A 111877-nucleotide genomic window follows, 5' to 3' on the forward strand; every position below is an offset into this window, starting at 1 on the left:
CTCGCTGCTCCAGCGAGTTGCCCGCGTCGAGGTGCAGCTTTACGGCTCGCTCTCGGCCACCGGTATCGGCCACGGCACCGATCGTGCGGTGATCATGGGCCTGATGGGCGAGCGGCCCAACCATATCGACCCCGACATTATCGGCCCCAGCATCGATACTCTGCGGGAAGCCGAGGCGCTGCACCTCGATGGTCACCACCGTGTACCCTTCCTGTGGGCGCGAGACATGCAGCTCTTCGAAGAGAGTCTGCCCCACCATCCCAACGCCATGCGGCTGATCGCCTACACCGACGACGGCGAGCTCTACCGGAACACCTACTACTCGGTGGGCGGGGGCTTCGTCGTCAATGAGGCCCAAGCTGCTGGGAGTGAGCTGGATAGCGATACCACCTCGCTGCCCTACGATTTCCAAACCGCCGCCGATCTCTTGCGCATGTGCCGTGAGAGCGGGCTGCGTATCAGCGAACTGATGCTCGAGAACGAGAAGGTGCGGCGCAGCGAGGCCGACATCCGCGCCGGTCTCACCGAGGTGATGGGCGGCAGTGTGGCCCAGGTGGAGAACGCGGCCGAGATCGGCCTGGATGGTTGGTCCTTCTGGGCTTGAAGGTCTTATCGTAGGTACGATCGATGTTCCCGCACTCTATAGTTCATCCGCTCGATTGCTTGGATTCAGGTATCAAGGGCGGGAACCATAGTCGAACGAAGAAACGCAAGGCCGTCCCCCTCTGCCAGCTCTCGCTGATGGGGTTCCTGAGCCGTGGGGGCTGTCGTGGCCGAGAGCTGTCCAGGCTGGTCATCCATCGCTCCCAAATCGCTTGACCCCTCGACCTCCAGGAATTGATCGTCAGACACTATACCAAAGTCTAGGCGATGATTTGTCCTTGCCATACTACCATACTAGTCATATCAGTTTAGGAGGCCTGACCTCCCTGTTCACCGAATTGGGGCGAGCATCATGAATATGACCTTGCAGGCGCTATGGCAGGAGACGCGAGGTGGCGATTCTGTTCGCCAGCGGCTCTATCAGGTGTTGCGTCAGTCGATCATCCGGATGGTGCTGGTGCCTGGGCAGGCTCTGTCGGAGAAGGAGATTGCGGAGACCGTTTCGGTCAGCCGGCAGCCGGTGCGCGAGGCCTTCATCCGTCTCTCCGAGGCCGGTCTGGTGGAAGTACGCCCCCAACGCGGCACCTATGTGGTGAAGATCTCGCAGCGTGCGGTGCTCGAGGCGCGCTTCGTGCGAGAGGCCATCGAGGTTGCGGTAGTGCGGCAGGCGGCCAGCCAGGGCGTTTCTGCGGATACCCTGAACGAGCTACACGACCTGCTGGAGCGCCAGCGGCGCTGTATCACGTCTAACGATCATGACCGCTTCTACCGGCTCGACGAAATCTTCCATCGCACCCTCTCTCTGGGGGTGGAGCAGCACGCCGCCTGGAAGGTCGTCGTGGAGGTACGTGCACAGCTAGACCGGGTACGCTACCTCAGCATGCCTGATACCACCCCCATTGCCCGGCTCATCGACCAGCATGCGGCCATCGTTTCGGCCATCGAGGATCGCAACGGCGAAGTGGCCGATGAGGTCATGCGTCTACACTTGCGAGAGATACTTGCTTCCCTACCCGATTTGGTGCGCCGCTTCCCCGAGATGTTCGAAAGCCAGCAGACCCCGTCACTCGTCGAGGAGGCGAGCCAATGAAGATCGAAAATGCCTATACCATCGTCACCTCTCCGGGGCGCAATTTCGTGACCCTCAAGATCGTGACCGACGAGGGTGTTTACGGCATCGGCGACGCCACCCTCAACGGCCGCGAGATGGCCGTGGTGGCGTATCTCGATGAGCACGTGGTCCCGGCGCTGATCGGCCGCGATCCGCAGCGCATCGAGGACATCTGGCATTACCTCTACCGGGGGGCCTACTGGCGTCGCGGCCCGGTGACCATGAGTGCCATCGCCGCGGTGGATCTGGCGCTGTGGGACATCAAAGCCAAGCTCGCCGGTATGCCGCTCTATCAGCTACTGGGCGGCAAGAGCCGCGAGCGGGTGATGACCTATGCCCACTGCACCGGCAAGGACATCGATACCTGTCTCGAGGAGGTCGAGGCGCACGTCAAGCTTGGTTATCGGGCGGTGCGTGTCCAGGCAGGCATCCCCGGCATTGCCACCATCTACGGGGTCGCCAAGCGCGAGGGGGAGCGCTACGAGCCGGCCGATTCCGAGCTTCCCGCCGAACATGTTTGGAGCACCGAGAAATACCTCAACCACGTGCCCAAGCTGTTCGCTGCCGTACGTGAACGCTTCGGTGACGATCTGCACGTATTGCACGACGTCCATCACCGCCTGACGCCCATCGAGGCGGCGCGCCTGGGCAAGGCGGTCGAGCCTTATCACCTGTTCTGGCTGGAGGATTGTGTGCCGGCCGAGAATCAGGAGGGCTTCCGCCTGATTCGCCAGCACACCACAACGCCGCTGGCGGTGGGCGAAGTGTTCAATTCGATCCACGACTATCGGGAACTGCTCGAGAACCAGTGGATCGACTATATCCGCACCCCCCTGTCCCACGGTGGCGGCATCACCCACATGCGGCGCGTCGCTGATCTGGCCGGGCTCTATCACGTGCGTACTGGCTTTCATGGTCCCACCGACCTGTCGCCGGTGTGTCTGGGCGCGGCCGTCCACTTCGATACCTGGGTACCCAACTTCGGCATCCAGGAACACATGTCCCATACCGACGAAACCGACGCTGTCTTTCCCCACGATTATCGCTTCGAGGAGGGCCACTTCATCGTCGGCGAAACCCCCGGGCATGGCGTGGATATCGACGAGGAACTGGCCAAGCAATACCCCTATAAGCGCGCCAGTCTGCCCGTCAACCGTCTCGAAGACGGCACGCTATGGCATTGGTAAGGAGATAACGACATGCAAGCTTTTCAAGTCAGTGCGCCATTGGACTACACCATCACCGAGGTCGAAGTACCCCAGGCCGCTCCCGGTGAAGTACTCGTTCGCGTCTCCTATGCGGGTATCTGTGGGTCCGACATGCACATCATCCATGGCGACAACGCCTTCGTGCGCTTTCCTCGTATCACCGGGCATGAGTTCGCTGGCACGATCGAGGCGCTTGGCGAGGGTGTCGAGGGCCTCTCGATCGGGGATCGAGTCTGTATCGACCCGGTGGTGAACTGCGGTGAGTGCTATCCATGCCGTATCGGCCGTCCCAATGTCTGCACCGCTCTCCAGGTGATCGGCGTACACCGCAATGGCGGTTTCGAGGAGCGGGTCAACGTACCGGCTAGAAACGCCCACCACCTTCCCGAAAACGTGGGTCTGGATGCGGCGGCCCTCGTCGAGCCCTACACCATCGCCGCCAACGTACTGGATCGGATGCAGCCCATCCCGGGTGATCGTTTGCTGATCTTCGGCGCCGGTGTGATCGGCCTGACCATTCTGCAGATGGCGCGTGCCCTGGGTATCGAGGATATCACGGTCACCGATGTGATCGACGAGCGCTTGTCCACGGCCCGTGAACTTGGCGCGACGCGAACCTTCAATGGCAGCGAGGAGGATGTCGAGGCCGCCATACAGACGTTGACAGCTGGCGAAGGGATTCCGCTGATCGCCGATGCCGCCTGCGTCCCTGCGCTACTGCCGCAGATGCTGCGTATCGCCTCGGCGGCGGGGCGCATCGGGTTGATCGGCTTCAATGTCAACCCCAGTGACCTCGTGCAACTGGAGGTGATCAAGAAGGAGCTGACCCTGGTCGGCTCGCGACTGAACAATCGCAAGTTTCCGGAAGTGATCGATCTCATGGCTTCGGGACGTCTCGATCCGCTGGCGCTGGTCAGCCATCGCCTGCCTCTGGCCGAGATGCCCGGCGCCATCGACATGCTCGATCATCATCCCGAAAGGGCTCGGAAGGTGCTGATTCAGATCAGCATCTGACGGGGTACGCCAACCCAGGCACTACCACAGCGCACAACACCAAAGTGCAGGAGTAAACACCATGTTCAAGCAACTATTGACCGGCGTCGTCCTCGGGGCGGCCTTGATCGGCAGCCAGGCTACCCTGGCGGCAGACTTCACCCTGAAATTCGGTCATCTGGCCAACGAAGAGAACATCTGGCACCAGGCCGCGGAGAAGTTCAAGGAGGAGGTGGAAGCCAACTCCGACGGCCGCATCGAGGTGCAGCTCTATCCCAACGAGCAGCTCGGCGCCGAAATGGACGTGATCAACAGCATCCAACTGGGGACCGCGGACATGACCATCACCGGCGAGAGCCTGCAGAACTGGGCACCCAAAGCCGCCATGATGGCCGTGCCCTACGCCTTCCGTGATTCCGAGCACATGCGTGCCGCGGTCGACGGCGAGATCGGTGAGGAGATCGTGGCGCAGATCATTGAGCGCACCAACCTGGTGCCCCTGGCCTGGTTCGAGCGCGGTCCGCGGCACCTGACCTCCAATCGCCCGATCACGCATCCCGATGATCTCGACGGGCTCCGCTTGCGCGTGCCAAACGTGCCGCTGTTCGTGGATACCTGGGAGGCGCTGGGTGCCCGGCCGACGCCGATGGCCTTTAGCGAGGTCTTCACCTCCCTGCAGCAGAGCACCATCGAGGGCCAGGAAAACCCGCTAAGCCTGATCGAGAGCGCCAGCTTCGACGAGGTGCAGGACTACGTGAACCTCACCGGCCACGTGCGCAGCTGGATCTATGTGGTGATCGGCAAGGACAAGCTCGACAGCATGCCGGAGGACCTGCAGGAGGTGGTCTTCGAGGCGGCCGATACCATGCAGGCCTATGAGGCCCAGCTCTTCGCCGAGGACGAGCAGCGCCTGCGTCAAGATCTCGAGGAGCGTGGGATGGAGTTCGTCGAGGTGGATATCGACGCCTTCGTAGAGAAGGCCCGCCCGGCGGTGCTCGAAGCCCTCAACGAGGAGCAGCGTGAAATCTTCGAGGCCATCCAGGACCTGTGATATCGCATCCGGACGAGCCCATGCCTGGCGTGGGCTCGTCCTCCGCAACAGGGTGCCCGCTGGCACCACGAGGAATGCGTATGGACCCCGACTACAAGCCGGCCGAGCGGGAAGTGCTTGAGCAGCTGGATCCACTTTCGTCCGTGCCCACCTTTCATGGCCCCCTGGGGCGCCTGATCGGCTGGGTCGACTCCCTGTTCACCTTTCTCGCCGTCCTGGCTCTTTTGGCCATCGCCGGCACGGTGTTGCTACAGATCGCGTCGCGCCTCTTCCTGCCGTTCTCGCTGTCCTGGACCGAGGAGCTGTCGCGTTACCTGTTCATCTACATGGTGGCCTTGTCCTTGGGTGTGGTGCTGCGCCAGCATCGCAACGTCAGTGTGGAGCTCTTCCACCACCACCTCGGACCTCGCTCGAGGGCCGTTTACCAGGTGTTGATCTGCCTGTTGATTGGCGGCTTCGCCGGACTGGTGCTGCCCTACGCCTGGCAGTACGCCCAGAACGGGGCCTGGCAGACCTCGCCTACCCTCAATGTTCCCATGCTCTACATTTTCTTCTCCACGGTGGTGATGTTTGCGCTGTTGTTGGTCTACAGCGTTATCGGCTTCCTGGAGGGGCTAGTTGCCATCTTTGGTGCGCCTGATCGCACCGAATCGGAGAAGCCGTGATGGAAGTGATCATCCTGTTTAGCACCTTCCTGGTCCTGCTGTTGATCGGCATGCCCATCGCCTTCGCCCTTGGCATCGCGTCGGTCGCCTATCTGCTGCTTGAAGGCATCTCCCTGACCATCGTGCCGCAGCGTTTGTACGCGGGCATCGACACCTTCGTGCTGCTGTGCATACCCGGTTTCGTGCTGGCCGGCAACCTGATGAACGTCGGTAACATCACCGAGCATATCGTGCGCTTCGCCAATGCACTGCTGGGCCATATCCGTGGCGGACTCGGCCTGGCCAATGTGGGGGGCTCGATGATCTTCGGCGGCATCTCCGGCACCGCTGTGGCCGACGCGGCCAGCATCGGTTCGGTGATGATCCCCGGCATGGCGAAGTCTGGCTACGACAAGCCGTTCGCCGCAGCGGTTACCGCCGCCTCCTCCACCGTGGGACCGATCATTCCGCCCAGCGTGCCGATGATCATTGCTGGCTCGCTCTCCGGAGTCTCTGTGGGGCGCATGTTCCTGGCCGGTGCCATCCCCGGCCTGCTGCTGGGCCTGGCGATGATGGTGACGGTGTATATCCTCGCCGTGCGGCGTGGCTACCCCAAGGGCGAGCGGGCCACCTTCCTAGAGCTGCTGCGCGAGGGGCGCACCGCCTTCTGGGCGCTGCTGATGACGGCGATCATCCTCTACGGGATCATCGGTGGATTCTTCACCCCCACCGAGGCCTCCATCGTTGCCAGCCTCTACGCCCTGGTGGTCGGCATGTACGTCTACAAGGGGCTCACCTGGCGCAAGTTGCCGGCGATCCTCACCGATACCGTCTTCACCTCCTCGGCGCTGTTGTTGATGGTGGGGCTGGCCAACCTCTTCGGCTGGATCCTTACCAGCGAGCAGATTCCCCAGATGGTCGCCAGTACGATTCTGGCCATCAGCGAGAATCCAATCATCGTCATCTTGATCCTCAATTTGATCCTGCTGTTCGTAGGCGCCTTCATGGAAACCATTGCGGCGCTGATCATCCTTTTCCCGGCGCTGCTGGGGGTGGCTACCGGCGTGGGCATGGATCCGGTGCATTTCGCCGTCATGGCGGTGCTCAACCTGATGATCGGCCTGACCACCCCGCCGGTAGGGGTCTGTCTGTTCGTGGTCGCGGGCATCGGCAAGCTGCCGATGTTGACCGTGGCGCGGGCCATCGTGCCCTTTCTGGCCTGCAACCTCGCCGTGCTGATGCTGGTGTCCTATGTGCCGACGATTTCACTGTGGTTGCCCAATTTGCTGATGGGCGAATAGACGACACCTCATTGAATCCAGCAACGAAAGGGATGCCCATGAACCTGACACATCTTCCCGCAGCACCCCCGGCGGGCCGCATCGGCGTCGTCCACCTCGGCCTCGGCGCCTTCCACCGCGCCCACCAGGCGGTCTACCTGGAGCGCTATCGTCAGCGTACGGGGGACGCCGACTGGGGTGTCTGCAGCGCCAACCTGCGCTCGAGCGTCGGCTTGGTGGATGGCCTACGCGACGCCGGCTACCGCTATCATGTGGCGGAGTACGCCGACAGCGAGACCCTGACCCTGCGTGAGATCGGGACGATCGAGGAGACGCTGTTCACCGGCAAGGAAAAGGTCGGTGGCCGCGACGCCGAGGGGCGCTGGGGGCGTGACCTCGAGGCCCTGCTGGCGCGGCTGTCCTCGCCCGAGACACGTATTGTTACGCTGACCGTCACCGAGAAGGGCTACTTCCTCAACCCGGCCAGCGGCGAGTTGCTCGCCGACGACCCCATGATCGCCGCCGATATCGACACGCCCACCCAGCCGCGTACGGCGCCGGGGATCCTGGTGGAGGCGCTGGCGCGGCGTCAGGCGGCCGGCCTGGCCCCCTTCACGGTGCTCTCCTGCGACAATATGCCGGACAACGGCAAGCGCACACGCAATGCCGTGATCCAACTGGCCGAGCGGCGCGATGCCGCCCTGGCTGCGTGGATCGAAGGCGAGGTAGCCTTTCCCTGCAGCATGGTCGACCGCATCGTGCCGGCCATGACCGAGGCCGACTTCGCCCGGCTTGCCGAGCTCGGCGTGGAGGACCCCAATGACGTGGTCAGCGAATCCTTCATCCAGTGGGTCATCGAGGATGACTTCCCCCAAGGGCGCCCCGACTGGGAGGGCGATGGCGTGGAGATGGTCGCCGACGTGGCGCCCTTCGAAACCATGAAGCTGCGGATGCTCAATGGCAGCCATTCGCTGCTGGCCTACCTGGGCCCACCGGCAGGCATCGAGACGGTGTATGACGCGGTCAGCAGCGACGACCTGCGGGCCCTGCTGCGTCGCTACATGCTGGAGGAGGCGGCTCCGACCCTCGTCATGCCCGAGGGCACCGACCTGGCTACCTATGCCGACTCGCTGCTGGCGCGCTTCGCCAACGACAGTTTGCGCCACCGCCTGCACCAGATCGCCATGGACGGCAGCCAGAAGCTGCCACAGCGCTGGCTGCAGGGCACTCTGGCACGCCGCGAGGCGGGGCAGGCGGCACCCTGCGTCGCCCTGGGCCTGGCGGCCTGGATCCGTTACACCGTCGGTCGCGACCATGCGGGCGCCGCCTACACGGTGGACGACCCCCTGGCGTCGCGCTTCGCCGAGCGTCATGCGCGGCACGGCCAGGACCCCGAGGCGTTGGTGTCGGCCTTCCTGGCCATGGACGATGTGGTGCCGCCGGCCCTGGCGGCCGACGCCGCCTTTGCCGACGCGGTGCTCGCCGCCTATCGTTCCCTGAGCGAACAGGGCCTCGATGGGGCGCTCGCCGCCCTGGCGCGAGGCTGAGAGGAGATCCCCATGGAAGCTACCTGGCGCTGGTTCGGCCCCAAGGACCCCATCCGCCTCGAAGAGATCCGCCAGACCGGGGCCACCGGCATCGTCACGGCGTTGCACGAGGTTCCCAATGATGAGGCCTGGTCGCTGGAAGCGATCCGCGAGCGCAAGGCGCTGATCGAGGCCGCCGGTCTTTCCTGGTCGGTGGTGGAGAGCGTGCCGGTCCCCGAGGCGATCAAGCAGGGGCGGCCGGAGCGCGACGCCCTGATCGCCACCTACTGCCAGACCCTGCGGAACCTGGCGGCCGGCGGCATCGATACTGTCTGCTACAATTTCATGCCGGTCCTCGACTGGACCCGCACCGACCTCAGCTGGTCGCTACCGGACGGGGCACTGGCGCTGCGCTTCGACCAGGTGGCCTTCGCCGCCTTCGACCTCTACCTGCTGAAGCGTCCCGGCGCCGAGGCGGAGTATGCCGATGCCGAGAAGGCCGAGGCCTGGGCCTATCTCGAGGCCCTGGACGCGACAGGCCGCGATACGCTGATCAGTACCCTGATTGCCGGCCTGCCGGGCGCCGAGGAGCACTACAGCCTGGAGCAGTTCCGCGGCGTGCTGGCGGACTATGCCGATATCGATGCCGCGCGCCTGCGCGAGCACCTAGGGTATTTCCTCGCGGCGGTGATCCCAGTGGCCGAAGAGGTGGGTATCCGCATGGCGATCCACCCCGACGACCCGCCCCGGCCGATGTTGGGGTTGCCGCGGGTGGTCTCCACGCCGGACGACGCTCGATGGCTCCTCGATGCCGTGCCCAGCCCGGCCAATGGCCTGACCCTCTGTACCGGCTCCTACGGGGTGCGCGCCGACATCGACCTGGCCGATATGGTCCGGCGCTTTGGCCCCAGTATCTATTTCGCCCACCTGCGTGCCACCCGACGTGAGGTGCCGGACCCGCGCTCCTTCCACGAGGCAGCGCATCTCGACGGCGATGTCGACATGGTGGCGGTGATCGCCGCGCTGGTGGCCGAAGAGCGGCGCCGCGAGCGGGAAGGCGGCCCGCGCCTGCCGCTGCGCCCCGACCATGGCCACCATATTCTCGATGACCAGCAGCGCAAGACTGCGCCGGGCTACCCGCTCTACGGACGCCTCAAGGGGTTGGCGGAGCTGCGTGGGGTGGAGCATGCCGTGCGGCAGCTGACCTGACCACCCTGCCTCTCACCACAAAGCACAGGACCTCGCTGTTCACCAGATTGTCGTCTTGTTGTCGGGGTCGAAGAGCCGACAGAGCGGTGGGGTCAAACGCTTCTCCAGGCGGCTTCGTTGACCAGGCTGATCGGGCGCTCGCCCTTGAGTGCCAGGATCAGTTTGTCCACTGCCCGTTGAGCCATGGCATTGCGCGTCTCATGAATGGCCGAGCCGATGTGCGGCAGGGCCACCACATTCGTCATGTGCGGCAGAGGGGACTCAGGCGACAGCGGCTCCTGCTCTAACACGTCCAGGCCGGCAGCGCGAATGCGGCCCATCTCCAGCGCCTCGGTGATCGCCACGCTGGCTCCGATCAGCCCGTGAGCGTCGGGCAGCGCTGAACGGAAGGCCGGGTCGTCGGCTGAGGCCAGGTCTGGACCTCGAAGTCTTGGCCAAGCTGGGCCAGCTGATCGTCGTTCAGGCGGCCATAGGCGAGGATGCGTTTCTTCATTGTTAAGGCTTCCTTGGGGCTGGCGAGCAGGATGTCTACTGAGCGGACAGTTCGGCTTCAAGCGCCGTGAGACGGTCGCGACTGGGCAGGCCCTCCATGTCACCCACCACCTGCACCGCCAGTGCACCGATCAGGTTGCCGCGGCGTACCGCTTCCCGGGGAGAGCGGCCGTCGAGCAGGGCGCTGACCACGCCCACTGCGAAGCCGTCACCGGCGCCCACGGTATCTACCACCTCGGCCACCGGGAAGCCCGCGAGGGTGAAGCTCTCCAGCCGGTCGTCCAGGGTACCGCGATAATAGCTGCCCTCCGGCCCCAGCTTGATGATCACCGCTTTGGCGCCGCGCTCCAGGTAGAAGTCGGCGATTGCTTCGGTGCTGTCTCGGCCGGTGAGCAGACGGCCCTCTGCCAGGCCGGGAAGCACCCAGTCGCTATGAGCGGCCAGGTCGTTCAGGGTCTCGCGCATCTCGGCCTCGCTCGACCATAGGCTGGGGCGCAAATTGGGGTCGAAAGAGACACTGGCACCGGCTTCGCGGGCCTGGGTGAGCATATGTCGCGACAACGCCCGGGCACTAGACGAGAGCGCGGGCGGGATGCCGGTGGCGTGCAGATGGCGCAGCGTCGGAAAGTCGATGGCGTCGGCATCGGTGGGGGCCAGGTGGCTGGCGGCACTGCCGCGACGGAAGTAAGTGACCCTCGGGTCGTCACCCTTCAGAGCGCGCTCCTTGAACAGCAGGCCGGTGGGGTGGTCGGGGTCAATTGCCAGATGCTGGCAGTTCAGCCCCTCGGCCTCCAGGGTGCGGCGAATGAAGGTGCCGAAGCCATCATCACCGACCCGGCTCAACCAGCCGACATGAAAGCCCAGGCGAGCCAGACCGATGGCGACGTTGGTGTCGGCACCGGCGATTCGGCGCTGAAAGTATTCGACGTCGGCCAACTCGCCGGGGTTCTCGGCAACGAACATGGCCATGGCCTCACCAAAGGTGAGGAGCTCCGGGGCGGGAGAAACATGGGCAGACATGGAGGGCCTCGCAATCATGTGAATCGTGGCTGGCGTTTCATTATTGGGACCTAGGCGTCGATACGCGGTTTCATGGTGCTGGGCACTGGGTCGAACCTCGGACGATCAGCTCGGGCGCATGGCGCCGTAACGTCGTGGTGGTGCTATCACTGAGGAGTGCCATCAGGCATGCCACGGCGGAACGACCGATCGCTTCGGTGGGCTGAGCCAGTGTCGTGATGCCCGGTGTGATCAGCTTGCACCAGTCGAGCTCGTCGATGCCCATGAGCCCGGTCTCCCCAAGGCGGGCGCCGAGGGTTTGCAGGGCCCGGATCGCAGCAAGAGTCGCGTTTCCATTGGCGCAGAGCAACGCACGGTGCCGCTTGCCGGAGCGAGCCAGGAAGTCGCCGATGGCTCGCTGTAGCGCGTCGTGCTCCATGAGTGGCTGGCAATGAACCTCGCCATCCAGGCCACGGGCTGCGACCCCCTGCAGGAAGCATGTCAGCCGCACCTGGCGGGGGCTGGCCTGATCAGTCGGTTCGCTGAGGTAGAGAAGATCGCCATAGCCCTGAGCCTGGAGATGGTCCAGGGCGAGGTCGATGGCCTGGGCATTGTCGAGGCCCACGAACTCTGCATCGACGTCACTCAGTTCCCGGTCCAGCAACACCAGGGGGATGCCCTCTTCTACCCAGGCCTGAAGTTCACGGTCCGGGCTGCCGGCGGCGTTGATCACTAGGCCCTCGACCCGATAGGTAGCGAGCAGGGCAAGGCGTTCTCGCTCCTGGGCTGGATCGTTGTCGGTGTTGCAGACCATCAATGATAGGCCGTGCTCGCGGCAGGCCTGTTCCACACCATGCATGACCGCCACCGAGAAGGGGTTGCGGATATCTGCCACTAGCATGCCTATCAGCCCTGAGTGACCACCTTTCAGGCTCCTGGCCATCTGGTTGGGACGGTAGCCCAAGTGGCAGGCGGCGGCGGCAATACGTGCCTGCATGTCCGGCGAGAGACGCTTACGCTCTTCGCTGAAGTAGCGAGAAACGCTGGTCTTTGAAGCCCTGGCCTCGCGCGCGACTTCGAGAATCGTGGTGCGATGTTGGGCGGTTAATGTCATTCGATTGCTGCCTATGGAACCGTTCCCATCGTAGCTCCTTGATCGGCGTAAGGCAAATGCATATCGGTTTGGCGAGAGATTCCAAGAAGACTATGGCAGTGCAGGGTGGCAGGCTGCAGCTCCAATAAACCAGCGGTCAGGATGCTGCCAGCAAGAATACCCATTCCTGCGGGTTCAGCCAGATAGTTGGGAAAGGACTGATATTTAGCGACGGCATCACTTTGGATCACCTGGGCTGGATGAGGCCCGGCCATGGCCGGGCCTATTGCCTCGTGCTGGTGCATGAGGCTTTGCCGCTCGTGGCTGACTCAAAACCAAGTCTCCACTGAGCGACGGCTTAGGAGATGCGATCCCAAGCGGCATCGTGTGTAAGCCGGATGGCCCCTCAGAGCGTCATGAAGTCGGATTCCTGCCGGTCGGTGAACTGATAGACCTCGTAGGGTGCCTGCTGAGGACCGGGCATGCCGGGGGTGCCGATGGGCATACCGGCCAGGCCGATGCCATCGATATCCGGCTGTTCCTCGAACAGTTTCTCCACCGCCGCCAGCGGCACATGGCCCTCGATCACGTAGTCGCCCATCTCGATGGTGTGGCAGGAGCCGAGGCCATAGGGAAGGCCAGCGGCTTCCTTGATCTCGCCGAGATCCCTGTCGTCGACGAGGGTGACCTCGATGCCCATCTCCTCGAGGTGGTCGGCGTAGCCGTCGCAGCAGCCGCACTGCGGGTTCTTGTAGAGGGTGGCCTCGGCCGGCAGGACGGCCTGGGCGGTGCCTGCGCCCAGCAGCAGCGCGGCGGAGAAGAAGAGGGTGGGAGTGAAGCGGTTCATGAGCGGTCCTCCAGAGTGTGACGAGAAACGAACAGGTATTTGACGAGCGCGGCGATACCGAGGCCAAGCAAGAGCATGACGGTCAGCGGCATCAGCCACCCCATCCAGCCCATCGAGCCCATGAGGGCGAAGCAATCGGTGGTCATCATGTGTGACTCCTGACGAAGATACAGGGAAAGCCGGTGGCAGGCAGAGGGCCAGCGTCACCGTGGAATCGGGAGTCGTCAGGGTCTTGGCGGTTGGTGCGGCGGTGGGGAGAAGACCTCGACCACGGCCGGGGTGGCGATGCCGACCAGGGTGTCAGGGTGCGCGCTGGCAACGAGGGGCGACGCGCCCAAGGCCGCACAGGCGCCGCACTCGGGGTCGGTGCTATCCACCATCTCGACCTGGGCCGTCGTGCAGTCGGACGCACAGGCGTCCATGGCCGCATGGCCGGCCAGGCTGGTCACCGACAGCAGCACGGCGAGCAGCAACGCCAGTAGGCGTCCTGCTCGGGTGCGATGCAGCGGTCTGGCCTGGGCGACGGTCATGGTGAGTTCCTCATCGATACCCTGTCATTCTGCGCTGACCTGGCAGGACCCGACATTGATCCAGCGCAAGGAGTCTGCATGTGTTTGCTCTGGTGAGGACGTCCGCCTGGTAGCGGGCGTCCTCCTCCAGGGGGGCCATCAGGGAGCATTGCGGCGATTGGTCATTCCCTGCTGCAGCTGTTGGCGCTGCTCGTCGGTTAGCAGATCCTGCATCCGATTATGCATGCGCACCCTTTCCGCCACCATCTCGCCGTGGAGAGCTGCCATTTGACCATGCAGTGCCTGGATCTCCTCGGGATCCGGTTGCTCTGCCTGCATCAACTGCATCATGTCGTCACGCAGGTTCATCATTTCGCTCATGCGCTCGAAGTGGGCAGAACGGAACTCCCTGCGCATCTGTTGCAGAGAGTTTTGCTGCTCCTCATCGAGGATGCCGGCCATGCCGCCCTGGCCGTAGCCCATCATGCCGGGACCCATACCGCCCTGGCCGTAGCCCATCATGCCGGGACCCATACCGCCCTGGCCGTAACCCATCATGCCGGGACCCATGCCGCCCTGGCCGTAGCCCATGCCGCCTTGGCCGTAGCCCATCATGCCGGGGCCCATGCCGCCCTGCTGCATGCCCTGCCCTTGTTGCATGCCTTGAGCAGAAGCGGCACCGCTGACGGCGACCCCCATGCTGGCGGCCAGGACGATGGCGAGAAATTGCTTGTGGTTAACCATGATATTTCCTCTCATCTTGCCGATGGTAGAGACGCGATCTTCCCCGATTGGAGAAGACGAGACTAACTTCAGCTATTAGCTTACAACCTATGGGGCATAGTCATGTCAAGGCGTTTGGTCAAGTGAAACCCTTTTGACCGGGTTCAGTCTCATTTCAGGTTGTTGCGTTACAACCGTTTCTACCCTGATACGACACGAAGAGGTACCCTTGATGCGCAAGACTCTATTGGCTCTGGCTTTGGGCCTGACCACGACGGCTGCTTTCGCTGGCCCTGGTCACGGGGGCTCCCAACCTTCGGTGAGCGATGCCGACATCGATCGCACCATTCGCTTCGAGGCGGGCGACATGTGGTTCGATCCCGAGAGGATCGAGGTGGCGCCGGGCGAGACCATTCGCTTCGAGATTACCAACGTCGGTAATGTCGAGCACGAGTTCGTCATCGGCGATGCCAAGGCCCAGGAGGCGCATCGCGAGATGATGCGGGCGATGGGCGGCAGCCACGGCGACGGTCATGGAGGACATGGTCATGGTGGTCACGACATGGCCGAGGGGGAGCAAGGTGGCGAGATGCCTGCCGTGACCATCGCGCCCGGTGAAACCGCCGAGCTCGTGTGGACTGCCCCCCAAGGCGTCGGGGACCTGGAGTATGCCTGCAATATCCCGGGCCACTACGAGGCCGGCATGTACGGTAACTTTGTTAGGCAGGGATGATTCTCCCGCATGAAACTGTTGCTGCTCGAGGATGACGACCTGCTCGCCGAGAGCCTGGACGAGTGCCTGAAGGACAGCGGTTACCGTGTCGACCTGGCGACATCGTTGAGCGTGGCCAGGTCTCTCATGGCAACCGAGCACTATGAACTCGCGATCCTCGATCTTGGCCTTCCCGACGGTTCCGGGCTGGATCTCCTCAAGCAGTGGCGCAAGGACGGCCTGGACCTGCCGGTGCTGATTCTTACCGCGCGCGACACCTGGGAAGACAAGGTGGTTGGCCTGGAAGGCGGTGCAGATGACTACCTGACGAAGCCCTTCCACGAAGCCGAGCTCATCGCCAGGGTGATGGCACTGCTGCGCCGAAAGTCCGGCCATCTGTCCGCGGAGCTGACCGTGGGCGGCGTCTCGCTGGATGAGGCGAATCAGTGTGTCCGCATCGATGACGGCACCTGGCACACCCTGACCGGCACCGAATTCCTGCTACTGCGCTACTTCATGCACCACCCGGGGCATGTCCTCTCCAAGGATCAATTGCTCAACCAGCTTTACGCCTTGGATCAGGATGCTGCGGCATCCAACCTAATCGAGGTATATATCGCACGGTTGAGGCGCCATGTGGGCAAATCGACCATCCAGACACGGCGCGGCCAGGGCTATGTCTTCGTTGCGCATTGATCGGCGCAGCCTGCGCATCCGCTTGCTGGCCTGGTTATCGGGTATTGCTCTGGTCGTAGCCGGGATGACGTGGCTGCTGCACGGCATCCTGCTCGAGGATCTGGCACGCGACTTCCTCGGCGCGCGTCTCGAGCGTGAGGCCGACCATGCTGTCGAGCAACTGCGGTACGATCACCTCTCCACCGCCGCGGTGCTGAATTCGGCTAGCCGTGGCTTCCAGGTCTTTCATCACCTCTACGTGCTGCGGATCGGCGATGAGACCTCGGCCTCTGATCCTCACTGGCAAGCGATGCTGACCTCCATACTCGATGAGTCGGACGAAGCGCTCGTCGAGGTGCGGGAAGGACAGCAGCATCTGCTGGTCTACCGGCGGCCCTTCTCGATCGAGGGCGAGGGTGGTGTCCTGCTGATCGGCGAGGATTTCTCCCAGGTCGAGGCGGGGCTCCACCGTCTTCACTGGTGGGTCGGCGGCATTGCCACGACCCTGCTGGTGCTGCTGGTGGCGCTCAATCTGCTGGCGGTGAACCGTGGCCTGGTGCCCCTTTCCCGGTTGCGCGACCAGTTGGGCGAGCTGCGAACGGGTGAGCGTGAGCGACTCTCACTGGACGTGCCCTCCGAGCTGGACAGCCTGGTCGTTCAGCTCAATCGTTTCATGGATGAGATCGACACTCGGCTGCAGCGCTCCCGCGACTCGGTGGCCAACCTCTCTCACGCCTTGAAGACGCCGTTGGCGGCGGTGACCCAGATACTACGTGGCTCTCGCCCCATCGATGCCACGCGTCGGCAGCGGCTGGTGGCGCGTCTGGAAGAGGTACATGCCCAATTGGACGCCGAGCTGCGACATTCGAGAATCGCCGGGCCTCACGCCGGCCGGATGTCCGAGTTGAGCCGCGACGGCTCTCGGCTGGTCGAGATGTTCCGCGCCCTCTACCCCGATAAGCGCTTCCACCTGAGCCTGCCGGATCAGCCTGATCAGCGTATCCCGGTCGAGTCGCAGGACCTTTCCGAGATCCTCGGTATCGTGCTGGACAACGCCGGCAAGTGGGCCACCCGAGAGGTTCACTGCCGGTTGTGTCTGGACGATCGCCTCACTCTCGTCGTCGATGACGATGGACCAGGAGTGCCCGAGGCGGAGCTTCCCCTTCTCGGCCAGCGCGGCCGCCGCCTGGACGAGGGCCGTCCCGGCTATGGCCTGGGCCTGTCTATCCTCGATCAGTTGCTGACGCGATACGCCGGGCGGGTTCGGTACTCGCTGAGCCCGCTCGGCGGCCTGCGGGTGGAGATCACGGTCCCGATCGATGAATGTGTGCCATGAGCCTCTATGTTCAGCCGTGATTCAGCTTGACCCGTCAATATGCTGCGACCAGACATTGACGGGAATCACACATGGCAAGATCCAGAGTCATCACGCATCCGCTGTCGCGCCGGCAGATCCTCAAAGGTGGCTCGGCACTGGGGCTAGGTTCGGCGGCTGCCCTTGGCTTGCGTCCAAGCTGGGCGAATCCCTGGGGTCAGAGCAATGTCTATTCCAAGGGAGTCGAGGAAGGTCCTGAGGTGGCGCTCGCCATCCGTCGCGAGTCGATTCCTATCGCGGGCCAGCAAGCCCGCCCGATCAGCATCAACGGTACCAGCCCGGGGCCGTTGATTCGCCTCAAGGAAGGCCAGGATGCCGTACTGCGGGTGACCAACCTCCTTGACGAGCCCACCTCCATCCATTGGCACGGCCTGATCCTGCCGCCGGAGATGGACGGCGTGCCTGGGGTGAGTTTCCCTGGCATCGCGCCGGGCGAGACCTTCACCTACCGCTTCCCGGTCCGCCAGAACGGTACCTACTGGTATCACAGTCACTCCGGCCTGCAGGAGCAGCTTGGCCATGCCGGGCCGCTGATCATCGATGCCGCCGATCGTGAGCCGTTCCGCTATGACCGTGAGCATGTGCTGCTGCTCACCGACTGGACCTTCGAGGAGCCGACGTCAGTCTTCCGCAACCTGAAGACCGCCGAGGGTTACTACAACTTCCAGGAACGCACCATCGCCGATTTCTTCGCCGACGTGCGAGAGAAGGGCTTCGACGCTACCGCCGAGATGCGCGGGATGTGGGCGAAGATGCGCATGAGCTCGCGCGATATCGCCGACGTGACCGGCAGCACCTACACCTACCTGCTCAATGGTCATTCGCCCGAGGAGAACTGGACCGCCCTGTTCAAGGCCGGTGAGCGAGTTCGCCTTCGGGTGATCAATGGCTCGGCTATGTCCTACTTCGACATGCGCATCCCCGGGTTGAAGATGACCGTGGTGGCCGCCGACGGCCAACCGGTACAACCGGTTCCCGTCGACGAGTTTCGCATCGGGGTGGCCGAGACCTATGACGTCCTGGTCGCACCCGAAGACGATACGGCCTACACCATCTTCGCCGAAGCCATGGATCGCAGCGGCTACGCCCGAGCCACTCTCGCGCCTCGCGAAGGGATGGCCGGGGAAATCCCCGAGCGTCGCCAGATCGCCGATCGTGGCATGGAGGCCATGGCAGCCCATGGGATGGAAGGCATGGCAGACATGGCAGGCATGGATCACTCCAACATGCAGGGCATGGATGACGCCGGCATGGCAGGCATGGACCACTCCAGCATGTCGGGTATGGATCATTCCGGCATGGCGGGCATGTCGGATGAACGCAGCAATATGAATGCCAACGGCATGCTGGCGGCGGGCACAGCGCAACCAGGCTCTCGCTACGATCAGGCCGGCATAGGAATCGACCCGAGCGAGCGCCGGATGTTGGTCTACCGGGACCTCAAGGCCTTTACCCCCTGGCCGGACCGCCGTGAGCCTGAGCGCGAGCTGGAGCTGCACCTCACCGGCAATATGGAGCGTTACATCTGGTCCTTCGACGGCAAGAAGTTCAGCGAAGTGACGGGACCCATTCACATCAACAAGGACGAGCGCCTGCGCCTGATCCTGATCAACGACACCATGATGGAACATCCCATCCACCTCCACGGCATGTGGATGGAGCTGGAGAACGGCCAGGGCGAGCTGATTCCTCGCAAGCACACCCTGAACGTCAAGCCGGGGGAGCGCGTCTCGGCGCTGATCACCGCAGACGCCGAGGGCAGTTGGGCATTCCACTGTCACCTGCTCTACCACATGGACGCCGGCATGTTCCGTGTCGTCAAGGTCTCGTAAGGAGAAGGCATGACTACCAGAATCCCGATGACCGCTGCCGTTGCACTGCTGGCCCTGACAACGCTCTCCGCTGCCCAGGCGGAGGACGGCTATGATGCCCCGGCCAGCTGGCCGTCACCGGTCGTGGAACACAACATGGGGATGGCGCTGTTCGACCGGCTCGAATATGCCGTACCCGACAAAGGCGAAGAGGCCTTGGTCTGGGACTTCCAGGCCTGGTATGGCGGTGACGTCAACCGTATCTACCTCAAATCCGAAGGCGAGAACGTCCAGGGTGACGGCGAGGATGCCGAGTTCGAGTCGCTGGAGCTGCTTTACAGCCGGCTGGTTGCCGATTTCTGGGAGCTTCAGGGCGGCATCGGCTATCAGGGAGGAGTCTTCTCGGACGATCACACCGAGCGTACCTATGGGGTGATCGGCCTGCAGGGGGTGATGCCCTACGGTATCGAGACCGACGTGGCAATGCAGGTCAGCGACGAAGGTGACGTCTCGGCGAGTTTCGAGGGCGAGTATGACCTTCGACTGACGCAACGCCTCTACCTGCAGCCACGCACCGAAATTGCCGTGGCCGCGAGTGACGTCGAGGAGTTCGGCGTCGGCGAGGGGCTCAATTCGGTGCGAGTCGGCATGCGCCTGGGCTACGAGGTGACCCGTCGGTTTGCTCCCTACCTGGGGGCCTACTGGGAAAAGCAATACGGGGATACCGCCGACCTCTCGCGTGCCGACGGTGATGCCACCGAAGATACCGGTGTCGTGGCGGGAGTGAGGTTGATGTTCTGAGCCTAATCGACTCGCTTCGAGGCTAGCCGCTACCGATAAGTGACTTTTTCGGTTGAGCAGTTCCGTGCGCGGCCATTGACCAGGATCAATGGTCGATCAGGCTGGATTCAGGGTGGTTTCAGCTAGGAAGGCCAGACTGACCGTGATCCGGAACCCTTCACGGGGTTCGAAGGGCTAGGCCAACGTCGCCGATCAGAGGCCACGAGGAGCATGTCATGATTCCGTACCCCCAAATCGATCCCGTGGCATTTTCCCTGGGCCCTGTGCAGCTTCATTGGTATGGCCTGATGTACGTGGTGGGGCTGACGGCCGCCTGGTGGCTTGGGCGGCGGCGAGCGCACCATCTCGGCCTGACCCACGACGATATCGACGACCTGATCTTCTATGCCGCCTTGGGCATCGTCATCGGTGGCCGTCTGGGCTATGTGCTGTTCTATGGAATCGACCAGCTGCTGACCAACCCCTTGTGGCTTTTCAGGGTCTGGGACGGAGGCATGAGCTTCCATGGGGGCCTTGCCGGCGTACTGGTCGCCGCGTGGCTGTTCGCTCGGCGCCACCGTCTGGCCTACCTTCAACTGACTGATTTCATCGCGCCGCTGGTGCCGATCGGCCTGGGGGCGGGGCGCCTCGGCAACTTCATCAATCACGAGTTGCCGGGGAGGGTCAGCGAAGTGCCCTGGGCGATGATCTTCCCGCCCATGATGGGATTGGGTCCGGAGCCGCGTCATCCATCAGCGCTCTACGAGTTTGCCCTGGAGGGTGTGGTGCTGTTTACCGTGCTGTGGTGGCTGTCACGGAAACCGCAAGCGCAAGGCCTTATCTCGGGACTGTTCCTGCTTCTGTACGGTACCTTCCGCTTCATCGTGGAGTTCGTGCGCTTGCCCGATCCTCAGTTGGGCTTCATCGCCTTCGGTTGGCTCACCATGGGGCAACTGTTGACGTTGCCAATGTTGGCAGCAGGAGCGCTCCTGGTCATCGGTGCACATCGTAGCCAGCGAATCATGGTGGCTTCATCGGGTCGTTGAGTGCGGCAAGTGCCATGCGAGACATGGCGATAATATTGGGAAAGCGTTAACGATATTGCACTTTACGGAGGTTGTGATGAAACAACATCGAGAGCACCGCTTGGGCGTCACCGAAACTACCCTGGTGAACCGGCACTTGAAGCTTGATTCCAGCGACCTTGATGCAATTGAAGCGGCTGTTTCGGATATTGATGAGCTCTTCGGCATCGACAGTGTTTCGTTCGATGGCAAGAAGCGGAAGCTGCACCTGGCCTATGATGCCTCACGACTCTGTCTCGACTGTGTTGAAGAAATTCTGGAAAAACATGCTGTTGAAATCAGCCGTGATTGGTGGAACCGTTTCAAGGAAGAGCATTACCGATTTGTCGATCAGAATGTCAAGGACAATGCCAAGATAGAACCCTGGAGCTGCCACTGATGTTTACAGCCTAGAATTTCGACTATGGTGCGGCAAAATTCGTTTCAGAGTGACGAGGAAGTCAATGGATAGGACGCCACAGTACAGGAAGGATAGCCTTTCTCTTGTCGGTGCAATTGCTTTAGGTACCGGCGTCATGATAGGCGCTGGCATCTTTGCCTTGACAGGGCAGATGGCCGAGATGACGGGAGCGCTTTTCCCGTTAGCTTTCTTGTCAGCGGCGCTCATTGTCTCCTTCAGTGCCTACTCCTATGTGAAGATGTCCAATGCTTATCCGTCCGCTGGTGGTATCGGCATGTACCTCCAAAAGGCGTATGGGCCGACACTTACCACAGCGTTTCATGCGCTCTTGATGTATTTTTCCATGGTGATCGCCCAAAGCTTCCTGGCGAGAACCTTTGGCTCCTACACGCTTGAACTTTTCGATGTAGAAGACAGGTCTCTGTTCGTTCCATTATTGGGCGTTGCTCTGCTGATTTCAGCATTCTTGATCAACCTTTCTGCCAACAAGTTGATCCAGGGGGTTGCGTCAGCACTCGGGTTCATCAAGATTGGCGGAATTATCCTGTTTGGGGTCGTCGGTGTCATGGTGGCTGACTCCGTCGGCATGGAAACCTCCGCATCTGCTCCTGGGGGATCGCTTTCAGGCTTCCTGGGTGCGACCGCGTTGGGGATTCTCGCCTTCAAGGGGTTCACGACGATCACCAACAGTGGTTCGGAGATAAAGGACCCCCATCGCAACGTCGGCAGGGCGATCATGATATCGATCGCGCTTTGCGTCGTGATCTATGCGTTGGTGGGATTTGCAGTGGCGAGCAACCTGTCTCTGACGGAAATCATCGAAACACAAGATTATTCCCTTGCGGCGGCTGCGCGGCCGGCTCTTGGAGAGGCCGCCGTCTGGTTCACCGTCATTCTTGCCATGCTGGCCACTGCGGGAGGCATCATTGCCAGTATATTCGCGGTCTCACGGATGTTGGCAATGCTCACGGAGATGGGGCTGGTACCCCATCGCCATTTCCACATGCCAGGCAGCATCCAGAAGCACACTCTGGTCTATACGGTCGTGCTTGGCCTGATCTTGACGGCATTCTTCGATCTCAGCCGTATTGCTGCGCTTGGCATCATTTTCTATCTGGTCATGGATATTGCCATCCATTGGGGAGTGTTGCGCCATCTTCGTAAGGAGGTCGGGGCCAATTCAGTCGTTCTGGGGGTTGCGATATTTCTGGATGTCGTCGTGCTGGCAGGCTTCCTTTGGGTGAAAGCGACGACAGATCCCCTGGTGCTGATCGTTGCAGCGGTTGTCATGGCGGCTATCTTGCTTGCCGAACGACTCTTCCTGACCCGTAAAGGGAAATCGAGCTTAAGCGAAAATACGCATTCTCATTGAGACCGCCGACCCCAGAAGTCCCGACAGCCCACGAGCTCCATGATCCCGGATGTTTTGATAGCGGGTCCGATCACGTCACCAGTCCCGCGAGGAAGAACTGGGCGGCCAGGCCGATGATCAGCGTAGCGGCAAAGGTGATCATCACCACGATGCCGGGCCATGTGCCCGGTGCAACGGTTGCCGTCTCCGTCGGCCGGTACATCGGCACGACGATGCGCAGATACACCGCGAGCGAGAGCACGCTGTTGGCGATCGCCACGACGGCCAGCCAGGTGAACTGGACATCGATGGCGGCGGCGAAGAGCAGGAACTTGCCGACGAAGCCGGCAAGTGGCGGGATGCCGACCAGCGAGAGCAGGAAGATCACCATGGCGATCCCCATCAGCACCCGTGCGCGCCCCAACCCGCTGAACGCGTCCAGAGTTCGCCCGGTCGCGGCGGCGATGGCGAAGGCGCCAAGATTCATGGCCGCGTAGGCCCCGGCGAACAGGATGATCGACGGCAAGGCGAGTTCACTGGAGCCCACCGCTACTATGCCCAGAAGGAAATAACCGGATTGGGCGATCGACGAGTAGGCGAGCAGTCGGATGACGTTGTCCTGCACCAGCGCGGCGAGATAGCCATAGGTCATGCTCAGCACGGCCAGGCCTGCCATGACGCCCGGCCAGCCACTGTCCACGGGCAGGTCGCGCACCACCTGGGCTAGCGCGAACAGGGCACCGACCTTGGGCACCACGGACAGGTAGGCGGCAATCGACAGCGGCGCGCCCTCGTAGGCGTCGGGTGCCCAGAAATGGAACGGAACCAGTGACGCCTTGTAGCCGAGGCCGACCACGACGGCCACCAGCCCGAGGATGGCGGCCAGCGGCATCGCGTCCATGCGCGCCAGATCGGCGAGCAGCGTGGAACCGGTGGCCCCGAACCAGTAGCTGAGCCCGAAGATCATGACCGCGCCGGCCACCGAGCCGAACACGAAGAACTTCATGGCGGCCTCGGTGGCCGGGTCGTCGTCCGGATAGGCGACCAGCGCGAAGGTGGCCAGGCTGGTGAGCAGCGTCCCCAGGACCAGGAACATCGCATCGCCCGCCCCGGCCAGCACCAGCGCGCCGAAGGTCGCCAGGCACATCAGGCTGTAGACCGTGCCCTCGCGTGCGGTGCCAGCGACGTCGTTTCGTGCCAGCAGCAGAGACAGTACGGTGGCCGGCAACAGAATCAGCTTTGCCCAGAGGCTCAGCGCGTCGATCCGGAAGCTTCCGCCGAACACGGTGGTGTCCGTGCCGAGCAAGGATGCCGTCAAGCCCGTGGCGACGAGCAAGCCCGCGGCGGCGACGGCCAGCGAGATTCGAGGTCGGCGCAGCATTTCCGCGATCAGTGCGCCGACGGCCGTCAACAGGACGGCGATCTCGGGAATCAGTAATGCGAGGTCATGGCCCATTACAGCACCAACGACGAGGTGGTCCGGTGAATGACGTCAAGCACCCAGGACGGTGCCAAGCCGGTGGCGATGGTGAGTACCAGGAGCGGCGCAACGGCCAGCAATTCTCGCGCACTCAGGTCCGGCATGGCATGCCACCGTTGCTGGGGTTCGCCGAGGAAGGTTTCGCGGATCGCCTTGAGAAAGGTGCCGGCAATGATGGCAATGCCCAGCACCACGACAACCGCGGCGGGAGCGCCACCCAGGGTACCCAGGAATATCTGGAACTCGGCCGGAAAGTGCGCCAGCCCCGGCAGGCCCAGGGAGGCGAAGGCCGCCACTATGAATGACCAGCCAAGCAGCGGGACCGTCTTCAGCAGGCCGCCGAACGCGCCCATTTCACGGCTATGGGCGCGTTCCTGAATCATGCCCACCAGGAAGAACAGGGCGCCGGTGACCAGGCCGTGGCTGAACATCTGCAGCACCGCGCCATCCAGGGCGACGGTACGCACCGAGGGGTCCAGCGTCAGGGCGGCGACGGCGACGCCGACGATCACATAGCCCATGTGGTTGATCGAGGTATAGGCCACAAGACGCTTGAGATCCGTCTGCGCCAGGGCGGCAAAGGCCCCGTAGAGCGCGCTGAAAACGCCGAAGACCAGGACAACGACGCCGGCTTCGCGGAACGCCTCGGGGGTCATTTGCAGGGCAAAGCGGACCAGCCCGTAGGTGCCGAACTTCAGCATGATGCCGGCCAGGATGACGCTGCCGACCGTTGGGGCCTGGACGTGGGCGGCGGGCAACCAGGTGTGGAGCGGCACGGCAGGGATCTTGACCGCGAAGGTAATCAGCATGGCGATCAACGCCCACATGGCCGCTGCTCCCTCCAGGGGCGGATTGGCGATCCAGGCACGCATGTCGAAGCTGGGCTCGGGGCTACCGAGGTAAAGCCCCAGAATGGCGAGTAACAATGGCAGGCTGCCGAGCAGGGTGTAGAGGAAGAACATCAGCGCCGCGCGTTGCCGGTCCTCATGTCCCCATCCGGCGATCATGAAGTACATCGATACCAGGGAGACCTCGAAGAATACATAGAACAGGATACCGTCGAGGGCGGTGAAGGTGCCGATTGCCGTGGTTTCGAGAAGCAGGACCAGGACGACGTAGGCGCGCGGGCGTTCGCGAAGCGATGATGCGTAGATGAACGCCACCAGGAACATCACCGCGCTCAGAAGCACCAGCGGCAGGCTGACGCCGTCGACACCGACCCGGTAGGCGGCACCGATGGCCGGGATCCATTCCAGCTCTTCGACCTGGGAAAAGCCCGTGCCACTCACTCCCTCCAGCCACATGGCCAGGGCACCGGCCAGGGTCAGGACGGCGGTGCCAATGCCGATGCCGTGAACGGTCCGCGCTGTGGGTCTCGGCAGGCACAGGATCAGGATGGCGCCGACAAGTGGCAAGAACAGGGTAATGGAGACGAGTGGTAGCATGGGCAGGGCTGTCCTCTAGAAACTCAATGAAGCCAAAATCAGCATGACCAGTATTACGGCGGTGACCACGGCGCTGATGGCGAGACTATGGTGAATCAGGCCGCTTTGCAGGGCGCGAGCGCGACCTCCCCAGGCGCGCACGCTGGCGACCAGGGCGAAGATCAGGCCGTCGATACGGCGCTCATCGCCGACACGTACTAGGTGCGCGATGGCCAGGTTGGCACGGCCGGCACCCAGCACGGCCCCATACAGGCCTTGTTCCAGGCGTTCGAAGCCCCGCGCGATGGTGAGGCCCCGACGGCCGACATGAAGCGCAGCCGCATAGAGGCGATCTTCCAGACCTTCACAGCCACGGGAAACCGCCATTACCGGCCTCCCCACCACGGTCGTAAGCCCTCCCGCGACCGTAAGCCCCGATTGCGCCCACGGGTGCACAGGGCCAAGCAGGCGCCGAGCGGGCACCAGCCAGCCCAGCGCAAGGCCGCCCACTGCAGCGAGGAGCCCGAGCAGCACGGCCCATGTCCCTTCGGCTTCAGGGGCGGGCAGGGCGAGGAGGGCCTCGATGGGGCCAAAGGCCAGGCCCAGGGCAGTGGCCGGAATTGCCAGCCCCCATACGCCCATACCCATCCAGCCGGCACCGGCCACCGGCCGGGTTCCGCCAGCGCCGCGCCACAGCAGGCGCAGAGCCCGGGCCAGGTAGGCACCGGTCAGCAGCGTGCCGGCCAGTGCCAGCGGTACGAGCCAGGCGGCGCCAGGGGCGGACAGCGCGGCGGCGATTATCGCGTCCTTCGAGAAGAACCCGCTCAGCGGCGGGATGCCCGCCAGCGCCAATGCTGCCAGTGCAAAGCCGGCGAAGGTCCAGGGCCTGATGCGGCCAACGCTCTCCAACCGATCGAACCCGGTACCGCCACGTGCATGCTGGAAATCGCCGGCGGCGAGAAACAGGGCACTCTTGATGGCGGCATGGGCGACTAGATGCAGCAGCGCGGCCAGCGGTACACCGGCGCCGATCGCAATCAGCATCAGGCCATATTGACTGGCGGTAGACGCGGCCAGCAGGCGCTTGAGGTCGCGCTCGGTGAGAGCGACCAGGCCTGTCCCCACCGTGGTAATGCCGCCCACCAGCCCGATGGCGAGGAGGACCTCCGGCGCCAGCAGCGGCGTCACGCGGATCAGCAGGATGGCGCCCGCAGCCACCAGCGTGGCCGAGTGAAGCAGCGCCGAGACCGGTGTGGGGCCCGCCATGGCGCGCATGAGCCAGTCCTGCAAGGGTACCTGGGCGGACTTGCCCATGGCGGCCAGCAGCAATAACAGCCCGGCGGCAACCGCTACGCTTCCGTCGATATTCAGGGTGGCGGCGATCTCGCTGGTGCCCGCCGACCCGATGAGGATGAATACTGCGATGTACAGGCCGAGATCGGCGCTGCGGGTATACAGGAAGGCGCGGCTGGCGGCATCCGCGACCCCGGGCCGCTGGAACCAGAAACCGATCAGCAGATAGCTGCATAGCCCGATCAGTTCCCAGGCGGCCAGCAGCAGAATCCAGTCCCCGGCCATCACCAGGGCCTGCATTGCGGCGAGAAACAGGGACATCATGGCATAGAAGCGCGGCAGACCGGATTCCCGCTTCATATAGCCGACCGAGTGGATCAGTACGAAGGTTCCCACCGTGGCGACCATCACAGTGAGCAGCGCCGTCAACGGCTCGGCAGTCAGCCGCAAGGGCATATCCGGCAGGCCCGGAAGAAGCAGCGTCTGGGCCTGGCCGTCGGCGACCTTCTCCATGAGCCGAAGGCTCACCGCCAGGCTGAGCGTGGCCCCGCCCAGGGCCAGAGCGGGTGCCATGCGTCGCAGCACCAGAATCGCTACGGCCGCGAGCAGGGGGAACACTACCGGCAGCGCTACCTCGTTCATCCTTTCAGGTCCCCCGCTTCCTCCATCTCGACCGAGCCCTTGGCCCGGAAACGCGCGATTGCGATGCCAAAGCCGACCGCCATCTCCACTGCCATGACCGTCATCACCACCAGCACGAACATCTGCCCGGCGTAGTTCTCGGGATGCAGGAAGCGCCAGAAGGCCACCAGGTTCACCAGGGCGCCCGCCAGAATCAGTTCCACACCCATCATGATCATGACGAGGTTGGTCTGTGACAGCGCACCATAGAGGCCGACACCGAAAAGGATGGCGCCGGTCAGCAGCGCCACGATCAGGACCGGGGTCATCTTGAGGCCTCCTTGTCGTTCTCGTTCTTGTCGTCGTTACGGGCCGGCTCGCGCACCGGAATAGCGACTGCCGTGGCCGCGATCATCGCGGTGAGGATGGTGACGGCGGCGGTTTCGAAGATCAGCATCGACCGCCCCAGCATCTCGATGCCCAGCTCCCGCGTCTGCATTGCCGCATCCGGCGCCTCGGCTGTCACGGGACCCCAGTCGGACATAAGCGCCACCGCGAAGGCGGCGCCGGCGGCAATCACCCCGGCGCCGATCGAGAAGCGTTTCTGGTGGCTCATGTCCATGCCCCCAAGCCCACCGGGATCCATCATGAACATCACCATGAAGATGGCCATGATGCTCATTTCGGTGGCCATCATCATAATTTGCAGTACGCCCAGGAATTCGCTCTGCATGGCCAGGAACATGCAGCCGATCGCAGCCTGAGAGAACAGCAGCGCCAGCGCGGAACGCACCATGGACGCAGTCCGGAACACCGCCACGCCGAAGCCGATCGCGGCCAGGCCGAACACGGCGACAAAAAAGGCCTGTAAAGACATCAAGGCACCACCAGGATCATCAATCCGACGATGAGGATATTGAGCAGCGCCAGGGGAATCCCCAGCTTCCAGCACCAGCCCAACAGATCTGCCTCGCGGATGCGCGGGAGATAGTGGCCGGCCAGCAGCATCGCCACGGCCACGGTCAGGATCTTGATCAGGCTCCACGCCCAGGGCGGCAAGAGGGGGCCGTGCCAGCCGCCGAGATAGAACACCGTGGTCGCGGCGGCCAGGGTGATCACCAGCACCAGCCGCGCCAGCCGTAGCACCGCCAGGCGCACACCCGTGTATTCGGCGTCCACGCCTCCCGCCAGTTCCCCCGGGGCGGTCGGCAGGTCAAAGGGCGCTCGAAACGCCAGCGCCATGGCGGCGATGAAGAACAGCACGAAGCCGAGCGGCTGGTAGATGATGTTCCACAAGCCGGCCTGGGAGGTGACGATGGTGCTGGTCAGCAGGGACTCGGCGCGCATGGCCACGGCCGTGATGGGCATTACGACAAGCATGGCGTAGGCGATCAGCTGCCCCAGGAAGCGCCAGCCGCCGACCATGGCGTAGGCGCCGTTCGGGCCCCAGCCGGCCATGATCAGCGCAACCAGTACATAGGCCAGCGCGGCGTTGACGAACAGGGCGCCGGTGGCCAGGTCCGCGATGATCAGTCCCGGTGCCAGGGGCAGGACCGCGGCGCCCAGCACCGCCACCACCAGCAACAGCACCGGCGCAGTCTCGAAGAACAGCCGGTCGGGTTTGCGCGGCAGGATGGACTCCCGGCCCAGGTGCGACAGGCCCGCAAGCAGTGGCGCGGCGGGGCGCAGGCGGCCGGTCGTAAGCCAGGCCTCGATCACGGCAAGCAGCCAGGCGCTGCCAAGCAGGGCGAGCAACACCACGGCGATGGTCACGAGCTCACCTCCCAGGGCGAGAGATCAAGCGACCCGACCGCCACCAGGGCGTCGCCCAGCTCCTGGCCTTCGACGAGGTTCGCGACCAGGCCGATATTGTGGTTGCAGGCGGTGTCCAGCTGGAACGATATCACCTGGCCATGCTCCAGGGTCAGGCGCAAATCGGCGCGTCCGCGCGGCGTTTCCACGCTGGCTTCCCCCGTCCCGGATGCACCGCCGATATCGCGCAGGATGGGCAGTCGAGGCTCCCCGGCCGCCTCGATGAGGTCGAGGCTGGCGGTGATCTCGCCAAGTCGTTGCCGCAGGCGTGCCCACGCATCTCCGCCCTCGCCGGTGCGTGTCTCGAAACCGAGCTCGCGATAGATGGCATCCGTCTGGCGGACGTCTTCGGCGCTGCTCGCGGCGCGTGCCACCGGGCCCCGAAGGTCGTAGGAATCGACCGGCAGGGTGCCGATTCCTTTCAAGCGGGCCTTGAGCAAGGGCGTGCGTTCGAGCCGAGCGGTCAGCGCTCGCAATGCCGGTCGCAGAGCGACAAGCTGCTCCCGAGTGGCGCATCGGCTATCCAATTGCAGGGTCGTAGCGCGACGCGTCAGCCAGGCGAAGCCGAGCTGGCGCCCCAACAGGACAAGCCAGCCCAGATGACTGGCGATGCGCTCGCGCTCGAGGGCGCTGACGCAGGCACGGGCGGTCGCGGTGTCTTCCTCCAGGCCTGCCGCCTGCTCGATGGCCCGGCAGGCCAACAGCCGGTAGCTCAATGGCGCCAATGGCATTGCTGTCGTCAGGCGCTCGACGAAGGTCTCGGCAGCGATTTCCTTAGTGGCGGCGCTCATGCCCACGAGGGACGTTGCTTGCCCTTCGGCGACCCCGTCGCCGTCGAGCGTCAGCATCAACTTCAGCCCACCCGGCAGGCCGGGGAAGCAGGGACCGAACGGCACCTCGAGCCAGTCCATTGCCAAGCCATCGGCACTGCGGGGGAGGTCCTTGGTGACTTCGACCATGGACATGAATCCTGAAGCACCGTGGTCGTGCCCGGCATGGTCGTGGCCTCCATGATCATGCTCGTGGTGCTCGTGACCATGGCAGTGTTCGTGGTCATGGTCCTGATGATGCTCATGATCGTGACCATGAGGGTGCTCGTGCTCATGGTCTTGATGATGTTCATGGTGGTTCTGGTGCTCATGATGATCGTGATCATGCCCATGGTGGTGTTCATGATTGTGGTGTTCATGATCATGATGATGGTCATGCTCCGGAGGCGTTTCTTCTTCGTCCTTGTCGCCCCCGGCCTCACGGGCCACCAGATCCATGCCGCATTTGTGGCAGCTGCCCGGCTCCTCCTCGACCACTTCCGGGTGCATGGGACAGACATACTCCGTCCTGGTTTGCAGGACTGGAGCATCGAAATCCTCGGGCGAGGCCGCGAAGGCGCCTTCGGCCAGCACCCGCTGCAGCCGATCGGTCGCGTCGATCAGCTCGGCTTGCGAGAGACCCGCGGCGACATCGGCCTGTGGAAAGGATGAGGGTGCCGGTCCACCCAGCACGAGAATGGCGCGCGGCCGGGGCATCTGCGCATAGAGTACCGCCGTTGCCTCGTCCAGTTTCCGTGACAGCTCACCGATGACCAGGAGCACGTTCGCGTCGCGCGGCGTGGCGGCGAAGCGCATGCCTGCCGCCACCACGTCCAGGCTATGCACCAGGGCCACTTCCGGCCCAGGGACGATCAGGCAGCTGAGGTTGCGCGCCAGGGCCCGACCAACCAGCCTCTGCACGATGGAAGGGCGCCCCTTGCGCGCGCCTGCAAGGGTCGTTGCCGCCTCAGACATCACTGCCGCCTCAGAGCGCCCTGGCTCCATCCGTAGAGCAGGCCGAGAAAGAGAATGGCAAGGAACACGCCCATGTCGACCAGGGCGACCAGCCCAATTTCCTTATACACCACGGCCCATGGATACATGTACGCCATCTCCATATCGAAGGCCAGGAACAGCAATGCGTAGCCGTAGTATCGTGCGTGATAGCGCCCCCACACTGGGTCCCGCGACAGCACCCCGGCGCTCGCCGGCACGTCCTTGCCCGGCTCACCGCGTGTCGAACCCATGCTGCGGGCCAGGCCGTACAGGCACAGCACCACTCCTACGGTACCCAGCGCCAGGCCTAATAGCAGAACATATTGCTGCGTAGCGCTCATGATGAGCTACCTCTGTTACACGTCCGTGGTATCTGATCCGCTATTTCAACATGGCCGTTGGCAAACCAGAAGTCGGAATGTTTGACGCATATTCAATGGTAGAGCAATGCTGCTCAAGTTGAGCGGTATGCGCAGTCGCTGTAGGTCAGCGTCAATGGAATCAGGGGTTATCTCTTGCAAAAAACTGGCGATTTTCCAGAAAAGACAGAAGCAGAAAGACTGAACCAGCAATGTTCCTGCGTTACTCTCAATCGGCAAGCAATTACCCGGGCTCTCGCCGATCAGCTGGGCGATGATGCCGAGGAGATCCTGACTAACCCGAACTGGCATCAGCTCTTCTCGAATGTGGCTGTCTTCGTTCCTCCCCAGGACCTGGATCAAATGCGGGACATTGTTCAAGCCCTGGAAGCCGCTGCCGCGCTCCCCGCTTATCAACGACAGGTACTGTCCTGGGCCCCGCAAAGTGCGCAGTTCAGCCCCGGCCCAGTGGGTGCGTTCATGGGCTACGATTTCCATCTTGGCAAAGAGGGGCCACACCTCATCGAGATCAATACCAATGCCGGAGGTGCGTTCCTCAACGCCATGCTGGCACGGGCGCAATTGCAGTGTTGCGGTGATGCCACGAGTGCGGCCGGGGCCGGCGACTTCGATGCCGCCGTGATAGCCCAGTTCGAGAGTGAATGGCTCGCCCAGCGTGGCAGTGGGCGTCCAGAGAGGATAGCGATCGTCGATGATCAGCCTGGCGAGCAATACCTCTACCCTGAATTCAGGCTGGCGCAGCAGTCATTACGACGCCAGGGTATCGATGCCGTTATACTCTCGCCCTCTGATTTTCATTATGGGTCAGGCACGCTATACGGCGGCGGCAAGCGAGTCGATCTGGTTTACAATCGCCTGGTGGATTTTGGGCTCGAAGCGTCAGAACATGCTGCCTTGCGGTCTGCCTGGTTGGGTGGGGGTGCGGTCATAACCCCTAACCCCCATGCACATGCACTGTTCGCAGACAAACGTAACCTGGCGGTGTTGTCAGATCACGAGACCCTCTCGACCTGGGGGTTGAGCCCGGGAAATGCCGAATTGCTTCGCTCTGGTATTCCTCCCACCGTACAGGTCAACGCTGATAATGCTGATGTTCTCTGGCAACAGCGACGGCAGTGGTTCTTCAAGCCTGTCGCAGGCCATGGCAGCAAGGGCGTGTATCGGGGCAGCAAACTCACCAAAAATACATATTCTAGAATTCTGGAAAGCGATTATATCGCCCAAGCCTATGTTCCCCCATCCGAGCGCCTGGTTTTCGTTGACGGTGAGCGGGAAATGCTCAAGGTCGACGTGCGACTGTATACCTACCGCGGCGATTTGTTCCTGGCAGCGGCAAGGCTCTATCGGGGGCAAACCACCAATTTTCGTACGCCAGGCGGTGGATTCGCGCCTGTCCTCCTGATGGAAGATTGACTATCAAAAGGTGTGATCTTCTCTTATTCATCACGATCACGCTCATGGTGCCCGACATGCCGATGCATCAGGAGATGCATGCCTAAGCAGAGTGCCAGGGGTAGCACCAGCCAGGCGCCGCTGCTCAATGATTGCCCGCGCCACATGAAAAACAGCACGGCGCTTCCCATCAGCACCATGCAGGCGGTCATCATCCATTTATGCAGAGCCCCGGCATGGGGTGACGGCTGACCTTGTGATTCGGCCTCTTCCGATGAGTGTTTGGTGGAATCTGGCTGTGTCATGAATGGCCCCCTTTGGCTTGGGACTGGGTCGATTGGGCCGGAGTGGATTACTCGCCTCCGGGTTGCTCACGAGCATAACGCCGCTTGAGCAGCAGCGAGTTGCCGATCACCGAGAGGGAGCTGGTGGTCATGGCGATGACGCCGATCATCGGGTGCAACAGGCCGATGGCGGCGATGGGAATGGCCGCCACGTTATAGGCGCTGGCCCAGATCAGGTTCTGGACGATCTTGCCGAAAGTGGCGCGAGAGAGGTGCATGGCGTCCACCACGGCGGTGAGCTCGCCGCGCACCAGAGTTACATCCGCCGCCTCGATGGCCACGTCGGCCCCGGCGCCGATGGCGATACCCACGTTGGCTTGCTTTAGCGCCGCGGCGTCGTTGATGCCATCGCCGACCATGGCCACGTGGTTGCCGTGCTTTTCCTGCAGCGCGCGGATGGCATCGACCTTGCCCTCCGGCAACACCCCGGCCTGGACCTCGTCGATGCCCACTTCATCGGCCACGGCGCGGGCGGCACGTTCGTTGTCGCCGGTGATCATCACCACATGCAGGCCGAGCTCATGCATACCGCGGATGGCTTCCACCGATTCCTGCTTGAGGGTATCGGCCACGGCGACCAGCCCCAGGGCCTGTCCGTCGACGGCGACGATCACCACGGTGCGACCCTTGTTCTCGAGCGCCTGCATGTCGTCGGCCAGGGCGTCGAGGCCGGTCACGCCTTCTTCTTCCAGCAACCGGCGATTACCGATCAGCACCGCTTCGTCACCCACCTTGCCCGAGACACCGCGCGCCCCGGTGGAGCGGAACTCGCTGACCTCGCCGGGTTTCACATCGCGCTCCCTGGCACCGTCGACGATGGCCCGGGCAATGGGGTGCTCTGAGGCGTTCTCCACACTCGCCGCCAGAGTCAGTAGGCGCGACTCCTCGACGCCTTCGGCGGGGACGGCTTCGGTGAGCTTGGGCTCGCCGCGGGTAATGGTGCCGGTCTTGTCGAGCACCATCACCTTGACGTCCTTGAAGGTCTGGATCGCCTCGCCGGAGCGGATCAGGATGCCGCGCTCGGCACCGATGCCGGAGCCGACCATCAGCGCGGTGGGGGTAGCCAGGCCCAGGGCGCAGGGGCAGGCGATGACCAGCACGGCGATGGCAGCAAGGATCGCCAGCACCGGCGTGGCGGCCTCGGGGTTCACCCAGGGCAGAAAGGTGGAGCCCCAGTCGAGGATCGGGCGCAGGGCATCCGGGAACACTGTCCAGGCAATCAGGCTGGCCAGGGCAATGGCCAGTACCGCGGGCACGAAGCGGCCGGTCATGCGATCGGCGAACTCCTGGATCGGCACCCGCGAGCCCTGGGCCTGGTCGATCAGGCGCACTACCTGGGAGAGGAAGGTATCGCCCCCGACTCGCGTGGCTTTCACACGCAGCCGCCCTTCCTTGTTGATGGTGGCACCGATCACGCTGTCACCGGTGCTCTTGTAGATCGGTATCGACTCGCCGGTGGCGATGGACTCGTCGAGATGGCTCTCGCCCTCGACAACCTCGCCATCGGTGGGGATCTTGTCGCCGGGCCGCACGATCATGATATCGCCGGGCGCCAGCTCCTTCACCGGCACCTCGACTTCTTCGCCACCGCGCTCCACGCGCGCCGTCTTGGCGCCCAGGGTCATCAGGCGGCGGATGGCCTGGGAGGCACGCCCCTTGGCCAGTGCCTCCAGGTAACGGCCGAGCAGGTGGAAGGTCATGATGGTGGCGGCCATCTCGATGAACGAGGTCATGGGGTAGACGAAGCCGACCAGGCCGATCAGGTAGGGCGGCAGGCTGCCCATGGAGATCAGCACATCCATGTTGAAGGTGCCGTTCTTCAGCGAGCGCCAGGTTGACTTGTGGGTGGCGATACCGCCATAGAGGAAAACCACCGGGAAGGCCAGCACGGCGATGATGGCGAGATACCCGGGGATCGGCTGCCAGAACATGTGCGGCATCATCAGCAGCATGATCAGGGTGGTGGGGACCGCTGCGATGATCAGCCGCTTGCGGGCCTGGGAGAGGTAGGCTTCCTCGATTTCGGCGTCGCTGTCGCTGTCCTCCGCCTCGTCGGTGGTCTGCACGGCGGCCACATCATAGCCGGCCCCCTCGACGGCTTCTTTCAGGGTGTCACCGTCGGGCCCGCTTGCCTCGATGGTCACGCTGACATGGTGGTTGGCGATATTGGTCTGGATATCGCCCACGCCATCGAGGCCTTCGAGCGTCTTGCGCACGATGCCGGCACAGTGGTCACTGCCCATGCCGGGAACCGTTAGGGTGATCGTGTTCAGAATCGAATCGCTCATCGTGTGCCTCTTGCTGGCCTCGCCGAGTGGACGGCCATGGTTGGCCGTCCTTTTGCCTGCTCAGTGACATTCCCGATCAGTGATGGGCATCGTGATCGTCGGGATCGACGTCACTCTCAGGTGTGGCCTGCTGAAGCTGCTGACGTTGTTCATCGGTCATGAGGTCATGCATGGCATTTCGCATGCGCACCATCTCGGCCATCATCTCGCCGTGAAGCTCGGCCATCTGGCCATGCAGGGTCTTGACCTCCTCGGGGTCCGGGCGTTGGCCATGCATCTCCGCCATCAGGTCATCGCGCAGATTCATCAGGCGCCCCATGCGTTCAAACTGTGCCGGACGGTGCTCCTGCATCAGCTCGCGCATCTCGTTGCGCTGCTTCGGCTCGAGCATCTCCTGCATCATGCCCATGCCGGCACCTCCCATCATCGGGCAGGGCATCATTCCGCCACTCATCATGCCGGGCCCCATACCCCCTTGGCCGCCACCCATCATGCCTTTCATCATGTCGGGCCCCATGCCGCCCTGGCTGCCACCCATCATGTCTTGCATCATGCCGCCTTGGCTGGAGCTGCCGCTCATCATGCCGCCTCCCGGACTGGACTGACTGTCCGACATGTCCTGGGCGAAGGCGACGCCGGTACCATTGGCACCGAGCGCAAGGACGAGTCCGAAGGCGAGAGTGTGCTTGCGAATTTCCATGATCGTTCTCCTGGTGAGCTGCCGGGCCACATTCAGGGCCCTTGCTTACATTATCTCGGCAATGTGTTGCACAGAGGTCAATATCCAGAACAGGTACCGACTCCCATCCTCCAAAGGCCTGGTTACTCCTGCCTCCCGGGAGACAGGATGATGGTCCCTGTTCATCACCTGGCTAGATTTCCCGGGCTCGGTTGATCTGCTGGGCCAGGCGCATCGACTCGTGTTCCTCCAGCTTCAAGAGCTCGCGAACCAGATCGCGCGCTTCAGGGATCTCGGCGCGGCCTTCCAGGTAGCGATAGAGCTCGAGGACCTGATCATGCAGCGCAAAGATTTCTCCGCAGATGTCGTCGAAACTCATCTCGGCATAAGGTGAACGGCACGCCTGGTGCGGGGTAATGGGGGAATGGGACAGGTAATCGTAGACCCAGGTGTGCAGGGCCTTCGGGTCGGCCTGTTTCTCGAAACCGGCGACGGTCTGTTCCATTGTTGCCTCGTGATCCGCAAGGTACTCCAGCAGCCACTTGGCCCGGCTTTCCTCCTGCCGGGTAGCACAGTGCTTCAGACACTCTGCCAGATGGCCATGCAGCCGCCGGGTCCAGTCGATCAGGTCGTGAAAGGTCTCGATCTTCATCCGACGTTCTCCATTGAGGAGTGTTCTACTCGAATTTGCCGTGAGCCGGGTCGGCGTCAGCCCTGTCTCTCATCCTCACTCGTCCCTCCCCGGGATCTCCTACTGCCGAAAGGGATTGTCCTCGTCGAGAGTCACGTTGTTCTCGGAGAGGACTCGCACTCGATCGAACAAGTCCTTTACAACATCGACCCTAGACGTAAAGGCTGAAATGAAACTGAATGAGCGATTCGAACGAATCTAGCTGGAGCGGTTGGCAGTGTCCGACAGGCCAAACGAGGAGAGCCCCGGCCAATGGCCGGGGCTCTCGTCAATGCGGGGCAGGGTCGAGCGTCAGGGCGCGATGCGCGCGCTGGCGTCGGTGAAGCCCATCAGGGAGATGTCCAGGTCCATGCGGTTGCCGCGCGGCCCGATCAGGCTGAGGGTCGCGCTGGTGCCGCTACGCAGTGCCTGGAGCAGTGAAGGCTCGAGCGGCACGTCGGCGCGGCAGCTCTGTTCCAGGCAGACCTGGTAGGGAAACTGGACCGGCTCGCCGTCGCCCACGCTAAGTTGCAGGCCCGCGGCGAGTCGCACGCCCAGCGGCAGCAGGAAGGTCATTGCCGGGCGCCCCTCGAGTTCGGGAGGGTAGCCCACGATCACCCGCATCAGGGGGTCGTTGCTGTTCGGGTTGGTGACCAGCTGGCTCATGGTGCAGGCGCCCTGGTTGCCTGCGGGCGGACAGATCACCTCCCAGTCCCGGAACTGTTCGGTGCGCACATCCGCTCCCGATGATGCTTGCTGGGCAACGGCATGGGAACCCAGGGTCAGCAGCGACAGCAGGGCGGTCATGCACAGGCGTCTTGCGAGGCGGTTCGACATGGAGTTTGTCTCCTTGGGTTGGGTGAACTGACTGGCGGAAATCTGGTTACCTCCAGGGTTCGCCTGATGGCGAATACTTAGTTGACCACCATGCCCGCTTGGGCTTTCGAGGTCGAGTCCGACGATACAGACCCATTGTCATCACCCGGCGTCATCGCTCCTCGCCACTCTAGCATTCCTCCTGTTCCCTGAGGTGATCCATCACGTGCTGCCGCATGGCGGCCGCTGCCGGGGAGAGGCTCACGCCCGCTCTGCACAACAAGCCGATCTGGCGCACCAGAAGGGGTTCGGCAAGAGGCACAAAACACAACCGCGCATGCTCTTCCTGGAAGGCCAGGCGGGGCAGGGTAGTGATGCCGATGCCGGCCTCGAGCATCGCCGTCAGCGAAATCATGTTGGAGATGAACAGCGAACTGTGCCTGACCAGCTCAGCGGCCGGTGAGCCGACGAGCAGACGCGAGGTACCGTTGCGGATCAGGGTATATCCCGACAGCTCACGCCAGTGCAGGTGGTCGCGTCCGGCCAGGGGATGATCGTCCCGACACACCACACCGATCTCATCATGCAGCAGCGGGGTGGACTCCAGCGCCTCCTGGGGCTGCCAGAGGCTAGTGATCCCCAGCTCCACCTCTCCCTTTATTACCATTTGAGCCACCAGCTCCGAGTGACCGTCCTGCAGGCTGATCTCGATCCCCGGGTACTCGCTAACGAAGCTTGTCAGGATCCCGGGCATCAGCCGGCTGGCCACCGAGGGCACCGCCGCGATATCCACCCGGCCGGCCTGATGACTGGCCATGGCCTGGGTATCGTGGCTCACGCGATCGTGGTGGGCGACCAGTTCGCGAAAGCGCGGCAGGCACCATTGGCCGAAGGGTGTCAGCAGCGCCTTGCCATTGCCCTTCTCGAAGAGGGACTGTCCGAGGCGTTCCTCCAGGTCGCGGACCGCCATGGAGATCGCGGGCTGGCTGCGGTAAAGGTGCTTGGCAGCGGCATGGAACCCGCCCTGGTCGGTGATGGCCAGTACGCAGCGAAGCGGTTGGATCTTCAGTTCGGGCAGCATGGTAAGTCTTCCTGATCATTTTATCTGATTTATTGATTATTCTTATCTTGGCCACTCTCCTAGGATGGCGTCAACGTCATCAAGGAGGTATCCCATGTCCCATTCCTATCCGCTTTTCATCGCTGGCCAGTGGCTCGCTGGCGAGTCGACTATCGCCAACCACAATCCCTCTGACACCAGCGACCTGATTGGAGACTATGCCCAGGCCAGCGTCGCCCAGGTCGGCGAGGCCATCGCCGCGGCCAGGCAAGGCCAGCGTGAGTGGGCGAAGACCGGTTTGGAGAAGCGCTATGCGGTGCTGATGGCCATCGGCGATGAACTGGTCGCCCGCAAGGACGAGCTGGGTCGACTGCTTTCCCGCGAGGAAGGCAAGCCCCTGGCCGAAGGGGTGGGTGAAGTCTATCGCTCGGCGCAGTTCTTCCATTACTACGCCGCCGAGGTGCTGCGCCAGATCGACGAGCGGGTGGATTCCGTACGACCAGGTGTTGAGGTCGAGACGCGTCGCGAACCGGTCGGTGTGGTCGGCGTGATTAGCCCCTGGAACTTCCCCATGGCTACCGCGGTGTGGAAGATCGCGCCGGCGCTGGCCTTCGGCAATGCGGTGATCTTCAAGCCGGCCAATCTGGTCCCGGCCAGCGCCTGTGCGTTGACCGAGATCATCAGCCGCCAGTCGCTGCCTGCCGGCACCTTCAACCTGCTGATGGGCCCTGGCAGCAGCGTCGGCGATGCGCTGATCTCGAGCCCCGATATCGATGCCCTGAGCTTCACTGGCTCACTGGAAGTGGGAAAGCGTGTGGCGGCGGCCACCGCCGGTAACCTGGTGAAATGCCAATTGGAGATGGGGTCCAAGAATGCGCTGATCGTCGCCGACGATGCCGACCTCGATCTGGCCGTGGAGGCGGCCTTCGCCGGCGCCTATTCCGGCACCGGCCAGAAATGCACGGCGTCCTCGCGTCTGATCGTCACGGCGGCGGTCCACGACGCCTTCATCGAGAAGCTCATCGCCCGACTGGACCGCGCGACGGTGGGCCATGCCCTCACAGAGGGGGTACAGATCGGCCCGGTCGCGGACGCCCGCCAGCTGGAATCCAACCTGGCCTGGATCGAGCGGGCCAAGGAGCAGGGCGCCACGCTGGCCTTCGGTGGCGAGCGCCTCGAGCGTGACACCCAGGGCTATTACATGGCGCCGACGTTGTTTACCGAGACCACCAACGACATGGCGATCAACCGCGAGGAGGTATTCGGCCCGATCGCCTGCGTGATCAGGGTCGCGGATGCCGAGGAGGCCATCGAGACCCTCAACGACACCAACTTCGGCCTGACCGCCGGCATCATCACCAACTCCCTGAAACTCGCCAGCCAGTTCAAGGCCCGTGCCGAGACCGGCTGTGTGATGGTCAACCTGGCCACGGCGGGTACCGATTACCACGTGCCCTTCGGCGGTCGCAAGGACTCGAGTTTCGGCCCCCGCGAGCAGGGTCGCTATGCCCGCGAGTTCTACACCGTGGTCAAGACCTGCTATGTCAAAGCCAACTGAGTCAAGGCCTGAGGAGGGTTCCATGTCCAAGCCAATGCTGACCGTCGACGGCCTGCAGTACTCCAACTGGTCCAGGGAGATCTTCCAGCAGATGCACGAGGGTGGCGTGAATGCCGTGCATGCCACCCTGGTCTACCACGAGACCACCCGCGAGACCCTCTCCAGGCTCGGTGAATGGAACCGTCGCTTCGAGCAGCATCACGACCTGATCATGCCGGTCCACGAACCTGGCGATATCGAACAGGCCCGTGCCGCCGGCAAGGTCGGCATCTTCCTGGGGGCCCAGAACTGCTCACCCATCGAGGATGACATCGACATGGTGGCGGTGATGCGTCGCCTGGGCCTGATGATCATGCAGCTGACCTACAACAACCAGAGCCTGCTGGCCTGCGGCTGCTACGAGAGCGAGGACAGCGGCATCACGCGCTTCGGACGGCAGGTGATCCGCGAGATGAACCGTGTCGGCATGGTGATCGACATGTCCCACAGCGCTGAGCGCTCCACCCTCGAGGCCATCGAGCTCTCCGAGCGTCCGGTGATCATCTCCCATGCCAACCCCGAGTTCTTCCACCCGGCCAAGCGCAACAAGTCGAACCGCGTGCTAGCGGCCATCGCCGAGTGCGATGGCCTGCTGGGCTTCTCGGCCTACCCGTTCCACCTCAAGGATGGGCCGGACTGCACCCTGGAGACCTACTGCGACATGATCGCGCGGACCGTGGATCTCATGGGGATCGAGCATGTGGGCCTTGGCACCGACCTCTGCCAGGACCAGCCCGTCTCGGTGCTCGAATGGATGCGTAACGGGCGCTGGTCCAAGGAAATGGACTACGGCGAGGGCAGCGCCAGCAATGCCGGCTGGCCACGCCCGCTGACCTGGCTGCGCGACAGCCGCGACTTCCCCAACCTGATCGCCGGGCTGCGCCAGCGCGGCTTCGACGAGGCCGAGGTCGAACGCATCATGGGCCGCAACTGGGTGGCGCTGCTCGAGCGTGCCGCCACTCCTGCCACGGCCTGATTTCCCCTGTCTGCACGCTTCATCCCATAGCGGTTCTTCATAACAAGGAAAACACCATGAGTACGCCTGACAATCATGCATCGGAAAGGCCGACATCCGGCCACGCCAACCGCTTCGGTGATCCCGTCGTCCTGGGGCTCAGTATCGGCTTCGTCGTGCTGTTCGTCGTCTGGTCGATCATCGACGTCGACGGTGTGGCCGCTGCCATCGGCAACGGTTTCGCCTGGACGGCCGCCATGCTCGGCTCCTACTTCCAGCTGCTGCTGCTGTTGACCTTCTTCATCGCCATGGGGCTCGCCATCTCGCCGGCCGCCAGCGCCAGGGTCGGGGGGCTCGACACGCCCGAGCTGAGTACCTTCAAGTGGCTATCGATCATCATGTGTACCCTGCTGGCCGGGGGTGGCGTCTTCTTCGCCGCCGGCGAGCCGGTCTATCACTTCGTGGTCACGCCGCCCGCCTTCGACACCGAGGCGGGGTCCGTGGAAGCGGTGGCCGGTGCCCTGGCGCAGTCATTCATGCACTGGGGCTTCCTGGCCTGGGCGGTACTCGGCTCGTTGACTGCCGTGGTACTGGCCCATTCCCACTATGACAAGGGCTTGCCGCTGCAGCCCCGGACGCTGCTCTATCCGGTCTTCGGCGAGCGTGTGATGGGTGGCTGGCTCGGCGGGGTGGTCGATGCCTGCTGCGTGATCGCTGTCGTGGCGGGCACCGTCGGGCCGATCGGCTTCCTGGCCACCCAGGTCAGTTTCGGGCTGCATGAGCTGGTCGGGACTGCCGAGGGGTACGGCACCCAGCTGGTGATCCTGGTGGTACTGGGGGCGCTCTATGTCACCTCGGCCGCCACCGGTATCAACAAGGGCATTCAGTTGCTCAGTCGTCTGAATGTCTTCCTGGCACTGGGTATCGCCGCGGTGATCTTCCTCTTCGGCCCCACCCTCTTCCTGACCAACGCCTACCTGCAGGGCTTCGGCGAGTACATCAGCTCCTTCCTGGCCATGGCCACCATAACCTCGGAAACCGCGCCGGCCTGGTGGATGCAGTGGTGGACGGTATTCTTCTTTGCCTGGTTCATCGGCTACGGCCCGCTGATGGCCATCTTTGTGGCGCGGATCTCTCGCGGGCGCACCATCCGCCAGATGATTCTCGCCGTGGCGGTCATGGCGCCCATCGCCACGACCGTCTGGTTCACCCTGCTGGGCGGCTCGGGGATTCATTATCAGTTGACCGAGGTGTTCGACCTGACCGAGGCGCTGAACAACTTCCAGTTCGATGTTGCCACCCTGACGGTCGCTCAAGCTCTTCCGGGCGGCACCTTCATGGCCCTGGCCATCCTGCTGCTGACCACCATCTTCGTGGCGACGACCGGCGACTCCATGAGTTACGCCATTGCCGTGGTCTGCACCGGGCATGATCGGCCCCATGTCGGTGTACGCGTCTTCTGGGGCGTGTCCATGTCGTTGATGGCCGCCATCCTGCTGTACATGGGGTCCGGCCAGATCGGCGTGCTTCAGCAGTTCATCGTGATCACCGCGATTCCCGTCTCGCTGGTGTTGCTGCCCTCACTGTGGACCGGACCCCAGGCGGCCTATGCCATGGCGCGTCAGCAGGGTCTCACCACTCGTCCCAAGGTGATCGTCAATGACTGATGTGGAAAGCCTGGCGGCGACGCCCATGGGTCTGCGTCCTGCCGATGAGGTGATGCGACTCGAGCGGCTCGGCAGTCTGCATGCCACTCGACTGAGCTTCGTGCGCAGCCTGGTGCGCCAGATGGCCCGCCAGCGGTGGCAGATCAGCCGAGTTCGCTTCGACCTGGACGCCAATGGCAACGGTACGGCCATCTATCGCTTGCAGACGCCCCATGGCCGCTACCACGGGGTAATGTTTGCCCAGCCGCTGGATGATGCGCAGCGCTCCGACCGGGTCATCGCCGAGGCCTGGGATGTGACCTTCGGCATGGTGGAGGGCGACGTCGACGACAGCCTGCTGGAACAGATGGCCGCCAACGTGCCGCTGCAGGAAGCGGGACGCCAGCACCCCAGGGTGCTGGTCCTGTCGAGGGCCAACAAGAGCCTGCGTAACTTCTCCCACTTCGTCGAGGCCCTGTCGAAAGGCGATCAGCCCGACCCCGCCTGGCTGACCCGGGTCGGCTATCTCTATCGCACCACGGCGGTCTACGGTAACGGCAAGTTCGGCATCGCCGACTTTGCCCGATTGATTGACAACCCCGACTTCCGGCGGCCCTTCTCCGCGCAGATGGCCGGGGTCTACCTGCTGCGCCACTTCTCCATCGAGCAGGTCGAGCACCTGGCGGCCTGCCAGTCTCCCGACACCGCCTGTGGGCTTGCTACCGAACTACGTCGCTACCTGGGCATCGGTAACTCCACGGGGCTGGGCATGGCCCCCTTCCTGATCAACCACCCCCAGTTGATCGCTCAGTGGATCGCCCAGCGGGAGACAGCGCTGACGCTGGCCCTGCGCCAGGTGCCCGAGGAGGCCGATTGTGCCCGTCTGATCGCGTTAACGAGACGCGCCCTGACGCACTTCGACGAGACGGTGACCGAGGATGCCGAGCAGTCCGAGCGCAATGCGGCCACCGTGGCCGCACTGCCCGATGTGCTGACCTGGCTTTCCAGTGTTCCGCTGGATCCGGACCTGTGGCACCAGCTGGTCGAGTGGAGTGCCCGGACCCTGCCGCTGGAAGCCCAGGAGCTGATCAATACGCTGTTGATCGAGCTCTATCCGGATCAGGTGGATGCCCTGGAAGATCGAATGGGGGTGGTGGAGAACCTCGACCTCGAGCCTGACATGCCCCTGATAAGGCTCCGCCAGCTGATCGAGACCCACTATGGCTGGGCCCTGGCGCATGACTACGCGAGTCGCGAGGGTTCCTACTGGTTCTGGTATCGCTCCGCCGAGAAGGAAGAGCCGCGGCTCGGGGTTCGCCATGAAGAAGCCGGTGCGGAGAAGGAGATGCCCCTGGCGATCGGCCCCCGGGTGGCGCGCGCCCACCAGCGAGTCTGCGCCTTCCTCGAGGCCCACCCGCGGGCCACGGTGGTCGATTTCCTGCTCGAGCATCCTCGCCACAAGGAAGTCGTGCGCCGCATCCAGACGCTGGTAAAGGCGCCCTATGGCGATATCCATGCGAACCTCTGGCATCGCGACATGAAGCCGATGCACCTGCTGCGCACCAAGCTCTCCTTCTTCGGCGCGAGCCGTTTCGATCCCAAATCGGATCGCTGGGTACGGATCACCCTCTTCCAGGGGGCACCGCTGGTTGAGGAGCTCAATGCCGAGCCGGAGGATCTCTCCGATTTTGACGACTGGAGCTTTCCCCTCGAGCCCGCCCGGGAGGGGATACAAGGTCATTCCATGGGCGTTCGGGAGTGATAGCCAAATGAAAGTGTCTTACAACGAACTTCAGGGCCTTTGCCGCAAGGCGTTCAGCGGGATCGGTTTCGAGGATGGCGATGCCGCGGATGCAGCGGACATGGTCGCCTGGATGCAGTGTCACGGCCTGCATGGCGTCGAGCAGCTCAACCGAGGGCTGGACTATCTGCTCGCCGAAGATCCCGAGGCGCTGACACGGGTCATCTATCAGGACGGCGATCTGGCGGTCCTCGACGGCCAGGGCCACAGCGTGCTGCGCAGCATCAGCCTGGCCACCGAGCTTGGCTTTGCCAAGGCACGGGCCCGCGGGCTCTCGGTGGTCAAGATCCGGCGCTGCCACAATCGCCAGCTGATCATGGGTTACCTGTCGCGGCTGGCCGGACGTGGCATGAACATCACCGCCTTCTGGCGCAATGCCCAGGTACCCCTCACCGAGCAGGTAGTGGGATTCCGCGCGGGCCATACCACCCCCGAGGTGCGCGTCTACTCGGTTCGCGACGTGCCCGAGGAGAACGAGCCCAACGACGGCATCACCCTGGTGATGGCCAACCATGTGGATCTGCTGCCGTCGCTGGATCCCGATCACGACCTCGACCTGCTGGCCCATCATCCCGAGTCGGAACTCCTGGCCTGCCGAGAGCTGGCGCTCAAGGAAGGCATCGAGGTTGACGATGCCATCTGGGCGCGCCTCAAGACGTTGGCCCATCGCATCCTGGTGGAATCCAGTGAGGCCTCCCGGGGCGGCGCCGGTGCCGGCGTCAATGACAACGACTGATCCTTTCATCCTGACGAGACTGCTCCCATGATCCAACCCGTCATCACCGACCTCTATGCCGCCAAGGCCCCGCTGGAGTGGGCCGTCATCGGTAACGGCATCCTCTTTACCGCCCAGATCCCCATCGGCGACGATGGCGCCGTGGTGGCTGGGGGTATCGAGGCCCAGGCCCGCCAGACCCTCGATAACCTGCGCCACACCCTGGTCTGTGCCGGGGGCGACATGGCCAGCCTGACCCAGGTGCTGATCTACGTGACCCGTCGCGAGGACCTTGCCCCGGTCAATCGCCTCTATTCTGACTACGTCAGCGCCCCCTATCCCAACCGTGCCGCGATCATCGTGTCGGGGTTCGCCCGCGAGGAGATGCTCATCGAGATGGTGGCCTATGCCGCTATCGATGAGGCAAGTTAACGATCTAAACAACGAGCTCGCCATGATCGTAGAGACCGTGACCCCCTGACTAATCCGGCGCCCGCCCCTACTGCAAGACCCCGAGTTGAAGTATGCCGCTTGTTGTTTGAGGCGTGCGGAAGAGGCGGTGACTCACAGCGAGAAGCGGGGCGCCCTTGATGATCATCGTGACCGGGTAAGGGTCGGGATATCGAGGGTCTGGCAGCGGCTATATTCGGTCTCACAAGTCCACAGCCGGCCCTGTCTCCACGGCCGGTGCCGGGTGTGTCGGTATGGCCCGGAAGCGAGTGTCCAACTGATGCCGGAATCGCACGAACGCCTCACGGGCGCCCACCACGGCGGCGTCCTGGTTCCCGGGCGGGCAGAGAGCCTCGAGTTCGGCCAGGCGCCGTTGCCACTCGCCAGGGGCCATGTCCAGTGAGAAGAAGGCGTGTGGCACATCGGGCCCCAGGGTGCGTCGAAGCCGCTCGGCGATCACCCGGCCTCCCAGGCGCGACCCCTCCAGTACATAGAGCTCCCCTGCAAGGGTGGCGAGGGAGCCGGGGGGATGCCCGGGGTCGGAGGCGCTCGCCTCAGGTGCCAGGCCAAGGGTTTCGATGTCATCGGCGAGGTGCGGTAGCCGGCGTGGCACCTGGAGGCTCAGGCCGAGCCGTGCGATCTCCCGGCAGACCCTGTGCTCCAACGCCGCATGGGCAGGGTACAGGGCCAGCAGTGAGGCGACGTATGCCTCCCGGGTCAGGGTGGTGGCGAGCAGGCACTGCAGAGCCGGGTGATGGTCGAGGTCGCGGTGGGCATCGCGGGTGGCATCGCGCAGCTGACGGGCCAGCGGTGGGGCGGGGGTATTCATTGGCGCTCCGGAACGTGACCTGGGTCGTATGGGCCGCGAATCCCTCTTTTCGAAGCGGAGCCGGCCCGTTACGCTGCCTGCCACGATACCATCCCGATCCGAAGGAGTGCCCGTGGCCATTTCCTGTTTTGCCGACCTGCTGGACGAAGCACGCGCCCAGCCAGAGCCGCAGCGCCTGCTGTTCGTCTTCACCCGCGCCGAACTGCCGGACCATCCCAACGAGGAGCAGCGGCGTCGCTTCGAGCAGGGCGAGGGGGGCGTATTGACTCCGGTGGTCTGCGTCGACAAGGCCCCCGAGGCGCTCTCCGACATGGCCGCGCTGGTGGCGGAATCCCGGGAGACCGGCGCCGACTGGGACATCGTCTTCGTGGCGGCCCTGGCCGGTTCGGATGCACAGGCCCGGGCCGAGCAGCACCTCAACCGTATGGTGGAATCGCTGAAGATGGGCAACATCTCGCAGTTCCTGGCCTTCAACCGCCAGGGCGAGGCGGTGAGCATCGGCTGACGCCCCCGTCACCGGCCATAGGCTTGAATTATCAACTTCATGGTGCCACTCAATTTACGCTATCGGGAGATACGGGATACCATGCGCCCCGTATTGCCGACAGCCATTAAACGAAAGTCGAAAGGAGCACTACCGAATGTCGCTGCTGAACACCGAAGTCAAGCCGTTCAAGGCTACTGCCTACTACAATGGCGAGTTCATCGACGTCTCCGAGGAGAGCCTGAAGGGTCAGTGGAACATCTTCTTCTTCTATCCGGCCGACTTCACCTTCGTCTGCCCCACCGAGCTGGGTGACCTGGCAGACAACTACGAGGCATTCAAGAAGCTGGGCGTCGAGATCTACAGTGTCTCCACCGATACCCACTTCACCCACAAGGCCTGGCACGACAGCTCCGAGACCATCAACAAGCTGCAGTACCCGATGCTGGCCGACCCGACCCACACCATTTCGCGCAACTTCGAGGTGCTGATCGAAGACGCCGGCGTCGCCGAGCGTGGCACCTTCGTGGTCGATCCGGACGGCAAGATCCAGATCATCGAACTGAACGCCGGCAATATCGGCCGCAACGCCGAGGAACTGCTGCGCAAGGTAAAGGCCGCCCAGTACGTGCGCGCCAACCCGAACGAAGTCTGCCCGGCCAAGTGGGAAGAAGGCGAAGAGACCCTCTCTCCCTCTCTGGACCTGGTCGGCAAGATCTAAGCGACCTGCCCCTGCCGGCGAGGCCAGTCCCGGTCTCGCCTGTACCCGCCCGGCCATCCCCTGCCCGGGCGGGTCCGGGAAACCAAAGCCCTGCAAGATTAAGCCCTGCCAGCATGAGGTTCTGCGACGCCGGTCGGTGAGCGCACGTCGAGCCCATGTCTTCTCTTTACCCGAACATGAAGGAATGCCGCTGTCATGTTGGACGACAATCTGAAAACTCAGCTCAAGGCCTATCTGGAAAAGGTCACCCAGCCCTTCGAGATCGTCGCGTCCCTCGATGACGGCGCCAAGTCGAAGGAACTGCACGGTCTCCTGACCGATATCGTCGGCCTGACCGACAAGATCACCCTGAAGCTCGATGGCCAGGACGCCCGTCGTCCCTCCTTCGCGCTAAACCGCCCCGGCGAGGAGACCGGCCAGAGTCAGGAAACCGGAGTCGTCTTCGCCGGGCTGCCCATGGGTCACGAGTTCACCTCCCTGGTGCTGGCGCTACTGCAGGTCGGCGGCCATCCACCCAAGGCCTCCGATGAGGTCATCGAGCAGATCAAGGGCCTCGAGGGTGACTTGCGCTTCGAGACCTACTTCTCGCTCTCCTGCCAGAACTGTCCGGACGTGGTCCAGGCGCTTAACCTGATGGCCATCTTCAACCCGGGCATTCACCACGTTGCCATCGACGGCGCCTTGTTCAAGGACGAGGTGGAAGCACGGGAGATAATGTCGGTGCCCAGCGTCTACCTCAATGGTGAGCCGTTCGACCAGGGGCGCATGAGCCTGGAGCAGATCCTGGCCAAGGTGGATACCGGCGCTGCCGAGCGCGAGGCCGCCAAGCTCAATGACCGGCCGGTCTTCGATACCCTGATGATCGGCGGTGGCCCGGCCGGCGCCGCGGCGGCTGTCTATGCCGCGCGCAAGGGCATCCGCACCGGCGTTGCTGCCGAACGCTTCGGCGGCCAGGTGCTCGACACCATGGGCATCGAGAACCTCATCTCCGTTCCCCGTACCGAGGGCCCCAAGCTGGCCGCGGCGCTGGAGGAGCACGTCAAGGAGTATGAGGTCGACATCATGAACCTGCAGCGGGCGGTCAAGCTGGTGCCGGGCCAGCCGGGCGACGAACACGAGGTGCAGTTCGAGTCCGGCGCCAGCCTGAAGAGCAAGACCCTGGTGCTGGCTACCGGCGCCCGCTGGCGCGAGACAGGCGTGCCCGGCGAGGCCGAGTATCGTAACAAGGGCGTGGCCTACTGCCCCCACTGCGACGGCCCGCTGTTCAAGGGCAAGCGTGTGGCGGTGATCGGCGGCGGCAACTCCGGCGTCGAGGCAGCCATCGATCTGGCCGGCATCGTCGGCCACGTGACGCTGATCGAGTTCATGGACGAGATGCGCGCCGACGCCGTGCTGCAGAAGAAACTGCGCAGCCTGCCCAACGTGGAGATCATCCTCGGCGCCCGCACCACCGAGATGAACGGTGACGGCAAGCGCATCAACGGTCTCACCTACGAGGAGCGTGCCAGCGGCGAGATACGCAAGGTCGAGCTGGAGGGGGTGTTCGTGCAGATCGGCCTGGTCCCCAACACCGAGTGGCTGCAGGATTCGCCCATCGAGCTCTCCGAGCGTGGTGAGATCGTGGTCGACGCCCACGGCATGACCAGCGTACCGGGCATCTTCGCCGCCGGCGACGTGACCACCGTGCCCTACAAGCAGATCGTCATCGCCATGGGCGAGGGCTCCAAGGCCGCCCTCGGCGCCTTCGATTACATCATCCGCCACTGATCCGACGCGCCGGGCGTCGTTGACGCCTGCATGTTCTCCCATGCCCCCGTCGGGCTCACCGGTGGGGGCATGGTCGTTCGTGGTCCGGTCTTCAGGGCATGAGCTTTATGGCCGGAGCCTCATGCCTGGGTGGCGCTGTCCGGGGCCTGCTCCACCCGGTTGCGGCCGCCTTCCTTGGCCTGGTACATGGCGCGGTCGGCCCGAGCGACCAGGGTCTTGCGGCTTTCGCCGGGTCGCCAGGCGGCCACGCCGACGCTGATGGTCACGCCGCCCAGATTGCCCAGGTCCAGCTCCTCGGTGCTCTGCCTGAGACGCTCGGCGAGATGCACGCCGCCGATCAGGTCGCAATCGCTGGCCAGCACCAGGAACTCCTCGCCGCCCCAGCGGCCCAGGTTGTCGGTGGGTCGCAGGTTGTTCTGCAGGACCTGGCACAGGGTCGTCAGCACCTCATCACCGGCCTCGTGGCCGTGGGTGTCGTTGAAGTGCTTGAAGTGGTCGATGTCGAACAGGAGCACGGCGAAGGGCCTGTCGTGTCGTATGGCGGCATTGAGCTCGGCATCGATCGCCTGCTCCATTCGGTAACGGTTCCAGGTACCGGTCAGGCTGTCGGTGTAGGCCAGGCTCTTGAGTTTGCGATTGGCATGATGAAGCCTTTCATTGAGCTGGGCGATCTCGTGGCTGGAGGTCAGCACGGCGAGGTTCTTGGCAAGGTCGCCGGCGGCACGGCACTCGATGGCGCGCCAGGCGCGGCTGTGCCCACTGACCACATCCTGCCACTGGGCAAAGGAGCGGCGTGGCGTCAGGATCAGCTGCCCGTCGCGGAGCATGGGGGTATCCTCGGGCTTGCCGGCCCAGCGCCTGCTGTGTCGCTGCTCACGGCGAAACAGCATTAGCCAGTGGGTCGACTCGGTAGGCAGGGCCACGGCGAGCAGGCCGCAGAGATCGCCCTCCTGCCAGGGCGCCAGGGGTGTACTGGCCAGCGCCTGGGTGTGCCAGGGGGTGTCGTGACGCTGGTGACGGCTCAGCCACTCGGCCATGGCGACCAGATTCTCCTCGGCCGGCAGTGCGCCCATGCCACTGCTCTCTTTTCCGGTGACGAGGGCGATGCCACTGGCACCCAGCAGCTCAAGCCATTGCTCGCCGTGACGCTCGACCAGGCCATCCGGCCCGAGAAGGCGCCCGCTTTCATCGGAGAGAATCTCGTTGCTGTCATGAACGCCGTGAAGGAGCTGGGAATCAGCACGCTCGCGAAGCAGCATCATCCGCGGCATGGCGATCTGCACCAGGGCGCACAGGGCATCTCGCAGATCGGCTTCCAGTGGTCTGGGCGCCAGGCCGTGACAGGCCAGCAGGCCCCAGAGCTTTCCCTCCTCGTGCATGGCCACCGACAGCGAGGCGCCGACGCCCATGTTGGTGAGGTACTCCTGGTGAATCGGCGCGGCGGCGCGCAGCACTCCCCGGGACATGTCCAGTGGCGCCGCCTCATCAGGGCCACAGGGCGGCACCAGGGGCACCGCCGCCGCCGAGGCATCGGGGATGCTGCGCACCCTGTTCATGTCGTAGAGTCGGCGCACCTGGGCGGGAATGTCACTGGCCGGGAAGTGGTGATCAAGAAAGCTCTCCGCCACGGGCAGGCGGGTCTCGGCGATCACCCGGCCGTTCCACTGCTCGTCGAAACGATAGACCATCACCCGCTCGTGGCCGGTGAGCTCCTGCACCCGTCGCGTCAGGGCATCGAGAAGGGTTTTGATGTCGTCGATCTGCCCCACTTCGACCAGCCAGTCGTTTACCTTGTCCAGCAGCCGATGCCCATCCGGGCACATCTGGTATTCCAGTTCCACGACGAAAGCGTCGCCACTGGGATAGGCCACTACGTGGTAGCGGCGATGTTTGTCCTGGATTTCGCCCTGAGCGGTGGCGGTGAGAACGGAAGCAGAGTTGTCCTTCTTCACCAGCTCAGTTTCCAGCAGATCCATTAACTCGGCCCCCAGCACTTCCCTGGGCTCGCCGGCGAGGGTATCCGCCACGCTGATACCCAGGTAGTCCTCGATATTGGCGCTGACCTGGCGAATCCGCTCCAGGTTGGCATCCAGGCTTACCAGGCAGCCCATCGGCTGGATCGCACCGGGGATGTGCACCGGTTCACGGGCACAGGCGTCGAGGGCGGCGGCGATCTCGGCATCACTGTAATGGGTGTCGGGCACGCGCAAGCTCCTGCCAGGGTGTTCAAGGGCTGGCATGTTATGGTGAGGCCAATGACGACATTACACCCTTGCCGGGACGGGGTGAACTGTCCGATGTCACGACACTGCGCCTGCCCGGGACGTGTTGCGTCACCCCCTCGCGCTTGGGATAGTGGGGTCGTTGGTATCTGTCTTCGGTCAGGCCGACGTTTCCATGGCCCGTTCGGCGAGGAAGTTACCGACAAATACTGAATAAGGAGTCGCCAATGTCGAACTGTGCACGAGTCGCAGGAGAATGCGGGCGCTGCGACGGCGAGTTGCCCTTCGAGTTCACCATGGCGTTCCAGCCCATCATCGACCTGGCCAAGGCGCGGACCTTGTCTTACGAGGCCTTGGTGAGAGGGCCGAACGGTGAGTCGGCCTGGAGCATTCTCTCCCGGGTCACGGATGATACTCTCTACCGTTTCGACCAGGCCTGCCGGGTACGTGCCATCGAGCTCGCCAGTCGGCTCGAGATGCAGGAAAATCTCTCGATCAACTTCCTGCCCAACGCCGTCTATGAGCCCGAGGCCTGCATCCAGGCCACCCTCGAGATATCCGAGCGGGTCGGCTGGCCGACCCAGCGTCTGATCTTCGAGATCACCGAGACGGAAAAGGTGCAGGATCGCCAGCACCTGCGCAATATCCTCGAGACCTACCATGCCATGGGATTCACCACGGCACTGGACGATTTCGGCAACGGCTACGCCAACCTGGACCTGCTCACCGACTTGCATCCCGACCGGCTCAAGATCGATCGCGAGCTGATCAAGGGCTGCGATGTCGACATCCGCCGCCAGGTGCTGGTGCGTTCCGTCAAGGGATTGGCCGACGAGCTAGGCATCCTGGTGATGGCCGAGGGCGTGGAGACCCGCGAGGAGGCCCTGTGGCTGGGCCGCAACGGCATCACGCGTCAGCAGGGCTTCTACTTCGCTCGTCCCCAGCTGGAGTCGCTGGGCGAGGATCTTCGTCCCCGGTTGAAGGAATTGCGCGAGGAGATGCGATTCGGCGCCGATGCCGACCAGCCTTGATCACCGGGCCCTTGCGATACGCCTTCTGAGCGACCCTTACCCCCCCCCCTCCCCCGGTGATCGGGGCTTGCCTTTCGAGTCGAATAGCCATGGAAGAGGATAGAAAAGAGGCCACTGTTCGCGGCCCGACACCGGTGGTGATCACGCTGCTGCTTGCCAACGGTTTGATCTATCTGGTCCTGTTGAGCGCCCCCTACCTGGGCATGGAATTCCTGGCCCTCTGGCCCCTGATCGAGCCTCTGGACGCCGGGCTTCCTCCTGGCACGGAGACGGGTGAGTTTCATCTCTGGCAGCTGGTGACCTACGCCTTCCTTCATGGAGGCCTGCTTCATCTATTTATCAACATGTTCGTGCTGTGGATGTTCGGTGGCCCCATCGAGCGCGAGTGGGGGTCGGCCCGCTTCGCTGCCTTCTACGGCTTCTGCATCGTGGGGGCCGCGGTGGTGCAGCTGATGCTGTCCGCCATCGGGATGATTCCGCCGGTCCCCGCCGTGGGCGCCTCGGGGGGCGTCTTTGCCATCCTGCTGGCGTTCGGCATGAAGTTTCCCAACCAGATCGTGGTGCTGCTGATCCCGCCGATCCCCATGAAAGCCAAGTATTTCGTGATCTTCCTGGGGATTTTCCAGCTGCTGGCGGGTGTCTTCGGTACCCAGCAGGGCGTGGCCAATTTCGCCCATCTGGCCGGTATGCTGTTCGGCCTGATCTTCATCCTGCTGTTCGATCCCGGGAAACGTCGCTAGTCGGCCCTCGATCCCGCAGGGATGAGGATTCACCATTCAGGGCCAGCCACCTCCACGGAGAGCCAGCATCGATGGCAGCGAGACCACCAGACCAGCCACTCCGGAAAAGGAAGGACGACCAATCCGCCGTCCTGCGCTTTCTGCATTGCCCGGAGAGCTATCCCGAGCCGACCTCGGACGTGGAGCTGCGTGAGACGCACCTTTCCTGCGTCTTCCTGACCGATGAGCATGTCTACAAGCTCAAAAAGCCCCTGCGCTATGACTTCCTGGATTTCAGCACCCTGGAGGCACGGCGGCGCAACTGCGAAACCGAAGTCAGGCTGAATTCCGAGCTGGCGCCCTCCGTCTATGAAGGCGTGGTGACCCTGGCCGAGGATCCCCGGGATGGCCTCAATCTGGAAGGGCGTGGTGAGCCGATCGAGTACCTGGTGAAGATGTGGCGATTGCCCGATGAATGGAATCTCGAGGCCTGTCTGGACGAGGATCGGGTCAGGGCTCGGGATGTGGAGAAGGCGGCCAGGCAGCTGGCGCGATTCTATGCCGGCCAGGAGGCCAGGCGACGCGTCGAGGTCGACGATATGGAGGTGAAGGTCGGCGAATGGCTGGAGGAACTGGCGGTCTTGCCGGTCGATGTCGATGACGAGGCGACGGCCCTGGGTGATGCCCTGAGAGAGGGCCTTTCATCGCAGCGCCGGCAACTCGCGCGGCGGTTCCGGAGGGACGTCCACGGTGACCTGCGCCCCGAGCATGTCTATCTCGGTGATGCGCTCGGGGATGAGCCGGTATTCATCGACCGACTGGAATTCGACCCCGAGCTACGCCTCATGGACCCGCTGGAGGAATTGAGTTTCTTCGCCATGGAGTGCCAGAAGCGCGACGCTGCCTGGATCGGCAGCCAGTTCCTCGACGCCTACCGGGAGCAGACCGGGGATCCGGCTCCCGATAGCCTGGTGGGACTCTATACGGCGTATCGAGCCCTTCTCTGGGCTGTTCTCGCCGCCCGCCACCTGGAACGGGAGGATCACCGCAAGCCCTGGGCTCGTATTACAGGCGACTATTTGGAGCGGGGCCTGAGGGCTCTGCGTTCATAAGACGAATCTTCCCGCCCCCGAGTGAAGCCTACGTTCCGTGAAGCGTGGTGACGGCCCGGGCGAACAGCTCGGCTACCGGAATGACCGTCACCCTGCCCTTGCCCTCAGTAGGCATCGCCAGGCGTGGCTTGACGCTGTCGGTGATCAGCAGCTGGTCCAGCTCCTCGGCATCGAAGAGTTTCTCCGAGCCCGGTCCGAACAGGGCGTGGGTGATCACCCCGTGGACCTCTGTGGCGCCCTTGTCTCGGCAGGCCTGGGCGGCCCGCAGCAGGGTGGTGCCGCCGGCGACCAGATCGTCGACGATGATCGCCACCCTGCCCGACATGTCACCGACCACGGCCTCGCCCGACACCACGCCCTCGCTGCGCTGCTTTTCCATGAAGGCGCTGGGCGGTCGGTTGCCGGTGCGTGCCTCCCAGGCGTCGCGGAATCGATCCACGCGCTTGGCGCCGCCGGTATCGGGAGACACGATGACCAGATCGTCATCCTGATACTCCTGCAAGGCGTCCACGAAGAGCTCGTGGGCTTCGAGGTGCTCGGTCCGGCAGCGAAAGGCGTTGTCGAAGGCGGCCCGGTTGTGGACCTCCAGCGCCACCATGCAGTCCGTGCCCAGGGCCTCGAAGAGCTGCCCGACATAGCGGGTCGTCACCGGGTCGTGATCCTTGGTGCGCCGGTCCTTGCGCGCATAGGCGAGATAGGGAACCAGGGCGGTGACACGCCGGGCACCGGCATCCTTCACCGCCCCGAGGAAGAACAGCAGCCGCACCAGCTTGTCGTTGACGCTGGAGGTCTCGTCGCCAAAGAGGGTGTGAAGGACATAGACATCCCGCCCGTGGAGATCGACGAGGGAGCGCGCCTTGTGCTCGCCATCCTCGAAGTGGCGCTCCTCGTGGGAGGCGAGCTCGATGTCCAGCCGGGAAGCTACCGACTCCCCGAATTCCTGGCTGCCCTCAAGGGCAAACAACACCGGTTCGTTCTGCATAGTGCCTCCTCATGCAATGACAGGGTCTCTTCAGTGAAACCCGGCAGCTGGTGTCTTGCCACCCTGGATCGAGTTAATCGGTCATCATACGAAGCGGGCCACAGCATCCGGATGAGGGTCAATCGAACAGCCACACGAAGGGCAGCAGCGAGAGGGCGAGGACGGCGGCGGCGAGCAGGGCGAGCAGCAGCGTACGGATCGGCTGGCGCGCCAGCCGGCGCCACAGGGTGGGCGCCTCACCGCGGGCGGCGAGGGCATCATGCTCGTGCCGCACCCGCTCGCCGAGCGCGTGCTGGTAGGCATCGATCAGTGCCCGGGCCCGTGCCAGCTCGTTCTGGTCGCGCAGCCAGATCGCGGCCACACCCAGACCCCAGAAGCCGGCGCGGGTCTCGAACGTCTCCAGGCCGTGCTCGTCGAGCAGCCGTCGAACTTCCTCGGCTTCCTCCTCGGGCACGTTGCGCAGATGGAACAGCAGTACTGCCACCGTCACTCTCCTCGCATGGATGGCTCGCCCGGCAGGGCGATATCGGTCGGCCAAGCGGCCACCGTTTTACTGCATCGCAAGGGCTCTAGCCCCCCACTGACCCAAGGTTTGATATGGGTCAGCTAAAGATGCATTTGGCATGGATTTTATTGGCCGGACCTTCGACTATGCCTCCTGAGCAGACCGAGTCCCGCCATCCGGCGCTTTCGGTCGGTAACACAGGAAGCGCGCTGCAGCCCCCAAGGGGGCTTTATCCGGCAGTGTCGAGGAAGAGGGGGCGGCGCCATGATGGCAGAACTCGGCAACTTCGCGTTGATCCTGGCGCTTTGCCTGGCGCTGGCCCAGAGCCTGCTACCCCTGCTGGGCGCTCAGGTCGGCGACCCGCGGCTGATGCGCTCGGGACGTTTTCTGGCTGCCGGCCAGTTCGTCCTGCTGGCGACCGCCTACGCGGTGCTGACCTGGGCCTTCGTGGTCAGCGACTTTTCGGTGCGCTACGTTGCCAGCAATTCGAGCCTCAGCCAGCCGCTGATCTACAAGGTTACCGCAGTATGGGGAGGCCATGAAGGCTCTCTGCTTCTCTGGGTGCTGATTCTCGCTGCCTGGGGTCTGGCCGTGGCGCGCTTCAGCCGCTCGCTGCCGCAGGAAATGCAGGCGCGGGTGCTGGGCGTGCTGGGCATGGTCGCGGTGGGCTTCATCGCCTTCACGGTGTTCACCTCGAACCCCTTCGATCGCATCGTCCCCGGCCCCGACGAGGGTCGCGGCATGAACCCGCTGCTGCAGGATCCCGGGATGATCGTGCATCCGCCGCTGCTCTACATGGGCTATGTGGGCACGGCGATCATCTTCGCCTTCGCCATCGCCGCGCTGCTCGGTGGGCGGTTGGATGCCGCCTGGGCCCGCTGGTCGCGTCCCTGGACCATCGTGACCTGGGTGTTTCTCACCCTGGGTATCGCGGTCGGCTCCTGGTGGGCCTACTACGAGCTGGGCTGGGGCGGCTGGTGGTTCTGGGACCCGGTCGAGAATGCCTCCTTTCTGCCCTGGCTGATCGTCACTGCCCTGATTCACTCCCTGGCGGTGACCGAGAAGCGTGGCGGCTTCAAGGTTTGGACCCTGATGCTGGCCATTCTCGCCTTCGCGCTGACCGTGCTGGGTGCCTTCATCGTCCGCTCCGGTGTCATCACGTCGGTCCATGCCTTCGCCACCGATCCGGAACGCGGGGTGTTCATCCTGGGCATGCTGACCCTGACCCTGCTTGGGTCATTGACCCTCTATGCCTGGCGGGCGCCACGGGTGGGGCTCGGCGGGGCCTTCTCCTGGTATTCCCGTGAGTCGTTGCTGCTCGCCAACAATGTGCTGCTCGCGGTGGCCTGTGCCGCCGTCTTCATCGGCACCCTATATCCGCTGGCGCTGGACGCCTTTGGGCTGGGCAAGATCTCCGTGGGCCCCCCCTACTTCGATACGGTCTTTGCCCCCCTGATGCTGCCGCTGCTCTTCCTGATCGGCCTGGGACCCTCGGTGATGTGGAAGCAGAGCAACCCGCGCGAGACCTTCAGGCGGTTGCGCTGGGCGCTGGTGGCCAGTGTGATCGCCGGTGGGCTATGGCCGCTGGCGGTAGGAACCTGGCGGCCGCTCACCGCGCTTTCGCTGATGCTGGCGGTGTGGATCGTCGTCACCGCGCTGCTCGATATCCACAAGCGCCTGGGCAGCGCGCAGCAGCCGCTGTCGGTCCGGATGAAAAGGGTCGCGCGGCCCAGCTTTCTGGGTATGCACCTGGCCCACGTGGGCCTGGCGATGGTGGTGGTGGCCATCGCCATGGTCAACAGCTACGAGGTCGAGCGCGACGTGCGCCTTGAGCCAGGCGAGACCGCCTCGGTGGCGGACTACGACATTACCCTGCAGCGCATCGAGGCCTTGCGCGGCGCCAACTGGGATGCTGACCAGGCCACCCTCGCGGTGACCCGCGTCGGACGCCCGGTGGCCACCCTAATGCCGCAACGGCGCTACTACGATACCCAGCCCGCCAATCCCATGAACCAGGCCGCGCTGCACCGGGCGCCGACCCGCGACATCTACGTCTCGTTGGGCGAGCGGCTGGAGGGTGACGCCTGGAGCTTCCGGCTCTACTACAAGCCCTACATGTTCTGGATGTGGAGCGGCGCCATCCTGCTGGCCTTAGGCGGGCTGCTGGCGGCCTCGGACAAGCGCTACCGTCTTTCCCGTCGTCTCAGGAGCGAGACGCGTCCTGCTCACGTTGCGCCACAGGTTGGCGAGACAAAGGGGGTAGCCATCTGATGCGAATTCGTCTGCTGTTGCCGCTGGTGGCGGTGGTGGCCCTGGTCGGGCTGCTGTTCCTCGGTCTGGGTCTCAACTCTCGCGAGCTACCCTCACCGTTGATCGGCAAGCCGGCCCCGAGCTTCGAGCTCGAGTCTCTGGAGGACGGCAACAGGACACTGACCGAGCAGGATTTCATCGGCGAGGTGGCCCTGGTCAATGTCTGGGCCTCCTGGTGCACCACCTGCCGGGCCGAAAAGCCCCTGCTCATGGAGCTGGCTCGGGGCGACATCCCCATTTATGCCTTCAACTACCGCGACGATCGCGAAACGGCCCTGCGCTATCTCAGCGTCAGCGGCAATCCCTATCAGACCATCGCCTACGACCCGACGGGTGACGTCGGCATGGATTGGGGCGTCTACGCCACGCCGGAAACCTACCTGCTCGATACCCAAGGCGTGATCCGCTACAAGCGCATCGGGCAGCTGACGCGACAGATCCTGCTCGACGAGGTGCTGCCCTTGGCCGAGCGACTCAAGGCGGAGCAGAAACGATGAGGCCCGTTACGCTTTTGCCCCGAAAGGCGGCAGGGTGGCTGGCGGCCCTGACCGCCTGGCTATTGCCGGCGGGGCTGGCGCTGGCGATAGCCATCGGTGAACCGGTCGCGTTCGAGACCGAGGCACAGCAGCGGCAGTACCAGACCCTGATCCGTGAGCTGCGTTGCACGGTCTGCCAGAGCGAGACCATCCATGAATCCAATGCCGCGCTTGCCGCCGATATGCGCCGCCGGGTCTACGAGATGACCCGCGACGGCCAGCAGGCCGGAGCAATCGTCGACTTCATGGTGCAGCGCTACGGCGACTATGTGCGCTATCGACCGCCACTGCAGGCCAATACGGCAGTGCTGTGGGCCAGCCCCTTCCTGCTGCTGCTGATCGGTGCAGGCGTCTGGTGGCAGATCATTCGCGGGCGCAAGCGCATGACACAGCGCCCCTCGTTCACCGATCAGGAACGCCTGGCGCTGGACCGACTGCGCCGTGGCGAGTGATTCCGGAGGTTATCGATGAATGGCATCTTTCTGCTTCTTGCCCTGGCTCTCTGTCTGGTCGCGCTGGCCTTCCTGATCGTTCCCTTGTTGCGCGAGCCCCTTGCGGAGTCGGCCCAGTCGCATCGGGAGACCCACCTGGCGCTGCATCGCGAGCGAACGCGTGAGCTCGACCACGACCTGGCCGCCGGCACCCTCACTCGGGCACAACACGACGCTGCCATGGCCGATCTGGAGCGGGAATTGCTCGACAGCGGCGCGATCGACACGGACCACCACAGCGAGTCAAGTCATCGTCCGCGCCGCTTGGCAGGTGCCGCGGCCTTCGTCAGTGTGGCCGCGCTGCCCTTCATGGCCGTGGGCACCTACCTTTGGGTGGGGCATGCCGATGAGGTATTCGCGACCCGGCCAGCCGAACAGCGAACGGTGGCAGCCGAGCCGCAGGCGGTGTCGGAGCGTCAGCGACAGCGCGAGTTTCAGATGCTGACCCAACAGCTGCAGGGGCGCCTGGCCGAAGAGCCGGGCGACCTCGAGAGCTGGATTCTGCTGGGGCGGACCCTGGTGTTCCTGGAGGATCTGGAGGCTGCCGAGAGGGCGTTCCGCGAGGCCATGGCCCACGGCGGTGATCGTGACCCGGACCTTCTGACTCGCTACGCCGAGGTACTGGCCGATCGCCAGGGCACCCTGGACGGCGAGCCCCAGGTGCTGATCGAGCGTGCCCTGGAACTCGATCCCGACCACGCCCAGGGCTTGTGGATGGCCGGCTCCCTGGCCTTGCAGCGGGGGGAGCTGGCTGTGGCGCGTCGCCACTGGGAGCGACTCCTGGCAGCGCTGCCTCCGGACTCCGACGAAGCCGAGGTCATTCGCGGCAACCTGATGCAGCTCTCCCCGGCCGACGTGGGAGGCACATCGTGAAGGCACAATCGAGGAGGGGGGTCATGAAGACGCCTCTGAGCCACGACGCCCTGACGGCCGTTCGCAAGGTTCCCCTGTTCAGGGGACTGGAGGACGACACCCTGGTCCTGTTGGTCGACGGGGCGCTGGAGCGCCGCTATCGCCGCGGGATTGAGCTGTTCCGTGAAGGCGAGCCGGCGGATCGTTTCTATGTGGTGCTCGACGGCTGGGTCAAGCTGTTCCGCGAAAGCCCGGAGGGCCATGAGTGCGTGGTGGGACTGTGCACGGGGGGAGAATCCTTCGCCGAAGCGGCGATGTTCGACCGCCTCGGCTTCCCGGTCAATGCCTCCGTGGCCGAGGACGCGAGACTGCTGGTCTTCACCGCCGACCACTTCCTGGCGACCCTGCGGCAGCATCACGAGCTGGCCCTCAACTTGCTCGCCAATCTCTCCAGCATGCTGCGTTATCTGGTACGCCAGCTCGATCAGCTGACCAATCAGCCGACCTACCAGCGCCTGGCCGCTTTCATCGTCTCGCTGTGTCCGCGCAGCGCCGGGCCGGCCAACGTCTGTCTGCCCTGCGACAAGCTGCTGATCGCCGGGTGGCTGGGCATGAAACCGGAGAGCTTCTCGCGGGCCATGGCGCGTCTCAAGGAGGTCGGCGTGCATTGCGAACGCAATTACGTGCGGATCGACGATATCGCAGCGCTGCGCGAATTTGCCCAGGCTGGTGAGGCTGCCGCTCCCGTCGGTGGCACGAACGGCAGACTCGCGGCGCCTGCCGAGAGTAACGCCTTCGTGTCGCGATGAGCCGTGTCGGGAGCGTGGCTGGCGAGTGTCAAGACGTTCCGAGCAGTGGGCCCACTTTAGTTGGCGGTGGTTATGACATAAGTCAACTGCAGGATGCATCTATTGACAGTGGTCAAGTGCGGTCGGGGGCAAAGCTGCTACTACTGACATCAGGTGGAGGGTGGCTAATGGTCATGGTCAAAGACCTCGAACTTTGGGACGTGACGTGACACCCGCCAGCCACTACCCCAAGGGGAAACCAAGCGAGGCACGTGTTATGTACAAAAGAGCATTGAGTAAGGGGATTATCGCCCTCAGCTTCCCGCTGGCAGCCATGGCGGGCGCCGTGCAGGCTGCGGCACCGGAGTTGAGCGCCGAGGAAATGGAGCGCGCCACCGATATCTATTTCCAGCGCTGCGCGGGCTGCCACGGGACCCTGCGTAACGGGGCCACGGGGCCGGACCTGCTGCCCGAGAACACCCAGGAGCTTGGCCAGCGTCGCCTGGAGAGCATCATCACGCTGGGTACCGAAGGCGGGATGAACAACTTCGACGGCATCCTCTCCGAGGAAGAGATCACGCTGATCACGAAGTACATCCAGAACGAGCCGGTCGAGCCGCCGGAGATGTCACTGGCCGACATGAAGGAGCGCTGGCAGGTGTTCGTCGCGCCGGAGGATCTGCCCACCGAGCCCCAGCACGATCTGAACTGGGAAAACTTCATGGTCACCATCCTGCGTGACCGTGGCGCCATGGGCATCATCGATGCCGATACCAAGGAAGTGGTCACCGAGGTCGAGACAGGTTACGCCGTGCACGTGGCCAAGGAGAGCTCCGACGGTCGCTTCTGGTACGTGCAGGGCCGCGATGGCCGCCTTTCCAAGATCGATCTGTGGATGGATCCGCCCCAGGTCACCGCCGAGACCTTCATCGGTTATGACGCCCGCGACGTAGCGGTCTCTCACTACGGCGAGTGGAAGGACAAGTATGTCATCGGTGGCGCCTACTGGCCGCCGCACTTCGTGATCGCCGATGCCGAGACCATGGAGCCGCTCAAGGTGGTCTCCACCCGCGGCTACGACACCGAGGGCAACTACGTCCACGAGGCACGCGTTGCGGCGCTCTACAACACCCCGCACGCGCCGAGCTTCCTGGTCAACGTCAAGGAGACCGGACAGGTCTGGCAGGTCGACTACAGCGACATCGAGAACCTGCGCATCGAGCAGATGGCCACCGCCGAGTACCTGCACGACGGCTTCTTCGACCCCTCCGGCCGTTTCTTCCAGATTGCGGCCAACAACAGCAACATGATGGTGTTCATCGACACCCAGACCCGCAAGAAGATCAGCATGCTGGAGACCGGCATCAAGCCCCATCCGGGCCCGGGCGCCAACTGGAACGATCCGGAGTGTGGTCCGGTCGCCGGTACCACCCACCTGGGTGAAGGCCTGATGACCTTCTGGGGCAACGATCCTGAAGGGCATCCCGACCAGGCCTGGCAGATCTGTGACCAGATTGAGACCGACGGCCCGGGGCTGTTTGTGCGTACCCATCCCGACTCCGACAACGTCTGGATCGATCAGGCCATGCACCCCGAGCCCGACGTCAACCAGTGGGTCATGGTCATGAACAAGGAGACCCGCGAGCTGACCCCGATCCACGTCGCCGACCGCCCCATCGAACATGATGCCGTGGCAGTGCACATGGAGTACGACCAGACCGGCACCGAGGTATGGGTCTCCATCTGGGCCCGCGGCGAAGGCCACCAGAACGACGGTGCCATCGTCGTCTATGACGACAAGACCTTGGAAGAGAAGGCACGCATCGAGAACCTGAACACGCCCACCGGCAAGTTCAACGTCTACAACCGCAAGAACCACGTCGGCTGATCCAGCGCCGAACCCGCCGGAGTGCCCCAGGGCGCTCCGGCCTCTTCTTCAGCCGTTTCCTCACCATGGCAAGGGGCGACGGGAGTGGCTGGGCAAGGGGCCGGACACCACTACTCAGCAAGGTGGCAGGGCAGGCAATGACAGTGACAACTCGTGTCATGGGATTACCAGGAGACTGACATGCTGAAGGATCGACCGCGCAACTGGCGCAAGATAACGATCATGGGAGCCTCACTCGGGGCTGCCGTGATCTTCTTCGTGGCCGGGATCATCTTCTGGGGCGGCTTCAATACCGTGATGGAAGCCACCAACAACATGAAGTTCTGCAGCACGGCCTGTCACGAGATGAGCTGGGTCTACGAGGAGTATCAGGAACGGCCGCACTTCGAGAATGCCACCGGGGTCGGCGCCGAGTGCTCCGACTGTCACGTCCCCGATGCCTGGGGGCCGAAGATGATCCGCAAGATCCAGGCCAGCCGCGAGGTGTGGCACTGGATGCTCGGCACCATCGACACCAAGGAGGAATTCGAGGGCAAGCGCCTGCACCTGGCTGAGAATGTCTGGCGATCCATGCTGCGTACCGACTCCCGGGAATGCCGCAACTGCCATGACTGGTCGGCCATGGATCTTGAGGAACAGGCCAGCCGCGCCAGCCGCGAGCACGCTCGCGCCTTCGAGCAGGGTCAGACCTGCATCGAGTGCCACCAAGGCATTGCCCATCAACTGCCCGAGGCCTGGGACGAGTCGCCTGTCTGGGCGGATCGCTTCGACTATGGCACCGCCGAGGCCGATGAAGACCTGCTGGGCGACGAGCCCGAAATGGCCGCAGCGCTGGAGGAAGAGGACCTAGGCGAAGCCAAGGAGGTCGACGAGAACATTGCTGCCACGCTGGACTGGAGCGAAGTACCCACACAGGAAGTGACGCTGTTTCTGCCGGGTCAGGCATCCATCGAGTGGATCCAGGACGGCAGCGAGCATGGCGGCGGCCGTGCCTTCAGCTTTGGCGACCGCTGCATCTGGTGCCACCAGGGCGAAGAGGCCGACATCGGTGCGCTGGCGGTCAGCGGCGAGAAGATCGAGACCTATGATCTAGGCGACAAGCGTGGCCACGTGCCAATGAGCATTCAGGCCAGCTTCGACGACGACTACCTCTTCATGCGCTTCCAGTGGGAAGCCGGAGAACATGCCCCGTTGCCCTTCGTGGACGGGGGCATGATGGATCCGGAGAACCCCATGAAGCTGACGGTCAGCCTGTCGGACGATAACGTCGACATGGCCGATCGGGCTGGGTGCTGGGCCAGCTGTCACGCCGACTCGCGCCACATGCCCGATGCGCCGGACAGCGAAGTGCTGGAGAACTCACCGTATGCCGAGCGCCTGGATCTGAGCGATGGAGTCACCAAGTACCTGACGGAGAGTCGTACCGAGATCGAGATTCGCGGTCGCCGTGGTGCCGCACGAGGCGGCTGGGACAAGCTCAAGGAAGAGAAGGAGATCGAGGAGCTGCTCAACGGCGGGGTCTATCTGGATCTGGCACGCTACAAGAGCGGAGACGAGTCCACCGAATCCGGTTATGTTCTCGACGAGCGTCACTTCTCTGACAGCCAGGCCATCGTCTTCAGTGCCGATGAGCAGGATGGTGTCTGGACCGCCCACCTGACGCGCGCCTTGAAGACCGGTGCCGAGGGCGACAAGCCGATCAACCTGGACGGCAAGTACAACCTCAATGTGGCGCTGCACGACGATCATGCCGATTCGCGCTTCCACCACGTCTCCTGGCAGTACGGGCTCGCCTTTGACGCCGAGATACCCGGTGAATACGCGGAAGACATGGTGGAGATCAACGCCGCACGCATCAGCCGCTGATGCAGGAAGGAGAAGGAGAGGAAGCGACCATGCAGTATCGACGTCTGACACTTGGTGCCGCCGTTCTGACCACCCTGCTCATGGGCGGGGTGGCACAGGCCGGCACTAGCGGAAGTAGCGACCTGGATGATGGGCAGACCGACGGGCATGGCGACGCGGTCGTGGTTGAGATGTTCGACTACGCCTATCATCCCGCCGAACTAGAGGTCGAGGTCGGCACCACGGTGCGCTGGGTCAGCGAAGAGAAACGCACCAGCCACGATATCTACTTCCCCGACGAGGATATGGGATCGCCGCGGCTGTTTCCCGAAGAGAGCTGGGAGCGCACCTTTGAAGAGCCGGGCACCTACGAGTATCACTGCCGTCCCCATGAGGATCGCGACATGGACGGGGTAATCCACGTCGTGGCGGCGGACGATGCCGAGTAACCTGCTTTTGCTCGGTGAACAGCCATCCAGCAAGTCGCGGCGCCGTTTCGGCGCCGCAACCGTTAGTAGAGGAGAACGAATGTCTATACGCACTCAGCCCGTAGCGGGTCTTTGTGGCCTGCTGACCACACTGGTACTTGCCTTGCCCAGTGTTGCCGCAGCGGCGGAAGGTCCTGAAGGGTATCGCAGCGCCGATTTCGGGATGTCCTACGAGGCGGTCATGGCCGAGCTCGTCGAAGATGACGCGGTGGTCAACCTATCGGACGTCGAGACCGAGGAGGGCGACAGGATCGTCAATGCCGAGCTCCAGGCTAGCGATGAGCCGGAAACCGACTTGCGCTATGTGTTTCCGGCCGGCAGTCAACAACTGGCCCTGGTCGTCGCGTTCTATCCCCATGTGGAGGATCTCGATACCGTCACCCGCCAGCTCGAGGAGCGTTTCGGCGAGCCCTGGGAGGAGGACATGGCCCAGTGGTGGTTCGAGCAGCTCAAGGGAAGCATGCCCCAGGAGCCGAGCAGCCTGACGGTATGGGGCGGTGAAGGGAATGAAGCCGAGACGCGTGGTCGCTTTACCCGTCTCTGGACCTTCGATGATTACCTCTCGGTCGAGTATCTCGATACCCGGCTCTTCCCCTGACGCGACGGCCCTTCAGGGGGTGGCCATCCGGCATTGCCGCATCGCACGGGAGATGGCCGCCTCCGCCCCGTCCAGGCCGAAGATCATGAACCAGGGATCGTCCTTGCCGCGCATCATGCGCAGGCGCAACAGCTCACCCTCGGCCATCTCCTCGAGCAGCAGGTCCAGGTCAGGGAAGACGAAGCGCGCATAGAAGCCATCGTCGCCGCGCTCGGTGACGAAGGCCGCGCTGCCGTTGTGGATGGTCGCGTGATCGACGCGCAAGTCGGCGGGCACGCGGTTCACCGTACGACTCTCGGCCTGGTATTCGTCGAGGGCGACGCGCAGCTCCAGCCACGGCACGTCGCAGGCGCCGGCGCTGGCGTTGACGCTGAAGATGGCATCGCTGTAGCTCAGCTGGTCGATGGCGCGGAAGTGGCGCTCCTCGCCCAGCGACAGGACCAGAGAGTGCCAGCCGCCATGGGCCTGGACGTCGCCGGTGTTGTAGTCGGTGGCCGACGCTGCCCCGGTCAGGACCAGGCTGAACGTCAGCAGCAGGAAGGAGGCGAGGCGGGAGATGCAGTGCATGGCGTGAGGCTTCCTCGGGCCGGCGATGCGCCGAGGCTAGCATGGTGTCCAGCGGCTGTCCTGCCTCCGGCCCCCTCGTGCAGGGCTATCGCAGTTACGTGACACGAGGGGCGCTGGGGGCAAGCCGTAGAGGAGGTCCTACGCCAGGGAGGGCGTCGGTAGCGTACAAGGAGGTATTCACAGCGCCTCCTCGAAGGCTTGCCGACAGATAAGCCTCGAGTGAGGGCAATAATCTGCGATAGCCTGCCCCTCGCGTTGGCTAGTCGTGGACCTGCCTGTCATTCATACCATCGTCGGTATCGCCACCCAGCTCGCCGCGCCCCAGGCGACCCAGCAGGTCGAGATCGATCTCCTCGAATGTCACCAGCTCACCGCCATGCGCCTCGCGGAACGCTTCGGCGTCCGCCTGTTCGGCGAAGGAGGCCAGGGTGTGGCCCATGCTACCTCGCTGATCGTGTCCCACCACATACCAGGCCTCCTCAGCGCGAATGAAGGCCTCATCAGAGGGCTCTTCCCAGGTCGTCACGCCGATGTCGTGAACATAGGCGTGGGAGAGGCGGGTCTCGTTCTCGGGCTGCTTGAGGAAGGAGAACAGATCCATGGTGGAACAGAACTTCAGCGCCTCGCTCTGCTGGTCCATGAAGGCTTCACCCTTGGGGCCGGGGTGCTCGCTGATCAGCATGCCGCAGACGTGACAGCTGTCGCCGTCCTCGATGGGCACGGGAGCTGCCAGGCTCTCGGGTTCGGATTCGCCGCAGCCTGCCAGTAGCAGAAAAAGCAGCAACGGGATCAGGACGAGCAGACGGGGCATGGGACGTCTCCAGGATAGAAGGAGTCAGGCTGAACGGTGTCGGAAGCGCAGCAGCGCCAGGCCCAGGGGCACCAGCACCCAGGCCACCAGGATGGCGGTCACCACGGCGGGCCGGAAGGCGCCGCCTTCGGCGATGGAGCTCACGCCGGTATAGCTGCGGGCCTCCTCGAAGCCAGCCAGGTTGATCAGCCGGAAACACTCGGTGGGGTTGAGCAGCAGCAGCCAGGGTAGCCAGTCGCCACCTCGCTCGACGCTGACCAGCAGCGCCAGCAGGCCGAGGTCGAAGACCAGCACGAACAGGAACCACACCACCAGCGCCAGGCCGGCGGCACGGGCCTTCTCGGTGACCCCCACGCTGATCAGGTAGGCGAAGGCGATGAACACCCAACCCAGCAGGATGCTGCTGCCGATCAGCAGCCCCATGCCGGTGGCCAGCTCGCTGAGTGGCACGCCCTGTGCGCCCACCGCGATCACCGCCCCGGCAACCCCGAAGCCAAGCGCCGTGGCGGCGCCCAGGATCAGGCCGTGGCCGAGGAACTTGCCGAGCAGCAGCTGGGTGCGACTGATGGGGTAGGTGAGCAGCAACAGTAGGGTGCCCGCTTCCTGCTCGCCCACCACGGCGTCATAGGCCAGCAGCAGGGCGATCAGCGGAATCAGGAAGACTGCGAGTGTCGCCAGGCTGACCAGGGTGGTGGCCAGCGAGGTGAAGCCCAGGCCGCCGCTGGCGGCGGCGCCGAACCAGGCGATGCCCACGGCGAGGAAGGCCAGCACCATGGCGATGGCCAGTACCCAGCGGTTACGCAGGCCGTCGCGGAACTCCTTGCCGGCGATGGTCAGGATGGCGTTCATCGGGTGTCTCCTCGTTGCTCGGGCGAGAGTCCGGCGGAGAAGTGGGTATAGAGATGTTCCAGGGTGGGCGGCAGCAGCTCGATGTCCTCGACGCCCGGCGTATCGGTGAGCCGACGCAGCACGGCGAGCTTGGCGTCCGGCGGAACCGTCAGCACTACCTCGTGGCCGTTGACCGCCTTGGCCTCGATACGCGGGTCATCCCATCTGCCCAACTCGTGCGCCAGCTCGGCTTCGGCGCTGCGGCCACGGGCGCGCACGGTGAGTGGCAGCGCGGCCTGCCGGCGCAGTTCGTCCAGGCTGCCCAGCGCCAGGCGTCGGCCGCTGCCCAGGATCAACGCACGGTCGATGTAGGGCTCCACTCCGGGCAGCACATGAGAGGAAAGCAGCACCGTGCAGCCGCGTTCGCGCAGCCCACGCACCGTATCGTAGAACTCTCGGGTGGCGGCCGGGTCGAGGCCGGTGGTGGGCTCATCCAGCAGTAGCAGGCGCGGGTCGCCGAGCAGCGCCTGGGCCAGGCCAAGGCGTTGGCGCATGCCCTTGGAGTAGGTCTTCACCCGCCGTGAGGCAGCGTGGCCCAGGCCTACTTGCTCCAGCAACTCGTCCACCTGGCGGCGGTCGACCCGCTTGAGCCGGGCGAAGTAGTCGAGGACCTCGCGGCCACTGAGCTGTTCATAGAAGCTGACGTTCTCGGGCAGGTAGCCCAGGCGGCGGCGCAGGATTTCGGCGTGGGCGCCGTCCGGTGCACCGCCCAGCACCGCCACGCGTCCTTCGCTGGGCGAGAGCAGCCCCAGGATCAGGTGCATGGTTGTGGTCTTGCCGGCCCCGTTGTGGCCGAGCAGGGCCAGCACCTCGCCCTCGCTCACCTGGAGGTCCAGGGCGTCGAGGCGCAGCAGTTCACCGTCGCGCCGAGTCACGCCCTGGAAGTCGATTACCGCGCTCATGCGTCGGTGTCTCCGAGGTTGTGTTGATTCAAGCCGAGTTCATTCACATCGGGTTCCTTCATCAGCGGATGGCTGTCCTTGACGCCCTGGGGGCGAAACACCGGGAACTGTCGCTGTACCCAACGCAGTGCCAGTACGGCAGGGCTGTGCATCAGCAGCTGCGCCACCGGGTAGCGCCACAGGAGGCGGTCCATGGCGTCATTGGGTTCAAAGGGTGTGTCCCCGATGCCGTCACCGTCCAGGTCCCAGCCCAGGTAGTCGCTCCAGTAGTTGCCGCGCCCCTCCTCTGACCACTCCTGGGCGCGGGTCGCCACGTACATCACCTGTTGGCGGTTGTCGACGAAGGCGTTGCCTACCAGGGCGTTGTCCTCGGAACCGGCGGTGAGGTGGATGCCGATATCGCTCTCGGCGAAGCGGTTGGCCTCGAAGCGATTGTACTGCGCGTTGTAGACGAACAGCGCCTTGCCCTCGCCGCCGCTGATCAAGCCCTGGCCTTGTGCATCCCGGCGCTGGTTGATGCCGGTGACGAGGTTGTTGCGCAGGATGGAGTCGGTGATGTTGTTCATCAGGATGCCGTAGTGGCGGTCACCCTCGGAGCGGTTGCCGATCACCTCGAGACGCTTGGACTGCATCAGCGCATAGCCGGTGCGGGTATTACGGGTGGTATTCCCTTCCAGGCGATTGTCGTGGGCGTACATGTAGTGCACGCCGTAGCGCAGCGACTCCATGTGGTTGCCGCGCAGCAGGCTCTCGCTGCTGGTATCGATGTAGATACCGTCGCGAGTGTGGCGGATATCGTTGCCCGCCACCGTGACGTTGCGCACGTTGAACAGGTGGATACCGTTGCCGCGATCCTGGGAGCGCAGCGAGGCATCGCCACGGATCACGTTGTCGAGCACTTCCACGTCACTCACGGCGTCGAGCCAGATGCCGAAACCCGGGCCTTCCAGCCGGGAGTCTCGGATCACGCTGCCGGTGGCGCTCTCTTCGACGAAGATGCCGGCATCCATGTCGGTGAGATTGGCACCCCAGTTCTCGATGGTGAGGCCTGCGAGCACGATGCGCGGGGCTTCCAGTGCCACGGCGTCACCTTCGCCACCGCCGTCGATCACCGCTCCTTCCTCGCCCTGCAGGGTGAGCGTGCGGTCGATGGTCAGTGGTCCGGGATAGCGGCCCTCGGGTAGTGTCAGGTGGTCGCCGTCACTGGCCTTTTCGATCAGTGGCTGCAGCGGCTCACCGGGGCTGGCCGTCCAGTCGGCAGCCAGCAGGCCGCCCGGTAGCCACGAAAGCAGCAGCCAGGCGGCAAGAATCAGACGGGGGACGACACGAGACAGTCGTCGGGTCATGCGGGTCTCCACAACTAACGGGGCCGGGCGGTTGCCCGGCCCCGGTGAGGGCTTATCAGGCCTTCTCGACCAGCATGCGGCCGGTCATTTCCATGTGCATGGCATGGCAGAACCAGGAGCAGTAGTACCAGTGTACCCCGGGCTTGTCGGCGGTGAAGGTGACGCTGGCGGTCTGCTGAGGACCGATCTCCATGGAGGCGCCATGGTTGACCATGACGAAGCCGTGGGTCAGATCCTCGACCTGGTCGAGGTTGGTGACCACTACGGTGACCTCGTCGCCCTGCTTGACCTTGAATTCGGTCAGGCCGAACTGGGGCGCCACCGAGATCATGTAGACGCGCACCTTGTTGCCGTCGCGGATCACCTTGTTCTCGGTCTCGATATTCACCCCGTCGGCCTCGGCCATGGCCACGGTCTCGGCGAAGGTGGGATCGTCACGTGACCAGATCCGGCTGGGGGAGATCTGGTCGGCTCGAGCCAGGATACAGTCGTGCGGCTCGGCAAAGGTGGGGCCGTCATGGACCAGCTTCATCTCTTCGCCCGAGATATCGATCAGTTGGTCGTTCTCCGGGTGCAGCGGACCCACCGGCAGGAAGCGGTCCTTGGAGAACTTGGAGAGTACCACCAGCCACTTGCCGTCGGCATCGCGGGTCTCGGTCAGACTGGCGTGGTTATGGCCGGGCTGATAGTGGACGTCGAGCTTCTGGCGGATGTAGTTCACCTCCTCGCCGTTGTAGGCACGGATGGCGTCCTCGATGTTCCACTTGGCCACCTGGCTGTCGATGAACAGGGTAGTGTAGGCGTTGCCACGACCATCGAAGGTGGTATGCAGCGGCCCCAGGCCCAGTTCCGGCTCGGCCAGCACCGTGTCCCGGGGCTCGATGGCGTCATCGAACAGGGCAGGGAGCTTGTCGATGCCGATGATCGAGCAGGTCGGTGAGAGCTTGCCGTTGGCGATGAAGTATTGGCCGTCCGGCGAGGTGTTGAGGCCATGGGGGTTCTTGGGTATCGGGATGTAGCGGGTTAGCTTCGAGCCCTTGCGGCCGTCGAGCACAGGTACCTCGCTGTCGCCCAGGGTCTCGAATTCGCCAGCCGCCACGGCGGCCTCGATGGCATCGACGTCGAACACTACCACCCAGTCACGCTCGGCGCGCATGGTGTCGGCCAGCGTCATGCCCTTCTCGGAGTTGTAGCAGGTGGACGCCACGAAGCGGCCGGTGTAGTCGGCATCGGTGTTGTCCAGGTTGCCGTCGACGATCACCTGCCAGGCCACCTCCATGCTCTCGGCATCGATGGCGTTGAACATGGTGAAGTAGTTTTCCGGGTTCTCCAGGTCCCGGCCATCGTTGACCTGGGGAATCGGTAATTCGGCGTTGGCGAAGACGTACTTGGTGTGCGGCACCTTCTGCAGGCGCAGGCCGTGGATCGCCTGGACGTTGGGAATGGTGGTGATCTTGTCCGTCTTCATGATGTCGAGACGAATGCGCGCCACCCGGGTGTTGGCCTTGTCGTTGATGAACAGGTACTTGCCGTCGTAGCGGCCATCGGTCATGGAGATGTGCGGATGGTGGCAGTCCCCGTTGAGGAAGCGTGCGGAGTCGCCCATGATGCGTTTCGACTCGTTGGTGATCCCCCAGCCGGTGGCGCTATCGATGTTGAACACCGGGATTCGCATCAGCTCACGCATGGAGGGAATGCCCAGTACCCGTACCTCCCCCTGGTGGCCGCCACTCCAGAAGCCGTAGTACTCGTCGAGTTCGCCGGGTGCGACCTCCACGCCGTTTTCGGCGGCACGGGCCTGGCGGCTGTTCATCAGCGCTCCGGCACCGAAGCCGCCGGCCAGACCTGCCCCCGCGACCCCGGTCACGGCGCTGTTGCGCAGGAAATGGCGGCGTCCGAGGTTCTCGATCGCTTTCTTCTTGTCACTCATGGTCAATCCTCCTGGTAGGTCGGGATCCGCTGCAGCCGGCTGCTGGCGGGGTCATGGGTCTCGACGCCACTCTTGCCACCGGCCATGCGGGCCGCCTTCTCATAGCGCTTGCGACGCTTGATGACGGGCGGGCATCGCTGGTCGTCGTAGTAGGTTATCTGGCAGTCAAGACAATAGTGGCACTCGTTGGCATTGATGCGGCCATCGGGATGGATGGCGGCCACTTCGCATTCGTTGGCGCAGATCTGGCACGGGGTGCCACAGCTGCCGCGGTGCCGCTTGAGCCAGTCGAACAGGCGCAGGCGGGCGGGGATCGCCAGGCCGGCGCCCAGCGGGCAGACGTAGCGGCAGTAGAACTTGTGGTTGAAGACCGAGATCGCCACCAGGCCCAGGGCATAGAGCACGAAGCCCCATTCTCGCTGGAAACGCAGCGTGATGGCGGTCTTGAAGGGCTCCACTTCGGCGTAGCGCTCGGCGGTACCCAGGGAGTGCAGCGAGACGGCGAATAGCCCCAGCAGGATGATGTACTTGATGGCCCAGAGGCGCTCGTGAACGCCGAAGGGCACCTCGATCTGTTTCACACCCAGCTTGCGGGCAGCCTTGTTGACCAGGTCCTGCAGGGCCCCGAAGGGACAGAGCCAGCCGCAGAAGACACCGCGCCCCCACAGCAGCAGGCTCACCGCCACGAAGGACCAGAGGATGAACATCATCGGGTCGATCAAGAACGACTGCCAGCTGAAGCCGCTGATCAGCGAATTGGTGAAGGTCAGGATATTGACCACTGATATCTGCGCCAGGGAATACCAGCCGATGAACACCAGGGTGTAGACCAGGAAGCCCAGGCGCAGCGGGCGCAGGATCTTCGGATGGCGCGCCAGCACGTCCTGGAACAGCATGACACCGGTGAGTACCAGCAGGCCGGCGCCCAGCACGGCGATCTGGAAGGCCTTGTCGCGCCACACCTGTACCCAGATTGCCTCTTCTGTCGCTGGCTCGGGACGCTCGATATAGGCCTCGGGGACGCTGTAGTCGGCGCTGAAGCGGCTGAACTCGGTATCAAGCGGCCCCGAGGCGCGGCGCACCAGCAGATCCAGTTGCCAGGGCTGGCCCGGGTCGAAGGCAGCGTCCTCGCGAATAATGAAAATGTCGCGCTCGTTTAGGTCAGGCGCGCCGTCAATGGCGAGATTGCCCAGACGGATATGATCGCGGTCGTGGAAGCTGACGCTGGTGTTGCCCTGCGAGAACTCGATGCGGTCGAAGATGCCGCCGCGAACGTAGCCCGACCCCTTGAAGGAGTAGTCGCCCTGTGCCATGACGGCGATGGCATGCTCCCCCGGTTCGAGTTCCTCCATCAGCTGCTCGTAGCGGCTCTCACCCAGCAGGTTGCGACCCGCCGTGGGAGGGTTGACGTAGGTGTAGAACATCTCGATGAAGGTGTTTTCGGGGTCTTCGGGGGCACCGCGAAGATAGTCCTCGGCGGGCGTTCCCACGAAGGCCTCGTCCACCTGTCCGTGGGTCAGGTGCAGGCGGCGGATGGTGCCGTCGCCGGTGAGCTCACTCCAGTCCGCGGGCTCGAAGACACCCTCCAGGACCCGTGCTGGTGGGGTGGCGGAGGGGTCGGCGATAAGCCCTTGTTCGGCGGCCACCTGGCGAGCGGAGCGCATGATGGTGTCACTGACCACGATGACCGTGACGGTGGCGCCCGAGATGGCGTCCAGATTGTCACCGATCTTCATGCGGTCGTTGACATGGGCGGGGATGTGGTCGTCGGCGAAGCCCTCGAGCTCCTCCTCGGGGATGCCCACCAACATGATGGGCTCCTCGTGACTGATGACATCGGCCTGAACGATTCGCCCTTCCAGGTCGATACCCACCAGCATATTGACCGGCTTGCCCGAGTAGGCCGGAATCGGCGCGATGTCGATGCTCTCGTAGGCATAGCCGAGAAGTTCGTCACCGGCACGTACTTCGCTTACCGGCCACTGCGACTCTGCTGCTTCCAGGCGCTCCGCATCGGGGAAACCCTCGCGGACCTGTTCAAGCTCCAGGGCGTTTATCGCCGGGGCGATCAACAGCAGGAACAGGCCGAGCAGCAGGCCGGCGACGCCTGGAGATCGAGGTTGTCGTGCGGGCATGGCGAGGTCCTTGCGAGCGTAAATCCAGGCGGCGCAGACGTCACCCCGGGCGCCACTCAGCAGGGGTGGCCGGCCCGTAGGCCGGCCGGGGAGGATCAGGGCTCGAGGTTGGCGTAGTAGGCGGCGATATCGGCGATGTCTTCATCGGATAGCCCCTGGGCCTGGGGATTCATCAGGGCGGCCATGCCGCCGCTGCGCTGGCCTTCGCGGTACGCCTTCATGGCGCTCTCCAGATAGGCGGCGGATTGGCCGGCCAGGTTCGGATAGATCGGCGCGGTGCCCTTGCCATCGGTGCCGTGGCAGGCGGCGCAGGCGCCGATCTTGCCTTTACCGGCTTCAGGGTCACCGGCGGCATGGGCGTCCATGGCCAGGAAGGCGCCGCCCAGCAGAGCGGCAACGAGCAGTGACTTCATAACAAACCTCCGAAATGCTTCTTTAGCTGTATGAAAAAGCCTGGTCCGGGCATATGGCCGCGCCAGGCGAATGAGACCACGATACCAGTCGTCGCCCGGACGAGGCTTGACGTGCGTCACGTTCAGACTAGACCGGAAGGCGCGAAAGGTACAAAGAGGATGCTAATGCAGGGAGGCAGGGAGGCTCAATCGTCGGGCGGGGTGTCGTCGATCTGCAGCAGCTGTATCAACTGGGGCTGCTGGGGGCCGAGCAGATCGGCCAGGGTGTATTGATCGAGCACGGCAAGAAAGGCGGTGAGCGCCTCGGCCAGGATCGGCTTGAGCCGGCAGGCGGGTGTGATGACGCACTCGTTGTCGTCGCCGAAGCACTCCACCAGTTTCAGGTCGCGTTCGGTGTCGCGGACCAGCCTGCCCAGCGAGATCGTCTCGGGGTCGCGCTCGAGCAGCAGGCCGCCGTTCTTGCCGCGGATGGAGGTGATGTAGCCCTGATGGTTGAGGTCCTGCACCACCTTCATCAGGTGGTTGCGGGAGATATCGAAGCGCTCGGCGATCTCGGTGATGGTCGAGCGTTGCTCGCTCTTGACGGCAAGGTACATCAGCACGCGCAGCGAATAATCGGTAAATCGGGTCAGATGCATGGGAATCCCGGTGCGTCGGACGCCTCGCTAGGCGTGATGGGGAAACATGTGATTTTACCATCATGCCCGTCAGGTTTGTTTCGTGACTGCGGCATTCGGTCACGTGGTGACGACCTTGGCGCATGATTGGCATGGCCGCCGATAAGAGGTAATTTTTATGCATGTTACGATTCGGTGCCAATGACCCAGGTCAAACCGGCCGGATTTGTCGGAACGACCGGCGCCACGCCTGGACATTGTTCTTTCCTCTCGCCGCGCTGCATGCGGCTCTTGCGTTGCCCTTGTCGCTGGCGGGGATGCTTGGCTGGCTACCTTGGCTGCCGGGATTGGCGACACCACTAGCACACGGCAGGGAGCTGCTGTTCGGCTTCGCCTTGGCGGTGATGGCAGGGTATCTGCTGGGCCCGCTGTCGTCCCGTCGGCTGGCCTTATTGGCGGGGTTGTGGCTGATCGGGCGTGTCGGAGGGCTGGCGGACTATCTAGCCTGGCCCGTGCTGTTGGCCGATGCTGCCTTCGCCCTGTTGTTGGCTTCATGGGTCGTGCCCCGCTTCCTGACGGCCAAGAAATGGCGCAACCGTATGCTCTCGCCGCTGCTCGGGCTGCTCTGCCTGCTGGCGGTGGCCAGCCTGGTGGCGCGCCTGGCCTTCCCGGGCCTGCTCTCGTCGCTACTGCATCAGGGTGTGCTATGGCTACTGCTGCTGATGGCCTTCATGGGCGGACGGGTGATCGCCCCGGCGGTGAACGGGCACCTGATGGCGCGTGACCGGAAGGCCGGGGTCGGTGTCCAGCCACGGGTCGAGGCGATCATGATCGGCCTGCTGGGCGCCGCCGGGCTGCTCGCGATCTGGCCGATGCTGTGGCCAGTGGCCGGATTGATGCTGGCGCTGGGCGGGGCGGTGATGCTGATACGCCTCTGGCGCTGGTCGTTCTGGAGGCTTCGGGATCGGCCGGACCTGCTCGGCCTGTTGCTCGGCTATGCCTGGCTGGGGGTGGGAGCCCTGCTGCTGGCGGGAGACCTCCTGGTGGGGGGCTCGCCCGCGGGCCAACTTCATGCGATCACCGTGGGAGCGCTCGGCACTCTCTCCAGTGGCATCATGCTGCGCCAGGCGATCCTCAGAGCCAAGGGGCGTCCCGCAGAGGAGCGGTGGCTGCCGTGCCTGGCCGTGCTCTTTACCCTGGCGGCGGGACTGCGGCTTGCGCTTCCCTTGGCCGGCCCGCCGGTGCTGTGGGGAGCTGCCGGGGTCTGGAGCCTGGCTTGGCTGCTGGTGGCGTGGCGTCTACTGCACTGGCGCCGCCAGGGGGTAGCAAAAGCAGCAGCACGTGCCGCGTCGTCCACTGCCGCAACTTGATCTGGGTCAGCTACCCCTTGAAGGGTACCGACGCGCCCGGTCATGGCTGGCATAATTCGCCCATGCGGTGGTGGCCATGGCCGCCGCCTTACGGTTCCAGAGGCTCGATTCGATCATGCAAGACACCCTGCCGTTCATCCGCCCCCTGGTCGAGAAGTACGACCGCCCGGGGCCGCGCTATACCTCCTATCCCACGGCGCCGCAGTTCCAGGCGGCCTTCGCCGAGGATGACTATCGTGCCGCCGCCGAGCGCAGCAATCGGGCGGCGACGCCCAAGCCGCTGTCGGCTTACGTACACATCCCGTTCTGCGAGAGCCTCTGCTACTACTGTGCCTGCAACAAGATCATCACCCACAATCGCGCGCGGGCCGCGGAGTATCTTGCCTGGCTCAAGCGCGAGGTCGAGCTCCAAGGGGCGCTGTTCGACGACTCGCGACGCATGACCCAGCTGCATCTGGGCGGTGGCACCCCCACCTATCTGAGCAATGACCAGCTCGGCGAACTGATGGCCGCGCTGGATGCCGCCTTCCACTTCGCCGAGCCCGAGGCGCGGGAATTCTCCCTGGAGGTGGACCCCCGCACCGTGACGCCCGAGCAGATCCACGAGCTCCACGCCCTGGGATTCAACCGCCTAAGCTTCGGCGTGCAGGACTTCGATGCCAGGGTCCAGGAGGCGGTCAACCGCATTCAGAGCGAGGCGCAGGTAGTAGAGCTGGTGGCCGCGGCCCGTGAAGCCGGCTTCCAGTCGGTGAGCGTCGATCTGATCTACGGTTTGCCGCTGCAGACCGTGGCCAGCTTCGATACCACCCTGGACAAGATCATCGCCCTGCGACCGGACCGCATCGCCACCTACAGCTATGCCCACCTGCCTGAGCTGTTCAAGGCCCAGCGCCTGATCCGCCCCGAGGACATGCCGCCGCCGGAGCGCAAGATCGAGCTGCTGGAGCTGACCATCCGTCGCCTCACCGAGGCCGGCTACGTCTATATCGGCATGGACCATTTCGCCCTGCCTGAGGACGAGCTCTCGCTGGCCAAGGAGAACGGCACCCTGCAGCGCAACTTCCAGGGCTACTCGACGCATGCCGACTGCGACCTGATCGGCCTGGGGAACACCGCTATCGGCAAGGTGGGCGACAGCTACAGCCAGAACGTCAAGGAGACGGCCAGCTACCAGGCACGGCTCGAATCGGGTCGGCTACCGGTGATGCGCGGCTATCGCCTGAACGCCGATGACTTGCTGCGTCGCGATGTGATCAACGCCCTGATGTGCCATGGACGCATCGACTTCGCCACGATCGAGGCGAATCACGACATCGATTTCCCTGACTACTTCGCCGATGCGCTCGACGAGCTCGAGGAGATGGCGGATGACGGCCTGTTGGCGATCGGTGATGAATCCATCGAGGTGCTGCCGGCCGGGCGGCTGATGATGCGCAATGCGGCCATGGCCTTCGATGCCTACCTGAGCCACAGCACCGGGCGCTATTCGCGCACCGTTTGAGCGGACTCGCCCTTCACAAAGGAGCGATAGGCGCATTACAAGCGGCGCCCCGGCATGTACCGGGGCGCCGCTCTTTTCTTCCTGCCGCACCGCTTCGCGGCGGCGCAGCTGTCAAATGAAAATGGATCATGATGTTCTCACGCTTGCACCAGATATGGCGCTTGCCGGCGAGGTATGGTCTATATATGGTAGGCAGGGCGCAGGTGGTCGTGGGCTGGCTGACGACATGATGCATGTCAGTGCAGCCCCGGGAGCACCGGCCTAGGATGAGCGGTCAGGCGGCCAATGCCGCATGGTTATCTTCAGGAGAACTGTCATGTCCCTGCCGTTACTGCCCCTGCCGCGTCTTCCCGCGCCCACCCGACTGATTCGCGCTATCGACCCGCGCGTGCCGGTCGGCATCAAGCGCCGGCTGGTGGAACCTGTACTCAACCGCACCTTCGCCGAGCCGCTGGAGGAGGGCGAATTCGATGCCCTGGAGGGGCGCCGGATCAGCCTGGCCATCGAGGATCTCGGCGTGATGCTGACACTGAGCCTCGAGTCGCAGCGCCTGGTGCTCTGCAATCAGCCCGGCGAGGCGACCATTCGAGGCGGCTGGCGTGAGTTCCTCTGCCTGGCCACCCGTCGCGAGGATCCCGACAGTCTGTTCTTCCAGCGTCGCCTGCTGATCGAGGGTGATACCGAGCTGGGCCTGATGGTCAAGAATCTCCTCGACGGTCGCGAGGAGGGACTGGCCCAGGGCCCCTTCGGTGAACTGCTGATCCGCCTCGAGCGGCTGGCACGACCCACGATCTGACCCTTTTCGATAAACGACTTTCTTCCGGAGCCATCCGAATGAGCACTTCCACCAAGGCCGTCAAGACTTCCAACGAGGTGCCCTTGCAGTTGCCCTCTCGCGACATCTGGGATGCCAAGTATCGCCTCAAGGACCGTCACGGCCACCCCGTGGATGAGGACGTCACTGCCACCTGGGATCGTGTGGCCCGGGCTCTGGCGGCCGTGGAGGGTGACCAGGCGGATGAGTGGCTGCCGAAGTTTCGCTGGGCGCTGGAGAACGGCGCCATCCCCGCCGGGCGCATCATGTCCAACGCTGGCGCCGAGGCCTACAAGCCGGCGGTGAGCCTGATCAACTGCACCGTCTCGCGCACCATCCGCGACTCCATGCACGATATCCTCGACTCGGTGGTGGATGCCGGCATGACCCTCAAGGCGGGTTGCGGCATCGGCTATGAGTTCTCCACCTTGCGCCACAAGGGCGCCTTCGTGTTCGGTGCCGGCGCCGGCACCAACGGCCCGCTGGCGTTCATGGATATCTACGACAAGATGTGCTTCACGGTGGCCTCGGCGGGCGGGCGCCGCGGCGCCCAGATGGGCACCTTCGATGTCGGCCACCCCGATGTGCGCGAGTTCATCGAGGCCAAGCGCGAGGCGGGCCGGCTTCGCCAGTTCAACCTCAGCCTGCTGATCACCGACGAGTTCATGGAAGCGGTGAAGAACGACACCGACTGGCCGCTGGCCTTCCCGCTCCACGAGGGCGAGAAGGATGACGTCGATCAGAGCGAGCTGATCTACCGCGACTGGCCGGTGGTGGAAGAGGGCTATACCGTTGACGCCGAGGGGCGCGTGGCCTGCCGCATCGTCGAGGTGATCAAGGCCCGCGAGCTGTGGGACACCATCATGTCGTCGACCTACGACTTCGCCGAGCCGGGCTTCATCCTGATCGACCAGGTCAACCGCATGAACAACAACTGGTTCTGCGAGGAGATTCGGGCGACCAACCCTTGCGGAGAGCAGCCATTACCCCCCGAGGGTGCCTGCCTGCTCGGCTCGGTCAACCTGACCCGCTTCGTGGTCGATCCCTTCGGCAAGACGCCTCGCTTCGATTGGGAGCGCTACCGCCAGGTAGTGGCGATCTTCACCCGCATGCTCGACAACGTGGTGGAGATCAGCGGCCTGCCGCTGGAAGGGCAGCGCAAGGAGATCGAGGCTAAGCGCCGCCACGGCATGGGCTTTCTGGGCCTGGGCTCGACCCTGACCATGCTCAAGATCCCCTACGGCTCCCCCGAATCGCTGGCCTTCACCGAGGAGGTGAGTCGTAACCTGGCCCTGGAGGGCTGGAAGCAGGCACTGGAGCTCTCTCGCGAGAAGGGCGTGGCCCCGGCACTGGCCGAGGACTACGAGATCACCCCGCGGATGATGCGCGAACGCCCCGAGCTCAAGCAGGACGGCTACGAGGTGGGCGACAAGGTGCCCGGTCGCATCCTGCACGCCCGCTACAGCCGTTACATGCAGAAGGTCGCCGAAGTAGAGCCTGAGCTCGTGTCCCAGCTCGCCGAGAACGGTGCGCGCTTCACCCATCACAGCTCCATCGCGCCCACCGGCACCATCTCGCTGTCGCTGGGCAACAATGCCTCCAACGGCATCGAGCCGTCCTTTTCGCACCGTTACTTCCGCAACGTCATCCAGTCGGGCAAGAAGACCAAGGAGCAGGTCGAGGTGGTCTCCTTCGAGCTGGCGGCCTATCGCCACTTCATTGCCGCCGACGCCGTGGAGAGCGATCTGCCCGACTACTTCATCACCGCCGACGCGGTGAGCCCCAAGCAGCACGTGGCGGTGCAGGCGGCGGCCCAGGTATGGGTCGACTCGGCCATCTCCAAGACGGTGAACGTGCCCACCGAGTTCGCCTTCGCGGAGTTCAAGGACCTCTACCTCGACGCCTACGCCAGCAAGCTCAAGGGTTGCACCACCTTCCGCTTCAATCCGGAGGCCTTCCAGGGCGTGCTGGTACGCGAGGACGACCTCAAGAACACCACCTACGTCTTCGAGCTGGAGAACGGCGAGAGCGTGGAGCTGGCCGGCGATGAGAAGGTCATCTACGACGGCGAGGAGCACAACGCGGCGAACCTCTACGACGCGCTGAAGGAAGGCACCTATGGAAAGTGGTAAGCCAGTGTTCTCGCGCTTGCCCTCAGCGAGGGGCGCCGGGGATGAGCCGAAGAGGAGGTCCTACGCCAGGGGTGAGAAGCACCGCTTCGAACGGGCTGGCCATGGATGGCCAGCACCGGTCCTGCAAGCGGAGCGGGACGCGAGAGCGAAGCTGGGCGTCGGTAGCGCCCAAGGAAGGGTTTACAGCGCCTCCTCGCAGGCTCTTCGCCGGATCAGCCCCGAGCGATGGACACCCAGTGCCACCCAACAACTTTCCGGAGGAGCCGCCTGATGGCCGTCGAGATCAATTCCAAGATCGTTTCCTACAGCGTCAAGAAGGCGGTGGAAGAGCCACCGCTGGCCGACGAGAACCCGCTTACGGTACGTATCCCCTCTCGCCCTGAGGGCACCCTGGAGGCCGTGTCGGAGAAGATCTCCTACGTTGGCGCCGAGGGGCGCAAGAAGGTCTACCTGCTGGTGTCGTTCATGCCGGTGGAGGGGGTGCTGGGCGGCAAGCGGGTGGTGATCGAGCGCCCGGTGGAGTTCTTCTTCCCTTCCGGCCAGCTCTCCAGCGAGCACCAGTGGATCACCGCCACCATGCGCAGCCTGTCGCTGGCTGCCCGCGGCGGCTATGTCACCCAGGCGGTGGCCGACCTGCGCAAGGTAGCCTGGGACAAGGGCCTGGTGCGCTGCGGCATGAACCGCTGGGGCAAGCCGATGTTCCATGACTCCGAGGTCGCGGCGATCGCCTGGTCGATCCAGCAGATCCTCCACCGCCGAGGCTTCCTCGATCAGGACGGCAATCAGGTGCCGGTGGAGGAGCTGGTCAGCCGCTATGCCCAGCGCCTGGCCAGCGGGCACCCCTGGCAGCCGCCCACCACCGAGGAGATCGAGCAGGCCGAGCGCAAGGCGCAGCATGCCGATCATGCCAAGGGTGACGGCCCCACGGTGGTCGGCCACTGCCCCGAATGCAACGGCGAGCTGATCATGATGGACGGCTGCCCCACCTGCTACTCCGGCTGTGGCTGGTCGAAGTGTGGATAAGCAGACTTCAGCAAGGGGCTGTGGCTAAGTTAGCCAGGCCGAACTGAACCGCCATCAGGGTAATGCAGACGCCTCGGGAAGCGAACGCGACCCGGGGCGTCTGCGTTGGAGGGCCGCCGATGCGAGATCAGTGGCGTAGCTCTAGCCTAGAGAAGTGCGGCGCCAGCCGGCGGATCAGGGCCTCCAGGGCCTCCCGGGGCGGAGCGCCGGCCACCGGCAGGCAGTAGTCGGGGTCGCGGCAACGTTCGGAGCGGGCGACCTGCAGAGCGTAGCGGCGTACGCCACAGTCGGCCAGGGTCATCGCCAGGCGCTCCAGGTCCTCCAGGGCGAAGTCCTTCCAGTGCACCGTGGTGCGGCATTCGAAGGGTACCTCGCCCTCCAGCAACAGCGAGAGGCTGCGTGCATGGCGTTGCCAGATGCCGCTGCGCCCGCAAATCCGGTCGAAGTCACGACCGCGTCCCTTGACATCCAGTGCCACCCAGTCGAGCCACGGCAGCAGACGCTCCAGCCGCTCGGGATAGGGACCGGCAGTGTGCAGGCCCACGGCCAGCCCCATCTCGTGCACCTGCGCCAGGGCCTGCGGCAGGTCGACATGCAGGGTGGGCTCGCCACCACTGAACACCACGGCGTCGAGCCCGTCGGGTCGGATCTCCAGAAAACCGCGCATCGCCTCCCACTCGCCGGGCTCCCCGCGGCGGGCGATGGCCATCTCGCTCACCTCGCAGTAGCCGCACTGCAGGGGGCAGCCCTGGAGATGGATCACGGCGGCGCGACGGCCCGGAAAATCCGCCGTACTCAACGCGCTCAGGCTCGCCACCGGCAGGCGGATCTCGGATGCCTCATCCGGCTCCAGGCGCAGGAGCGGCCCGATCACGGCGCCGTCACTCCGCGGGTGTTGTCCATGCCGGGTCGACCGTGCCAGTAGCCGTCACAGATCTCGGCATCCACCAGGCGCAGCGGGTCGGGACCGGGGAGCTCACCGCGGCGCGCGGCATGGAAAGCGCTGACCACCTCGGCCATGCCCTCGGGACGCGGGCTCAGGCGGGCGATCCCGACACCCATCGCAGCCATTTCCGGCACCTCGTGGCGCAGATCCTGACAGGCGCCGGAGAGGGTCTGGATACCATTCAGGATAAAGATCTGCTGGGATTCCTGGGAGCGCAGCGCCAAGCCCTCCGGATGCTTCTGGCAGACGAACTGGCAGCGGTCCTTGGGCTTCTGGTAGCGCCGCGCGGTGAAGCAGCGCGATGACCAGGCCAGCGGCAGGTGGCCGTAGGCGAATACCTCGCAAGGGGCGTCGAGGCCCTGTTCGCGACAGTCGGCCAGCAGCCGGGCGAGGTCGTCCCGGGACATCTCCACCGGGGCCTCCCAGCACTGCATGCCGGCGCGGGAGAGCACTGCCAGGGTGGCCGGGTTGTAGAGGTTGAGCGCAGCACCGGCGACGAAGGGCAGGCCAGCCGTCGAGAGGCGTTGCACAGCACTCTGGTCATTGGCCTCGACCAGGAACTCGCCGTTGTCGCACAGCTTGCGCAGGTCGCGCAGATCGGCCTCTGACTCGATCAGGGTCTGGCTGGCCAGCACCACCTGCTTGCCGGTCTGGGCCAGTTCGCGGCCGATGCCCAACCAGTCGTCGAGCTTCATGTCGCGACGCCGAGAGCACACCGATTCGCCGAGGTGGACGATGTCCACCGGCCAGTCGGCGGCCTCGCGATAGAAGTCGGCGTAGCGCTCGCGACTCCAGTAGAAGAGCACTGGGCCGAGCGACAGCTGGAGCCTGGGGGTGGCGGACATGGGCTCTCTCCTATTTCCAGCGGCGCTCGTAGGCGCCCAGGGTGGTGATGCTGCCTTCGGAGACTTCGCCGAGGCCGGTCATCCAGGCGGGCTCAGCGTGGAATCGTCCGGGGGCGCGCTCGAGGCGGTCCAGGGCTTGGCGCCAGATGCCGGCGACCTTCGATACGTAGGCCGGGCTGCGCTGACGGCCCTCGATCTTCACCGCGCTGATGCCGAGCTCCTGGAGCTCCGGCAACAACGCCAGGGTGTTGAGGCTGGTGGGCTCCTCGATGGCGTGATACGTCTCGCCGCCCACCTCGAAGCGCCCCTTGCACAGGGTGGGGTAGCCGGCATTCTCGCCTTCGCCGTAGCGGTCGATCAGCACGCCGTTGAGGCGTGACTCCAGGCCTTCCGGGGTCTCCTCCCAGCGGACATGGGCCGCAGGGGAGCAGACGCCGCGGGTGTTGGGGGACTCGCCGGTGAGATACGAGGAGAGGTAACAACGGCCCTCGGCCATGATGCACAGGCTCCCGAAGGCGAAGACCTCCAGCTCTACCGGACTCTGCCCGGCCAGATCACGGACCTGGGTGATGGAGAGCACGCGGGGCAGCACGGCGCGCTTGATGCCGAACTGGTCGTGACAGAAACGCAGCGCCTCATGGCTGGTGGCCGAGCCCTGCACCGAGAGGTGGCGGGCTATGTCCGGATGGCGGCGGGTGGCGTAGTCGAGCAGCCCCATGTCGGCCATGATTAGTGCATCGACGCCCAGCTCGGCGGCCTGATCCACGGCGCGGGCCCACATGGCCCAGCCATCCGGTTGTGGGTAGGTGTTGATGGCGCAGAAGACTCGCTTGCCACGGGCATGGGCGTAGTCGATACCCTCCCTGGCGCGTTTGTCGGTGAAGTTGAGACCGGCGAACTGGCGGGCATTGGTGGTGTTCTGGAAGCCGAAATAGACGGCATCGGCCCCTTTGTCCACGGCGCGTTTCAGGGCGGGCAGGTTGCCGGCGGGGCAGACGAGTTCCATGGCGAGCCTCCTCTCGATGAAAACCTGACCATGCTAGTCGACTACCCCCGCCTGGCCCTTGACTGGCGTCATGGCGAGGGGGTATTCGCGATTGGCATGATGCAGGTCATGCCGGGGCCAGTGGGAGCACACCCGCAAAGGCCCCGGGCGAGCCTCTGGCCTAGTCTTGGGTCAGGCATGCTCACCAGGCGGGGCGGTCATGGACATTGAGCGACTCTTCGATGAGAGCTACGTGCGGGTTCTGAGCCGAGAGGTCGACGGGCAGGGATTCTTCGCGGCCTTTTATGAGCGCTTTGTCGCGGCCTCACCGGAGGTGGCGGAGAAATTTCGCCAGACCGACATGGCGCGCCAGCAGGCCATGCTCAAGAAGGGCTTCTATCACCTGCTGGCGTTCTACGCGTCGAGTCATGCCGACTACTACCTGGATCAGGTGGCGATCAGCCATAGTCGTGCACACCTCGACATCCGTCCCGGGCTCTATGACCTGTGGCTCGATGCGCTGGTCGAGACGGCACGTCGCTTCGATGACCGCTTCGATGATGACGTGGAGCTGGCCTGGCGGCTGGTGATGACGCCGGGCATCGTCTATATGCGCTTCCACTATGATCGCTGTGATGGCGCCATGCCACCGCCCACGGACCGAAGCGGTGGACGCGGTCGATGAAAAAGATGCCGCGGGGTATGAACGCCATGGCCATCCCGTTGGCATGCTGCACGTATTCAGTTTCCCTCCACCCTTCAGGGCCAGAAGATCCGCCTGTTCTGAAGCAAGGCCCGACGCAGGTTAACGTTCAGATCCATCGCTCGGCACTTCTGGCGCCAGCCCCCATTCGGCAGAAACATCCGAGCTTTTCAGCCCCTCGAAACGATCGGTCACGTAGGTGCTATGACACGCCACGCAGGATTCGGTCATGCGACCGAAGAGTTCCACCTGCCCGGGAGTGTCTTCCGTACGGCCAGCCTCGGCCAGTGATGCCGAGAGCTCATGCAGGTACGCATCCATCTGAAGGAATTCTGGCGGTACCGCGGCCTTCAGCTCCTGACGATCCTGATCGGTAAGCGACTGTTCCAGGATGAAGCTGTCGTGAATCGACTGCCCCTTTTCGGCCACCGTGGTGTGTCGTCCTTGCAGAATGGCGCTATAGACGTCCTGCATTGCCAGCTCGATCTGAATCATTTCCTTCTTCAGCAAGCCTTGCAGCTTGGGCGTCAGCTCAGGCCTGACAGGCTCCGCGGCCAGGCTGGTAGCGCTGACGCCCAGTGCTACCAGCGTGCCAAGGACAATGGCGGCACGTCTGCCGTGACGGCAACGAGGGGGCAGTGAACGGATCGAGATAGCGAACAGCATGGCGTTTCTCCTCAATGGGCTCGCGTTCCGTGCTTTACCTCGGAAAGCGTAGTTTCCATCCGGCGGGACCGCGTTGATACAGGTCAGTTCGGCACCGGTACTTAACCCTGCTGGAGGCTTCACTACAAATACGCGTCGAAACAGGATCTCACGCAAGTGATGCGTGAAGCTGATCCAGGTCATCTTTGGGGAAGCCTTTGCTGGCGGCGATGCCGTGATCCAGCTAGATAGTAACTGATTACTATCTTTTTAGGCTCGAGCATGTCACAGCGCCAGCATCTCCCCGCCGACGAGCGCCGGGAGCGTACCGTGGAGGCCGTCATCGAGCTTTGCGGCCGCGAGGAACCCGCCACCCTGACCACCGGGCGCATCGCCCGACGCATGGGTGTCACCCAAGGGGCGCTGTTTCGTCACTTCCCCAGCAAGGAAGCCATCTGGGAGGCGGCGGTGGCCTGGATCGCCGAGCGGTTAATGGCGAGGGTCGCCGCCGCTGCCGAGGGTATCGAGGACCCCTTGGCCGCCCTGGAAGCGATGTTCCTGGCCCACGTGGCCTTCATCGCCGAGCACCCGGGGGTGCCGCGGCTGCTGATGGGCCAGCTGCAGCACCCGCGGCCCACCGTCGCCAGCTGCCTGGTGCGCGAGCTGATGGAGCGCTATCGGCGGCGCCTGCTGGGCCTGCTCGGAGAGGCCAGGCGTCGAGGGCAGCTGCGCCCCGGACTCGACCTGGACGTGGCGGCGACCCAGTTCATCGGCTGTGTCCAGGGACTGGTGCTGCAGTCGCTGATCGCCAACGACGTGGCAGGCATCGTCGACCGGGCACCGGCGGCCTTCGATCTCTACCGCTACGGCATTCGCGCGGATGCGGGAGGTGACGCATGAGGCCCGCGATACGCCGGCTGGGGCGCGGGCTGGCGGTGCTGATCGGCGTCGTCGTGGGCGTGGCGCTGCTGGTCGTCTTCGTGGCCAATCGCCAGGCCCCCGAGCGCGAGGAGGCGGCGGCCTCCGTCACCCCGGTCAGGATCGTCGAGGTCCGCCCCCTGGAGCTGCGCCTGGAGGCGCGAGGCCACGGCGTGGCGCGCCCTGCCGAGACCTGGCAGGCGACGGCCAACGTGGCGGGGCGCGTCGTCGAGCGACACCCGGAACTGGAGAGCGGCACCCTGCTGCCCGAGGGGACTCTGATGGTGGCGCTGGATCCCAGCCGCTACGAACTGGCCATCGCCGAGGCCGAGGCGGAGCTGGCCAGCCTGGCCGGCGAGTTGGCCCAGCTCGAGGCCGAGGAGAAGAACACCCGTCGCGTGCTGGAGCTGGAGCAGCAGGCGCTGGCTCTGGCCGAGCAGGAGCTGGCACGCATCGAGCGCCTGGCGGCCAGTGGCTCGGTCTCCCGCTCACGACGCGACGAGCAGCGTCGCAGCACCCTGGGCCAGCGCCAGGCGGTCGCTTCCCTGGAGAACAGTCTGGCGCTGCTGCCCTCTCGGCGGGAGGTACTCAAGGCGCAGCGTGAGCGGGCTGCGGTGCGCCTGGCCCAGGCCCGGCAGGACCTGGCCGACACCCGCTTCGAGGCGCCCTACGACCTGCGCCTGGCCGAGGTGGAGGTGGAGCTGCATCAGTTCGTCGGCACCGGGCATCGACTGTTCCAGGCCGAGAACCTGGCCGCCGCCGAGGTGGAGGCGCACATTCCCATCGCCATGATGCGTCGCCTGATGGCCGCGATCCTGGCCGAGGAGCCCTCTGGCCAGGGGCTGGACCTGGACGAGCGACTGGACTTCTCGGCGGTCGACGCCGAACTCTTCCTGGCCGGCGCCGAGGGCGTGGGTTGGTCGGGAGAACTGGTGCGCGTGGCCAGTGGCCTGGACCCGACCACCCGTACGATACGCGCCGTGGTGCGGATTGATCACCCCTACCGCGATGCCCGGCCGCCGGATCGCCCTCCGCTGCAGCGCGACATGTACGTGCGTACCCGGCTTAGCGCGCCCAGCCCTGAGCCTAAGTTGGCGATCCCGGCCAGTGCGGTGCATCAGGGTGAGGTGTGGCTGGTGGATGACGAGGCACGCCTCGAGCGGCGCACGGTGAGCGTGGCCTTCGAGCAGGGCAACCTGGCGGTGATCGCGGGTGGCCTCGAAGCCGGCGAGCGGGTGGTGGTCGATGACCTGCCCGCGGCGATCGCCGGGATGGCGCTTGAGCCGCGTCGCGATGAGGCCCTGGAGGCGCGTATCGCTGAGCAGGCGCTGGGCGAAGCACACAGGGAAGCCCAGCCATGATCCGCTGGTTCGCCGCCCACCCCACTGCCGCCAACCTGCTGCTGGTGCTGCTGCTCGCCGCCGGTCTCTTCACCGCTCCGTCGCTCAAGCGCGAGACGTTTCCCGACTATCGCCCGGTGGAGGTGAGCGTCGAGGTGGTTTACCGCGGGGCCAGTGCCGCCGACGTGGAGGACGCCGTCTGCCGCCGCCTGCATGAGGCGGTGAAGGGGGTGGAGTTTCTCGACGAGTTCGTCTGCGTGGCCCAGGACAACCTGGCCAGCGCCATCGCCACCATGCAGGCCGGCGGCGACCCCCTGCGCTTTCTCGGCGAGATCGACACCGAGGTCGGTGCCATCAGCGAGTTTCCAGCCCGGGCCGACCCGCCGGTGGTGCGCGAACTGCACCGCAGCGATCTGGTTGCGGCGGTCGCCGTATCATCCGACATGCCCGCCGGCCAGCTTGAGGAGTACGCCCTGCGCCTGGAGGAACGCATCATGGCGCTGCCCGGGGTGGCGGACGTGGCGATCCATGGCATGTCCCAGCGCCAGTGGCAGGTGGAGGTGCCCGGCGAGGTGCTCGGCCAGCACGGCCTCTCGGCTCGCGAACTGGCGCGGCGGATCTCGGCCCAGAGTCTGGACCTGCCGCTGGGCACCCTGGAAACCCCCGAGCGCGATATCCTGCTGCGCTTCACCGACCAGCGCCGCTCGCTGGTGGAGCTTTCGCGCCTGGTGGTGATGTCCGATCCGGCCGGCGGCGAGCTGACCCTGGGTGACATCGCCAGCCTGACCGAGACCGGCGAACGCGAGGAGGAGAAGATTCGCTTCAACGGCGAACCGGCGCTGGTGCTGGAGGTGAGCAAGAGCCTGCGCGACGACGCCCTGACGGTGAAGGAGCGCCTCGAGGGGCTGATCGAGGCAGAGCACCGCCGCTTCGATGGTGGCATAACGCTGACCCTGACCCAGGACATGACCAGCATCGTCCGCGACCGCCTGCAGATGCTGGTAGGCAACGGCATCATGGGGCTAGCGCTGGTGCTGCTGGTGATGAGCCTGTTCTTCCGCCCGCGCCTGGCGCTGTGGGCGGTGCTGGGGCTGCCCGCGGCCTTCATGGGGGCCTTCCTGGTGATGGGGCTCGCCGGCCTCTCGCTGAACATGATCACCCTGGTGGCACTGTTGATGGCCATCGGCATCGTCATGGACGATGCCATCGTGATCACCGACAATATCGCCGCCCACGCCGGGGAGGGGGCCACGCCGCTGGAGGCGGTGGTGGCGGGGACCCGCCAGGTGCTGCCCGGAGTGCTGTCCTCCTTCCTGACTACCGCCTCGGTCTTCGTGCCGCTCTCCTTTCTGGCTGGCGAGATGGGTGCCGTACTGGAGGTGCTGCCGGTGGTGCTGATCGCCGCCCTGGCGGCGAGTCTCATCGAGGCGTTCTGGATCCTCCCCCACCACCTCAAGGGCAGTGTGAAGCACCTGCAGCAGGGCCAGGATTCCCGCTTTCGCAGTGCCTTCGACCGCGGCTTCGAGCGCTTTCGCGAGAGCGTGGGACGGCTGGCCGATCGGGCGATCCGTTTCCGTCATGCGGCATTGGGGCTCGTATTTACCGTGCTGTTAGCATCTGTCGGTTTCATGGCCGGTGGCCACGTCGGCAGCGAGGCGATGCCCGACATCGACGGCGACGTGCTGGAAGCTCGCATCCTGATGCCCCAGGGCACGCCGCTCGAGCGCACCGAGGCGGTGGCCGAGCGGGTCGAGATGGCGATGCGTGAGCTCGATGCACGCCACTCTCCCGAGCAACCCGAGGGCGCGGCGCTGGTGGAGGCGATCCAGGTGCGCTTCAACCACAATCTCAGCGCCCGGGAGGCGGGTCCCCACGTGGCCACGGTCAGCGTTGACCTGCTGACCGCCGAGCGGCGCACCCTGACCCTGGATGCGTTGACCGCTGAGTGGCGAGAGGCGATTGGCGAGATCGCCGGGCTGCAGCGTCTGATCATCCAGGAGCCGGGCTTCGGCCCCGCCGGGGTACCCGTGGAGGTGCGCCTGACCGGCGAGGACCTCGAGGCCATGAAGGCGGCGGGGCTCGAGCTGGCCTCGCGGCTGCAGGGCTATTCGGCAGTCTACAACGTCATGGATGACCAGCGCCTGGGCAAGCCCCAGCGCGCCTACTTCCTTGTATCGGGCGCCCACGGCCTGGGGCTCACCGCCGAGGAGGTGGCGAGTCAGCTGCGTGCAGGCCTGCTTGGCGAGATCGCCGATACCCAGCGCATCGGCGAGCAGGAGATCGAGGTGTTGGTGCGCCAGGCCGAGGCCGACCGCGAGGGTCTCGACGACCTGGCCGACCAGACCCTGGTGCTCCCCGATGGCAGCCGGGTGCCACTCTCGGTGGTCACCGAGGTGGCCGAGCGCCGCGAGTGGGCGCGCCTCAGCCGCATCGACGGGCGGCGCACCGTCACCGTGGAGGCCAACGTGGATGCCCGCCAGGCCAGCGGCCAGGCCATCGTCGACGATCTCGTGGGCAGTGGCTGGCTGGCCGACTTCGAGGGGCGCCATCCCGAGGTGGCGGTCACCTTCGAGGGGCAGGTAGCCAGCTCCGCCGAGACCGGTGGCTCCATCGCCCGCGGTCTGCTGATCGGCCTGGTGGGGATCTTCGTGATCCTCTCCTTCCAGTTCCGCAGCTACGTGGAGCCGCTGATCGTCATGCTCTCGATCCCGCTGGCCTTCATCGGCGCCATCTGGGGGCATGTCATTATGGGCTACTACCTCTCCATGCCCTCGCTGATCGGCGCCGCCTCGCTGGCCGGCATCGTGGTCAACAACGCCATCCTGCTGATCCACTTCATCAAGACGCACCGCGAGCGAGGCATGAACGCGGTGGCGGCCGCCGGCCAGGCCTGCCGCGACCGGCTGCGTGCCATCCTGATCTCCACCACGACCACCATCGCCGGCCTCGCGCCACTACTGGCCGAGACCAGCACCCAGGCGGATGCCATCAAACCGCTGGTGATCGCCGTTGTGTTCGGCCTGCTCAGTGCCACCCTGCTGGTGCTGCTGGTGATCCCGGCGCTCTACGTGCTCTTCGACGACTGGGGCTGGACCCGCGAGGCCCCCGCCGAGGCGTAGCGACATGGGCCGGCCCTATCTTGACCATGGGGCGGCACAGACTACCTTTAAAGGTGTACTTTTTTTGCATCTTATAAATTCGGCAAGACGATGTGCACCATGAATCAAACCTCAGGAGGCCACATGACGCCCATCTCCCATCGCCATGTCTCAGGCAAGATCACCGGCACACTGATGCTGGCGGCTTCCCTCTTGCTGGGTAGCGTCGCCCTGGCGGATGCCCATGAAGCCGAGGATTCCGGCAAGACCTGGTTGCCGAGCCTCATGACCGAGACTCCTCAGGAGGGCTTCGCCCTGGCGGTGACCCTTTCCCAGAAGGGGGTGGGGACCACCCAGCCGGATGCCGAGGTGCGCAAGGAACAGCGCCCCGAATATGCCGAGAATCCCGACAGCCTAATTGCGGCTTCCCACGTCATCGCCACGCACTTTCAGACCGTGGCCGCGGCCAACGACTACTGGCGGGAGTGATGCCAAGATGACGTCACAGAGCCTGCAGCATCTGACTTGCTGGACGGTGTGAGCCGCGGAGGAGAGCCCTAATGATCTGGGCTAAGGCATGATCACGGTACGGCTCTATCGCTATCATCCCGACGAAGATGACCGACCAAATCATAAAGGCAATGCTGCTGGCGCGCGGCAGCTAAGATCCATCTCCAGCACCCAGACAGCACGACGACGCCCCGGCCTGCCGGGGCGTCGTGGGTGTGTAGGTGGGGCGGATCTCAGGCGGCATCGAGGGGGCGCGAGGGGCCGAAGTGCTCGTAGTGGCGACGCTCGCCGGGCACGCCCAGCTCGGCGAGTGCCTGGTCCACGGCGGCCATGAAGCCCTGGGGGCCCACGAAGTAGCAGCGGGCATCCTCGGGCATCAGGCTGGCCAGCAACTCGCGGTCGATCCGGCCGGTATGGTCGGCCTCATTGCCGCGCTCGTGCACGCTCACCGCCCGGAGCCGCTGAGGGTGCTCCGCGGACAGGGCCGCCACTTCATCGCGGAAGGCGTGATGCTTGGCATCCAGGGCGGCGTGAAGGTAGACCACCCGGCGTCCCTCGGCCAGGGCATGACGAGCCATGGGGAGCATCGGGGTCTGGCCGACCCCGCCACTGACCAGCAGAAGCGGCTCATCACCATCGGCAAGAGTCATGTCGCCGGCCGGTGGCAGCAGCTCCAGGGCGTCGCCGACGCTCATGGCATCATGCAGGTGACGGCTGGCGCGACCCTGCGCCTCCCGCTTTACCGAGATCCGGTAGTGGTGCCCGTTGGGCACATCCGACAGGCTGTAGTGCCGATAGACCGGTTCGCCATCGATGGTCAGTCTCACGCCGATGAACTGGCCCGGCTGGTGGCCGGCCACCGGGCCGCCGTCCTCGGGTTCCAGCACGAAGGAGCGGACCACCGCGCTCTCCTGGCGAGTGTCGGCGATGCGGAAGCGACGAGTGCCGCGCCAGCCGCCGGGGCGCCCCTCGAACTCGCGGTAGCGATGGTCCTCTAGCTCGATGAGCAGGCCGGCGAGTTCCTCATAGAGGCCGCTCCAGGCCGTGGCGATTTCCGGCGTCACCGCCTCGCCGAGCACCTCTCCGATGGCGGCCATCAGGCACTCGCCGACGATAGGATACTGGTCGGGTTGGATACCCAGGGAGACGTGCTTGCTGACCACTGTGGCCAGCACGCCACGTGCCTGCTGGGGGTCCTGGCGCAGTCCCACATAAGCCAGTACCGCCCCGGCCAGGGCTCGCGGCTGGTCGCCATCCTGCTGGTGGGCCTGATTGAACAGCGGTTTCACTTGCGGATAGCGCTCGAACATCAGCGGGTAGAAGCGCTGGGTGATGGCGTCGAGGTGTTCGGCCACCACCGGGGCGGTGGCCTCGATCAGGCGTTCCTGCTCCTGGGTCAGCATGGCACGGCTCCGTGTCGGGGGATGATTATAAGAGGTATGTAAAATACATGTTATTCCCCGGCATGGCCATTCATGGCGACATCCTGTCGCGGTAAGGCGCGCTCAATAGGCCCAGACAATGGCCATCAGCAGTCCCCAGGCCAGCACGCCGGCGGCCATGATGGTGTAAGTGGCGGACATGGTATTCACGTCGTTGTCGCTGCGCTCACAAAGCGTCTGCAGACCGTGGTAGACCAGGCTGCAGGAGATGCCCAGCGCCACCAGCACCGCCAGGGCATTGAGCAGAAGGCTGGGGATCAGCAGCACGATCGCCGAGGACCACAGGGGCAGCGGTGCCAGGGCCGCCAGCAGGTAGGCGTCTGGGTAGTCGATGGAGAGTTCGCGGGTGCCGTTGACCACGGCGTGGATCAGCCAGCCCATCACGAAGAAGGTCAGCAACTCCGCCAGGAAAAGGATGGTGGTAATAAAGCGCCATTCCCTGCCGGCAAAGCCGGCAATGAAGTCATCTCCGTAGTGGGTGCCGGCGTAATAAAGTAGTACGGGAGGCAGCAGTGACATGGGCAGCACCAGGCACCAGGCCAGCACCGGGATGGATGGCTTTCGCCGCTGGAGTGCCTTCCAGCCCGCCTGGCGGGTAAAGGGTAGCTTGATCACGGTAACGGGATTCATGGTCGAGACCTCGTGGGGTGGGGAGGGCGGCAAGAAATATCACGTTGTGATATGGTTATCTAACCATTAGGCCGCGTCTCCTGTGCTGTCAAGCCACCTCGCGATACCCCTGACGACCTGGATGCTTCCCATGAGTGACGACGCCCTGACCAAGAAGGACTTCCAGCGCCTCTCCCACTTTCGCTACCAGTTGCGCTGCTTCCTGCGCCAGAGCGACGACATTTGTCGTGAGTACCACCTCACACCGCTGCAATACCAGCTGCTGCTGCACCTGCTGGGGTTCGAGGGGCGTGAATGGGCCACAATGAGCGAGCTGGCCGAGCGCCTCCAGGCCAAGCATCACGGCACCGTGATGCTGGTGGATCGCTGCGAGCAGCTGGGTCTGGTGGAGCGGCGCCCGAGTCGCGACGACCGTCGGCGTATCGAGGTGCACCTGCTGCCTCGCGGCGCCGAGCTGTCACGCCGTATCGCCGAACTGCATCAGCCCGAACTGCGCCACCTTCAGGAGGAGTTCCGCCTGCCGGGCTGGCCCGATCTCCCCTGAATAGTGAGCTGAAAGATGAGAAAGCCCCGCTGACCTGGGTCAATGCGCCCTCTGGCCACTTCTGGTCTCCTTGCCGCGTGCTTACCCCACCCGAGGAGATGTCATGAGCGAGACGCGCCAGCAGGATTGGGATCCGCGTGCCACGAGCGTGCTGGAAGACCAGATCGCCGCCTACGATGAGATGCGCAGCCGCTGCCCGGTAGCCTTCAGCGACTACCTGCAGTGGTCGCTGTTCCGTCATGCGGACGTGATGCGCGTGCTCGAGGACCACGAGACCTTCAGCAGCGCGGCGAGCCGCCATCCGTCGGTGCCCAATGCCATGGATCCGCCCGAGCACACCCGCTTCCGTCGCCTTATCGAGCCCTACTTCGGCCCCGAGGCCATGGCCGACTTCGCTCCGCAGTGCCGGGCCATCGCCGAGGGCGTGATCGACCGTCTGCCCGCCGACGGCGAAATAGAGGCAATGGCCGTGATGGGCCAGGACTTCGCCCTGGAGATCCAGTGTGCCTTCATGGGCTGGCCGACCAGTCTTCACGAGCCGCTGCGTGCCTGGGTGAATCGCCAGCAGGCCGCCACTCTGGCCGGCGACCGTGAAGTGCTTGGCGAGCTGGCACTAGAGTTTGACGGGGTGATTCGCGAGTTGCTCGCCAGCCGCCGCGAGGCCGGCGACGCCGCCCCGGATGACGTCACCACGCGAATTATGAACGAGACGGTGGAAGGGCGCGCGCTCAGCGACGCGGAGATCGTCAGCATTTTACGCAACTGGACGGTGGGCGAACTTGGCACCATCTCGGCGAGCATCGGCATCCTGATGCGCTACCTGGCGGCCAACCCCGAACTGCAGGGTCGCTTGCGCGCTGACCCTGGCCTGCTGCCGGCGGCCATCGACGAGATCCTGCGCCTCGATGCACCGCTGATGTCCAACCGACGCATTACCACCTGCCCGGTGGAGATCGGCGGCCGTCGCCTCGAGGCCGGCGAGCGCCTGACCCTGCTGTGGGGCTCGGCCAACCGCGACGAGGCGGTGTTCGGCGACCCCGACGAGGTGCACTTGGACCGCGATCCCGAGGACAACCTGCTCTACGGCGCCGGCATCCATGTCTGCCCCGGCGCGCCGCTGGCGCGCATGGAGCTCAGGCACTTCATGGAGGCGCTGCTCGACGCCACCATCGATATCGCTCCGCTGCCCGGCCAACCCGTAGTGCGCGCCCTCTACCCCGCCGGCGGCTACTCCGAGGTGCCGCTGCACGTGCGCCGCTGACCTCTCATTGCCACTGAACCAGCGAGAGGCGCCGGGGGCAGGTCGAAGAGGGGGCGAGCCCCTTCTTTCACAGCCCGATGCGATGGGCCCGGTCGGTAAAGAAGATGCCGCTGGGCGATTCGCTGTCGAGGCGGGCTACCTCCTCCAGGGTGCGGGTGTCGTAGACCACCACCCGGTCACTGTCGCGGGCCGAGATCCACACCTGCTCGCCCTTGGGGGTGAACTCCATGTGCAGCACCGCCTCGCCCGGTTCCAGGGTGGCCACGATCTCGCGGCGTTCGGTGTCGATCACCTGCACCACGTCGTTGTCGGGATGGGCGAAGTTGACCCACACCTGGCGCTCGTCGGGGCGGCGCATCACGAAGATCGGCTGACCGTGGACCGCGATGCGATCGACCAGCGACCAGTCGTCGGTATCGGCGATCAGCACCTCGTGGCGACCCACCGCCGGTAGCCAGGCCTCGTTTCCGGCCATCGCCCAGCCCTCCAGGTGGGGCATCTTGTAGACCGGCAGGCGCTCCTCGCCGCGGCCGTAGTCGGGCAGGATACGCTGCACGCCCGCCTCCGGGTGCCAGAGGTCGAGCAATGCCAGGCCATCCTCGCCGAACAGCCCTGCGACGTAGTAGCGCCCGCTGGGGCCGATCAGGGCGTCGTAGGGTTCCTCGCCAACATCGGTGAAGCGGGTCACCTCGGGCGTGTCGCCATGCATGTCGATCAGATGGATCTCGCCGGCCTCGAACAGGCTGTAGACGAAGCGGTTGCCGGGGGCATCCACTAGGCCCACCACCTTGGAGCGCTGCTCCCGGCCATCCTCGTCCCGATACGTGGCCGGGATCTCCGCCACCTCTTCCAGGGTCTCGCTATCGAAGATCTTCACGCCGCCCGGCTCGTAGTTGGCCACCGCCACCAGCGAGCCATCCTGGGAGACGGCACCGCCGATGCTGTTGCCGGACTGCATCACCCGGTGCGTGATCTCGCCGGTCAGCAGGTCGACCCGAGTCAGCCCGCCGTCGCGGCCGAACACGAAGGCGTAGCGGGCGTCGCGGGAGAACTTCACTGAGGCGTGGGAAAGATCGCCCAGTCCCTCCACGCGCTCGAGGACCCGGTGCTCACTGGTATCCACCACCGCGAGGCTGCCAGTGGCGCGCTCCACCACCACGCCCAGGTCGCCGGTGCCACGCAGCTCGGTATTCGGCGTGGCCTGGCAGCCGGCCAGCAGGGCGAGAATCGAGACAGCGGCGAGGGGTCTGCGAAGGGATCGAGAAATCATGGTCATTCCTTGTCGGCGCATCGAGATGGCTCATTCATCCAGGGGGTTGTCGTTCTGCAGATGGTCGGCGAGCCAGCGGGCCTCCTCTTCGGTCAGCAGGCCCTGCCAGCCGGGCATGGCGGTGCCGGCAACGCCGTGGAGGATCAACGCGGCAAGTCCCTCGCGGCTGTAGGCGTTCATGCGTGACTCGGGCAGTGCCGGGCCCAGGCCACCGCGGAGGGTCATGCCGTGGCAGGAGCCGCAGTCCTGGTAGAGCAGGGTCTCGAGCTCCTTCTCCCGCTCGGTGGAGAGCGTGCCCTCGGCCAGCGCAGTCACCGGGATCCAGCAGAGCGCCAGCAGCAAACGGCGGGGGGCGAGCAAGGGCATGGCGTCTCCTCGTAGTGTGGCGGGCCCAGGGGTTTTGGATGCTGCCAGTGTCATGGCTGGCGGACGGGGGCGCCTTGACGGGGGTCAAAGCGTTGTCCTGCAGGCTCCATGAAGCATGATATTCCTGGCCTCGCAATGTTTCTTTGGCGATAGGTCGGAGCCCCTTTGACACAGGTCAACCTTGCCGGGGAAAGCGGTGTGGGACCCGTTAAAGATGTATGAATTATGCGCGTTAATGGGCCAGTCTCTGGTGAAGGAAGTGCACCGGTCGTGCAGCGTCGGGTAACCCCCGGCGACGTACAACAAGGCTGGCGACGAGTTGCGGTTCTCTGCTCGAACCGCCATGGACGGGACCTCGGAGCCGGTGATCGTGAATGACAAGGCCCGCGAGTCGAAGCGCGTGATCAATACCTAGCGCGACATCTACTGATCGGGACCCGGTGGGGCACGAGCTCCCGCAACCCGCAGCAAGTGAGCTATGCCAATGCATTGCCAAGTTCAAGACCTCGATACGCTGGATCGTCGCCTGATCGACAGCTACCAGCGCGGCCTGCCGGTCTGTACCCGACCCTTCCACGCTGTGGCCGAACGCCTAGGCACCTCCGAGGCCGAGGTGATCGCACGGCTGGAGCGGTTGCAGTCGCTGGGTGTGCTCAGTCGCGTGGGGCCGGTGTTCGACCACGCCAGAGCCGGCGCCAGCCTGCTTGCCGCTGTGGCGGTACCCGAGGCAGAACGCGATGCCTTTGCAGAGCTCATCAACGCCGCCCCCGGCGTCAACCACAACTATGCACGTGAACACGACTACAACCTCTGGTTCGTGATGACCGCCCCCGACGGGCCTGAACTCGATGCGCGGCTCGATGCGCTGGAAGCCCGCCTGGCTGCGCCGATCCTGCGCCTGCCGATGCTGGAGGGCTTTCATATCGACCTGTCGTTTCCCATTCCCTGGGCCGAACTGGAGCGCACATGAGCACCGCGACCCCGCTGTCCCTCGAAGCCGACCGTTCGCCCGGTGAGTCGGACGCCCACCGCCGTCTGCGAGCCCTGCTCGAGCAGGGGCTGCCGATCACCTCGCAACCTTGGGCCACCTTGGCCGAGCAGGTCGGCATGACCGAGGAGGAGGTGATGGCCTGTGTGCGACGCTGGCAGGCGGAAGGCATGATCAAGCGGCTGGGGCTGGTGGTGCGCCATCGCCGCCTGGGACTCCAGGCCAACGCCATGGTGGTGTGGAACGTGCCGGACGAGAGGGTCGCTCTGATGGGCCATCGGCTCGCCCGAGAGGCCGCGGTGACGCTCTGCTACCGGCGTCCGCGGCGCCTGCCCGATTGGCCCTACAACCTCTTCTGCATGATTCACGGTGCCCGTCGCGAGCGAGTGCTGGCTGAGCTCGCGGCCATCGTCGAACGCCTGGGGTTGGATGACCTGGAGCACCGGGTGCTGTTCAGCACACACGCCTATCGACAGTGTGGTGGCCGCTATGCGCGGGAGGGAGCAGCATGAACCTCGATGACCTGGATGGCGTCGATCGGCACCTGATCAATCGTCTGCAGGATGGCCTGCCGCTGGAGGAGCGCCCTTATGCGGCTGTCGCCGAGGAGTTGGGCATCGCCGAGGATGATCTGCTCGGGCGCCTTGCGCGCCTGCGTGAGGGAGGCATGCTGAGCCGCTTCGGCCCCATGTACCACGCCGAGCGGCTGGGCGGCGGCCTGACGCTGGCAGCCCTGGCGGTGCCAGAGGCCGACTTCGATCGGGTTACCGAGGCGGTCAATGCCTTCCCCGAGGTGGCCCACAACTATCGCCGCGAGCACGAGCTCAATATGTGGTTCGTGCTGGCCACCGAGGCCGCCGGACGCGTCGCCGAGGTACTCGACGAGATCGAGTCGGCCACGGGTCTGCCTGTCTTCAACATGCCCAAGGAGGAGGAGTTCCATGTCCGTCTCCACTTGCCCATCTAGGTCGGCTCCGAATAGCGACAAACAGAATCCCAATGCCCTGAATCGCGAGGCCCCGGGACTCGATGCCGCCGACCGCGCCATCGTGCTGGTCACTCAGGCCGGCCTGCCGCTGGTCCCTGACCCCTGGGGTGCGGTGGGCCGCGAGGTAGGCATGAGTGGCGAGGAGGTGCTTTCGCGGATGCAGCGGATGCAGGCACGCGGGGTGATTCGACGTGTCGCGGCGGTACCCAACCACTATCGGCTAGGTTACGTGGCCAACGGCATGACGGTGTGGGACGTTGACGACGCCCACATCGCCCGACTGGGACGCGAGGTGGCCACCATCGAGGGCGTCAGCCACTGTTATCGACGCCCGCGACACCTGCCCCACTGGCCCTACAACCTCTTCGCCATGCTCCACGGCCGCAGCTTCGATGAGGTCGAGCGCCAGGCCGAAGCTCTCCGCGAGCGGCTCGGCGAGGCGTGTCGGGACTACCGCATTCTCTATAGCTCGCGCATCCTCAAGAAGACCGGGCTGCGCCTGGCCGGCGCCCAGCCGGACGCAGCCTCAACGGACACCGCACAGCAGGGCTGAGTTGCGTCCACTGGGACCACTCAGCACAGCAATTTTCAGCAGGAGAACGCCATGTTCCGCGTCACCCGCTATATCAAGAGCCTGATGGAGCCGGGCCCTGTCCCATCGGCGCGCAAGCCGCCCGGTCCGGTGGTGATCTGGAACCTGATCCGCCGCTGCAACCTGACCTGCAAGCACTGCTATACCACCTCGGCGGATATTGACTTCGCCGGCGAGCTCTCCAGCGCCGAGGCCCATGCCGTGCTCGATGACCTGCACGCCTTCCAGGTGCCGGCACTGATCCTCTCCGGCGGCGAGCCGCTGATGCGTCCCGACATCTTCGAGCTCTCGCACCGTGCCCGGGAACTCGGCATCTACACTGGCCTTTCCACCAACGGCACCCTGATCACCGAAGAGAACATCGACGCCATCGCCGAGGTCGGCTACGACTACGTGGGCATCAGCATCGACGGCCTCGAGGCAACCCACGACGTCATCCGCCAGCGCCAGGGGGCCTTTCGCGAGTCGATGCATGCGGTGAAGCTGTGCAAGGAGCGCGGCATCAAGGTGGGCCTGCGCTTCACCCTGACTCGCGAGAACTACGAGCAACTCGGCGATATCCTGGCGCTGCTCGAGGAACACGACGTCGACAAGTTCTATCTCTCGCACCTGAACTACGGCGGCCGCGGCCGGCGCCACAGCAAGCAGGACGCCTGGCACCAGATGACCCGAGATGCCATGACCCGCTTGTTCGACCACTGCCGCAGTGAGCTCGAGCGTGGAATCGAGCGTGAGTACGTCACCGGCAACAACGACGCCGATGGCCCCTTCCTGCTGATGTGGGCTCGCGAGCACTTCCCCGAGCAGGCCGGGACGTTGGAGCAGCGGCTGGTCAACTGGGGGGGCAATGCCTCTGGGGAGAACATTGCCAACATCGACAACCTGGGAAATGTCCACCCCGATACCTTCTGGTGGGACCACGACCTGGGCAACGTTCGCAACCGGCCCTTCTCCGCGATCTGGCGCGATACCCGGGACCCCATGATGCTGGGCATGCGCCAGCGACCGCGGCCAGTGAAGGGGCGCTGTGCCGAGTGCCATTACCTGTCGATCTGCAACGGCAACACCCGGGTTCGTGCCTGGAAGGTCTCCGGCGATCCCTGGGAGGAGGATCCCGGCTGCTATCTGACCAATCGCGAGATAGGGGTTGCTGACGAGGGCGGACGTCGTATTTCCGCCCCCTATGAGGCCATCCAGGCCGTCGAAATCCAGTAAGGCTGACGAGGAACTCCGCCATGCCGTCACGTCGCGTTTCCTATGATCTCGCCGAGGTGCCCCTGGCCCCCGGCGAGGTGGCCATCGTCGGCGCCGGGCCCGGCGACCCGGGGCTGCTGACCCTGCGCGCCCTGTCGCTCCTCGAGCAGGCCGACTGCCTGGTCTTCGATCGCCTGGTCTCCAGGGAGGTCCTGGCCCTGGCCAACCCCAAGGCCCGGCGTCTCTACGTGGGCAAGGCCTCACGCTGCCATGCCCTGACCCAGGACGAGACCAATGCCCTGCTGGTACGCATGGCCGAAGAGGGCAAGCGGGTGGTGCGGCTCAAGGGCGGCGATCCCTATATCTTCGGGCGTGGCGGCGAGGAGGCCGAGGTGCTCATCGAGCACAGCGTCTCTTTCCGGGTGGTGCCAGGGATCACCTCAGCCCAGGGCTGTGCCGCCTACGGCGGCTTCCCGTTGACCCATCGCGACTACGCCCAGAGCGTCACCTTCGTCACCGGCCACTGCAAGGGCGATGGTGACCTGGCACTGGACTGGTCCTCTCTGGCGAGCCCGAACCAGACGGTTGTCTTCTATATGGGGCTCGCCAATGCCGAGCTGATCAGCCGACAGCTGCAGGACCACGGCCTGCCGGCGCATCATCCGGTGGCCCTGGTGGAGCGGGGTACCACCCCCGAGCAGCGCCAGGTGATCACCTGCCTGAGCGCACTGGTCGAGACTATCGCGCGCGAGGGACTCAGGCCGCCCACCCTGATCGTGGTGGGCGAAGTGGTACGTCTGGCCAATACTCTGGCCCAGCCGGCCCCTAAGGCGGCAACCTTCGTCGAGGGCGAGACCCTGGAACTGGTGCGGGAGCGGATTGCCCTGTGAATGACGTCATTTTTCTCCGGACCTCCCTGCAGGCGCTGGTCGCTGCGGTACTGTTCACGGCCATGGGGCCGGCCAGTGCCGACGACACCCGCGATCTCTACCAGGTCCAGTGTGCGTCCTGCCACGGCGAGGATCGCCTGGGCGGCATCGGCCCGGCACTGCTGCCCGGCAACCTCTCGCGACTCAAGCCGGAGGCCGCCGAGACGGTGATCCGCGATGGTCGACCGGCCAGCCAGATGCCGGCCTTCGGCGAGCAGCTTGACGACGGTCAGATCCGTTCCCTGGCCGAGTGGATCTACCGCGCGCCCGAGGTCGAGCCCACCTGGGGACGTGACGAGATCCTCGCCAGCCACGAGGTCACGCATCCGGACGGATCGCTGCCGGATGAGCCCCGCTTCGATGCCGACCCGCTCAACCTCTTCATCGTGGTGGAGACCGGCGATCACCACGCCAGCCTGCTCGACGGCGATACCTTCGAACGGATCCACCGCTTCGAGACCCGCTACGCCCTGCACGGTGGACCCAAATACACACCCGATGGACGTTACGTCTTCTTCGGCTCCCGTGACGGCTGGATCACCAAGTACGACATCTACAACATGGAGGTGGTGGCCGAGGTGCGCGCCGGCATCAACATGCGCAATATTGCCGTCTCGGGCGATGGCCGCTACGTGATGGCCGCCAACTACCTGCCGCACAGCCTTGTGCTGTTCGACGCCCACAACCTCGACCTGATGGAGGTCTACCCGGTGATGGACAAGGATGGCGAGAGCTCACGGGTCAGCGCCGTCTATGCGGCGCCGCCACGCAGCAGCTTCATCGCCGCCCTCAAGGATATCGAGGAGGTATGGGAAATTCCCTGGCCGCTGCCCACCGAGCCGATGGTCTCCACTGGCCATACGACGTCGCCGCAACGCAGCCACGATACGGCCAACTTCCAGGTGCGCCGCATCCCGGTGCCCGACTACCTGGACGACTTCTTCTTCGATCTCGAGTACGAACACGTGATTGGCGCCTCGCGGGGCGGCCAGGGCGGCATGGTGGTCAACCTGGACAGCGGCGAGAAGGTTGCCGACCTGCCCCTGGAAGGGATGCCCCACCTCGGCTCTGGCATCACCTGGGAGTATGAGGGGCGGCGTGTCATGGCGACTCCCCATCTGACCAAGGCGGCTGTGTCGATCATCGACATGACGGACTGGACGGTGGTCAAGACCCTCGAGACCGACGGCCCTGGCTTCTTCATGCGCAGCCATGCCAACTCGCCCTATGTCTGGGTGGACGTCTTCTTCGGCCCCAACCGCGACCGGGTTCACGTGATCGACAAGAAGAGCCTTGCGATCGTCGAGACGCTGATCCCTGAGCCTGGCAAGACCGCCGCCCACGTGGAGTTCGACCGCTACGGCGACAAGCTCCTGCTGAGCCTGTGGGAGGAGGACGGCGCAGTGATCGTCTATGACGGCGATACCCTGGAAGAAGAGAAGCGCATTCCCATGAGCAAGCCCTCCGGCAAGTACAACGTCTGGAACAAGACACGCTACGAAGAAGGCACCAGCCACTGAGGGCTAAAGCCAGCATAAGAAGTATTCTTGATGCTTGTCATGGAAGGCGCGAGGGGAGTGCGGCACAATGGCTATAACCAAGCGTTTTAGTCGGGTATGCCGCCATGCAATCGACCTCCTCTTCTGTCCGTTCCTCCACACTGTCGCGCCTGCCGGTGGCGCGACTGGCCTTCCGTCCCTTCTTCCTGCTGGCCGCCGTGTTCAGCGTGCTCTCCCTGGGGGTGTGGTTCGCCTTCTGGCACGGCGACATCTTGTTGCGCCCCTTCGGTGGCCTGATGTTCTGGCACCAGCACGAGATGCTGTTCGGCTTCGCCGCTGCCGTGGTGACGGGCTTCCTGCTCACTGCGGTGCAGAACTGGACCGGGCTGCCCAGCCTCAAGGGTGGCCCGCTGCTGGCGCTTGTCGGGGTCTGGCTGGCCGGGCGGGTGCTGATGGCTTTTCCCCTGGGCCTGCCGGCCTGGCTGCCGGTGCTGATCGATCTGGCCTTCCTGCCGGCGGTGGCGGGTGTCATGGCCCGGCTGGTGATCGCCGCCAAGCGCTGGCGTAACCTGGTCTTCCTGCCCGCCCTGGCGCTGCTGACCCTAGCCAACCTGGCCATGCACCTGGGAGTGTTGACCGGCGATGCCGAGCTGATTCGCCAGGCCGCCTACCTGGCGGTGCTGCTGTTCTCCCTGCTGATGGTGGTGGTGGGCGGTCGGGTGATCGCCATGTTCACCGCCAACCGCCTGGGGCTGACCCGCAAGCCGCCGATCCCGGCCCTCGAATACTTGAGCCTGGGCAGCGTCATGGCCGTGGTGCTGGGCCAGCTGCTGGTGATGCTCGGCGTGGCGCTGCCCGCCGAACTGCTGGCGGGACTGATGGGCCTGGCGGCGCTGGCCAACGCCGTGCGGCTGTCGCGCTGGGGCGGCCTCCACAGCTGGCGCGAGCCGCTGCTCTGGGGGCTGCACCTGAGCTACGCCTTCATCCCCGTGGGCCTGGCGATGTGGGCCCTGGCGCTGCTTGCCGGCAACCGCGCCGATGCCGCGCTCCACGCCCTGACCATCGGCGGCATGGGCACCATGATGCTGGCGATGATGTCGCGGGTCGCGCTGGGCCATACGGCGCGCCCCATCCGTACCCTGCCGGGCATCGGGGTGGCCCTGGGGTTGATGGTGGCCGCGGCCCTGCTGCGCTCGCCGGTGCTGGTGCTCTTTCCGCAGATCACCCACTGGACCTACAACCTGGGCATCATCTTCTGGTGCCTGGCCTACGTCATCTTCCTGTTCCACTATACGGGGCCGCTGCTGTCGGCCCGGCCCGACGGCAAGGACGGATAGGCACGTGAGGAGGTAGCACGCCATGATCGAGCACTATGTCCTGATCAAGCATCTGCATGCCACCGCTGCCACCCTGAGCCTCCTCTTCTTCATGATCAGGGCCTGGTGGTCGGTGCGCGAGGCGCCGGTGCTGCAGGCTCCTTGGGTGAAGGTGGCGCCCCACGTCATCGATACTACCCTGCTGGTGCTGGGCGTGGTGCTGATGGTGATGCTTTCGCTTTGGCCCCACCAGCATCCCTGGCTGGCCGCCAAACTGATCGCCTTGCTGGTCTACATCGGCCTGGGCACGGTGGCGATCAAGCGCGGGCGCACTCCGGCGGTGCGTGGCGTGGCGGGGCTTGCCGCCATCCTGGCCTTCTTTTACATGCTGGGAGCGGCCATCCACCACAGCCCGTTTTCCTGGCTGGCATGAACCGAGAGGCCAGGCGACTCCTATGCTGATCCCGCGACTCACCACTCACCATCAGAAGGAACACCACATGTCGAAACAGGAACTCCCCGCCGGTGCCGCTCAGGTGGCCGAACAGTATCCCGAGATCTGGGAAGCGTATTCGGAACTGGGTCGGGCCTGTGCCGATTCCGGCCCGCTGGATGCGCGCACACGCCGCCTGGTCAAGCTGGCGCTGGCCGTGGGGGCTCGCTCCGAGGGCGCCGTGCACTCCCATGTGCGTCGTGGCCTGGAGGAGGGTGAATCCACGGAGGCTCTCAAGCAGGTGGCCATGCTGGCCATTCCCACCCTGGGCCTGCCCAGCGGCGTTGCGGCGTTGACCTGGATCGAGGACATCACCGAGTCCTGACCATCGGCTGCCCGCGGGGCAGCTGGAACGAGCGTTTAATCGCCGACTGGCGACGAGGCTTCGGGGTCTGTTAGTCTCGAGATTGCTGAATAAGCAACACTCGACATAACAGATCCTGGAGTCTTTTCATGCGGTACAACAACAAGACGCTGCTAACTCTTTCTGCCGCCGCCCTCTGCGTCGGTATGATTTCCTCCGCCTCGGCGGCCACCCTGGACGAGGTGCAGGAACGGGGCCAGCTGCGCTGTGGCGTCAACGTCGGCCTCTCCGGCTTCTCTTCACCCGATCAGGATGGTACCTGGCAGGGCTTGGACGTGGAGACCTGCCGCGGCATCGCCGCCGCCATCTTTGGTGATCCCGAATCGGTTTCCTTCACGCCGCTGACCGCCAAGGAGCGCTTCACTGCCCTGCAGTCCGGCGAGATCGATGTCCTCTCGCGCAACACCACCTGGACCGCGACCCGCGACAATTCGCTGGGCCTGAACTTTACCGCCACCACCTTCTATGACGGCCAGGGCTTCATGGTGGCGAAGGACCTGGGTATCGAGGGACCCGAGCAGTTCGACGGTGCCTCGATTTGTATCCAGTCCGGCACCACCCACGAGCTCAACCTGGCCGACTACTTCCCCTCCCGCGGTATCGATATCCAGACGGTCACCTTCGACACCCCCGACCAGACCGCCCAGGGTTTCGCCAGCGGCCGCTGTGACATCCTGACTTCCGACACCTCCCAGCTCAGCGCCTTGCGTCTGCAGCTGCCGGAGCCGGACAGCGTCGAGATCCTCGAGACGCTGATCTCCAAGGAGCCGCTCGGCCCCGTGGTACGCCAGGGCGACGACCAGTGGTTCGACATCGTCAAGTGGTCGATCTTCGCCATGGTCAATGCCGAGGAGCTCGGGGTGAACAGCGACAACGTCGACGACATGAAGGCCAATCCGCCCAATCCGAAAGTCGCTCGTCTGCTGGGTGTCGATGGAAACTACGGCGAACAGCTGGGTATCAGCAACGACTGGGCCTACAACATCGTCAAGCACGTGGGCAACTACGGCGAGGTGTTCGACAGCACCGTGGGCGAGGACTCTCCCATGCAGATCAGCCGCGGCGTGAACGCGCTGTGGAACGAGGGCGGCATCCTCTACGCACCGCCGATCCGCTGACCCATCCTGAACGTCCAATGACCGGGCACCACGCATGGCGACATGCGTGGTGCCGTTTCGGGTACGTCTGCGAGGCTCGATATGCTGCGTTCTTCCTCACGGGAGCGGGGGCCGCTGTGGCGTGACCCCACCTTCCGCGCCCTGCTGGTGCAGGGCATCCTGCTGCTGGCGCTGGGGGCGTTCGTCGTCATGGTGGTGTCGAACACCATGGCCAACCTCGAGGCCCGGGGAATCACCACCGGCTTCGGCTTTCTCCAGGACCGGGCCGGCTTTTCCATCCCCCAGACCCTGATCGAATATTCCGGCGATAGCACCTATGCCCGTACCTTCGTGGTGGGGCTGCTCAATACCTTGCTGGTCTCCGCCATGGGCATCGTGGCGGCGACCCTGATCGGCTTTGCCGTGGGTATTGCCCGGCTGTCGCCCAACTGGCTGCTGGCCCGGTTGGCCAGCGCCTACGTGGAGATCTTCCGCAACATCCCGCTGCTGGTGCAGATCCTGTTCTGGTACTTCGCCGTGCTGCAGGCGCTGCCTAGCCCGCGCAACAGCCATTCGCTGTTCGAGGTGATCTTCCTCAACGTGCGCGGGGTGGTGCTGCCTGACCCCCAGCCACTGGCCGGTTTCGCCGCCACCCCCTGGGCGCTGCTGGTCGCGGTGATCGCCACCTGGGGGATGGTACGCTTCGCGAGGCGCCGCCAGGCACGGACCGGCCGCCCGCTGCCGGTGTTCAAGCTGGGCGCCTTGCTGCTGATCGGCCTGCCGCTCGCCACCTTCCTGGTCACCGGCATGCCGCTGGAGTGGTCCATCCCGTCGCTCCAGGGCTTCAACTTCCAGGGCGGCGTGACGGTGCTTCCCGAGCTGATTGCCCTGTGGTTGGCGCTCTCCATCTACACCGCCTCCTTCATCGCCGAGATCGTGCGCTCGGGTATCCAGTCGGTGCCCGAGGGACAGGTAGAAGCGGCCAAGGCGCTGAGCCTTCCCGCCGGCATCATCCTGCGCAAGGTGGTGATTCCCCAGGCGATGCGGGTGATCGTGCCGCAGCTGACCAGCCAGCACCTCAACCTGATCAAGAACTCCTCGCTGGCCACGGCGATCGGTTACCCGGACCTGGTGGCGGTGTTCTCCGGCACGGCGCTGAACCAGACCGGGCAGGCCATCGAGATCGTCGCCATGACCATGGCCGTCTACCTGCTGATCAACCTGGTGGTGTCCGCGCTGATGAACCTCTACAACGCGCGCACGCTGCTCAAGGAGCGCTGACATGGTGGATACATCGACCGTGACCGAGATGGTCGCCGAGCGCCGGCCTCCTGACCTGCGCCGCGGCCTGCTCGGTTGGCTGCATACCAACCTCTTCAACACCCCGTTCAACGGCGTGGTCACTCTGATCACCCTGGCGCTGCTGGCCATGGTGCTCTGGCCCACCCTGCAGTGGGCGGTGTTCCAGGCCGACTGGCTCGGCGATTCCCGCGAGGCATGCAGCGGCAAGGGAGCCTGCTGGGTCTTCATCAGCGCTCGCTTCGAGTCCATCGTCTACGGTTTCTATCCGAATTCCGCTCGCTGGCGGGTGGATCTGGTGTTCCTGCTGATGGCGGTGCTGGTGGCTTGGCTGGTCATTCCGCGCCTGCCTGCCAAGCGCTGGGTGGGGCTATTCGCCCTGGTGGGCTTCCCGGTGGTGGCCTTCTTCCTGCTGGTGGGTGGCAGCTTCGGCCTCGAGCACGTGCCCACACGCGACTGGGGCGGCGTGATGCTGACCCTGACCATCGCCACCGTGGGAATTGTCGGCTCGTTGCCCATCGGGGTGGTGCTGGCGCTGGGGCGGCGTTCGCAGATGCCACTGGTGCGCGGCTTCTGCGTGGTGTTCATCGAGTTCTGGCGCGGCGTGCCGCTGATCACCGTGCTCTTCATGGCCTCGGTGATGCTGCCGCTGTTCGTGCCGACCCAGGTGGAGTTCGACAAGCTGCTGCGGGCGCTGGTGGGCATCATGTTCTTCTGGAGCGCCTACATGGCCGAAGTGGTGCGTGGTGGCCTGCAGGCCATCCCCAGCGGGCAGGAAGAGGCGGCCAAGGCGATGGGCATGGGCTACTGGCAGCGCATGGGGCTGATCGTGCTGCCCCAGGCGCTCAAGCTGGTCATCCCCGGCATCGTCAATACCTTCATCGCGCTGTTCAAGGACACCTCACTGGTGCTGATCATCGGGCTCTTCGACCTGCTGGCGATCATCCGCGCGGGGCTGACCGACAGCGACTGGCTGGGGTTCGCCACCGAGGGCTATGTCTTCGCGGCCCTGGTGTTCTGGGTGTTCTGTTTCAGCATGTCGCGCTATAGCCAATACATCGAGCGTCGCCTGCACACCGGCCACCGGAACTGACAACAACGAACGGGACCTTCTCATGAACGAGGCAACTGCCGCCCAGACCGACTCGCCGATGATCGAGATCACCGGGCTCAACAAGTGGTATGGCGACTTCCACGTGCTGCGCGATATCGACCTGACGGTCGCACGGGGCGAGCGCATCGTCATCTGCGGTCCATCGGGGTCGGGCAAGTCGACGCTGATCCGCTGCATCAACCATCTCGAGGAGCATCAGGAAGGGCGCATCGTGGTCAATGGCATGCCCATGACCCGGGATGTGAAGCGGATCGAGCAGATTCGCCGCAACGTCGGCATGGTGTTCCAGCACTTCAACCTCTTTCCCCACCTGAGCGTGCTGGAAAACTGCTGCATCTCCCAGACCTGGGTGCAGAAGAAGCCCCGCGCCGAGGCCGAGCGCACGGCGAGGGAGATCCTCGAACGGGTGCAGATCGCCGACCAGGCCCTCAAGTACCCGGGACAGCTCTCCGGTGGCCAGCAGCAGCGGGTGGCCATCGCCCGGGCGCTGTGCATGCAGCCGGAGGTGATGCTCTTCGACGAGCCGACCTCGGCGCTGGACCCCGAGATGATCAAGGAGGTGCTCGACGTCATGGTCGAGCTGGCCCGCGATGGCATGACCATGCTCTGCGTGACCCACGAGATGGGATTCGCCAAGACCGTGGCCGATCGGGTAATCTTCATGGATCAGGGACAGATCATCGAGCAGGCACCCCCCGAGACCTTCTTCAATCATCCCAAGTCCGAGCGCACCCAGCTGTTCCTCAGCCAGATCCTCGGCCACTGAGCCCTCCGGGCGACATCCTGTTTGGCTGTCGCCCACCTTCCTTCCTCAGAAATTGACCGGCGTCAAAGCCCTTCCCCATGTTCTGCTGCTAGGCTTAACATGTATTTGCTATACATCTTAAAAGAGACGCAGGGCTGTCTGCCGTGAGGGGCGGCGGCACTGCCACACTAGCAAGGGGGTATGGTCCATGGCCGACGGTCTCACCAAGTCGGCGGCCCGCAACATCTTCTACGGCGGGTCGCTGTTCTTCTTTCTGCTGTTTGCCGCGCTGACGGCCCACAGTCATTGGTACATGGTCAACACGTCCACCGACAGCGAGGGGCTCACCGAGTCCGTCGAGCACGGCAAGGAAGTGTGGGAAAAGAACATGTGCATCAACTGCCACAGCATCATGGGCGAGGGCGCCTACTTTGCACCGGAGCTTGGCAATGTCTGGGAGCGCTACGGGGGACATGACAATCCGGAGGCAGCTCGCGCAGGTCTCGAGGCCTGGATCCGTGCCCAGCCGCTGGGGGGCCAGGGACGCCGCCAGATGCCCGCCTATGACCTCAGCGACGAGGATATGCAAGGGCTGATCGACTTCCTCGAATGGACCGACGGTATCGACGACCAGGACTGGCCGCCGCACCCCGCCGGCTGAGCCGCCTGAACGCCAGATCGCCGGACCGCGGATAAATCTAGGAGAACGACACCGATGAAATACGAAACCCAGAAGGTGGCACTGCCATTCTTCATGGTGGCCATGGCACTCTTCGCACTGCAGGTCGTCTTCGGACTGCTGGCCGCCAGCGTCTATGTTTGGCCAAACTTCATGGCCGAGTTCATGCCCTTCCACATCATGCGGGTCAGCCATACCAACCTGCTGATCGTGTGGCTGCTGATCGGCTTCATGGGCTCTACCTACTACCTGATGCCGGAAGAGGCCGAGCGCGAGATCCATAGTCCCACCATCGCCTATATCCAACTGGCGATCTTCGCCTTTGCCGGGGCCGCGGCGCTGGTCGGCTACCAGTTCGGGATCCACGAAGGACGCGAGTTCCTGGAGCAGCCGTTCTGGGTCAAGGTGCTGATCACCATCTCCTTCCTGATGTTCCTGTTCAACACCAGCATGACCCTGCTCAAGGGCCGCCGGACCGCCATCAACCTGGTGCTGATGCTGGGCCTGTGGCTGGCCGCGGTATTCTGGCTGTTCGCCTTCTACAATCCCACCAACCTCGCCGTAGACAAGCTCTACTGGTGGTGGGTGGTGCACCTCTGGGTCGAGGGCGTGTGGGAGCTGATCATGTCGGCGCTGCTGGGCTACCTGCTGATCAAGATGACCGGTGTCGACCGCGAGGTGATCGAGAAGTGGCTGTATATCATCGTCGGCCTGTCACTGTTCTCCGGCCTGCTGGGCACCGGCCACCACTACTA

At 64.5% G+C, this 111877-nt stretch carries 110 protein-coding genes and 1 pseudogene (1 of these 111 cut by a window edge); 67 read left to right on the forward strand and 44 right to left on the reverse strand.

The window, feature by feature from the left end; all coding sequences use genetic code 11:
* The 9 genes from BMY30_RS03840 to uxuA form a co-directional block, all read left to right on the forward strand.
* Positions 1–604 (forward strand): serine dehydratase beta chain (locus BMY30_RS03840; protein WP_280140875.1); only part of this gene is annotated, 604 nt, incomplete at its 5' end.
* Positions 605–955: 351 nt separating this feature from the next.
* On the forward strand, positions 956–1693 hold the full coding sequence (locus BMY30_RS03850) for a GntR family transcriptional regulator (protein ID WP_089710795.1): 738 nt from the start codon (positions 956–958) through the stop codon (positions 1691–1693).
* Complete coding sequence (manD, locus tag BMY30_RS03855) at positions 1690–2901, forward strand: D-mannonate dehydratase ManD (protein ID WP_089710797.1); 1212 nt, start codon at positions 1690–1692, stop codon at positions 2899–2901. The genes BMY30_RS03850 and manD overlap by 4 nt, the downstream gene beginning before the upstream one ends.
* Before the next feature lie 12 nt (positions 2902–2913).
* On the forward strand, positions 2914–3936 hold the full coding sequence (locus BMY30_RS03860) for a Zn-dependent oxidoreductase (RefSeq protein ID WP_089710799.1): 1023 nt from the start codon (positions 2914–2916) through the stop codon (positions 3934–3936).
* A 61-nt stretch (positions 3937–3997) separates the two neighbouring features.
* Positions 3998–4966, forward strand: a complete 969-nt coding sequence (locus tag BMY30_RS03865) for a TRAP transporter substrate-binding protein (RefSeq protein ID WP_089710802.1) — start codon at positions 3998–4000, stop codon at positions 4964–4966.
* 80 nt (positions 4967–5046) lie between these two features.
* Positions 5047–5631, forward strand: coding sequence for a TRAP transporter small permease (locus tag BMY30_RS03870; protein ID WP_089710805.1), 585 nt, complete (start codon positions 5047–5049; stop codon positions 5629–5631).
* Positions 5631–6911: a TRAP transporter large permease gene (locus tag BMY30_RS03875; protein ID WP_089710807.1), complete on the forward strand. Its 1281-nt coding sequence runs from the start codon at positions 5631–5633 to the stop codon at positions 6909–6911. The genes BMY30_RS03870 and BMY30_RS03875 overlap by 1 nt, the downstream gene beginning before the upstream one ends.
* Before the next feature lie 38 nt (positions 6912–6949).
* Positions 6950–8437, forward strand: coding sequence for a mannitol dehydrogenase family protein (locus BMY30_RS03880; protein ID WP_089710809.1), 1488 nt, complete (start codon positions 6950–6952; stop codon positions 8435–8437).
* A gap of 12 nt (positions 8438–8449) precedes the next feature.
* Complete coding sequence (uxuA, locus tag BMY30_RS03885) at positions 8450–9625, forward strand: mannonate dehydratase (protein WP_089710812.1); 1176 nt, start codon at positions 8450–8452, stop codon at positions 9623–9625.
* 92 nt (positions 9626–9717) lie between these two features.
* Here the strand turns inward: uxuA and BMY30_RS03890 are convergent.
* The 9 genes and pseudogenes from BMY30_RS03890 to BMY30_RS03915 all read right to left on the reverse strand — a co-directional run.
* Positions 9718–9966: pseudogene (locus BMY30_RS03890) on the reverse strand (NAD(P)-dependent oxidoreductase); the annotation flags it as partial.
* Between the two features lie 14 nt (positions 9967–9980).
* Positions 9981–10118: a hypothetical protein gene (locus tag BMY30_RS17785; RefSeq protein WP_170840065.1), complete on the reverse strand. Its 138-nt coding sequence runs from the start codon at positions 10116–10118 to the stop codon at positions 9981–9983.
* A gap of 35 nt (positions 10119–10153) precedes the next feature.
* Entirely contained in the window at positions 10154–11137 is a 984-nt protein-coding gene (locus BMY30_RS03895) for a sugar kinase (protein WP_089710814.1), read from the reverse strand.
* A gap of 70 nt (positions 11138–11207) precedes the next feature.
* Positions 11208–12230 carry a LacI family DNA-binding transcriptional regulator gene (locus BMY30_RS03900; protein ID WP_089710816.1) on the reverse strand — a complete coding sequence of 341 codons (1023 nt, stop codon included), beginning with the start codon at positions 12228–12230 and terminating at the stop codon, positions 11208–11210.
* Between the two features lie 11 nt (positions 12231–12241).
* Positions 12242–12514: a hypothetical protein gene (locus tag BMY30_RS17525; RefSeq protein WP_139195465.1), complete on the reverse strand. Its 273-nt coding sequence runs from the start codon at positions 12512–12514 to the stop codon at positions 12242–12244.
* A 101-nt stretch (positions 12515–12615) separates the two neighbouring features.
* Complete coding sequence (locus BMY30_RS03905) at positions 12616–13056, reverse strand: DUF411 domain-containing protein (RefSeq protein ID WP_089710818.1); 441 nt, start codon at positions 13054–13056, stop codon at positions 12616–12618.
* Positions 13053–13205: a hypothetical protein gene (locus BMY30_RS17790; RefSeq protein ID WP_170840066.1), complete on the reverse strand. Its 153-nt coding sequence runs from the start codon at positions 13203–13205 to the stop codon at positions 13053–13055. Before BMY30_RS17790 ends, BMY30_RS03905 begins: the two co-directional genes overlap by 4 nt.
* Before the next feature lie 75 nt (positions 13206–13280).
* Entirely contained in the window at positions 13281–13586 is a 306-nt protein-coding gene (locus tag BMY30_RS03910; RefSeq protein ID WP_089710820.1) for a hypothetical protein, read from the reverse strand.
* Between the two features lie 138 nt (positions 13587–13724).
* Positions 13725–14309 carry a Spy/CpxP family protein refolding chaperone gene (locus BMY30_RS03915; RefSeq protein WP_170840067.1) on the reverse strand — a complete coding sequence of 195 codons (585 nt, stop codon included), beginning with the start codon at positions 14307–14309 and terminating at the stop codon, positions 13725–13727.
* Positions 14310–14520: 211 nt separating this feature from the next.
* Here BMY30_RS03915 and BMY30_RS03920 point away from each other — a divergent pair, with 211 nt between their 5' ends.
* From BMY30_RS03920 to BMY30_RS03955, 8 genes are all read left to right on the forward strand, one after another.
* Positions 14521–15021, forward strand: coding sequence for a cupredoxin domain-containing protein (locus tag BMY30_RS03920; RefSeq protein ID WP_089710822.1), 501 nt, complete (start codon positions 14521–14523; stop codon positions 15019–15021).
* 9 nt (positions 15022–15030) lie between these two features.
* A complete protein-coding gene (locus tag BMY30_RS03925; RefSeq protein ID WP_089710824.1) occupies positions 15031–15696 on the forward strand; it encodes a response regulator in 666 nt (221 codons plus the stop codon).
* Entirely contained in the window at positions 15677–17011 is a 1335-nt protein-coding gene (locus BMY30_RS03930) for an ATP-binding protein (RefSeq protein WP_089710825.1), read from the forward strand. Before BMY30_RS03925 ends, BMY30_RS03930 begins: the two co-directional genes overlap by 20 nt.
* A gap of 71 nt (positions 17012–17082) precedes the next feature.
* Positions 17083–18882, forward strand: a complete 1800-nt coding sequence (locus BMY30_RS03935; protein WP_089710827.1) for a copper resistance system multicopper oxidase — start codon at positions 17083–17085, stop codon at positions 18880–18882.
* Between the two features lie 9 nt (positions 18883–18891).
* The gene (locus BMY30_RS03940) at positions 18892–19662 is read left to right on the forward strand and encodes a copper resistance protein B (RefSeq protein WP_089710830.1); all 771 of its coding nucleotides are present in this window, start codon (positions 18892–18894) and stop codon (positions 19660–19662) included.
* A gap of 215 nt (positions 19663–19877) precedes the next feature.
* Complete coding sequence (gene lgt, locus BMY30_RS03945; protein ID WP_089710831.1) at positions 19878–20687, forward strand: prolipoprotein diacylglyceryl transferase; 810 nt, start codon at positions 19878–19880, stop codon at positions 20685–20687.
* A 76-nt stretch (positions 20688–20763) separates the two neighbouring features.
* Positions 20764–21105 carry a hypothetical protein gene (locus BMY30_RS03950; RefSeq protein WP_089710833.1) on the forward strand — a complete coding sequence of 114 codons (342 nt, stop codon included), beginning with the start codon at positions 20764–20766 and terminating at the stop codon, positions 21103–21105.
* 64 nt (positions 21106–21169) lie between these two features.
* Positions 21170–22498: an APC family permease gene (locus tag BMY30_RS03955; protein ID WP_089710835.1), complete on the forward strand. Its 1329-nt coding sequence runs from the start codon at positions 21170–21172 to the stop codon at positions 22496–22498.
* A 70-nt stretch (positions 22499–22568) separates the two neighbouring features.
* Here the strand turns inward: BMY30_RS03955 and BMY30_RS03960 are convergent, their stop codons facing one another.
* Genes BMY30_RS03960 through BMY30_RS04000 form a run of 8 tightly spaced genes read right to left on the reverse strand, consistent with a single transcriptional unit; the run spans position 22569 to position 31253 of the window.
* Complete coding sequence (locus BMY30_RS03960) at positions 22569–23933, reverse strand: NADH-quinone oxidoreductase subunit N (RefSeq protein WP_089710838.1); 1365 nt, start codon at positions 23931–23933, stop codon at positions 22569–22571.
* Positions 23933–25402, reverse strand: coding sequence for a complex I subunit 4 family protein (locus tag BMY30_RS03965; protein WP_089710840.1), 1470 nt, complete (start codon positions 25400–25402; stop codon positions 23933–23935). Before BMY30_RS03965 ends, BMY30_RS03960 begins: the two co-directional genes overlap by 1 nt.
* 15 nt (positions 25403–25417) lie before the next feature.
* Positions 25418–27316: an NADH-quinone oxidoreductase subunit 5 family protein gene (locus tag BMY30_RS03970; RefSeq protein ID WP_089710842.1), complete on the reverse strand. Its 1899-nt coding sequence runs from the start codon at positions 27314–27316 to the stop codon at positions 25418–25420.
* On the reverse strand, positions 27313–27624 hold the full coding sequence (gene nuoK, locus BMY30_RS03975) for an NADH-quinone oxidoreductase subunit NuoK (protein ID WP_089710844.1): 312 nt from the start codon (positions 27622–27624) through the stop codon (positions 27313–27315). The genes BMY30_RS03970 and nuoK overlap by 4 nt, the downstream gene beginning before the upstream one ends.
* Positions 27621–28172, reverse strand: coding sequence for an NADH-quinone oxidoreductase subunit J family protein (locus tag BMY30_RS03980; protein ID WP_089710846.1), 552 nt, complete (start codon positions 28170–28172; stop codon positions 27621–27623). The genes nuoK and BMY30_RS03980 overlap by 4 nt, the downstream gene beginning before the upstream one ends.
* The gene (locus tag BMY30_RS03985) at positions 28172–29068 is read right to left on the reverse strand and encodes a complex I subunit 1/NuoH family protein (protein ID WP_089710848.1); all 897 of its coding nucleotides are present in this window, start codon (positions 29066–29068) and stop codon (positions 28172–28174) included. The genes BMY30_RS03980 and BMY30_RS03985 overlap by 1 nt, the downstream gene beginning before the upstream one ends.
* Positions 29065–30891: an NADH-quinone oxidoreductase subunit D-related protein gene (locus BMY30_RS18100; RefSeq protein ID WP_244516115.1), complete on the reverse strand. Its 1827-nt coding sequence runs from the start codon at positions 30889–30891 to the stop codon at positions 29065–29067. The genes BMY30_RS03985 and BMY30_RS18100 overlap by 4 nt, the downstream gene beginning before the upstream one ends.
* Positions 30891–31253, reverse strand: a complete 363-nt coding sequence (locus tag BMY30_RS04000) for an NADH-quinone oxidoreductase subunit A (RefSeq protein WP_089710850.1) — start codon at positions 31251–31253, stop codon at positions 30891–30893. The genes BMY30_RS18100 and BMY30_RS04000 overlap by 1 nt, the downstream gene beginning before the upstream one ends.
* A 174-nt stretch (positions 31254–31427) precedes the next feature.
* Here BMY30_RS04000 and BMY30_RS04005 point away from each other — a divergent pair, with 174 nt between their 5' ends.
* Positions 31428–32705 carry an ATP-grasp domain-containing protein gene (locus BMY30_RS04005; protein ID WP_089710852.1) on the forward strand — a complete coding sequence of 426 codons (1278 nt, stop codon included), beginning with the start codon at positions 31428–31430 and terminating at the stop codon, positions 32703–32705.
* Positions 32706–32728: 23 nt separating this feature from the next.
* Here the strand turns inward: BMY30_RS04005 and BMY30_RS04010 are convergent, their stop codons facing one another.
* The 6 genes from BMY30_RS04010 to BMY30_RS04035 all read right to left on the reverse strand — a co-directional run bounded on the left by BMY30_RS04010 (position 32729) and on the right by BMY30_RS04035 (position 38562).
* Complete coding sequence (locus BMY30_RS04010) at positions 32729–32989, reverse strand: DUF2933 domain-containing protein (RefSeq protein WP_089710854.1); 261 nt, start codon at positions 32987–32989, stop codon at positions 32729–32731.
* 47 nt (positions 32990–33036) lie between these two features.
* The gene (locus BMY30_RS04015; protein ID WP_089710856.1) at positions 33037–35316 is read right to left on the reverse strand and encodes a heavy metal translocating P-type ATPase; all 2280 of its coding nucleotides are present in this window, start codon (positions 35314–35316) and stop codon (positions 33037–33039) included.
* A gap of 76 nt (positions 35317–35392) precedes the next feature.
* Positions 35393–36016, reverse strand: a complete 624-nt coding sequence (locus tag BMY30_RS04020; protein ID WP_089710858.1) for a Spy/CpxP family protein refolding chaperone — start codon at positions 36014–36016, stop codon at positions 35393–35395.
* A 172-nt stretch (positions 36017–36188) separates the two neighbouring features.
* Positions 36189–36647: an ATPase gene (locus tag BMY30_RS04025; protein WP_089710859.1), complete on the reverse strand. Its 459-nt coding sequence runs from the start codon at positions 36645–36647 to the stop codon at positions 36189–36191.
* Positions 36648–36977: 330 nt separating this feature from the next.
* Positions 36978–37502, reverse strand: a complete 525-nt coding sequence (locus BMY30_RS04030; RefSeq protein ID WP_089710861.1) for an invasion associated locus B family protein — start codon at positions 37500–37502, stop codon at positions 36978–36980.
* 169 nt (positions 37503–37671) lie between these two features.
* Positions 37672–38562 carry a LysR family transcriptional regulator gene (locus BMY30_RS04035; RefSeq protein WP_089710863.1) on the reverse strand — a complete coding sequence of 297 codons (891 nt, stop codon included), beginning with the start codon at positions 38560–38562 and terminating at the stop codon, positions 37672–37674.
* A 94-nt stretch (positions 38563–38656) separates the two neighbouring features.
* Here BMY30_RS04035 and BMY30_RS04040 point away from each other — a divergent pair, with 94 nt between their 5' ends.
* Genes BMY30_RS04040 through BMY30_RS04065 form a run of 6 tightly spaced genes read left to right on the forward strand, consistent with a single transcriptional unit; the run spans position 38657 to position 45687 of the window.
* Positions 38657–40099: an aldehyde dehydrogenase family protein gene (locus tag BMY30_RS04040; RefSeq protein ID WP_089710867.1), complete on the forward strand. Its 1443-nt coding sequence runs from the start codon at positions 38657–38659 to the stop codon at positions 40097–40099.
* Positions 40100–40121: 22 nt separating this feature from the next.
* On the forward strand, positions 40122–41114 hold the full coding sequence (locus BMY30_RS04045) for a dipeptidase (protein ID WP_170840068.1): 993 nt from the start codon (positions 40122–40124) through the stop codon (positions 41112–41114).
* 56 nt (positions 41115–41170) lie between these two features.
* Positions 41171–42760 carry a BCCT family transporter gene (locus BMY30_RS04050; RefSeq protein WP_089710870.1) on the forward strand — a complete coding sequence of 530 codons (1590 nt, stop codon included), beginning with the start codon at positions 41171–41173 and terminating at the stop codon, positions 42758–42760.
* Positions 42753–44501, forward strand: coding sequence for a hypothetical protein (locus BMY30_RS04055; RefSeq protein ID WP_089710871.1), 1749 nt, complete (start codon positions 42753–42755; stop codon positions 44499–44501). Before BMY30_RS04050 ends, BMY30_RS04055 begins: the two co-directional genes overlap by 8 nt.
* Before the next feature lie 7 nt (positions 44502–44508).
* Positions 44509–45276: an Ldh family oxidoreductase gene (locus BMY30_RS04060; protein ID WP_089710873.1), complete on the forward strand. Its 768-nt coding sequence runs from the start codon at positions 44509–44511 to the stop codon at positions 45274–45276.
* A 27-nt stretch (positions 45277–45303) separates the two neighbouring features.
* Positions 45304–45687 carry a RidA family protein gene (locus tag BMY30_RS04065; protein WP_089710875.1) on the forward strand — a complete coding sequence of 128 codons (384 nt, stop codon included), beginning with the start codon at positions 45304–45306 and terminating at the stop codon, positions 45685–45687.
* Positions 45688–45907: 220 nt separating this feature from the next.
* On the opposite strand, the gene BMY30_RS04070 is transcribed toward BMY30_RS04065, so the two are convergent.
* Positions 45908–46534: a biliverdin-producing heme oxygenase gene (locus tag BMY30_RS04070; RefSeq protein WP_170840069.1), complete on the reverse strand. Its 627-nt coding sequence runs from the start codon at positions 46532–46534 to the stop codon at positions 45908–45910.
* Between the two features lie 112 nt (positions 46535–46646).
* Here BMY30_RS04070 and BMY30_RS04075 point away from each other — a divergent pair, with 112 nt between their 5' ends.
* The 3 genes from BMY30_RS04075 to ahpF all read left to right on the forward strand — a co-directional run bounded on the left by BMY30_RS04075 (position 46647) and on the right by ahpF (position 49506).
* The gene (locus BMY30_RS04075) at positions 46647–47039 is read left to right on the forward strand and encodes a ribonucleotide reductase subunit alpha (protein ID WP_089710878.1); all 393 of its coding nucleotides are present in this window, start codon (positions 46647–46649) and stop codon (positions 47037–47039) included.
* A 136-nt stretch (positions 47040–47175) separates the two neighbouring features.
* Positions 47176–47739, forward strand: a complete 564-nt coding sequence (gene ahpC, locus BMY30_RS04080) for an alkyl hydroperoxide reductase subunit C (RefSeq protein WP_089710880.1) — start codon at positions 47176–47178, stop codon at positions 47737–47739.
* 195 nt (positions 47740–47934) lie between these two features.
* Complete coding sequence (ahpF, locus tag BMY30_RS04085) at positions 47935–49506, forward strand: alkyl hydroperoxide reductase subunit F (protein WP_089710882.1); 1572 nt, start codon at positions 47935–47937, stop codon at positions 49504–49506.
* Positions 49507–49625: 119 nt separating this feature from the next.
* On the opposite strand, the gene BMY30_RS04090 is transcribed toward ahpF, so the two are convergent.
* Positions 49626–51710, reverse strand: coding sequence for a sensor domain-containing diguanylate cyclase (locus tag BMY30_RS04090; protein WP_170840070.1), 2085 nt, complete (start codon positions 51708–51710; stop codon positions 49626–49628).
* Positions 51711–51955: 245 nt separating this feature from the next.
* On the opposite strand from BMY30_RS04090, the gene BMY30_RS04095 reads away from it, so the two are divergent.
* The 3 genes from BMY30_RS04095 to BMY30_RS04105 all read left to right on the forward strand — a co-directional run bounded on the left by BMY30_RS04095 (position 51956) and on the right by BMY30_RS04105 (position 54590).
* Positions 51956–52759, forward strand: a complete 804-nt coding sequence (locus tag BMY30_RS04095) for an EAL domain-containing protein (protein ID WP_089710885.1) — start codon at positions 51956–51958, stop codon at positions 52757–52759.
* Positions 52760–52848: 89 nt separating this feature from the next.
* The gene (locus tag BMY30_RS04100; RefSeq protein WP_089710888.1) at positions 52849–53499 is read left to right on the forward strand and encodes a rhomboid family intramembrane serine protease; all 651 of its coding nucleotides are present in this window, start codon (positions 52849–52851) and stop codon (positions 53497–53499) included.
* Positions 53500–53570: 71 nt separating this feature from the next.
* On the forward strand, positions 53571–54590 hold the full coding sequence (locus BMY30_RS04105; protein WP_139195466.1) for a hypothetical protein: 1020 nt from the start codon (positions 53571–53573) through the stop codon (positions 54588–54590).
* A gap of 28 nt (positions 54591–54618) precedes the next feature.
* On the opposite strand, the gene BMY30_RS04110 is transcribed toward BMY30_RS04105, so the two are convergent.
* Both BMY30_RS04110 and BMY30_RS04115 read right to left on the reverse strand, forming a co-directional pair.
* On the reverse strand, positions 54619–55572 hold the full coding sequence (locus tag BMY30_RS04110; protein WP_089710891.1) for a ribose-phosphate diphosphokinase: 954 nt from the start codon (positions 55570–55572) through the stop codon (positions 54619–54621).
* A 118-nt stretch (positions 55573–55690) separates the two neighbouring features.
* Positions 55691–56056 carry a DUF6164 family protein gene (locus tag BMY30_RS04115; RefSeq protein WP_089710894.1) on the reverse strand — a complete coding sequence of 122 codons (366 nt, stop codon included), beginning with the start codon at positions 56054–56056 and terminating at the stop codon, positions 55691–55693.
* Between the two features lie 285 nt (positions 56057–56341).
* Here BMY30_RS04115 and BMY30_RS04120 point away from each other — a divergent pair, with 285 nt between their 5' ends.
* From BMY30_RS04120 to BMY30_RS04160, 9 genes are all read left to right on the forward strand, one after another.
* Positions 56342–58348, forward strand: coding sequence for a heme lyase CcmF/NrfE family subunit (locus BMY30_RS04120; protein WP_089710895.1), 2007 nt, complete (start codon positions 56342–56344; stop codon positions 58346–58348).
* The gene (locus BMY30_RS04125) at positions 58348–58884 is read left to right on the forward strand and encodes a DsbE family thiol:disulfide interchange protein (protein WP_089710897.1); all 537 of its coding nucleotides are present in this window, start codon (positions 58348–58350) and stop codon (positions 58882–58884) included. The genes BMY30_RS04120 and BMY30_RS04125 overlap by 1 nt, the downstream gene beginning before the upstream one ends.
* Positions 58881–59375: a cytochrome c-type biogenesis protein gene (locus BMY30_RS04130; RefSeq protein ID WP_089710900.1), complete on the forward strand. Its 495-nt coding sequence runs from the start codon at positions 58881–58883 to the stop codon at positions 59373–59375. Before BMY30_RS04125 ends, BMY30_RS04130 begins: the two co-directional genes overlap by 4 nt.
* 15 nt (positions 59376–59390) lie before the next feature.
* A complete protein-coding gene (ccmI, locus tag BMY30_RS04135; protein WP_089710902.1) occupies positions 59391–60287 on the forward strand; it encodes a c-type cytochrome biogenesis protein CcmI in 897 nt (298 codons plus the stop codon).
* Positions 60288–60310: 23 nt separating this feature from the next.
* Complete coding sequence (locus tag BMY30_RS04140; RefSeq protein WP_089710904.1) at positions 60311–61075, forward strand: Crp/Fnr family transcriptional regulator; 765 nt, start codon at positions 60311–60313, stop codon at positions 61073–61075.
* Between the two features lie 256 nt (positions 61076–61331).
* Positions 61332–62942, forward strand: coding sequence for a nitrite reductase (locus BMY30_RS04145; RefSeq protein WP_089710906.1), 1611 nt, complete (start codon positions 61332–61334; stop codon positions 62940–62942).
* A gap of 180 nt (positions 62943–63122) precedes the next feature.
* Complete coding sequence (locus tag BMY30_RS04150; protein WP_244516116.1) at positions 63123–64808, forward strand: NapC/NirT family cytochrome c; 1686 nt, start codon at positions 63123–63125, stop codon at positions 64806–64808.
* A 29-nt stretch (positions 64809–64837) separates the two neighbouring features.
* The gene (locus BMY30_RS04155; protein ID WP_089710908.1) at positions 64838–65236 is read left to right on the forward strand and encodes a cupredoxin domain-containing protein; all 399 of its coding nucleotides are present in this window, start codon (positions 64838–64840) and stop codon (positions 65234–65236) included.
* Between the two features lie 79 nt (positions 65237–65315).
* On the forward strand, positions 65316–65873 hold the full coding sequence (locus BMY30_RS04160) for a hypothetical protein (protein ID WP_139195467.1): 558 nt from the start codon (positions 65316–65318) through the stop codon (positions 65871–65873).
* Positions 65874–65885: 12 nt separating this feature from the next.
* Here the strand turns inward: BMY30_RS04160 and BMY30_RS04165 are convergent, their stop codons facing one another.
* The 9 genes from BMY30_RS04165 to BMY30_RS04205 all read right to left on the reverse strand — a co-directional run bounded on the left by BMY30_RS04165 (position 65886) and on the right by BMY30_RS04205 (position 75503).
* The gene (locus BMY30_RS04165) at positions 65886–66440 is read right to left on the reverse strand and encodes a hypothetical protein (protein WP_244516117.1); all 555 of its coding nucleotides are present in this window, start codon (positions 66438–66440) and stop codon (positions 65886–65888) included.
* A 259-nt stretch (positions 66441–66699) separates the two neighbouring features.
* Positions 66700–67251: a nitrous oxide reductase accessory protein NosL gene (locus tag BMY30_RS04170; RefSeq protein WP_089710912.1), complete on the reverse strand. Its 552-nt coding sequence runs from the start codon at positions 67249–67251 to the stop codon at positions 66700–66702.
* A gap of 24 nt (positions 67252–67275) precedes the next feature.
* The gene (locus tag BMY30_RS04175) at positions 67276–68100 is read right to left on the reverse strand and encodes an ABC transporter permease (RefSeq protein ID WP_089710914.1); all 825 of its coding nucleotides are present in this window, start codon (positions 68098–68100) and stop codon (positions 67276–67278) included.
* Positions 68097–69041: an ABC transporter ATP-binding protein gene (locus BMY30_RS04180; protein WP_089710916.1), complete on the reverse strand. Its 945-nt coding sequence runs from the start codon at positions 69039–69041 to the stop codon at positions 68097–68099. Before BMY30_RS04180 ends, BMY30_RS04175 begins: the two co-directional genes overlap by 4 nt.
* Positions 69038–70387: a nitrous oxide reductase family maturation protein NosD gene (locus tag BMY30_RS04185; RefSeq protein WP_089710918.1), complete on the reverse strand. Its 1350-nt coding sequence runs from the start codon at positions 70385–70387 to the stop codon at positions 69038–69040. Before BMY30_RS04185 ends, BMY30_RS04180 begins: the two co-directional genes overlap by 4 nt.
* Before the next feature lie 55 nt (positions 70388–70442).
* On the reverse strand, positions 70443–72317 hold the full coding sequence (gene nosZ / locus BMY30_RS04190; RefSeq protein ID WP_089710920.1) for a TAT-dependent nitrous-oxide reductase: 1875 nt from the start codon (positions 72315–72317) through the stop codon (positions 70443–70445).
* Between the two features lie 2 nt (positions 72318–72319).
* Positions 72320–74452, reverse strand: a complete 2133-nt coding sequence (nosR, locus tag BMY30_RS04195) for a transcriptional regulator NosR (RefSeq protein ID WP_089710922.1) — start codon at positions 74450–74452, stop codon at positions 72320–72322.
* 95 nt (positions 74453–74547) lie between these two features.
* Complete coding sequence (locus BMY30_RS04200) at positions 74548–74865, reverse strand: c-type cytochrome (protein WP_089710924.1); 318 nt, start codon at positions 74863–74865, stop codon at positions 74548–74550.
* 185 nt (positions 74866–75050) lie between these two features.
* Positions 75051–75503, reverse strand: a complete 453-nt coding sequence (locus BMY30_RS04205; RefSeq protein WP_089710926.1) for an RrF2 family transcriptional regulator — start codon at positions 75501–75503, stop codon at positions 75051–75053.
* A gap of 161 nt (positions 75504–75664) precedes the next feature.
* Here BMY30_RS04205 and BMY30_RS04210 point away from each other — a divergent pair, with 161 nt between their 5' ends.
* From BMY30_RS04210 to BMY30_RS04230, 5 genes are all read left to right on the forward strand, one after another.
* Positions 75665–76852, forward strand: coding sequence for an NnrS family protein (locus BMY30_RS04210; RefSeq protein WP_089710927.1), 1188 nt, complete (start codon positions 75665–75667; stop codon positions 76850–76852).
* 115 nt (positions 76853–76967) lie between these two features.
* Positions 76968–78353 (forward strand): oxygen-independent coproporphyrinogen III oxidase, encoded by a 1386-nt coding sequence (gene hemN, locus BMY30_RS04215; protein ID WP_089711197.1) that lies wholly within the window; start codon positions 76968–76970, stop codon positions 78351–78353.
* A gap of 316 nt (positions 78354–78669) precedes the next feature.
* Positions 78670–79149 (forward strand): ubiquinone anaerobic biosynthesis accessory factor UbiT, encoded by a 480-nt coding sequence (ubiT, locus tag BMY30_RS04220; RefSeq protein ID WP_089710928.1) that lies wholly within the window; start codon positions 78670–78672, stop codon positions 79147–79149.
* 38 nt (positions 79150–79187) lie between these two features.
* Entirely contained in the window at positions 79188–81299 is a 2112-nt protein-coding gene (locus BMY30_RS04225; protein WP_089710931.1) for an adenosylcobalamin-dependent ribonucleoside-diphosphate reductase, read from the forward strand.
* 270 nt (positions 81300–81569) lie between these two features.
* Positions 81570–82322: a ribonucleoside-diphosphate reductase gene (locus BMY30_RS04230; RefSeq protein ID WP_089710933.1), complete on the forward strand. Its 753-nt coding sequence runs from the start codon at positions 81570–81572 to the stop codon at positions 82320–82322.
* A gap of 127 nt (positions 82323–82449) precedes the next feature.
* Here BMY30_RS04230 and BMY30_RS04235 read toward each other — a convergent pair whose 3' ends face one another.
* Genes BMY30_RS04235 through ubiU form a run of 3 tightly spaced genes read right to left on the reverse strand, consistent with a single transcriptional unit; the run spans position 82450 to position 85119 of the window.
* The gene (locus BMY30_RS04235) at positions 82450–83196 is read right to left on the reverse strand and encodes an anaerobic ribonucleoside-triphosphate reductase activating protein (RefSeq protein WP_244516118.1); all 747 of its coding nucleotides are present in this window, start codon (positions 83194–83196) and stop codon (positions 82450–82452) included.
* Positions 83193–84113 carry a U32 family peptidase gene (locus tag BMY30_RS04240; protein ID WP_089710935.1) on the reverse strand — a complete coding sequence of 307 codons (921 nt, stop codon included), beginning with the start codon at positions 84111–84113 and terminating at the stop codon, positions 83193–83195. The genes BMY30_RS04235 and BMY30_RS04240 overlap by 4 nt, the downstream gene beginning before the upstream one ends.
* Before the next feature lie 10 nt (positions 84114–84123).
* Positions 84124–85119, reverse strand: a complete 996-nt coding sequence (ubiU, locus tag BMY30_RS04245) for a ubiquinone anaerobic biosynthesis protein UbiU (protein WP_089710937.1) — start codon at positions 85117–85119, stop codon at positions 84124–84126.
* A 199-nt stretch (positions 85120–85318) separates the two neighbouring features.
* On the opposite strand from ubiU, the gene BMY30_RS04250 reads away from it, so the two are divergent.
* A complete protein-coding gene (locus tag BMY30_RS04250; RefSeq protein ID WP_089710939.1) occupies positions 85319–85783 on the forward strand; it encodes a globin in 465 nt (154 codons plus the stop codon).
* A 120-nt stretch (positions 85784–85903) separates the two neighbouring features.
* Here BMY30_RS04250 and BMY30_RS04255 read toward each other — a convergent pair whose 3' ends face one another.
* On the reverse strand, positions 85904–86650 hold the full coding sequence (locus BMY30_RS04255; protein WP_139195468.1) for a hypothetical protein: 747 nt from the start codon (positions 86648–86650) through the stop codon (positions 85904–85906).
* Positions 86651–86728: 78 nt separating this feature from the next.
* Between BMY30_RS04255 and BMY30_RS04260 the strand changes: the two genes are divergently transcribed.
* The 4 genes from BMY30_RS04260 to BMY30_RS04275 all read left to right on the forward strand — a co-directional run bounded on the left by BMY30_RS04260 (position 86729) and on the right by BMY30_RS04275 (position 92291).
* Positions 86729–87346 (forward strand): TetR/AcrR family transcriptional regulator, encoded by a 618-nt coding sequence (locus tag BMY30_RS04260; protein WP_089710943.1) that lies wholly within the window; start codon positions 86729–86731, stop codon positions 87344–87346.
* Positions 87343–88725, forward strand: a complete 1383-nt coding sequence (locus BMY30_RS04265) for an efflux RND transporter periplasmic adaptor subunit (RefSeq protein ID WP_089710945.1) — start codon at positions 87343–87345, stop codon at positions 88723–88725. The genes BMY30_RS04260 and BMY30_RS04265 overlap by 4 nt, the downstream gene beginning before the upstream one ends.
* Complete coding sequence (locus BMY30_RS04270; RefSeq protein ID WP_089710947.1) at positions 88722–91823, forward strand: efflux RND transporter permease subunit; 3102 nt, start codon at positions 88722–88724, stop codon at positions 91821–91823. Before BMY30_RS04265 ends, BMY30_RS04270 begins: the two co-directional genes overlap by 4 nt.
* Positions 91824–91946: 123 nt before the next feature.
* Positions 91947–92291 carry a hexameric tyrosine-coordinated heme protein gene (locus BMY30_RS04275; RefSeq protein ID WP_211607230.1) on the forward strand — a complete coding sequence of 115 codons (345 nt, stop codon included), beginning with the start codon at positions 91947–91949 and terminating at the stop codon, positions 92289–92291.
* A 254-nt stretch (positions 92292–92545) separates the two neighbouring features.
* On the opposite strand, the gene hmpA is transcribed toward BMY30_RS04275, so the two are convergent.
* Entirely contained in the window at positions 92546–93715 is a 1170-nt protein-coding gene (gene hmpA / locus BMY30_RS04280; RefSeq protein WP_089710949.1) for an NO-inducible flavohemoprotein, read from the reverse strand.
* A 102-nt stretch (positions 93716–93817) separates the two neighbouring features.
* Positions 93818–94384, reverse strand: coding sequence for a YIP1 family protein (locus BMY30_RS04285; protein ID WP_089710951.1), 567 nt, complete (start codon positions 94382–94384; stop codon positions 93818–93820).
* A gap of 130 nt (positions 94385–94514) precedes the next feature.
* On the opposite strand from BMY30_RS04285, the gene BMY30_RS04290 reads away from it, so the two are divergent.
* Together BMY30_RS04290 and BMY30_RS04295 are read left to right on the forward strand one after the other, a co-directional pair.
* Complete coding sequence (locus tag BMY30_RS04290) at positions 94515–94928, forward strand: MarR family transcriptional regulator (protein WP_089710953.1); 414 nt, start codon at positions 94515–94517, stop codon at positions 94926–94928.
* A gap of 103 nt (positions 94929–95031) precedes the next feature.
* Positions 95032–96189, forward strand: coding sequence for a cytochrome P450 (locus tag BMY30_RS04295; protein WP_089710955.1), 1158 nt, complete (start codon positions 95032–95034; stop codon positions 96187–96189).
* A 67-nt stretch (positions 96190–96256) separates the two neighbouring features.
* Here the strand turns inward: BMY30_RS04295 and BMY30_RS04300 are convergent, their stop codons facing one another.
* Both BMY30_RS04300 and BMY30_RS04305 read right to left on the reverse strand, forming a co-directional pair.
* On the reverse strand, positions 96257–97459 hold the full coding sequence (locus tag BMY30_RS04300; protein WP_089710957.1) for a cytochrome D1 domain-containing protein: 1203 nt from the start codon (positions 97457–97459) through the stop codon (positions 96257–96259).
* Between the two features lie 30 nt (positions 97460–97489).
* Positions 97490–97825, reverse strand: coding sequence for a c-type cytochrome (locus BMY30_RS04305; RefSeq protein ID WP_089710959.1), 336 nt, complete (start codon positions 97823–97825; stop codon positions 97490–97492).
* 484 nt (positions 97826–98309) lie between these two features.
* On the opposite strand from BMY30_RS04305, the gene BMY30_RS04310 reads away from it, so the two are divergent.
* From BMY30_RS04310 to BMY30_RS04385, 16 genes are all read left to right on the forward strand, one after another.
* Entirely contained in the window at positions 98310–98795 is a 486-nt protein-coding gene (locus BMY30_RS04310) for an Lrp/AsnC family transcriptional regulator (protein ID WP_089710960.1), read from the forward strand.
* Positions 98792–99325, forward strand: a complete 534-nt coding sequence (gene ahbB, locus BMY30_RS04315; RefSeq protein WP_170840071.1) for a siroheme decarboxylase subunit beta — start codon at positions 98792–98794, stop codon at positions 99323–99325. The genes BMY30_RS04310 and ahbB (BMY30_RS04315) overlap by 4 nt, the downstream gene beginning before the upstream one ends.
* Positions 99322–99780, forward strand: coding sequence for an Lrp/AsnC family transcriptional regulator (locus tag BMY30_RS04320; protein WP_089710963.1), 459 nt, complete (start codon positions 99322–99324; stop codon positions 99778–99780). Before ahbB (BMY30_RS04315) ends, BMY30_RS04320 begins: the two co-directional genes overlap by 4 nt.
* Complete coding sequence (ahbB, locus tag BMY30_RS04325) at positions 99755–100354, forward strand: siroheme decarboxylase subunit beta (protein ID WP_170840072.1); 600 nt, start codon at positions 99755–99757, stop codon at positions 100352–100354. Before BMY30_RS04320 ends, ahbB (BMY30_RS04325) begins: the two co-directional genes overlap by 26 nt.
* 51 nt (positions 100355–100405) lie before the next feature.
* Complete coding sequence (gene nirJ, locus BMY30_RS04330; RefSeq protein WP_089710965.1) at positions 100406–101608, forward strand: heme d1 biosynthesis radical SAM protein NirJ; 1203 nt, start codon at positions 100406–100408, stop codon at positions 101606–101608.
* A 20-nt stretch (positions 101609–101628) separates the two neighbouring features.
* Positions 101629–102477: a uroporphyrinogen-III C-methyltransferase gene (cobA, locus tag BMY30_RS04335; RefSeq protein ID WP_089710966.1), complete on the forward strand. Its 849-nt coding sequence runs from the start codon at positions 101629–101631 to the stop codon at positions 102475–102477.
* A complete protein-coding gene (locus BMY30_RS04340; protein ID WP_244516119.1) occupies positions 102474–104036 on the forward strand; it encodes a nitrite reductase in 1563 nt (520 codons plus the stop codon). Before cobA ends, BMY30_RS04340 begins: the two co-directional genes overlap by 4 nt.
* Before the next feature lie 104 nt (positions 104037–104140).
* On the forward strand, positions 104141–105352 hold the full coding sequence (locus BMY30_RS04345; protein WP_089710968.1) for an NnrS family protein: 1212 nt from the start codon (positions 104141–104143) through the stop codon (positions 105350–105352).
* A gap of 25 nt (positions 105353–105377) precedes the next feature.
* The gene (locus tag BMY30_RS04350) at positions 105378–105764 is read left to right on the forward strand and encodes a SirB2 family protein (protein WP_089711209.1); all 387 of its coding nucleotides are present in this window, start codon (positions 105378–105380) and stop codon (positions 105762–105764) included.
* 67 nt (positions 105765–105831) lie between these two features.
* Positions 105832–106149: a carboxymuconolactone decarboxylase family protein gene (locus BMY30_RS04355; protein ID WP_089711210.1), complete on the forward strand. Its 318-nt coding sequence runs from the start codon at positions 105832–105834 to the stop codon at positions 106147–106149.
* Between the two features lie 128 nt (positions 106150–106277).
* Entirely contained in the window at positions 106278–107306 is a 1029-nt protein-coding gene (locus BMY30_RS04360) for an amino acid ABC transporter substrate-binding protein (RefSeq protein WP_089710970.1), read from the forward strand.
* An 81-nt stretch (positions 107307–107387) separates the two neighbouring features.
* Positions 107388–108566: an amino acid ABC transporter permease gene (locus BMY30_RS04365; RefSeq protein ID WP_089710972.1), complete on the forward strand. Its 1179-nt coding sequence runs from the start codon at positions 107388–107390 to the stop codon at positions 108564–108566.
* A gap of 1 nt (position 108567) precedes the next feature.
* A complete protein-coding gene (locus BMY30_RS04370) occupies positions 108568–109677 on the forward strand; it encodes an amino acid ABC transporter permease (protein ID WP_170840073.1) in 1110 nt (369 codons plus the stop codon).
* Between the two features lie 22 nt (positions 109678–109699).
* Positions 109700–110464 (forward strand): amino acid ABC transporter ATP-binding protein, encoded by a 765-nt coding sequence (locus BMY30_RS04375; protein WP_280140876.1) that lies wholly within the window; start codon positions 109700–109702, stop codon positions 110462–110464.
* Positions 110465–110651: 187 nt separating this feature from the next.
* Positions 110652–111104, forward strand: coding sequence for a c-type cytochrome (locus BMY30_RS04380; RefSeq protein ID WP_089710975.1), 453 nt, complete (start codon positions 110652–110654; stop codon positions 111102–111104).
* 54 nt (positions 111105–111158) lie between these two features.
* Positions 111159–111877, forward strand: partial view of a cbb3-type cytochrome c oxidase subunit I gene (locus BMY30_RS04385; RefSeq protein ID WP_089710977.1) — the 5' portion only. The gene runs 637 nt beyond the window's last position; 719 of the gene's 1356 nt are visible here — the first part of the coding sequence; the start codon lies at positions 111159–111161; its stop codon lies beyond the right edge, outside the window.

Origin of the sequence: Halomonas daqiaonensis (assembly GCF_900109725.1) — a bacterium.
In the GTDB taxonomy this organism is placed as follows: domain Bacteria; phylum Pseudomonadota; class Gammaproteobacteria; order Pseudomonadales; family Halomonadaceae; genus Halomonas; species Halomonas daqiaonensis.

What these genes read in the sequence shown, in the direction of transcription:
- BMY30_RS03850 (WP_089710795.1), top strand. Translation starts at nt 956, where the DNA reads ATGAATATGACCTTGCAGGCGCTATGGCAGGAGACGCGAGGTGGCGAT.
- manD (WP_089710797.1), top strand. Translation starts at nt 1,690, where the DNA reads ATGAAGATCGAAAATGCCTATACCATCGTCACCTCTCCGGGGCGCAAT.
- BMY30_RS03860 (WP_089710799.1), top strand. Translation starts at nt 2,914, where the DNA reads ATGCAAGCTTTTCAAGTCAGTGCGCCATTGGACTACACCATCACCGAG.
- BMY30_RS03865 (WP_089710802.1), top strand. Translation starts at nt 3,998, where the DNA reads ATGTTCAAGCAACTATTGACCGGCGTCGTCCTCGGGGCGGCCTTGATC.
- BMY30_RS03870 (WP_089710805.1), top strand. Translation starts at nt 5,047, where the DNA reads ATGGACCCCGACTACAAGCCGGCCGAGCGGGAAGTGCTTGAGCAGCTG.
- BMY30_RS03875 (WP_089710807.1), top strand. Translation starts at nt 5,631, where the DNA reads ATGGAAGTGATCATCCTGTTTAGCACCTTCCTGGTCCTGCTGTTGATC.
- BMY30_RS03880 (WP_089710809.1), top strand. Translation starts at nt 6,950, where the DNA reads ATGAACCTGACACATCTTCCCGCAGCACCCCCGGCGGGCCGCATCGGC.
- uxuA (WP_089710812.1), top strand. Translation starts at nt 8,450, where the DNA reads ATGGAAGCTACCTGGCGCTGGTTCGGCCCCAAGGACCCCATCCGCCTC.
- BMY30_RS17785 (WP_170840065.1), bottom strand. Translation starts at nt 10,118, where the DNA reads ATGAAGAAACGCATCCTCGCCTATGGCCGCCTGAACGACGATCAGCTG.
- BMY30_RS03895 (WP_089710814.1), bottom strand. Translation starts at nt 11,137, where the DNA reads ATGTCTGCCCATGTTTCTCCCGCCCCGGAGCTCCTCACCTTTGGTGAG.
- BMY30_RS03900 (WP_089710816.1), bottom strand. Translation starts at nt 12,230, where the DNA reads ATGACATTAACCGCCCAACATCGCACCACGATTCTCGAAGTCGCGCGC.
- BMY30_RS17525 (WP_139195465.1), bottom strand. Translation starts at nt 12,514, where the DNA reads ATGCACCAGCACGAGGCAATAGGCCCGGCCATGGCCGGGCCTCATCCA.
- BMY30_RS03905 (WP_089710818.1), bottom strand. Translation starts at nt 13,056, where the DNA reads ATGAACCGCTTCACTCCCACCCTCTTCTTCTCCGCCGCGCTGCTGCTG.
- BMY30_RS17790 (WP_170840066.1), bottom strand. Translation starts at nt 13,205, where the DNA reads ATGATGACCACCGATTGCTTCGCCCTCATGGGCTCGATGGGCTGGATG.
- BMY30_RS03910 (WP_089710820.1), bottom strand. Translation starts at nt 13,586, where the DNA reads ATGACCGTCGCCCAGGCCAGACCGCTGCATCGCACCCGAGCAGGACGC.
- BMY30_RS03915 (WP_170840067.1), bottom strand. Translation starts at nt 14,309, where the DNA reads ATGGTTAACCACAAGCAATTTCTCGCCATCGTCCTGGCCGCCAGCATG.
- BMY30_RS03920 (WP_089710822.1), top strand. Translation starts at nt 14,521, where the DNA reads ATGCGCAAGACTCTATTGGCTCTGGCTTTGGGCCTGACCACGACGGCT.
- BMY30_RS03925 (WP_089710824.1), top strand. Translation starts at nt 15,031, where the DNA reads ATGAAACTGTTGCTGCTCGAGGATGACGACCTGCTCGCCGAGAGCCTG.
- BMY30_RS03930 (WP_089710825.1), top strand. Translation starts at nt 15,677, where the DNA reads ATGTCTTCGTTGCGCATTGATCGGCGCAGCCTGCGCATCCGCTTGCTG.
- BMY30_RS03935 (WP_089710827.1), top strand. Translation starts at nt 17,083, where the DNA reads ATGGCAAGATCCAGAGTCATCACGCATCCGCTGTCGCGCCGGCAGATC.
- BMY30_RS03940 (WP_089710830.1), top strand. Translation starts at nt 18,892, where the DNA reads ATGACTACCAGAATCCCGATGACCGCTGCCGTTGCACTGCTGGCCCTG.
- lgt (WP_089710831.1), top strand. Translation starts at nt 19,878, where the DNA reads ATGATTCCGTACCCCCAAATCGATCCCGTGGCATTTTCCCTGGGCCCT.
- BMY30_RS03950 (WP_089710833.1), top strand. Translation starts at nt 20,764, where the DNA reads ATGAAACAACATCGAGAGCACCGCTTGGGCGTCACCGAAACTACCCTG.
- BMY30_RS03955 (WP_089710835.1), top strand. Translation starts at nt 21,170, where the DNA reads ATGGATAGGACGCCACAGTACAGGAAGGATAGCCTTTCTCTTGTCGGT.
- BMY30_RS03960 (WP_089710838.1), bottom strand. Translation starts at nt 23,933, where the DNA reads ATGGGCCATGACCTCGCATTACTGATTCCCGAGATCGCCGTCCTGTTG.
- BMY30_RS03965 (WP_089710840.1), bottom strand. Translation starts at nt 25,402, where the DNA reads ATGCTACCACTCGTCTCCATTACCCTGTTCTTGCCACTTGTCGGCGCC.
- BMY30_RS03970 (WP_089710842.1), bottom strand. Translation starts at nt 27,316, where the DNA reads ATGAACGAGGTAGCGCTGCCGGTAGTGTTCCCCCTGCTCGCGGCCGTA.
- nuoK (WP_089710844.1), bottom strand. Translation starts at nt 27,624, where the DNA reads ATGACCCCGGTCCTGATCGTGGCGCTGCTGACCGGCGCCATCCTTTTC.
- BMY30_RS03980 (WP_089710846.1), bottom strand. Translation starts at nt 28,172, where the DNA reads ATGTCTTTACAGGCCTTTTTTGTCGCCGTGTTCGGCCTGGCCGCGATC.
- BMY30_RS18100 (WP_244516115.1), bottom strand. Translation starts at nt 30,891, where the DNA reads ATGTCTGAGGCGGCAACGACCCTTGCAGGCGCGCGCAAGGGGCGCCCT.
- BMY30_RS04000 (WP_089710850.1), bottom strand. Translation starts at nt 31,253, where the DNA reads ATGAGCGCTACGCAGCAATATGTTCTGCTATTAGGCCTGGCGCTGGGT.
- BMY30_RS04010 (WP_089710854.1), bottom strand. Translation starts at nt 32,989, where the DNA reads ATGACACAGCCAGATTCCACCAAACACTCATCGGAAGAGGCCGAATCA.
- BMY30_RS04015 (WP_089710856.1), bottom strand. Translation starts at nt 35,316, where the DNA reads ATGAGCGATTCGATTCTGAACACGATCACCCTAACGGTTCCCGGCATG.
- BMY30_RS04020 (WP_089710858.1), bottom strand. Translation starts at nt 36,016, where the DNA reads ATGGAAATTCGCAAGCACACTCTCGCCTTCGGACTCGTCCTTGCGCTC.
- BMY30_RS04025 (WP_089710859.1), bottom strand. Translation starts at nt 36,647, where the DNA reads ATGAAGATCGAGACCTTTCACGACCTGATCGACTGGACCCGGCGGCTG.
- BMY30_RS04030 (WP_089710861.1), bottom strand. Translation starts at nt 37,502, where the DNA reads ATGTCGAACCGCCTCGCAAGACGCCTGTGCATGACCGCCCTGCTGTCG.
- BMY30_RS04035 (WP_089710863.1), bottom strand. Translation starts at nt 38,562, where the DNA reads ATGCTGCCCGAACTGAAGATCCAACCGCTTCGCTGCGTACTGGCCATC.
- BMY30_RS04040 (WP_089710867.1), top strand. Translation starts at nt 38,657, where the DNA reads ATGTCCCATTCCTATCCGCTTTTCATCGCTGGCCAGTGGCTCGCTGGC.
- BMY30_RS04045 (WP_170840068.1), top strand. Translation starts at nt 40,122, where the DNA reads ATGTCCAAGCCAATGCTGACCGTCGACGGCCTGCAGTACTCCAACTGG.
- BMY30_RS04050 (WP_089710870.1), top strand. Translation starts at nt 41,171, where the DNA reads ATGAGTACGCCTGACAATCATGCATCGGAAAGGCCGACATCCGGCCAC.
- BMY30_RS04055 (WP_089710871.1), top strand. Translation starts at nt 42,753, where the DNA reads ATGACTGATGTGGAAAGCCTGGCGGCGACGCCCATGGGTCTGCGTCCT.
- BMY30_RS04060 (WP_089710873.1), top strand. Translation starts at nt 44,509, where the DNA reads ATGAAAGTGTCTTACAACGAACTTCAGGGCCTTTGCCGCAAGGCGTTC.
- BMY30_RS04065 (WP_089710875.1), top strand. Translation starts at nt 45,304, where the DNA reads ATGATCCAACCCGTCATCACCGACCTCTATGCCGCCAAGGCCCCGCTG.
- BMY30_RS04070 (WP_170840069.1), bottom strand. Translation starts at nt 46,534, where the DNA reads ATGAATACCCCCGCCCCACCGCTGGCCCGTCAGCTGCGCGATGCCACC.
- ahpC (WP_089710880.1), top strand. Translation starts at nt 47,176, where the DNA reads ATGTCGCTGCTGAACACCGAAGTCAAGCCGTTCAAGGCTACTGCCTAC.
- ahpF (WP_089710882.1), top strand. Translation starts at nt 47,935, where the DNA reads ATGTTGGACGACAATCTGAAAACTCAGCTCAAGGCCTATCTGGAAAAG.
- BMY30_RS04095 (WP_089710885.1), top strand. Translation starts at nt 51,956, where the DNA reads ATGTCGAACTGTGCACGAGTCGCAGGAGAATGCGGGCGCTGCGACGGC.
- BMY30_RS04100 (WP_089710888.1), top strand. Translation starts at nt 52,849, where the DNA reads ATGGAAGAGGATAGAAAAGAGGCCACTGTTCGCGGCCCGACACCGGTG.
- BMY30_RS04105 (WP_139195466.1), top strand. Translation starts at nt 53,571, where the DNA reads ATGGCAGCGAGACCACCAGACCAGCCACTCCGGAAAAGGAAGGACGAC.
- BMY30_RS04110 (WP_089710891.1), bottom strand. Translation starts at nt 55,572, where the DNA reads ATGCAGAACGAACCGGTGTTGTTTGCCCTTGAGGGCAGCCAGGAATTC.
- BMY30_RS04120 (WP_089710895.1), top strand. Translation starts at nt 56,342, where the DNA reads ATGATGGCAGAACTCGGCAACTTCGCGTTGATCCTGGCGCTTTGCCTG.
- BMY30_RS04125 (WP_089710897.1), top strand. Translation starts at nt 58,348, where the DNA reads ATGCGAATTCGTCTGCTGTTGCCGCTGGTGGCGGTGGTGGCCCTGGTC.
- BMY30_RS04130 (WP_089710900.1), top strand. Translation starts at nt 58,881, where the DNA reads ATGAGGCCCGTTACGCTTTTGCCCCGAAAGGCGGCAGGGTGGCTGGCG.
- ccmI (WP_089710902.1), top strand. Translation starts at nt 59,391, where the DNA reads ATGAATGGCATCTTTCTGCTTCTTGCCCTGGCTCTCTGTCTGGTCGCG.
- BMY30_RS04140 (WP_089710904.1), top strand. Translation starts at nt 60,311, where the DNA reads ATGAAGACGCCTCTGAGCCACGACGCCCTGACGGCCGTTCGCAAGGTT.
- BMY30_RS04145 (WP_089710906.1), top strand. Translation starts at nt 61,332, where the DNA reads ATGTACAAAAGAGCATTGAGTAAGGGGATTATCGCCCTCAGCTTCCCG.
- BMY30_RS04150 (WP_244516116.1), top strand. Translation starts at nt 63,123, where the DNA reads ATGCTGAAGGATCGACCGCGCAACTGGCGCAAGATAACGATCATGGGA.
- BMY30_RS04155 (WP_089710908.1), top strand. Translation starts at nt 64,838, where the DNA reads ATGCAGTATCGACGTCTGACACTTGGTGCCGCCGTTCTGACCACCCTG.
- BMY30_RS04160 (WP_139195467.1), top strand. Translation starts at nt 65,316, where the DNA reads ATGTCTATACGCACTCAGCCCGTAGCGGGTCTTTGTGGCCTGCTGACC.
- BMY30_RS04165 (WP_244516117.1), bottom strand. Translation starts at nt 66,440, where the DNA reads ATGCACTGCATCTCCCGCCTCGCCTCCTTCCTGCTGCTGACGTTCAGC.
- BMY30_RS04170 (WP_089710912.1), bottom strand. Translation starts at nt 67,251, where the DNA reads ATGCCCCGTCTGCTCGTCCTGATCCCGTTGCTGCTTTTTCTGCTACTG.
- BMY30_RS04175 (WP_089710914.1), bottom strand. Translation starts at nt 68,100, where the DNA reads ATGAACGCCATCCTGACCATCGCCGGCAAGGAGTTCCGCGACGGCCTG.
- BMY30_RS04180 (WP_089710916.1), bottom strand. Translation starts at nt 69,041, where the DNA reads ATGAGCGCGGTAATCGACTTCCAGGGCGTGACTCGGCGCGACGGTGAA.
- BMY30_RS04185 (WP_089710918.1), bottom strand. Translation starts at nt 70,387, where the DNA reads ATGACCCGACGACTGTCTCGTGTCGTCCCCCGTCTGATTCTTGCCGCC.
- nosZ (WP_089710920.1), bottom strand. Translation starts at nt 72,317, where the DNA reads ATGAGTGACAAGAAGAAAGCGATCGAGAACCTCGGACGCCGCCATTTC.
- nosR (WP_089710922.1), bottom strand. Translation starts at nt 74,452, where the DNA reads ATGCCCGCACGACAACCTCGATCTCCAGGCGTCGCCGGCCTGCTGCTC.
- BMY30_RS04200 (WP_089710924.1), bottom strand. Translation starts at nt 74,865, where the DNA reads ATGAAGTCACTGCTCGTTGCCGCTCTGCTGGGCGGCGCCTTCCTGGCC.
- BMY30_RS04205 (WP_089710926.1), bottom strand. Translation starts at nt 75,503, where the DNA reads ATGCATCTGACCCGATTTACCGATTATTCGCTGCGCGTGCTGATGTAC.
- BMY30_RS04210 (WP_089710927.1), top strand. Translation starts at nt 75,665, where the DNA reads ATGTTACGATTCGGTGCCAATGACCCAGGTCAAACCGGCCGGATTTGT.
- hemN (WP_089711197.1), top strand. Translation starts at nt 76,968, where the DNA reads ATGCAAGACACCCTGCCGTTCATCCGCCCCCTGGTCGAGAAGTACGAC.
- ubiT (WP_089710928.1), top strand. Translation starts at nt 78,670, where the DNA reads ATGTCCCTGCCGTTACTGCCCCTGCCGCGTCTTCCCGCGCCCACCCGA.
- BMY30_RS04225 (WP_089710931.1), top strand. Translation starts at nt 79,188, where the DNA reads ATGAGCACTTCCACCAAGGCCGTCAAGACTTCCAACGAGGTGCCCTTG.
- BMY30_RS04230 (WP_089710933.1), top strand. Translation starts at nt 81,570, where the DNA reads ATGGCCGTCGAGATCAATTCCAAGATCGTTTCCTACAGCGTCAAGAAG.
- BMY30_RS04240 (WP_089710935.1), bottom strand. Translation starts at nt 84,113, where the DNA reads ATGTCCGCCACCCCCAGGCTCCAGCTGTCGCTCGGCCCAGTGCTCTTC.
- ubiU (WP_089710937.1), bottom strand. Translation starts at nt 85,119, where the DNA reads ATGGAACTCGTCTGCCCCGCCGGCAACCTGCCCGCCCTGAAACGCGCC.
- BMY30_RS04250 (WP_089710939.1), top strand. Translation starts at nt 85,319, where the DNA reads ATGGACATTGAGCGACTCTTCGATGAGAGCTACGTGCGGGTTCTGAGC.
- BMY30_RS04255 (WP_139195468.1), bottom strand. Translation starts at nt 86,650, where the DNA reads ATGACCTGGATCAGCTTCACGCATCACTTGCGTGAGATCCTGTTTCGA.
- BMY30_RS04260 (WP_089710943.1), top strand. Translation starts at nt 86,729, where the DNA reads ATGTCACAGCGCCAGCATCTCCCCGCCGACGAGCGCCGGGAGCGTACC.
- BMY30_RS04265 (WP_089710945.1), top strand. Translation starts at nt 87,343, where the DNA reads ATGAGGCCCGCGATACGCCGGCTGGGGCGCGGGCTGGCGGTGCTGATC.
- BMY30_RS04270 (WP_089710947.1), top strand. Translation starts at nt 88,722, where the DNA reads ATGATCCGCTGGTTCGCCGCCCACCCCACTGCCGCCAACCTGCTGCTG.
- BMY30_RS04275 (WP_211607230.1), top strand. Translation starts at nt 91,947, where the DNA reads ATGACGCCCATCTCCCATCGCCATGTCTCAGGCAAGATCACCGGCACA.
- hmpA (WP_089710949.1), bottom strand. Translation starts at nt 93,715, where the DNA reads ATGCTGACCCAGGAGCAGGAACGCCTGATCGAGGCCACCGCCCCGGTG.
- BMY30_RS04285 (WP_089710951.1), bottom strand. Translation starts at nt 94,384, where the DNA reads ATGAATCCCGTTACCGTGATCAAGCTACCCTTTACCCGCCAGGCGGGC.
- BMY30_RS04290 (WP_089710953.1), top strand. Translation starts at nt 94,515, where the DNA reads ATGAGTGACGACGCCCTGACCAAGAAGGACTTCCAGCGCCTCTCCCAC.
- BMY30_RS04295 (WP_089710955.1), top strand. Translation starts at nt 95,032, where the DNA reads ATGAGCGAGACGCGCCAGCAGGATTGGGATCCGCGTGCCACGAGCGTG.
- BMY30_RS04300 (WP_089710957.1), bottom strand. Translation starts at nt 97,459, where the DNA reads ATGATTTCTCGATCCCTTCGCAGACCCCTCGCCGCTGTCTCGATTCTC.
- BMY30_RS04305 (WP_089710959.1), bottom strand. Translation starts at nt 97,825, where the DNA reads ATGCCCTTGCTCGCCCCCCGCCGTTTGCTGCTGGCGCTCTGCTGGATC.
- BMY30_RS04310 (WP_089710960.1), top strand. Translation starts at nt 98,310, where the DNA reads ATGCATTGCCAAGTTCAAGACCTCGATACGCTGGATCGTCGCCTGATC.
- ahbB (WP_170840071.1), top strand. Translation starts at nt 98,792, where the DNA reads ATGAGCACCGCGACCCCGCTGTCCCTCGAAGCCGACCGTTCGCCCGGT.
- BMY30_RS04320 (WP_089710963.1), top strand. Translation starts at nt 99,322, where the DNA reads ATGAACCTCGATGACCTGGATGGCGTCGATCGGCACCTGATCAATCGT.
- ahbB (WP_170840072.1), top strand. Translation starts at nt 99,755, where the DNA reads ATGTCCGTCTCCACTTGCCCATCTAGGTCGGCTCCGAATAGCGACAAA.
- nirJ (WP_089710965.1), top strand. Translation starts at nt 100,406, where the DNA reads ATGTTCCGCGTCACCCGCTATATCAAGAGCCTGATGGAGCCGGGCCCT.
- cobA (WP_089710966.1), top strand. Translation starts at nt 101,629, where the DNA reads ATGCCGTCACGTCGCGTTTCCTATGATCTCGCCGAGGTGCCCCTGGCC.
- BMY30_RS04345 (WP_089710968.1), top strand. Translation starts at nt 104,141, where the DNA reads ATGCAATCGACCTCCTCTTCTGTCCGTTCCTCCACACTGTCGCGCCTG.
- BMY30_RS04355 (WP_089711210.1), top strand. Translation starts at nt 105,832, where the DNA reads ATGTCGAAACAGGAACTCCCCGCCGGTGCCGCTCAGGTGGCCGAACAG.
- BMY30_RS04360 (WP_089710970.1), top strand. Translation starts at nt 106,278, where the DNA reads ATGCGGTACAACAACAAGACGCTGCTAACTCTTTCTGCCGCCGCCCTC.
- BMY30_RS04365 (WP_089710972.1), top strand. Translation starts at nt 107,388, where the DNA reads ATGCTGCGTTCTTCCTCACGGGAGCGGGGGCCGCTGTGGCGTGACCCC.
- BMY30_RS04370 (WP_170840073.1), top strand. Translation starts at nt 108,568, where the DNA reads ATGGTGGATACATCGACCGTGACCGAGATGGTCGCCGAGCGCCGGCCT.
- BMY30_RS04375 (WP_280140876.1), top strand. Translation starts at nt 109,700, where the DNA reads ATGAACGAGGCAACTGCCGCCCAGACCGACTCGCCGATGATCGAGATC.
- BMY30_RS04380 (WP_089710975.1), top strand. Translation starts at nt 110,652, where the DNA reads ATGGCCGACGGTCTCACCAAGTCGGCGGCCCGCAACATCTTCTACGGC.